General features: G+C 69.0%; 97 protein-coding genes and 1 pseudogene (2 of these 98 running past the window's edge). 21 read left to right on the forward strand and 77 right to left on the reverse strand.

Annotation, left to right across the window (positions count from 1 at the left end; all coding sequences use genetic code 11):
* Positions 1-511, forward strand: the 3' portion of a protein-coding gene (locus FCK90_RS03770; RefSeq protein WP_158032962.1) for a DUF3097 domain-containing protein. 362 nt of this gene lie to the left of the window's left edge; 511 of the gene's 873 nt are visible here — the last part of the coding sequence; its start codon lies off the left edge, out of view; its stop codon occupies positions 509-511.
* 309 nt (positions 512-820) lie between these two features.
* The gene (locus FCK90_RS03775; RefSeq protein WP_158032963.1) at positions 821-1,483 is read left to right on the forward strand and encodes a DUF4870 domain-containing protein; all 663 of its coding nucleotides are present in this window, start codon (positions 821-823) and stop codon (positions 1,481-1,483) included.
* Between the two features lie 53 nt (positions 1,484-1,536).
* Here FCK90_RS03775 and hemW read toward each other — a convergent pair whose 3' ends face one another.
* From hemW to FCK90_RS03820, 9 genes are all read right to left on the reverse strand, one after another.
* Complete coding sequence (gene hemW, locus FCK90_RS03780) at positions 1,537-2,778, reverse strand: radical SAM family heme chaperone HemW (protein ID WP_158032964.1); 1,242 nt, start codon at positions 2,776-2,778, stop codon at positions 1,537-1,539.
* 118 nt (positions 2,779-2,896) lie between these two features.
* Positions 2,897-3,778 carry a protein phosphatase 2C domain-containing protein gene (locus FCK90_RS03785; protein ID WP_158032965.1) on the reverse strand — a complete coding sequence of 294 codons (882 nt, stop codon included), beginning with the start codon at positions 3,776-3,778 and terminating at the stop codon, positions 2,897-2,899.
* A 3-nt stretch (positions 3,779-3,781) separates the two neighbouring features.
* Complete coding sequence (gene lepA / locus FCK90_RS03790) at positions 3,782-5,632, reverse strand: translation elongation factor 4 (RefSeq protein ID WP_158032966.1); 1,851 nt, start codon at positions 5,630-5,632, stop codon at positions 3,782-3,784.
* Positions 5,633-5,802: 170 nt separating this feature from the next.
* A complete protein-coding gene (locus FCK90_RS03795; protein WP_158032967.1) occupies positions 5,803-6,975 on the reverse strand; it encodes a prenyltransferase in 1,173 nt (390 codons plus the stop codon).
* Positions 6,972-7,340, reverse strand: coding sequence for a lycopene cyclase domain-containing protein (locus FCK90_RS03800; RefSeq protein ID WP_158032968.1), 369 nt, complete (start codon positions 7,338-7,340; stop codon positions 6,972-6,974). The genes FCK90_RS03795 and FCK90_RS03800 overlap by 4 nt, the downstream gene beginning before the upstream one ends.
* Positions 7,337-9,031 carry a phytoene desaturase family protein gene (crtI, locus tag FCK90_RS03805; protein WP_158032969.1) on the reverse strand — a complete coding sequence of 565 codons (1,695 nt, stop codon included), beginning with the start codon at positions 9,029-9,031 and terminating at the stop codon, positions 7,337-7,339. Before crtI ends, FCK90_RS03800 begins: the two co-directional genes overlap by 4 nt.
* Complete coding sequence (locus FCK90_RS03810) at positions 9,028-10,047, reverse strand: phytoene/squalene synthase family protein (protein ID WP_246179957.1); 1,020 nt, start codon at positions 10,045-10,047, stop codon at positions 9,028-9,030. Before FCK90_RS03810 ends, crtI begins: the two co-directional genes overlap by 4 nt.
* 26 nt (positions 10,048-10,073) lie before the next feature.
* Entirely contained in the window at positions 10,074-11,276 is a 1,203-nt protein-coding gene (locus FCK90_RS03815) for a polyprenyl synthetase family protein (protein ID WP_246179958.1), read from the reverse strand.
* A 106-nt stretch (positions 11,277-11,382) separates the two neighbouring features.
* Positions 11,383-11,952, reverse strand: coding sequence for a MarR family winged helix-turn-helix transcriptional regulator (locus FCK90_RS03820; protein ID WP_181954182.1), 570 nt, complete (start codon positions 11,950-11,952; stop codon positions 11,383-11,385).
* Positions 11,953-12,023: 71 nt separating this feature from the next.
* Between FCK90_RS03820 and FCK90_RS03825 the strand changes: the two genes are divergently transcribed.
* Both FCK90_RS03825 and rpsT read left to right on the forward strand, forming a co-directional pair.
* A complete protein-coding gene (locus FCK90_RS03825; protein ID WP_246179959.1) occupies positions 12,024-12,608 on the forward strand; it encodes a type II toxin-antitoxin system PemK/MazF family toxin in 585 nt (194 codons plus the stop codon).
* A gap of 167 nt (positions 12,609-12,775) precedes the next feature.
* On the forward strand, positions 12,776-13,039 hold the full coding sequence (rpsT, locus tag FCK90_RS03830) for a 30S ribosomal protein S20 (RefSeq protein ID WP_158032974.1): 264 nt from the start codon (positions 12,776-12,778) through the stop codon (positions 13,037-13,039).
* A gap of 143 nt (positions 13,040-13,182) precedes the next feature.
* Here rpsT and holA read toward each other — a convergent pair whose 3' ends face one another.
* From holA to FCK90_RS15665, 3 genes are all read right to left on the reverse strand, one after another.
* Positions 13,183-14,190, reverse strand: a complete 1,008-nt coding sequence (holA, locus tag FCK90_RS03835; protein WP_158032975.1) for a DNA polymerase III subunit delta — start codon at positions 14,188-14,190, stop codon at positions 13,183-13,185.
* A gap of 90 nt (positions 14,191-14,280) precedes the next feature.
* On the reverse strand, positions 14,281-15,168 hold the full coding sequence (locus FCK90_RS03840; RefSeq protein WP_246179960.1) for an RCC1 domain-containing protein: 888 nt from the start codon (positions 15,166-15,168) through the stop codon (positions 14,281-14,283).
* Between the two features lie 2 nt (positions 15,169-15,170).
* On the reverse strand, positions 15,171-15,512 hold the full coding sequence (locus tag FCK90_RS15665; RefSeq protein ID WP_246179961.1) for a hypothetical protein: 342 nt from the start codon (positions 15,510-15,512) through the stop codon (positions 15,171-15,173).
* A 253-nt stretch (positions 15,513-15,765) separates the two neighbouring features.
* On the opposite strand from FCK90_RS15665, the gene FCK90_RS03845 reads away from it, so the two are divergent.
* Positions 15,766-16,671, forward strand: coding sequence for a DMT family transporter (locus FCK90_RS03845; protein ID WP_158032977.1), 906 nt, complete (start codon positions 15,766-15,768; stop codon positions 16,669-16,671).
* A 95-nt stretch (positions 16,672-16,766) separates the two neighbouring features.
* Here the strand turns inward: FCK90_RS03845 and FCK90_RS03850 are convergent, their stop codons facing one another.
* The 10 genes from FCK90_RS03850 to FCK90_RS03895 all read right to left on the reverse strand — a co-directional run bounded on the left by FCK90_RS03850 (position 16,767) and on the right by FCK90_RS03895 (position 24,404).
* Positions 16,767-16,973 (reverse strand): hypothetical protein, encoded by a 207-nt coding sequence (locus FCK90_RS03850; protein ID WP_158032978.1) that lies wholly within the window; start codon positions 16,971-16,973, stop codon positions 16,767-16,769.
* 157 nt (positions 16,974-17,130) lie between these two features.
* Positions 17,131-17,910, reverse strand: coding sequence for an IS21-like element helper ATPase IstB (istB, locus tag FCK90_RS03855; protein ID WP_158032979.1), 780 nt, complete (start codon positions 17,908-17,910; stop codon positions 17,131-17,133).
* A gap of 10 nt (positions 17,911-17,920) precedes the next feature.
* Positions 17,921-19,561, reverse strand: a complete 1,641-nt coding sequence (gene istA / locus FCK90_RS03860; RefSeq protein WP_158032980.1) for an IS21 family transposase — start codon at positions 19,559-19,561, stop codon at positions 17,921-17,923.
* A gap of 27 nt (positions 19,562-19,588) precedes the next feature.
* Entirely contained in the window at positions 19,589-20,401 is an 813-nt protein-coding gene (locus tag FCK90_RS03865) for an ABC transporter permease (RefSeq protein WP_158032981.1), read from the reverse strand.
* A complete protein-coding gene (locus tag FCK90_RS03870; protein WP_181954183.1) occupies positions 20,398-21,273 on the reverse strand; it encodes an ATP-binding cassette domain-containing protein in 876 nt (291 codons plus the stop codon). Before FCK90_RS03870 ends, FCK90_RS03865 begins: the two co-directional genes overlap by 4 nt.
* A gap of 112 nt (positions 21,274-21,385) precedes the next feature.
* On the reverse strand, positions 21,386-21,805 hold the full coding sequence (locus FCK90_RS03875; RefSeq protein WP_246179962.1) for a DUF3052 domain-containing protein: 420 nt from the start codon (positions 21,803-21,805) through the stop codon (positions 21,386-21,388).
* Between the two features lie 56 nt (positions 21,806-21,861).
* Positions 21,862-22,314 (reverse strand): SRPBCC family protein, encoded by a 453-nt coding sequence (locus tag FCK90_RS03880; RefSeq protein WP_158032983.1) that lies wholly within the window; start codon positions 22,312-22,314, stop codon positions 21,862-21,864.
* The gene (locus tag FCK90_RS03885) at positions 22,301-22,648 is read right to left on the reverse strand and encodes an ArsR/SmtB family transcription factor (RefSeq protein WP_158032984.1); all 348 of its coding nucleotides are present in this window, start codon (positions 22,646-22,648) and stop codon (positions 22,301-22,303) included. Before FCK90_RS03885 ends, FCK90_RS03880 begins: the two co-directional genes overlap by 14 nt.
* An 11-nt stretch (positions 22,649-22,659) precedes the next feature.
* The gene (locus FCK90_RS03890) at positions 22,660-23,013 is read right to left on the reverse strand and encodes a VOC family protein (RefSeq protein WP_158032985.1); all 354 of its coding nucleotides are present in this window, start codon (positions 23,011-23,013) and stop codon (positions 22,660-22,662) included.
* Between the two features lie 203 nt (positions 23,014-23,216).
* Positions 23,217-24,404 (reverse strand): MFS transporter, encoded by a 1,188-nt coding sequence (locus FCK90_RS03895; RefSeq protein WP_246179963.1) that lies wholly within the window; start codon positions 24,402-24,404, stop codon positions 23,217-23,219.
* A gap of 225 nt (positions 24,405-24,629) precedes the next feature.
* Here FCK90_RS03895 and FCK90_RS03900 point away from each other — a divergent pair, with 225 nt between their 5' ends.
* Both FCK90_RS03900 and FCK90_RS03905 read left to right on the forward strand, forming a co-directional pair.
* Positions 24,630-25,691: a hypothetical protein gene (locus FCK90_RS03900; protein ID WP_158032986.1), complete on the forward strand. Its 1,062-nt coding sequence runs from the start codon at positions 24,630-24,632 to the stop codon at positions 25,689-25,691.
* A 69-nt stretch (positions 25,692-25,760) separates the two neighbouring features.
* Entirely contained in the window at positions 25,761-27,356 is a 1,596-nt protein-coding gene (locus FCK90_RS03905) for a recombinase family protein (RefSeq protein WP_158032987.1), read from the forward strand.
* 934 nt (positions 27,357-28,290) lie between these two features.
* On the opposite strand, the gene FCK90_RS03910 is transcribed toward FCK90_RS03905, so the two are convergent.
* The 4 genes from FCK90_RS03910 to FCK90_RS03925 form a co-directional block, all read right to left on the reverse strand.
* Entirely contained in the window at positions 28,291-29,208 is a 918-nt protein-coding gene (locus FCK90_RS03910) for a helix-turn-helix transcriptional regulator (protein ID WP_206693972.1), read from the reverse strand.
* 123 nt (positions 29,209-29,331) lie between these two features.
* On the reverse strand, positions 29,332-30,156 hold the full coding sequence (locus FCK90_RS03915) for an SDR family NAD(P)-dependent oxidoreductase (RefSeq protein WP_136651693.1): 825 nt from the start codon (positions 30,154-30,156) through the stop codon (positions 29,332-29,334).
* Complete coding sequence (locus tag FCK90_RS03920) at positions 30,125-31,102, reverse strand: SDR family NAD(P)-dependent oxidoreductase (RefSeq protein WP_246179965.1); 978 nt, start codon at positions 31,100-31,102, stop codon at positions 30,125-30,127. Before FCK90_RS03920 ends, FCK90_RS03915 begins: the two co-directional genes overlap by 32 nt.
* Before the next feature lie 5 nt (positions 31,103-31,107).
* Positions 31,108-31,737, reverse strand: coding sequence for a TetR/AcrR family transcriptional regulator (locus FCK90_RS03925; protein ID WP_220433265.1), 630 nt, complete (start codon positions 31,735-31,737; stop codon positions 31,108-31,110).
* A 208-nt stretch (positions 31,738-31,945) separates the two neighbouring features.
* Between FCK90_RS03925 and mobF the strand changes: the two genes are divergently transcribed.
* Together mobF and FCK90_RS03935 are read left to right on the forward strand one after the other, a co-directional pair.
* Positions 31,946-35,419 (forward strand): MobF family relaxase, encoded by a 3,474-nt coding sequence (gene mobF / locus FCK90_RS03930; RefSeq protein WP_158032988.1) that lies wholly within the window; start codon positions 31,946-31,948, stop codon positions 35,417-35,419.
* A gap of 27 nt (positions 35,420-35,446) precedes the next feature.
* On the forward strand, positions 35,447-36,319 hold the full coding sequence (locus FCK90_RS03935; protein ID WP_158032989.1) for an RCC1 domain-containing protein: 873 nt from the start codon (positions 35,447-35,449) through the stop codon (positions 36,317-36,319).
* 119 nt (positions 36,320-36,438) lie between these two features.
* Here FCK90_RS03935 and FCK90_RS03940 read toward each other — a convergent pair whose 3' ends face one another.
* Positions 36,439-36,972, reverse strand: a complete 534-nt coding sequence (locus FCK90_RS03940; protein ID WP_158032990.1) for a mycothiol transferase — start codon at positions 36,970-36,972, stop codon at positions 36,439-36,441.
* Between the two features lie 145 nt (positions 36,973-37,117).
* Between FCK90_RS03940 and FCK90_RS03945 the strand changes: the two genes are divergently transcribed.
* Together FCK90_RS03945 and FCK90_RS03950 are read left to right on the forward strand one after the other, a co-directional pair.
* The gene (locus FCK90_RS03945; RefSeq protein ID WP_158032991.1) at positions 37,118-37,513 is read left to right on the forward strand and encodes a YciI family protein; all 396 of its coding nucleotides are present in this window, start codon (positions 37,118-37,120) and stop codon (positions 37,511-37,513) included.
* Positions 37,510-38,820: an RNA polymerase sigma factor gene (locus FCK90_RS03950; protein ID WP_158032992.1), complete on the forward strand. Its 1,311-nt coding sequence runs from the start codon at positions 37,510-37,512 to the stop codon at positions 38,818-38,820. The genes FCK90_RS03945 and FCK90_RS03950 overlap by 4 nt, the downstream gene beginning before the upstream one ends.
* A gap of 418 nt (positions 38,821-39,238) precedes the next feature.
* On the opposite strand, the gene FCK90_RS15985 is transcribed toward FCK90_RS03950, so the two are convergent.
* A complete protein-coding gene (locus FCK90_RS15985; protein ID WP_158032993.1) occupies positions 39,239-39,712 on the reverse strand; it encodes a MarR family winged helix-turn-helix transcriptional regulator in 474 nt (157 codons plus the stop codon).
* Positions 39,713-39,769: 57 nt separating this feature from the next.
* On the opposite strand from FCK90_RS15985, the gene FCK90_RS15990 reads away from it, so the two are divergent.
* Complete coding sequence (locus tag FCK90_RS15990; RefSeq protein ID WP_158032994.1) at positions 39,770-40,615, forward strand: alpha/beta fold hydrolase; 846 nt, start codon at positions 39,770-39,772, stop codon at positions 40,613-40,615.
* A 50-nt stretch (positions 40,616-40,665) separates the two neighbouring features.
* On the opposite strand, the gene FCK90_RS03965 is transcribed toward FCK90_RS15990, so the two are convergent.
* The 3 genes from FCK90_RS03965 to FCK90_RS03975 all read right to left on the reverse strand — a co-directional run bounded on the left by FCK90_RS03965 (position 40,666) and on the right by FCK90_RS03975 (position 45,758).
* Positions 40,666-43,203: a ComEC/Rec2 family competence protein gene (locus FCK90_RS03965; RefSeq protein WP_158032995.1), complete on the reverse strand. Its 2,538-nt coding sequence runs from the start codon at positions 43,201-43,203 to the stop codon at positions 40,666-40,668.
* Positions 43,204-43,314: 111 nt separating this feature from the next.
* Positions 43,315-44,238, reverse strand: coding sequence for a ComEA family DNA-binding protein (locus FCK90_RS03970; RefSeq protein WP_220433266.1), 924 nt, complete (start codon positions 44,236-44,238; stop codon positions 43,315-43,317).
* Positions 44,239-44,399: 161 nt separating this feature from the next.
* Positions 44,400-45,758, reverse strand: a complete 1,359-nt coding sequence (locus tag FCK90_RS03975) for an acetamidase/formamidase family protein (RefSeq protein WP_158032996.1) — start codon at positions 45,756-45,758, stop codon at positions 44,400-44,402.
* A 317-nt stretch (positions 45,759-46,075) separates the two neighbouring features.
* On the opposite strand from FCK90_RS03975, the gene FCK90_RS03980 reads away from it, so the two are divergent.
* On the forward strand, positions 46,076-48,013 hold the full coding sequence (locus tag FCK90_RS03980) for an HNH endonuclease signature motif containing protein (protein WP_158032997.1): 1,938 nt from the start codon (positions 46,076-46,078) through the stop codon (positions 48,011-48,013).
* A gap of 134 nt (positions 48,014-48,147) precedes the next feature.
* On the opposite strand, the gene FCK90_RS03985 is transcribed toward FCK90_RS03980, so the two are convergent.
* On the reverse strand, positions 48,148-49,050 hold the full coding sequence (locus FCK90_RS03985) for a DegV family protein (protein ID WP_181954185.1): 903 nt from the start codon (positions 49,048-49,050) through the stop codon (positions 48,148-48,150).
* A gap of 142 nt (positions 49,051-49,192) precedes the next feature.
* On the reverse strand, positions 49,193-51,769 hold the full coding sequence (gene leuS, locus FCK90_RS03990) for a leucine--tRNA ligase (protein ID WP_158032999.1): 2,577 nt from the start codon (positions 51,767-51,769) through the stop codon (positions 49,193-49,195).
* 229 nt (positions 51,770-51,998) lie between these two features.
* Here leuS and FCK90_RS03995 point away from each other — a divergent pair, with 229 nt between their 5' ends.
* Together FCK90_RS03995 and FCK90_RS04000 are read left to right on the forward strand one after the other, a co-directional pair.
* On the forward strand, positions 51,999-53,018 hold the full coding sequence (locus FCK90_RS03995; RefSeq protein ID WP_158033000.1) for an alpha/beta fold hydrolase: 1,020 nt from the start codon (positions 51,999-52,001) through the stop codon (positions 53,016-53,018).
* A 1-nt stretch (position 53,019) separates the two neighbouring features.
* A complete protein-coding gene (locus FCK90_RS04000) occupies positions 53,020-54,210 on the forward strand; it encodes a glycosyltransferase family 4 protein (RefSeq protein WP_158033001.1) in 1,191 nt (396 codons plus the stop codon).
* 43 nt (positions 54,211-54,253) lie between these two features.
* On the opposite strand, the gene FCK90_RS04005 is transcribed toward FCK90_RS04000, so the two are convergent.
* From FCK90_RS04005 to rpsD, 25 genes and pseudogenes are all read right to left on the reverse strand, one after another.
* Positions 54,254-56,593: a primosomal protein N' family DNA-binding protein gene (locus tag FCK90_RS04005; RefSeq protein WP_158033002.1), complete on the reverse strand. Its 2,340-nt coding sequence runs from the start codon at positions 56,591-56,593 to the stop codon at positions 54,254-54,256.
* An 11-nt stretch (positions 56,594-56,604) separates the two neighbouring features.
* Positions 56,605-57,798 (reverse strand): methionine adenosyltransferase, encoded by a 1,194-nt coding sequence (gene metK, locus FCK90_RS04010; protein ID WP_158033069.1) that lies wholly within the window; start codon positions 57,796-57,798, stop codon positions 56,605-56,607.
* Positions 57,799-57,952: 154 nt separating this feature from the next.
* On the reverse strand, positions 57,953-59,209 hold the full coding sequence (gene coaBC / locus FCK90_RS04015) for a bifunctional phosphopantothenoylcysteine decarboxylase/phosphopantothenate--cysteine ligase CoaBC (RefSeq protein WP_158033003.1): 1,257 nt from the start codon (positions 59,207-59,209) through the stop codon (positions 57,953-57,955).
* Between the two features lie 22 nt (positions 59,210-59,231).
* A complete protein-coding gene (gene rpoZ, locus FCK90_RS04020; RefSeq protein ID WP_158033004.1) occupies positions 59,232-59,735 on the reverse strand; it encodes a DNA-directed RNA polymerase subunit omega in 504 nt (167 codons plus the stop codon).
* A gap of 39 nt (positions 59,736-59,774) precedes the next feature.
* Positions 59,775-60,386 carry a guanylate kinase gene (gmk, locus tag FCK90_RS04025; protein WP_158033005.1) on the reverse strand — a complete coding sequence of 204 codons (612 nt, stop codon included), beginning with the start codon at positions 60,384-60,386 and terminating at the stop codon, positions 59,775-59,777.
* Between the two features lie 134 nt (positions 60,387-60,520).
* Entirely contained in the window at positions 60,521-60,835 is a 315-nt protein-coding gene (gene mihF / locus FCK90_RS04030) for an integration host factor, actinobacterial type (protein ID WP_158033006.1), read from the reverse strand.
* A gap of 189 nt (positions 60,836-61,024) precedes the next feature.
* On the reverse strand, positions 61,025-61,951 hold the full coding sequence (gene pyrF / locus FCK90_RS04035; protein WP_158033007.1) for an orotidine-5'-phosphate decarboxylase: 927 nt from the start codon (positions 61,949-61,951) through the stop codon (positions 61,025-61,027).
* Positions 61,944-65,282, reverse strand: a complete 3,339-nt coding sequence (gene carB, locus FCK90_RS04040) for a carbamoyl-phosphate synthase large subunit (RefSeq protein WP_158033008.1) — start codon at positions 65,280-65,282, stop codon at positions 61,944-61,946. Before carB ends, pyrF begins: the two co-directional genes overlap by 8 nt.
* Positions 65,282-66,481 (reverse strand): glutamine-hydrolyzing carbamoyl-phosphate synthase small subunit, encoded by a 1,200-nt coding sequence (gene carA / locus FCK90_RS04045; protein ID WP_425481684.1) that lies wholly within the window; start codon positions 66,479-66,481, stop codon positions 65,282-65,284. Before carA ends, carB begins: the two co-directional genes overlap by 1 nt.
* Before the next feature lie 5 nt (positions 66,482-66,486).
* On the reverse strand, positions 66,487-67,113 hold the full coding sequence (locus FCK90_RS04050) for a PH-like domain-containing protein (RefSeq protein WP_158033010.1): 627 nt from the start codon (positions 67,111-67,113) through the stop codon (positions 66,487-66,489).
* A gap of 3 nt (positions 67,114-67,116) precedes the next feature.
* Complete coding sequence (locus FCK90_RS04055; RefSeq protein ID WP_158033011.1) at positions 67,117-68,484, reverse strand: dihydroorotase; 1,368 nt, start codon at positions 68,482-68,484, stop codon at positions 67,117-67,119.
* An 82-nt stretch (positions 68,485-68,566) separates the two neighbouring features.
* On the reverse strand, positions 68,567-69,532 hold the full coding sequence (locus FCK90_RS04060) for an aspartate carbamoyltransferase catalytic subunit (RefSeq protein ID WP_158033012.1): 966 nt from the start codon (positions 69,530-69,532) through the stop codon (positions 68,567-68,569).
* Positions 69,529-70,140 (reverse strand): bifunctional pyr operon transcriptional regulator/uracil phosphoribosyltransferase PyrR, encoded by a 612-nt coding sequence (gene pyrR / locus FCK90_RS04065; RefSeq protein ID WP_158033013.1) that lies wholly within the window; start codon positions 70,138-70,140, stop codon positions 69,529-69,531. Before pyrR ends, FCK90_RS04060 begins: the two co-directional genes overlap by 4 nt.
* Before the next feature lie 210 nt (positions 70,141-70,350).
* Positions 70,351-70,758, reverse strand: a pseudogene (gene nusB / locus FCK90_RS04070) (transcription antitermination factor NusB); the annotation flags it as partial.
* Positions 70,755-71,318, reverse strand: coding sequence for an elongation factor P (gene efp, locus FCK90_RS04075; RefSeq protein WP_158033015.1), 564 nt, complete (start codon positions 71,316-71,318; stop codon positions 70,755-70,757). The gene efp and the pseudogene nusB, both read right to left, overlap by 4 nt.
* A gap of 217 nt (positions 71,319-71,535) precedes the next feature.
* Positions 71,536-72,621, reverse strand: a complete 1,086-nt coding sequence (aroB, locus tag FCK90_RS04080) for a 3-dehydroquinate synthase (RefSeq protein WP_158033016.1) — start codon at positions 72,619-72,621, stop codon at positions 71,536-71,538.
* On the reverse strand, positions 72,621-73,292 hold the full coding sequence (locus FCK90_RS04085) for a shikimate kinase (protein WP_158033017.1): 672 nt from the start codon (positions 73,290-73,292) through the stop codon (positions 72,621-72,623). Before FCK90_RS04085 ends, aroB begins: the two co-directional genes overlap by 1 nt.
* Positions 73,289-74,536: a chorismate synthase gene (gene aroC / locus FCK90_RS04090; protein ID WP_158033018.1), complete on the reverse strand. Its 1,248-nt coding sequence runs from the start codon at positions 74,534-74,536 to the stop codon at positions 73,289-73,291. The genes FCK90_RS04085 and aroC overlap by 4 nt, the downstream gene beginning before the upstream one ends.
* An 80-nt stretch (positions 74,537-74,616) precedes the next feature.
* Positions 74,617-75,528, reverse strand: coding sequence for a shikimate dehydrogenase (locus FCK90_RS04095; RefSeq protein WP_246179969.1), 912 nt, complete (start codon positions 75,526-75,528; stop codon positions 74,617-74,619).
* Positions 75,525-76,694, reverse strand: coding sequence for an endolytic transglycosylase MltG (gene mltG / locus FCK90_RS04100; protein ID WP_158033019.1), 1,170 nt, complete (start codon positions 76,692-76,694; stop codon positions 75,525-75,527). The genes FCK90_RS04095 and mltG overlap by 4 nt, the downstream gene beginning before the upstream one ends.
* Positions 76,691-77,272: a Holliday junction resolvase RuvX gene (gene ruvX, locus FCK90_RS04105; RefSeq protein ID WP_246179970.1), complete on the reverse strand. Its 582-nt coding sequence runs from the start codon at positions 77,270-77,272 to the stop codon at positions 76,691-76,693. The genes mltG and ruvX overlap by 4 nt, the downstream gene beginning before the upstream one ends.
* Complete coding sequence (gene alaS, locus FCK90_RS04110; protein ID WP_158033020.1) at positions 77,265-79,961, reverse strand: alanine--tRNA ligase; 2,697 nt, start codon at positions 79,959-79,961, stop codon at positions 77,265-77,267. The genes ruvX and alaS overlap by 8 nt, the downstream gene beginning before the upstream one ends.
* Positions 79,962-80,041: 80 nt before the next feature.
* Complete coding sequence (locus FCK90_RS04115; protein WP_158033021.1) at positions 80,042-80,440, reverse strand: hypothetical protein; 399 nt, start codon at positions 80,438-80,440, stop codon at positions 80,042-80,044.
* Positions 80,437-81,237 carry a DUF948 domain-containing protein gene (locus FCK90_RS15930; RefSeq protein ID WP_158033022.1) on the reverse strand — a complete coding sequence of 267 codons (801 nt, stop codon included), beginning with the start codon at positions 81,235-81,237 and terminating at the stop codon, positions 80,437-80,439. The genes FCK90_RS04115 and FCK90_RS15930 overlap by 4 nt, the downstream gene beginning before the upstream one ends.
* A gap of 266 nt (positions 81,238-81,503) precedes the next feature.
* Positions 81,504-82,139 (reverse strand): 30S ribosomal protein S4, encoded by a 636-nt coding sequence (rpsD, locus tag FCK90_RS04125; protein ID WP_158033023.1) that lies wholly within the window; start codon positions 82,137-82,139, stop codon positions 81,504-81,506.
* 487 nt (positions 82,140-82,626) lie between these two features.
* Here rpsD and FCK90_RS04130 point away from each other — a divergent pair, with 487 nt between their 5' ends.
* Positions 82,627-83,505: a hypothetical protein gene (locus FCK90_RS04130; protein ID WP_158033024.1), complete on the forward strand. Its 879-nt coding sequence runs from the start codon at positions 82,627-82,629 to the stop codon at positions 83,503-83,505.
* 100 nt (positions 83,506-83,605) lie between these two features.
* Here the strand turns inward: FCK90_RS04130 and glpK are convergent, their stop codons facing one another.
* From glpK to FCK90_RS04145, 3 genes are all read right to left on the reverse strand, one after another.
* Complete coding sequence (gene glpK, locus FCK90_RS04135) at positions 83,606-85,105, reverse strand: glycerol kinase GlpK (protein WP_246179983.1); 1,500 nt, start codon at positions 85,103-85,105, stop codon at positions 83,606-83,608.
* Positions 85,106-85,339: 234 nt separating this feature from the next.
* Positions 85,340-86,080, reverse strand: coding sequence for an MIP/aquaporin family protein (locus FCK90_RS04140; RefSeq protein WP_158033072.1), 741 nt, complete (start codon positions 86,078-86,080; stop codon positions 85,340-85,342).
* 120 nt (positions 86,081-86,200) lie between these two features.
* A complete protein-coding gene (locus tag FCK90_RS04145; RefSeq protein WP_425481682.1) occupies positions 86,201-87,940 on the reverse strand; it encodes a glycerol-3-phosphate dehydrogenase/oxidase in 1,740 nt (579 codons plus the stop codon).
* Positions 87,941-88,114: 174 nt separating this feature from the next.
* On the opposite strand from FCK90_RS04145, the gene FCK90_RS04150 reads away from it, so the two are divergent.
* Positions 88,115-89,098: a sugar-binding transcriptional regulator gene (locus tag FCK90_RS04150; RefSeq protein ID WP_158033026.1), complete on the forward strand. Its 984-nt coding sequence runs from the start codon at positions 88,115-88,117 to the stop codon at positions 89,096-89,098.
* Here the strand turns inward: FCK90_RS04150 and FCK90_RS04155 are convergent.
* The 3 genes from FCK90_RS04155 to dtd all read right to left on the reverse strand — a co-directional run bounded on the left by FCK90_RS04155 (position 89,077) and on the right by dtd (position 93,002).
* Positions 89,077-90,849, reverse strand: a complete 1,773-nt coding sequence (locus FCK90_RS04155) for a glycerol-3-phosphate dehydrogenase/oxidase (protein WP_246179971.1) — start codon at positions 90,847-90,849, stop codon at positions 89,077-89,079. The genes FCK90_RS04150 and FCK90_RS04155 overlap by 22 nt on opposite strands.
* An 88-nt stretch (positions 90,850-90,937) precedes the next feature.
* Positions 90,938-92,410 (reverse strand): replication-associated recombination protein A, encoded by a 1,473-nt coding sequence (locus FCK90_RS04160; RefSeq protein ID WP_425481683.1) that lies wholly within the window; start codon positions 92,408-92,410, stop codon positions 90,938-90,940.
* A gap of 97 nt (positions 92,411-92,507) precedes the next feature.
* On the reverse strand, positions 92,508-93,002 hold the full coding sequence (dtd, locus tag FCK90_RS04165; RefSeq protein WP_158033028.1) for a D-aminoacyl-tRNA deacylase: 495 nt from the start codon (positions 93,000-93,002) through the stop codon (positions 92,508-92,510).
* 89 nt (positions 93,003-93,091) lie between these two features.
* Here dtd and FCK90_RS04170 point away from each other — a divergent pair, with 89 nt between their 5' ends.
* The gene (locus tag FCK90_RS04170) at positions 93,092-93,760 is read left to right on the forward strand and encodes a hypothetical protein (RefSeq protein ID WP_158033029.1); all 669 of its coding nucleotides are present in this window, start codon (positions 93,092-93,094) and stop codon (positions 93,758-93,760) included.
* Positions 93,761-93,817: 57 nt separating this feature from the next.
* Here the strand turns inward: FCK90_RS04170 and aspS are convergent, their stop codons facing one another.
* Together aspS and hisS are read right to left on the reverse strand one after the other, a co-directional pair.
* On the reverse strand, positions 93,818-95,629 hold the full coding sequence (gene aspS, locus FCK90_RS04175) for an aspartate--tRNA ligase (RefSeq protein ID WP_158033030.1): 1,812 nt from the start codon (positions 95,627-95,629) through the stop codon (positions 93,818-93,820).
* A gap of 251 nt (positions 95,630-95,880) precedes the next feature.
* Positions 95,881-97,236, reverse strand: a complete 1,356-nt coding sequence (gene hisS / locus FCK90_RS04180; RefSeq protein WP_158033031.1) for a histidine--tRNA ligase — start codon at positions 97,234-97,236, stop codon at positions 95,881-95,883.
* Positions 97,237-97,547: 311 nt separating this feature from the next.
* Here hisS and FCK90_RS04185 point away from each other — a divergent pair, with 311 nt between their 5' ends.
* On the forward strand, positions 97,548-99,056 hold the full coding sequence (locus tag FCK90_RS04185) for a DUF349 domain-containing protein (RefSeq protein WP_181954186.1): 1,509 nt from the start codon (positions 97,548-97,550) through the stop codon (positions 99,054-99,056).
* Between the two features lie 89 nt (positions 99,057-99,145).
* Positions 99,146-99,859 (forward strand): hypothetical protein, encoded by a 714-nt coding sequence (locus FCK90_RS04190; RefSeq protein WP_158033033.1) that lies wholly within the window; start codon positions 99,146-99,148, stop codon positions 99,857-99,859.
* 612 nt (positions 99,860-100,471) lie between these two features.
* Here FCK90_RS04190 and FCK90_RS04195 read toward each other — a convergent pair.
* The 10 genes from FCK90_RS04195 to FCK90_RS04240 all read right to left on the reverse strand — a co-directional run bounded on the left by FCK90_RS04195 (position 100,472) and on the right by FCK90_RS04240 (position 112,550).
* A complete protein-coding gene (locus tag FCK90_RS04195) occupies positions 100,472-102,967 on the reverse strand; it encodes a RelA/SpoT family protein (protein ID WP_425481685.1) in 2,496 nt (831 codons plus the stop codon).
* Between the two features lie 113 nt (positions 102,968-103,080).
* A complete protein-coding gene (gene secF / locus FCK90_RS04200) occupies positions 103,081-104,148 on the reverse strand; it encodes a protein translocase subunit SecF (RefSeq protein ID WP_158033034.1) in 1,068 nt (355 codons plus the stop codon).
* Positions 104,148-106,193, reverse strand: coding sequence for a protein translocase subunit SecD (gene secD / locus FCK90_RS04205; RefSeq protein ID WP_158033035.1), 2,046 nt, complete (start codon positions 106,191-106,193; stop codon positions 104,148-104,150). Before secD ends, secF begins: the two co-directional genes overlap by 1 nt.
* Before the next feature lie 136 nt (positions 106,194-106,329).
* The gene (gene yajC, locus FCK90_RS04210; RefSeq protein WP_158033036.1) at positions 106,330-106,743 is read right to left on the reverse strand and encodes a preprotein translocase subunit YajC; all 414 of its coding nucleotides are present in this window, start codon (positions 106,741-106,743) and stop codon (positions 106,330-106,332) included.
* Between the two features lie 152 nt (positions 106,744-106,895).
* Entirely contained in the window at positions 106,896-107,984 is a 1,089-nt protein-coding gene (ruvB, locus tag FCK90_RS04215; protein WP_158033037.1) for a Holliday junction branch migration DNA helicase RuvB, read from the reverse strand.
* A gap of 2 nt (positions 107,985-107,986) precedes the next feature.
* Positions 107,987-108,673: a Holliday junction branch migration protein RuvA gene (ruvA, locus tag FCK90_RS04220; protein ID WP_158033038.1), complete on the reverse strand. Its 687-nt coding sequence runs from the start codon at positions 108,671-108,673 to the stop codon at positions 107,987-107,989.
* Positions 108,674-108,810: 137 nt separating this feature from the next.
* Positions 108,811-109,446, reverse strand: coding sequence for a crossover junction endodeoxyribonuclease RuvC (gene ruvC, locus FCK90_RS04225; protein ID WP_158033039.1), 636 nt, complete (start codon positions 109,444-109,446; stop codon positions 108,811-108,813).
* An 11-nt stretch (positions 109,447-109,457) separates the two neighbouring features.
* Positions 109,458-110,219 carry a YebC/PmpR family DNA-binding transcriptional regulator gene (locus FCK90_RS04230; protein ID WP_158033040.1) on the reverse strand — a complete coding sequence of 254 codons (762 nt, stop codon included), beginning with the start codon at positions 110,217-110,219 and terminating at the stop codon, positions 109,458-109,460.
* Between the two features lie 210 nt (positions 110,220-110,429).
* On the reverse strand, positions 110,430-111,224 hold the full coding sequence (locus FCK90_RS04235) for a type 1 glutamine amidotransferase (RefSeq protein ID WP_220433267.1): 795 nt from the start codon (positions 111,222-111,224) through the stop codon (positions 110,430-110,432).
* A 9-nt stretch (positions 111,225-111,233) separates the two neighbouring features.
* Complete coding sequence (locus tag FCK90_RS04240; RefSeq protein WP_158033041.1) at positions 111,234-112,550, reverse strand: Mur ligase family protein; 1,317 nt, start codon at positions 112,548-112,550, stop codon at positions 111,234-111,236.
* A 153-nt stretch (positions 112,551-112,703) separates the two neighbouring features.
* Between FCK90_RS04240 and FCK90_RS04245 the strand changes: the two genes are divergently transcribed.
* A complete protein-coding gene (locus FCK90_RS04245; protein ID WP_158033042.1) occupies positions 112,704-114,779 on the forward strand; it encodes a M3 family metallopeptidase in 2,076 nt (691 codons plus the stop codon).
* An 86-nt stretch (positions 114,780-114,865) separates the two neighbouring features.
* Here FCK90_RS04245 and FCK90_RS04250 read toward each other — a convergent pair whose 3' ends face one another.
* Positions 114,866-115,343, reverse strand: partial view of an HIT family protein gene (locus FCK90_RS04250; RefSeq protein ID WP_158033043.1) — the 3' portion only. Its footprint extends 107 nt past the window's final position; the window shows 478 of its 585 coding nt (coding positions 108-585); the start codon falls outside the window, past its right edge; its stop codon occupies positions 114,866-114,868.

A 115,343-nucleotide genomic window follows, 5' to 3' on the forward strand; every position in this document is an offset into this window, starting at 1 on the left:
GGAGGGCAAGCACGACGCCGAGCTGGTGGCCAAGGTCTGGGGTCACGACCTCGCGGTCGAGGGCATCGTGGTGGAGCCGCTGCACGGCGTGGACGACCTCCCGGCAGCCGTCCGGGACTTCGAGCCGGGTCCGTCCAGGCGCCTGGGCATCCTGGTGGACCATCTGGTGGAGGGGTCCAAGGAGTCGCGTATCGCGGCCCAGGTCATGCAGGTCGCCTCCGCACCGGGCAACGTGCTGGTCCTGGGACATCCCTACATCGACATCTGGCAGTCCGTGAAGCCCTCCGCTCTGGGCATCCCCGCCTGGCCTCACGTGCCGCGCGCCACGGACTGGAAGACGGGGATCTGCCGCGGCCTGGGCTGGCCGCACTCCACCCCGGAGGACATCGGGCGCGCCTGGAGCCGCATCCTGTCCACCGTGGACTCCTATGCGCACCTGGAGCCTCAGCTGCTGGGAAGGGTGGAAGAGCTCATCGACTTCGTCACGGTTCCGGACCAGGCCGGCCGCTGAGCGGCATCGCCGCCTCAGACCCCTGAGCTGGGCCACAGGGTCGTTCCGTCGCATCGTGGCGACATCGCGCGGGACCACATCGCAGGGTTACATCGCGACGTCACACGGCTGAACCGCGGGCCGGTTCCCGGCCTGCCGGCCGCCGCCTGCGCCATCGGAGGCCGGTCGGCGGGTAAGCTCGGGCCTGAACATTTCGCTGCTCTCCCCTCGGCATGGCCGCCGCATCGGTCGGCGCGAGCTCCCCGGGACCACTGCCGCAGCGGAGTCCGCATGATCGCCGGCCGGCGATCTTGAGCACGAAGGTATACCGTGGCCGTTTCGACCAGCAGCCGACGACCCGGCGATGAGGACCCCTCCCAGGACGAGCCGAGTCCATCGGGCCACCCCGCCCCGCAGGACGGCGAGGCCGATCTCGAGCACGATACGGGGTACGACCCGGAGTACGACGACGACCGGGACAACCGGCAGACCCCGTTCGAGGGACTCTCCGCCCGCCCCAGGCCGATCAGCGTCTCCGACGACCAGCAGCTGGCCACGCTGAGCCATATGCTGGGCATCGCCGGATGCCTGCCGAGCATGGTGATCCACCGGTGGTCCCGCGGGCGGGCGCGGTTCACGGAGCAGGAATCCCTGGAGGCGGCGAACTTCACGATCGTGCCCACCCTGGTCATCATCGCGTGCCTGCTGCTGGCCTTCATCCCCTACCTGGGCTGGATCTTCGCCCTCCTGGCGGCGGCGGCCTGGCTGTTCCTGGCCGTGTTCTCGTTGCACGGGGCCATCGTCGTGAACAAGGGCCGTCCGTGCGTCTACCGCTACAACACCTACTTCTACGACCTCCTGACCCGCCGGCGCGCCGAGCGCAAGGCCGCACGCGCGTCGAGCGGGCCCATGACGGCCACCGGGGAGATCGTCAATGTTTCCGGCGCCCGGGACACCCGGGACGGGGCCGGCGCGGAGAACGACAAGGGCTGAGCCATGCCGCTGCGCAGAGCGGCACGCTACAGCCGGCTGGTCCAGTAGAGCGCTCAGGTCACGAGGCGGCGGACCACCGCATCGCCCAGGAGCCGCCCCGTGAGGGTGAGCACCACGTGGCCGCCCAGGGCCTCCCGGCCGTCGATCAGTCCTTCGGCCACCAGCGGCGCGATCTGCTGGCGGGCCTGGCTGTCCAGCACGCCGATCGACAGTCCGTCGGCGATACGCGTCTCGAGCATGATGCGCTCGAATCGCCTGGTGTCATCGTCCAGGGTCTCCCGCCCCACGGCCGGTGACTCCCCCGCCCTGACGGCGGTCGTATACGGCATGGGGTGCTTCCGGTTCCACCAGCGCACCCCGCCCACGTGGCTGTGCGCACCCGGGCCGATCCCCCACCAGTCCTGGTTGTGCCAGTAGGCCAGGTTGTGGGCGGAGCGGTTCTCGGTGGCCGTGCGGCCCTGGGCCGCACGCGACCAGTTGGAGATCTCGTACCAGGTGAAACCCGCCCGGGCCAGCAGGTCGTCGGCCAGCTCGTACTTCTCCGCCTGGTCGTCGGGATCGATGGGCGCCACCACGCCGCGACGCATCTGGGAGTGCATCTTGGTGCCCTCCTCCACGATCAGGGAGTACGCGCTGAGATGGTCGGGCGCATAGGAGATCGCCTCGGTCACGGATCGCTCCCAGTCGGCCAGCGACTCCCCCGGCGTGCCGTAGATGAGGTCCACGCTGACGGACAGACCCGCGTCCTTGGCCCACTGCACGGCCCTGGGGACGTTGCGGGGGTCGTGGGTCCGGTCCAGGGTCTTGAGGACTTGCGGGACGGCGGACTGCATGCCGAAGGACACCCTGGTGAACCCACCGTCCGCCAGCACCTGCAGATCCTGCGCCGTCACGGAATCGGGGTTCGCCTCGGTGGTGATCTCGGCGCCGTCGTCGAGCCCGAACTCCTCCCGGGCGACCGCGAGGATCCGGGTGAGGTGGGCGGCCGGCAGCCGGGTGGGGGTTCCGCCGCCGAAGAAGACCGTGTGCAGGGGGCGCCGGGGCAGCCCGGAGGAGGCCAGCACCCGAGCGGCGAACCCAACCTCCCGCTCGGCGTCGAGGTGGTAGGCCTCCTGGGAGACGTCAGGGCCGAGCTCCAGGGCGGTATAGGTGTTGAAGTCGCAGTATCCGCACCGCACCGAGCAGAACGGGACGTGGACGTAGAGGCTCAGGGCACGGTCCTCTGCGCCGGCGAGCACGCTGGGCGGCAGCAGCCCGTCCGCCGGGGCGGGGTCGCCGTCGGGAAGGGAAGGCAAGGGGGCGTCTCCTGGGTCTGTCGTTCTGGCGGATCGTTGCGGATCTCCGGGATCCTGGTTCTGGGGGCTGCCGGTTCTCCGGCACGGGCCCTCTGGTGCCAGGCCCCGCAGGCGGCGTTCACAGCACGGCGGCCACGCCCGTGATGTCGTCATGTGCGGTCAGCCTGGGGACCCGCGTCCTGGCCGGGTCCGCCGCTTCGGCATGACGCAGGCGACGGACTGAGTCCAGCGCCGTCCCCGCGTGCAGGGAGTCGAACAGCTGCTCCCGGGTGACCAGGTGGAACGGGCTCACGCAGCGCTCCAGCCCGTCGGAGAGCACGGCCACCCGCGCGGGCGCCGGTTCCCGGAGGCGCCGGAGCCTCCCGTGCGCTGCGGCCCGCTCGTCGCCGCCGAGGATCCACAGGCCCTCCGGCGTGTTGCGCCGTCGTCGTGACGCGGCCTGGCCGTCGAGCACCTCTCGGTAGGCGGCCCCGGCGGAGAGTCCTCCGGCCCGCAGCTCCCGCCACCTCTGCAGCACCCGTTCCTCACCGCCTTCGTACTGCGGGTCCGTGACGGTCACGATGCCGTCGTCCGTCTCGATCCACAGCGGTGAGTCGCCGATCCTCCACGCCAGGAGGTCCTGGCCGGCACGCACCACCAGCGACAGGGTGGCGGTCGGGCAGGCCGCCCGCCCGAACCGTGCGCCGAAACCGAGCTGCGCCCGCCTCCGGGCCTCCTCGACCACGGCGGAAAGTTCCTCGCCCGTGAGACCGCCGGACGACGGCTCCTGCCGCAGAGCCTTCGTCAGCCCGAACTGCAGGAAACGGCTCAGCGCCCACGCGAAATGCGCGACCTGGGCGTTGGCCGTCACGGGGTCGCGGGCGTCCAGAGGAGTGGCGCCGTCGACCACCCAGACCGCGAGGGTGCCGTCGTCGCCGCGCACGGCTCCCCAGGCGTCCTCCGGAAGGCGTTTACGGGAGGTGACCACGGCGCGCACCGGTGCGGATCCGTGTGCCGGCATAGGCTACTTCTTCTTGTCGGCCGAGTCGTCGGAGGACAGCGCGGCCACGAAGGCCTCCTGGGGCACCTCCACGCGGCCCACCATCTTCATGCGCTTCTTGCCCTCCTTCTGCTTCTCGAGCAGCTTGCGCTTACGGGAGATGTCGCCGCCGTAGCACTTGGAGAGCACATCCTTGCGCATCGCGCGGATGTTCTCGCGGGCGATGATGCGCGAGCCGATGGCCGCCTGGATGGGCACCTCGAACTGCTGGCGCGGGATCAGGTCCTTGAGCTTGCCCGCCATCATCACGCCGTAGGAGTAGGCCTTGTCCTTGTGCGTGATGGCGGAGAAGGCGTCCACGCGCTCTCCCTGGAGGAGCAGGTCCACCTTGACCAGGTCCGCGGCCTGGTCTCCGTCCGCCTTCCAGTCCAGGGAGGCGTAGCCCTTGGTCCTGGACTTGAGCTGGTCGAAGAAGTCCAGCACGATCTCGGCCAGGGGCAGCCGGTAGCGCAGCTCGACCCGGTCCTCGGAGAGGTAGTCCATCCCGCCCATCTGCCCGCGTTTGGACTGGCACAGCTCCATGATCGTGCCCACGAACTCCGAGGGCGCCAGGACCGTGGCGGAGACCATCGGCTCGCGGATCTCCTTGATCCTCCCCTCGGGGAACTCCGACGGATTGGTCACCACGGTCTCCGTGTTGTCCTCCAGGGTGACGTCGTAGGACACCGACGGCGCCGTGGAGATCAGCGCCAGGTCGAACTCGCGCTCCAGCCGCTCGCGGGTGATCTCCAGGTGCAGGAGCCCCAGGAAGCCGCAGCGGAACCCGAAGCCCAGCGCCGAGGAGGTCTCGGGCTCCCAGACCAGGGCGGCGTCGTTGAGCTGCAGCTTCTCCAGGGCGTCGCGCAGGGCCGGGTAGTCGGAGCCGTCGATCGGGAACAGGCCGGAGAAGACCATGGGCTTGGGGTCCTCGTAGCCGCCGAGCTCCTCGGTGGCACCCTTGCTGGCGGCGGTGACCGTGTCGCCCACGCGGGACTGGCGGACGTCCTTCACGCCGGTGATCAGGTAGCCCACCTCGCCCACGCCCAGGCCCTGGGAGGGCTTGGGCTCCGGGGAGATCACGCCGATCTCCAGCAGTTCGTGCTCGGCACCCGTGGACATCATCTGGATGCGCTCGCGCGGCTTCAGGGCACCGTCGACCACCCGGACGTAGGTGACCACGCCGCGGTAGGTGTCGAAGACGGAATCGAAGATCATGGCCCGGCTCGGCCCATCGGCCTGACCCACGGGAGGGGGGACCTCCGCGACGATCCGGTCCAGGAGGGCCTCGACGCCCTCACCGGTCTTGCCGGAGACCCGCAGCACGCGGTCCGGGTCCTCGCCGATGAGGTTGCCCAGTTCCTCGGCGTACTTCTCCGGCTGAGCCGCCGGCAGGTCGATCTTGTTCAGCACCGGGATGATGGCCAGGTCGTTCTCGAGCGCCAGATACAGGTTGGCGAGCGTCTGCGCCTCGATCCCCTGGGCGGCATCGACCAGCAGCAGCGCGCCCTCGCAGGCGGCCAGGGACCGGGAGACCTCGTAGGTGAAGTCCACGTGCCCCGGGGTGTCGATCATGTTCAAGGCGAAATCGGTCCCCTCGACCTGCCACGGCATCCTCACGGCCTGGGACTTGATCGTGATGCCGCGCTCGCGCTCGATGTCCATCCGGTCCAGGTACTGCGCCTTCATCTGCCGCGGGGTCACCACTCCGGTCGCCTGCAGCATACGATCGGCCAGGGTGGACTTGCCGTGGTCGATGTGCGCGATGATGCAGAAGTTGCGCAGCAGCGACGGGTCGGTGCGCGACGGCACCGGCGGAACGACGGCCTGTGGGGACAAGGCGGGCCTCTCACTACAGTTCAGGGGCTTCCCGGGCGTGGACGGACTCCTTCCGGCCGTCGTCGGCGGGCATGCGGCCGCGACGACGCCGGGGCACGTGCATCCCACCCGGGCGGATCAGTGTCACAGTCTCTCATGATCCGCACCGGGGACGAGCAGGTGGCGCGGGATCAGGCCGGCAGCAGGGACCGGATCATGAGCATGGTCACCGCGAAACCCACGAGGTAGTTGATCCACAGGAATCGCTTCCAGCCGGTGTTGGCGCGCTCGCAGTCGTCGTCGCGGATCGTCAGGAACGGCACGAGGTTGGCCAGGTACGGCAGTACGAACAGCGCCGCGACGGGGACGGGCCACTGGGCCGGCAGGAGGCTCAGGCCGGCCACGACGTACAGGATCGCCGAGGCCAGGACGGTACGGCGGGCGCCGAGCACCGTGCCGATCGAGGCCAGGCCGCCGGCGCGATCCGCCCGGATGTCCTGCACCGCGCCGAAGGCCTGCGAGGCCATGCCCCACAGGAAGAAGGCCGCCGTGACGGCAGTCAGGGTCGCCGTCCACTGCGCCCCGGCCACGGCGAAGGCGAAGACCATGGGCGAGACGAAGTGCGTGGCCGAGGTGGCCGAGTCGAGGAACGGGATCTCCTTGAATCTCAGGCCCTTGACGCTGTAGGCCAGGACCGCGAAGAGGCTCACCGCGAGCACGATGCCGGAGGCCGGACTGCCGGCGGCCCAGAGGAACAGCACGAAGGGCAGGGGCAGGAGCACTGCGGCGGCCAGGATCCCGCGGTGCTCGGAGCGGTCCGCGAGCGCCCCCTCCACGCCGCCCTTGCGGGGGTTGCGGAGATCGGATTCGTAGTCGAAGACGTCGTTGATCCCGTACATCATGAGGTTGTACGGGATCAGGAAGAACAGCGAGCCCACGATCAGGATCGCGTCGACCGAGTGCGTGAGCAGCCAGTAGGCCGTGGCGAAGGGGTAGGCGGTGTTCACCCAGGAGATCGGGCGGGAGGTCGCGAGCCAGGTCCGCAGGCAGCGGGAGACATGACCCCTGTGCCCCAGGGCCCACCACAGGACCGGGAGCAGGACGACGGCGGCCAGGACGTAGGCCAGGTCCTCGACCGGCGCCAGCCACAGGGTGATGCCGGTCAGGCTGCCGTCGCCGTAAGAGAAGAAGCCGGCGGCGATCATGAGGGAATCGAAGATCACGGTCAGCACGATCAGGACCGCCAGGGCCAGGCCCATCGCCGCCCAGCGCCGGCGGGGTGCCTCTCGAGGCGTACCGGCCAGCAGGGCCACGGGCACCAGGGCCAGGGCGAGGAAGGCCGGCATGAGTTCGAGGTAGGTCATCGGCGCCCCTCCCCCGCCGGATCGTCTCCGCTCCCGCGCCGGCCGGCCCGGAGGCCGCCGCGCAGCACCCGCTCCAAGAACAGCACCAGGTTCATGGTCAGGTAGCAGAGGAAGATCAGGAACACGGGCTCCTCCACCGGCATGTGCGGCCCCAGCATCCATCCCGTGGCGAACCGGCTGGGGGCGTGGAGGAAGATGCCGGTCAGGATCCCGGCGATGTCCCACAGCAGGAAGAAGGCCACCCCCGCGGCCAGGACCACGGCGGCGCGCACGGCATCCCGGGCGAAGAACAGTCTCTCCCGGACGTCCCAGACGATCATGCCGGCCAGGCTCACGAGTAGCGCGGCCAGGTAGGCGAAGCTCATCCCCGCCGCTCCCCCGACTCGGGCAGCGGACCCGTGGAGGTGTCCCCCCGAACGTCCTTCAGGACGTTCTCCGCGCTGATCAGGCACATGGGCAGACCGATGCCCGGCACGGTGGTCGAACCGCAGTAATGCAGGCCGTCGATCGTGCGGCTGCGCATCCGGCCCCGGAGGAACGCCGACTGCCGCAGGGTGTGCCCCGGTCCCAGCACGTTGCCGCGCCATGCGTTGTAGTCCGCCGCGAAGTCCGCCGGCCCGATCGTCCTGCGCACCACCACCCTCTGCTCCAGGTCGGGGATCCCTGCCCATCGGGAGATCTGCCGGATCGCCTGATCGGCGACGTCCTCGACGCCCGCGGCCCCTCCGCCGTCGTCGCCTCCGTGACCGATGCCGACGTCGGCGGCGACCGGGACCAGGACGAACAGGTTCTCGTGGCCTTCAGGGGCCACGGTGGGATCCGTCATCGAGGGCCGGCAGACGTAGATGGAGGCCGGGTCGGGGATCCTCCCCGGCTGGTCGAAGATCGCGGCGAAGTTCTCATCCCAGTCCTCGGTGAACATCAGGCTGTGGTGCGCCAGCTCCGGGAGCTCGCCGCGCACGCCGAGCAGGACGAGGACCGCGCCCGGGCCGGTCTGGCGGCGGGCCCAGTAGCGTTCCGGATAGGTCTGCTGGCTCCTGGACAGCAGCTGCGTCTCGGTGTGGTGCAGGTCGGCCGCGCTGATCACGCGGTCGGCGGGTTCGTGGTGCTCCCGCCCCGAGGAGGAGTCCCGCCAGGTCACGCCCGTGACACGGGCTCTGCCGCGCGGGCGCCGTCGCCGGGTCCGGGCCCCCGCAGGCCCACCACGGCGCTCTTCCGGGGAAGGGGCGTCCGTGGTGATCCGGGTGACCTCGGCCCCCAGTGTGATCCGGGCGCCGTGTCCGGCCGCCAGGTCCTCGACGGCGTCGATGATCGTGGAGAAACCGCCCTGGGGGTACTGCACGGAGTCGGCCAGGTCCAGGTAGCTCATGAGGTGGTACAGCGCCGGGGCCCGACGGGGCTGGGTGGCCAGGAAGACCGCGGGGTAGCCCAGGATCTGGCGCAGCCGGGTATCCCGGACCGTGCGGTGGTTCAGCCACCGCAGGGAGCCCAGCAGCTGGTACGCCAGCTGCGGCAGGTGTGCCAGGACCTCCCGGTCGAGCAGCTGGAGGAAGGAGGCCGGTGACCCGTAGGACGTGTAGAGGAAGTGCCGGGCTGCCACCCGGTAGGTCCTCTCCGCAGAGGCCAGGTACCTCCGGATGCGCTTGCCCGCGCCTGGCTCCACGGACTCGAAGACCCGTACGGTCTCCTCCAGGTCCGAACGGATCTCCAAGGGCTCGTCGTAGTTCTCGCCGAAGACCCGGTAGGCCGGATCCAGGGCCTCCAACCGCAGCGCCTCCCCGGTCGAGGTGCCCATGAGCCGGAAGAAGTGCTCGAAGACCTCGGGCATGAGGTACCAGGAGGGACCCGTGTCGAACCGGAAGCCGTCCACCTCGTACCGCCCGGCTCGTCCGCCGCAGCGCTCACCGCGTTCCAGGACCGTGACGCGGTGGCCGTCCCGGGACAGCAGGCCTGCCACGGCCAGTCCGGCGATACCGGCGCCGACGACGACGATCCGCTCTCCTCCGGCACCGCACGGCGCTGCGCTCGCGCGGCGTTCGCGGGAATCGCCGGTCATGCGCCGGCCCCCGGGCCGCGGGTGCGCCGGTGGCGCGGGAGCTCCCGGGTATTCCGGGGATCGCGGAGCCGACTGCCGCCGGTCGTGGTCAGAGTCCGCCACGTGCCGGCGGTGGTCGCCCTGAGCACGATGGCGACCTTGCGGCCGTCCGGAACCCGGACCCGGGTGACGAGCAGCTGGGAGGCCTCGGCCGCCCGCAACCGGTGCGAGAGCTCGGCGAACAGGTCGTGGGCCACGAGCACCGCGGTCCGGGCCGATGACGGGAGGTCGTCGATGACGGTGCGCGCGGCGGCGAGGTCGTCGTCGATCTCGTCCAGGAACCCGGCCTTGGCGTGCTCGGTGAGCTGCCCGCGAACCGTCCCGGGCAGGTAGGCCCGCCCCAGGCGGGTGTAGTCCTCGGAGAGGTCGCGGAGGAAGTTGACCTTCTGGAAGGCGGCGCCCAGGCGCCTGGCGCCGCGCTCGAAGTCCTGCTCCTGCTCCGGGGTGACCGGCCGTCCGGCCAGGAAGACGCGGAGGCACATCAGGCCGACCACCTCGGCCGAGCCGTAGACGTAGGTCTTCAGCGAATCCGCGCAATGCTCGCCATCGCCGAGGTCCGCGCGCATGGAGGCGAAGAACGGCCGGATGAGGTCGGGGCCGATGCCGGCCTGGCGGCAGGTCAGGGCGAAGGCATGGACCACGAGGTTCGTGGAGAAACCGCTCGCCACGGCCGTCAGGGTCTCCCGTTCCAGGTCGTCCAGCAGCTGCCGGGCGGCACCGGGATCCACGCCGGCCCCCGCGCTGGCGCCGTCGACGATCTCGTCGGCCACCCTGACCAGTGCGTAGATGCAGCGGACCGGCGTCCTGACCTCGCGTCCTAGCAGGGTGCAGGCCATTCCGAAGGAGGTCGAATACTGCCGGATCACCGTGGCGGCGGAAACCCTCGCAGCACGGTCGTACCGTGCGGCCGAGGCGGAATCGGAGGAGGACGCTCCCGGCAGGGGATCTTCCCTCCGGCGCTCTATCCTGTGCTCCACGCGGTGCCTCCGGGGGATGCGGCGAGTCATCGGATCCGCTCCACCGCGGTTTTCGCAGTGGATTCCAGCTCGGCCACCAGCTCGCCGGGCAGATCCGCTGCGCGGGCGACGGCCACGGCCTGATCCGCCGATTCACGCGCCAGGGCTTCTACCGCCGCCCTGGCTCCCGAGCACTCCAGCAACTTCCTGGCGCGTTGCAGCTGCTCCGGGGACGGATCACCGCCCCTCAGGAGGTCCAGCAGCTCGGGGCCGGCGCCGGAGCGCACGGCCTCCGCGATCAGCAGCGTGTGCTTGCCCTCCCTGAGGTCGCCGTCGGTCGACTTCCCCGTGCTCTCACCGGACCCGAAGACACCCAGGAGGTCGTCGGCCAGCTGGAAGGCCAGGCCCAGACCACGGCCGATGGCACCCAGCTGCCGGACCTGGTCGGACGGCGCGCCCATCAGGATCGCCCCCGCTTTCAGGGGAGCTTCGAAGGAGTACACCGAGGTCTTCAGCTGCGTGGCCGACAGCACGGATCCCACCGGTGGAACGTCGACTCCGAGGGCGTTCTCGATGTCCAGGAGCTCTCCCGCGGCGGAGGCGAAGACGGCCTCGTCGAGCAGTGCCAGCACGGGGTCCAGCACATCCGCCGGCAGCCCCGCCGTGGCCACGAGCCGGTGAGCCCCTGCCAGGGCGAGGTCGCCGGCGATGATCGCGACGCTGCGCCCGTGGTGCTCGGCCCGCTCGGGCGGGCTCCCCGCTCCGAGCGCCTCGGACTGCGCTGCGGCATGCAGGGTGGGCTCATGCCGCCGGACGTCGTCGCGGTCGATGACATCGTCGTGGATGATCAGAGCCGTATGCAGCAGCTCGAAGGCCGCCCCCACGGCGCCGACGGCCTGCCACGGAGAAGGCGGGAAAGCCGGGCTTGCGCGATCGTCATCGTCCGCGCCGCGTTGCCCGGAGTAGGCCCGCGCGGTCATCTGCACCAGAGCGGGCCGCAGTCGTTTGCCGCCGGCGGTGAGTCGGGCGATCTCCTCCCACAGGTGCGCGAACCGCGGTGACAGCGTGATGGCCCGCTTCTGCGCATCCCGGAGGAATCCATCGAGGGCGCGGTCCGCATCGGCCGCATAGCCGGGTATGAGCGGAGCATCGGGCGGACGTCCGCCGCGAGCGGGATGACCCCCTGAGTTCGCCGGATACGACGTCGACGTGTCTGTCGTCGCTGTGGTGGGAGAGGCGGCTGTGGTCACGGAATCCATTGCATCACACTATTTCGGAATTCGAAATATCAACACGGATTGGAACCGCAGCGGCCTCCGGACGGCACCCGGCCTTCGCCGGGCCGGCCGCTGCGGATCAGGTCGCGTCGTCTCCCAGGTCCGGGGCGGGAGGGGTCACCCGCTGGGCTCGCTGGATGGCGGCGGTCAGCTCGGGGATCCTGCGGCGCAGCACGTCGAGTTCGGCGTCGTCCCAGGATTCGAACTCCCGCAGCAGCTCGTCGACCATGGGGGTGAACATGGCGCGTCCCGTGGCAGCCGCACTGGGGGTGGCGCCCAGGAGGACCTCCCGGCGGTCCCCGGTGTCCGATTGCCGCTCCAGATGTCCCCGGTTGGCCAGGCGATCGATCACCGCGGTGGCCGCGGACGCGCTGATCACCAGGCGACGGGCCACGTCCCCGGCCCTCAGGGGAGCACCCCGTCGCTGGCCCTGCATCACCTCGGTCAAGGCGTTGACATCGCTGTGCGCCAGCCCGTAGGCCTTCCTGGCCGTGTCGGCGTACCGGCTCGATTCGATGGTGAAGTTCTGCAGGATCAGCATCAGATCATGACCACGACCGCGCGGCTTGCGCTGCCCTCTCACCCCGGCAGCAGGAGGCTCCTGGTCACGCACCTCGGCCACGGGTCTGGGCTCACGCGAGTCGGTCATCCCCCGATCATAATCGGGCGGAGCGGGGAGCATCCCATGCCCCCGAGCCGGGCGATGATTGAATGAACGGCATGAACGCCAACTTCACCCGGCTGTTCCGCGCGGCCTTCTCGGCCTACCGGCAAGCCAAGAAGCAGCAAGTACGAACCGCCGGCCGGAACCCGCGAGGGAAGGCCCCTGGTGGAGGCCGTCCGACGGCGACCAGCACCACGGCCGAACCCGCCGGCTCACCGTCGAGCACCCCGTCCGCAGGCTCCACGCCGGCCCAGGCCTACCCCGGGGACTACACGGGACCCGTGGACGCCGTCTACGATCCCCACCCCGACGGCAGGGCCGATCCCGGGGAGATCGTGTGGACCTGGGTGCCGTACCAGGAGGACCACTCGCGGGGGAAGGACCGCCCGGTGCTCATCGTCGGACGCAACGGCGCCTATCTCCTGGCCTTGATGCTGACCTCCAAGGACCACGCCAACGCCGACGCGCACGATGACGCCTACGTGGACATCGGCACGGGCGACTGGGACTCGCGTCGTCGCCCGTCCGAGGTGCGAGTGGACCGGGTGGTGCAGGTCCGGGAACGAGACGTACGGCGGGAGGGCGCTGTCCTTGAGCGTGATCGATTTAACGCAGTGCTCGCACGACTCGACCGGCGCTGAGCACCCGCGAGAGCAGGTTTCTGCTAAGCTTTTTCGCTGTGTGTCCGCGCTGATCGCCGGGCACTGCGGATAGGGCGCCAGCGAGCATCCCCACTCTCACGTCTCAGTCGGCGAAACCGTCCGTTTGCCCTCACTGACCGATCAACGCTCACGTCAAAGGAGTATCTGTGGCAAATATCAAGTCCCAGAAGAAGCGCATTCTGACCAACGAGAAGGCTCGTCTGCGCAACAACGCCTACAAGTCCGAGCTGAAGACCTACGTGCGTCGCCTCGACTCCGCGATCGCCGCCGGCGACAAGGATGCGGCTGCCACCGCGCTGCGCGAGGTCTCCCGCAAGTACGACAAGGCCGTGACCAAGGGCGTTCTGCACAAGAACAACGCCGCCAACAAGAAGTCCGGTCTGGCTGCCCGGGTCAACGACATGGCCTGAGTCACCAGCTGACTCGTACGTCAGGGCCGCGCATCCGCAGGGATGCGCGGCCCTGACGTATATCCGGTGCACATTCGGCCGGGGCTGTCCCAGCACTCAGGCCCAGTACTCAGGCCCGGTACTCAGGCGCTGTACTCAGGCGCTTAGATCGCGCGCCTGCCAGAGAGCGCGATCGTGGTGATGGCCCGCTCCACGGCGTAGGCGGCATCCCGAGACTCCCCCTTGACCTGGGCATCGGCATCCGCCAGGGCGCGCAGAGCGGCCACCAGGTCGGCCTGGTCGAAACGGCGGGCCTCCTTCTGCGCGCGTTCGATCTGCCAGGGCGCGCCACCCACCTGCCCCGCGAGCTGATGAGCGGACCCGCGTGCGCCGTGGACGGCGGCCGTCAGACGCACCTTGGCCGCCAGGGCCGCCACCATGGGCACGGGGTCGGTGCCCGTGTCGAGCGCATGGCGCCACAGTTTGAGAGCGGCTTCCGGCCGCCCCGCCAGGGCGGCATCGGCGACCTTGAAGGCGGTGGCTTCCACCCTGCCGCCGTAGTAGGTCTCCACCTCGTCATAGGTGATGTGCTCGGGTCCGTCGGACAGGAGCTGGGCGCAGGCGGAGGCCAGTTCCGCCGTCGAGGTGCCGACGGCCTCCGTCAGGGCTCGGGCGGCGTCGGGATCGATGCCGCGCCCGTGGACGCGGAACTCGTGCCGGACGAAATCCACTTTGTCCCGGTCGTTCTTGAGGGGCGAGCAGTCGACCACCACGGCCGCGGCCTTCAAGGCGTCCAGCAGTTTCTTGCCGCGGGTCCCCCCGCTGTGGGAGAAGACCACGACGACGTCGGGGTCCGGCTGCTGGACGTAGGCCAGCGCGTCCGCGAGCAGGTCTTCGTTCATCTGCGCCAGGTCCTCGACCACGATGACCTTGGCATCGTCGAAGAGCGAAGGGCTGGCCACCACGCCGAGCTGGCCCGCGCCGTAGGTCGCAGCGTCGATCCGGGTGAACTCGACTCCCCCGTTCGCTTCCTTGACCAGGCGCCGGATCCGGTCGACCGCACGGGCGGCCAGGTAGCTCTCCTTGCCGGTGAGCAGGATCAGCGGCGAGGGCTCGACCTCGCGCCAGCTGGTTCCGGGGTCGGCGGGAGCGGGGCGCTTGCGTGGTGGCATGGTCCAAGAATCCCATACGGGACCGACAGCCGGGAGAAGGTCCGCGGGAGGCGGACGAGGCTGTATCCGGAGCGGCCGGTTTCCTGGTGCTCAGTCCGATCCGGGGTGATCTGTGCCGGGTCGGCGGAGTCCCGACCAGGATGCGACGTCTCGTCTGCCGTCGGCGCTGTTCCCGGTGCTCACGACGGTGCCGTCAGCGCGCAACCCGAGGGTGTGGGCGGATCCCGCAGCCACCGCGACGATATCCGTCCACGCTTCGACGTCGCACTGTCCGTGGCTGTTGTCGCCCGCTGCCAGCACCCGGCCTGATGCCTGGACGGCTACGGTGTGGTAGCTGCCGGCGTCCAAAGCCACCACGTCCCGCCACTGATCGACCCCGGTCGCTCTGCTGGACCAGGCGCCGGTGGCGATGACCCGTCCATCGGATCTCAGCCCGACGGTGTGCACAGCACCGGCGGCGATCGCGGTCAGGCCGTGCCAGCTCTCGAGGGCGCTTTGTCCTCGGCGGTTGTTTCCGACCGCCAACGCTGTGCCGTCGCCACGCAAGCCGACGGAGTGCCAGTCGCCGCAGGATATTGCCACGATCTCCCTCCAGTCCTGGACATCGCAGGCACCTTCGGTAATACGCCCGGTTGCAAGCACGGAGCCGTTGGCGAGCAGGCCGAGTGTTCGTCGCCAGCCCGCTGCCACAGCCGTGACGTCGTGCCATGCTCCGACGTCGCACTGGTGATCGCCGTTCCATCCGGTGGCCAGAACCGTGCCGTCCGACCGTAAGCCGACGGTGTGCGATCTGCCGGTGTTCGTCGCGGTGTGGACGTTGCCGGCCGCAACGGCGAGGACATCCGTCCAATGATCGACATCGCATTCACCGGCACGGCCGTCGCCAACCGCCGCCACCGTGCCGTCACGGCGCACGGCGGCCGAGTGGCGCCTTCCAGCGGCCAGCACCGACCGGCGTCCTCGTGCTCCTGCCTCCACGGCTATTCCGCTGATTCCTCGAATGCACCGATATGGGCGAGGACGGCGAGCAGGATGGACAGTGCGCACGCCACCACCGCGAAGTAGTTCCCCAGAGCCAGCAGCATTCCGCGTGTGCCGTGCCATTCGCTGGCGAAAAGCACGATCTGCATGTCGAACAGCAGGACGATGACGGTGATGACCTTTGCGAAATACGTGACCATCGCCCCGATCCGCCTCCACCGGGAGGCTCCGTGCTTTCCGGCACGGGCGCTGTTCTTCGCCCAAGGATCGAGCATGGTGGCGACGAGCAGCACTGCGATGATCTGCGCGGCCGCAAAAGCAGTATCGGGAGTGATCTCCATACTTTTCAAGTATGGAGACAACCGGCAGAGGGGACACCGATTCTCGTTCCCGGAATCGAACATTTCTCCCGCTGGTCTCTCCGGGTTCGCGTCGAAGCCGGGTCTGACCTGCTCGGGCGTCTTACCCGGACGGCGCATTCAGCGCACTAGGGTGTCTCTGTTGCCGATAACGAAAGGACCCTCGCATGATCACGCCTGCCCATGTCGTGTGCGGCTCTAACACTGACGTGACCGCATTGGGAGCATCGGCCCGATGACCGACACCGACGTTCGGCACGGCACGCTTTTCGGCGTGCTCGCGCTGCTGGCGGCGACCCTGTTCTGGGCAGGTAACTATGTCATCGGAGGGGCGGCTGTCGCCGCCATCTCACCGCTGGATCTGACTGCCCTTCGCTGGGCGATCGCGCTCGTGCCGCTGCTGCTGCTCGCGCACTTCCTCGAACGCCCGGACTGGCGATCCGTGCTCCGCGCCTGGCCGCATATGATCCTGCCCGCGCTCTTCGGACCGCTGGCCTACAACTTCCTGCTGTACTCCGCGCTGGAACACACCACGCCGGTCAATGCGTCGCTCATCAACGCCTTCAATCCTGCGCTCATCAGCATTGCCGCCGCGATCTTCCTCCGGCAGCGACTCACTCCTATCGCAATCGGCGGCATCGCCGGCGCCCTGGCCGGGGTGCTCTGGATACTCAGCAACGGACAACCCGCCACGCTCATCGCGCACGGCTTCGGCAGCGGTGACGTACTCATGGTCGCCGCGATCACGACTTGGACGATTTACACGATCATCGGCCGGCGAAAGACTGGCCTCCCGCCGGTTACCGCAACCGCCGTGCAGTGCCTCACCGTCGTCATCAGCACGGCTCCGTTCGTGCTTGTCACCCATGGCCCGCACATCCCCGCTGATCCGGGCCTTGTCTGGTCGCTGATCTTCATCGGACTCTTCCCGTCGGTCGCATCGTTCGTCCTCTGGAATATCGCTCTGACGAAGATCCCGCCCGCGCGCGCCGGTGTCTTCCTCAACCTGATCACCGTGTTCACCGTGCTGATCTCGGTCACCCTCGGCCAATCCCTTACGCTCGCGCAGGGCATCGGGGGAATCATGGTGCTGCTAGGAGTCTTCCACACCAATATCAACGCTTTCCGCAAGACTCCATGATTCATCGCCATAGAGACCGATTGGTCACGGAGGCTGGAACCACGACGACCGCGTGAGGGCATCGTTTGCCGAGCTACCCCCGAGGTAACCGACGCTCAGGCCGTTTCAGAGTGCGGCTCGTTCTGCGCCCGGGCCCGGAACATGCCGAAAGCGACGAGTCCCGCCGCAAGCGCTGTCAGCGCGATTCCGCCCCAGGTGACCGCGAGCCGGAATTCGGCGGTCTGATCGGCCGTCCATACCGCGGACGTGAGATGGCCCGTGAAGATGGCGGCCAGGAAGGTGCCGCTGAGTGCGATACCCACGGCAGTTGCGAACTCCCCCGCAGTATCGGCCAGCGCCGCTCCGACGGTTGGCTATGACGGTTTCGCCTGACACCGTTTGTCGGTCTCGCTCGACACCACCTGGGCACCGAATGGGGTAGGAGTGTCGGCTTCGTTCGACACCACTTCGCGACCCGTGTTACTGCTGGGCGAGTCGCCGGTTGGTGTGGGCGAGTCGGTAGGAGTCTGTCCCGGTTTCGATGATGGTGCCGCCGAAGGTGAGGCGGTCGACGATGGCGGCGCAGAGCCGCGGTTCGGTGAACGTCTTGGTCCACCCGGAGAAGGACTCGTTGGACGCGATCGCGACAGATGCCTTCTCCTCGCGTTCGGTGAGGACCTGGAACAATAGTTCGGCACCTCGTCGGTCGAGCTGCATGTAGCCGAGCTCGTCGACGCATAGCAGGTCGACGCGTCCGTAGCGGGCGATTGTTTTCGACAGGGTCTGCTCGTCGGCGGCCTCGACGAGCTCGTTGGCGAGCTTCGTGGCGAGGGTGTACTTGACCCGATAGCCGGCCATGGCGGCCTCGGTGCCGAGTGCGATGAGCAGGTGGGACTTGCCGGTACCGGAGTCGCCGATGAGGCACAGGGGTTGGCCCTTCTTGACCCAGTCGCACTTGGCGAGGGTGTGGATGGTGGCGGGGTCGATGTTGGGGTTGGCGTCGAACTCAAAGGCCCGCAGGGACTTCTCTCGGGGGAACTTCGCGGCCTTGATCCGTCGCTCGGAGCGGCGGAGAGCCCGGTCGTCGCACTCGGCCAGGAGGTGCTCTGCGAGGAACCCGCGGTAGGACATCTGCTCGGCCGCCGCCCGGTCTGCGCCGTCGGCAAAGCCTTGTCGGATGGTCGGCAGCCGCAGCATGCGGCACGCCTGGTCGATGGAAGCATCGGCGGCTTCTTCAGTCATGCCTCGGCGGCGGGTCATGGGGGCTCCTTCATTCCTGGGCGCGAGATCGGCGTCGTAGCAGCTGGTCGTACTGGTCGACGGTCGGCGGCGGGCGGGTATCGACGGGCAAGGGCTTGCGTAGTCGCCGTTCGGTGAGCGAGGCGATCACGGTGGGGTCGCTTCGAGGGGAGACCGCGGAGTCGGGCGCGCCGCTGTTGTCGCGGGTTTGGTCTTCGGCCTTACGCGCTTCGAGCGCGACGACGTCGGCTGTGTGCCCACCGGCTCGCAGGGCGGCGGTTAGCCCGGCGACGACATGCTCGTGCGCGAGGTGTCGGTGCAGGAGCAGGACCTCGATCAGGGCGCGGGTGCCCTCGGCATCGCCATGGGTCTTGCAGGCCGCGGCCCACCACTCGTCATGTATTGGGGTGAACCGGCCGGTCTTCCGGGCTTGCTCGAGGGCGGTGGCTCCGGGGAGCGCTCCGGGTTTGCGGAGGAGGACCTCGAGGTAGTGGTCCAGGTCGAGCTGGACACCGCCCTTGGTCATCAGCCGCTCGTGGCGCGCCACCTCCTTGTGGCCGTCGTAGACGACCAGCTCGCTGGCATGTAGCAGGACCCTGATTTGGCGACCGACGTAGCGGGCTGGCGCGGAGTACTTGTTCATCCGGACGCTCACCTGAGCGAACCTGTCGACCCGCGGGGTGAACCATCGGCCGGTCTCGAACGGCTCGGTCGGGAGCGCAGCGAGGAGTGGTTGCTCGGCTGCGAAGTGCTCGCCGATGGTGTGCGCGCGTGAGGCGATCCTGCGTTGCTCGTCGCTGCGGTCCCAGGCGTCGAGCATGGCGTTGAGCTGCTCGATGGAGTCGGCTTCTGGGATGGGGACGAGGTGGTTGCGGCGAAACCAGCCGATGTCGCCCTCGACGCCGCCCTTCTCGTGCGCGCCGGTGATCCCTGGCTGGCAGTAGAACGCCTCGATCCCGTAGTGGGAGCGGAACGCGGTCCACCGATCCGCCTCGACCCGCTGACGGGAGAACCCGATCACGGACGCGACGGCGGCCTTCAGGTTGTCGTAACGGATCTTCCCGGTCGGCACCCCGCCCAGGACACGGAAGGCGTGTACGTGGCCTTCGAAGAACGCCTCCTGCCCGGCCGAGGCGCTGATCCTGTGGACGGCCTTCCCAGAGTAGGACAGTCGCAGGCTGAACAGCGTGCAGGTCACCAGCTTTCCGCGCAGCCGTACGACGACCTCGCCGAAGTCAACCTCGCCCTCGCGGCCGGGCAGGTGGGTCTGCGGGATGAACGTGGTGACGGGCTCCCGCCCGGTTTCGATACGGATCTCGCGGCGACGGGTCGCGACGTAGTCACGCACCATCCCGTACGACACCACTCCAATGGCGTCGTGCTCGTCGAGGAGCCGGTCGAAGATGCGCTTTGCGGTATGTCGCTGCTTCCTCGGCGCGTCCAGGTCATCGCGGAGCCAGCCGTCGATCACTGACCGGTAGGGGTCGAGCCGCGACCCCCTCTTCGGTGGCGGCTTGGGCTCCTTGGGCCATGCCGAGGCCAAGGCTGCCGCTACTGTGCGGTACCCGACTCCGTGCTTGCGTTGCAGTGCCCGTTTCGACAGGCCCTCCTTGGCATCACGTCGAATTGCTGCATAGAGGTCGACACGGGACGTTCGTGCTTCACGCGCCATGACGTCGGTGTCCGCAGGGGGTTGCGGTTAGTTGAGCGCCTTGGTCCGCGACGCGAGACGGACCGCCATGATCACCGAAACCAGCAGGATCCCGGCCGACCAAGCGAGGGCGGCCATCAGCGAGGTTTGGTCGACGCCGATCAGGTCGGACTGGGTGAGGCCACGCAGTGCGTCGATCATCGGAGTGAGCGGCTGGAAGTCGGCGACCGCTGCCAGCCAGCCTGGCATCGACGCGGTGGGGACGATCGCGCTGGAGATGAAGGTGAGCGGAATCGCGATGAACGCCAGCCCCTGGGCGGCCTCCGGGCTGGAGGCCGCTGACCCGAGCGCGAGGAACAGCGCGGCGAACGCAACCGAATAGAGCACCAGCATCGCCAACGCCAAGACGAGTTCGCATACGCCTGCGTGGGGTCTGAAGCCGGTGACGAAGGCCGCGAGGAGGGTGGTGAGTGCTGCGGCCACCACGATCGTCGACTGGGCGGCGAGCCGTCCCAGTGTGATCCCGGCGCGAGCCACCGGCATTGACAGGACGCGGTCGGAGAACCCGGCGGAGCGTTCCTTGGCGACGGTGACCGCGGCCTGGGACGATCCGAACAGCAGTGTGGTGGTGATGATGCCGGGCGTCATGTAGTCGACGTATGTCAGCGGAGCGGAATCGATTGCGCCGGCGAAGACGTAGCGGAACACGAGCAGGAAGAGAACGCCCTGCAACAGGGTGGGGAACACGGCCTGCGGGTCGCGAAGGAACACCTTCAGAGTCTTCGACCCGATCGTGGCGCTGGTGGCAGCTAGGCCCGCTGACGGAATCGGGGTCACTGTCGTGTGGATAGTGGCGATCATGGGCTTGCCTCGCTTCCGGTCATGGAGAGGAAGACGTCGTCGAGCGTCGGCGGCGACACGGAGAACTCGGTGATGTCGAGGATCCCCTGCTCGGTCACCGCGCGATGCGCGGCGTCGAGGTCGAATTGGCCGGTCACCGTCAGCTCGTTGTCTCCGAGGTCGCGGATCTCGCCGCGCAGCCGTTCCGCCAGCGCCTTGGCCTGGTCGCTGGACAGCGGTGCGTGGGTGACAAGACTCAGCGTGGTGCTGGCCATCGTGCGACGAAGTTGGTTCGGAGTTCCGGCCTGGATGACGCGGCCCTCGTCGATGATTACCACTTCGTCAGCGAGACGCTGTGCCTCCTCCAAGTACTGGGTGGTCAGCAGCACCGATGTGCCGTTCAGAGGTAGGGATCGGATGGTCTCCCAGAGGCTGTTGCGGCTGTGGGGGTCCAGCCCGGTGGTCGGCTCGTCGAGCAGCAACAGCGATGGCCTGTTCACGAATGTCGCGGCCAGGTCGAGGCGGCGGCGTTGACCGCCGGAGTAGGTGGAAACGCGTCGGTCGACGAACTCGCTCAACGCGAACCCGTCGATCACCCCTGCAGCGGCCTGGCGGGCCTCGCGCGGTGAGAGACCGTAGAGGCGGGCAACCATGCGTAGGTTCTCGACGCCAGTCAGCTCGGCGACAACGGCGGCGTGCTGTCCCGCCAGGCCGACAATCCCCCGAACCGTCTGGGCTTCGTCCTTCACCTCGTGCCCGAGAACGCGGAGCGATCCGGCCCGGTAGGGCTGGAGGGTCGCGATTGCTCGCACCAGGGTGGTTTTCCCAGCGCCGTTGCGTCCCAGGACCGCTGTGACCCGTCCCGCGGGAGCGCTCAGATTCAGGTCCCTCATCACGGTGCGCTCCGGGTACTCGATCTGCAGGCCGAGCGCCTGGACCGCGACGTCGGTGTTCGGAGTCTGAGTTGACTGTCCTGTCGTCATGTCGCCGCTCGCGTACCCGCGGTCAGTTCGCGGGCTTGAGACGGACCGACGACCAGGTGTCGGAGAGCGAGATATTGCCGTTGAGGGTCCAGCCTGATTCCTCGGCGCGCTTCCAGATGCTGTCGCGATTGATGTCGGCCTTGTTGCCCTTCGGGTATCCGATCCAAACGGCCTTCGGCGTCGACAGCAGCGGGAACACATCGTCGAGCAGCGTTTCCAGTTCGTCACGGCTTTGGGCAAACATCACCGCGACCCCGGTGGTGTCGCGGTCGATCCCGTCGACGACGGTGACGTGTTCAGGGAGGGGATCGAGCAGTGCTCGCTGGTCGGGCGAGGAGGGGCCGAGCAGCAGCTCGGTGCCGGGCTTGATCTGAAGTTTCTCCGCGATCGTGCGCGCCATGACATGGCCTTTCGTCGTGTTGTCGCTGGCGGTGCCAGCCACAGTTGGTGGATTCGGTTCTGCCCCCAGAGGACGGGCAGGATGATGGGTCAAGTGGATCAGTGGAGGTGCTGGAGCAGTTCGCTCATTCGGCGCAGGACGTGGCTGCGCCAGCCGCCGTTCATGAACTTCCGGGCGAGTTGCTGTGTGGGGTCGTCGGGGTCGAAGCCGGCGTGTTCGAGGAACAGGCGGGTGCCCTTCCCTTCGGGCTGCAGCGTCCAGGTGACGGTGGTCGCCATCCAGTCGGGCTGTTGGGCGTCTGCCCAGCTGATCCGAAGCATCTTCTGGGGCAGCAGGTCGAGCACCTCACACGTGATCCGTCCGGAGAATCCGGTCTGCGCGACGGGGCGTGCCCAGAAGGTGAACCGGTGACCCACGACGGGTTCGAAATCGTTGGGCATGAGCCACTGCGCCATCAGCTCCGGCGTCGTCAGGGCCCGCCACAGTTTAGAGGGCGTGTGCGGGAAGTACTGGTCGACTTCGATCCGGGTCAGGTCTTCATGCGTGGTCATCGTCGTCCATTTCGTCGAGAACACCGCCGAGCGCGGTCATCCGGTTGCGCCAGAAGCGCTCGTAGGGAGTGAGCCAGTCGATCAGCTCGACCATCGGCTCGCCCGTGACGCGGTAGTAGCGGTGACGACCCTCCTGGCGCTCCTCCACGAGTCCGGACTCGCGCAATGCACGGAGGTGTTCGGAGACGCTCGGACGAGCCATGTCGAACTTCCCGGCGAGTTCCCCGGCGGTGTGGTCACCGCCGAGGAGCGCGTCGAGGATGTCCCGACGAGTGGGGTTGGCGAGCGCGCCGAACACCTCGTCCAGCGGGCCGTTCTTGAGACGTCGAGGCAAACTGGACGACCTCAGCCCTGCAGGATGTAGCCGTTGCCGTCAGGGTCCGAGAAGGTGGCCTGCCGACCCCACGGCATCTCGTTCGGACCGTCGACGACCACACCAGCTTCCTGCAACCGTTCGACATCGGCGTCCAGGTCTGAGCTGGCGAACAGAATGCCCTGCCCGCCGCCAGCGCTCATCCCGGGGAACGGCTTGTGCAGCACCAGGGTGGTGCCGCTCTGGGCACCGACCTCAAGCCAACGGTTCTCGCCGAAGGTCTGGTCGGCCGTCACCTCCAGCCCGAGCGCGTCGACGTAGAAGTCGCGGGCGCGGTCCTGGTCGGAGACGAACACGGTCACGGTCTTCACGGTGTTGATAGCCATGCCCACACTTTACGTAGGAGAAAGCCTACGCGTCAAGCCCGAGCTGCGCCCGTTGGACTTCCTGGTCGACCCCCAGCCACCAGTGGTGTCACCGCTCATCGACATCTATCTTGTCGCCGCCAGGCATGGTGTCGAACGAGACCGACAAACGGTGTCAGGTGAGCTCGACGGAATCAGACGGTGGTCCGGTCGGCGGGAACGCCTCACATGACGTTGGTCCCGGCGACGACACCGACAACGCGCATCCCCGCCGCCACGAGAGCGAGCGAGAAAGCGATCCAGACGTATCCGAATCGTCCCAGCAGTGCGTATACCGCCAGCCCGACGACGACGGCAGAGGCGCTGAGCCAGGCCGCTCGATTGAGTCCGAGCTTGCCGACGAGGACCCCGATGAGGGCTCCGCCGGCGACGAGCACGATGACCTGCGGAAGCATGCCCAGGGCTGCCTGGGCGGGCGTCCAGCCCCAGTCGAGCTGCAGCTGAAGCGCGACGAGGTAGCCGAGGCCGGCAACGGCGAGGTTGGCGGAGGCCTTGAACGCCAGCCCGCTGGAGACGAGCGGGCTCGCGATCAGCCTCAGGTCCAGGAGGGGACACCTGAACGAGTGCTCGCGCCAGGCGAATGCCGCTGCGAAGGCGATCGTCACAGCGACGGAGGCCCAGGGGAACCAGGTCCCCGCGCCTGCTTCGACGAAGAGGGCGGGAGCGATCAATGCGGAGGCGATGGCCGCCGTTCCCAGCACAGCTCCCCAGATGTCGACGGGATCGCGATGGAGTTCATCCAGGCGGTCGGCCGGGATGCCGATGCGGATGGCAGCGAAAGCGACGGCGGCGATCGGCACGTTCACCAGCAGGAGGCTCTGCCACGGTGCGACGGCGAGGACGAAGCCACCTGCGATCGGGCCGACAGCGAGCCCCACGAGACCCACGGTGGAGATCACCGGCATCGCCCGGACCCGGAGGCGATCGTCGGCGAAGAGTCGGAACGCCAGGGCGAGTGAACCGGGAGTGGTCATGGCGGCTGCCACGCCCATCGCCGCCCGAACGGCGATGAGTTGTCCGGCCGTCGTCACGAAAGCGGTAGCGAGACTCGTCAATCCGAGCAGCACGAGTCCGAGCAGCATGACATTGCGTCGTCCGAACCGATCCGCGACGGCGCTGAGCGCGAGCATCAGCCCGCCGAACACCACGGAGTACACGCCAGTCACCCATTGCAGGGCAGTGGCCGAGGCCTGCAGTTCCCGCCCGATGGTGGGCAGGGCGACGTTGAGGATCGAATTGTCGAGCATCTCGAACAGGAACACGGCCGACAACCCAGCCAGGGCGATCCATGCTTCCTTCAGCGATTGAGGCGTTTGCTCAGCCCCGGACTGGTAGCTCGAACGACGAATCAACGGTCACTCCTTCTCAATGAAGAAGTGACGGCCCGTTCGTTCCGCGTGTGCTCGTGCGCCCGTCGAGGATCATCGCCTCCGGCGTGACGCACGTTTTTACTTCCAGTGGTGCCAGGCTACACCGGCGCGAGGGCCCCGGCCGTTATCCCTCAGCGATCAGGTGCCACAAGCCAGCTGCTGCAGCGCGTCAGGTACCCGATCTCGGCCACCTGAGATACTGGAGGCATGGAGCAGGGGGAGGCTGGGCGCATGCTCGACGGACCGCGCGGGCGGAGACTCTGCCTGGAGCTGGCCCGGTCGCTGTCCTCGGAGGCGGGATCATTGATCTCGCGCCTAGGGTTCGAGCTCGACCCGGACGCCGGCACTTCGAGGATCAGCATGACCGCGCAATTCGGCCACGGTGTCGGCGATGCGCACCCGGGCCCGACGCCGTCTATCCCGGTCCTTGTCTCAGCGATCGACTGCCTTCACGCGGAGGCGCTGGCGGAGGGCATCGTGCACGCGGCGTTCTCCGCCGCAGTCGGCGCGGCGCGGTACTGGCAGGATCCCGACGGTGAGGATGTGCTCGCCGCCCATCCCGACGTGCGAGCGGTCCTCTGGCCGCTCGCACTGCACGTCTCGACGATGTCGGAGCTCGGCTGGTGGTACGCCAGTAGCCGCCCCGATCAGTGGCTCATCGACTGGGAGAACCCCGGATATCCGGCACCCGCCGAACGCCCAGACCTCGACACGTGGGCCATGGGGATCCGCGCCGAGGAAGAGCGATCGCAGCGCGATCGGCCGCGCGACCCGAGTGCGGCCTACTCCGGTCCCTGGTGGTCGGCGCCGGTCGTCTCACGGCGCTCCACAGCCGGGCGGATTCCCGAGGCATTCGACCTGGTCGAAGACGACTTCGGCTGGGACGCAGCGACGGTCACGCCGTCGTCCGCGCCCGAGCAGGTCATCGAGATCCGTACTGCCGGGGATTGGGTAGATCTATGCCGGGCGCATCCGATCGAGGTGACTGCCTCGCGCCGTCACGACTGGTATCGCACCACGGGCATCGACAGCCGCTGGGTCATCCCCGACTGGAGCGCCATCGCGGGTCAGGCCGAGGGCGTACATCTCACCGCGGCGGCGTACCTCGAGCTCGCAGGACGCGCCCTACCTGTGGATGACGGCCTCGCCACGGTTATCGCGGGATGGGATCCGGATGCGACGTTCTGGCTGCAAGATGATCCCGTCACGGCAGGACCCGGCATCCGGTGGGTGCGCGATAGGGACAGTGAGAGCTGGACGATTGACTGACCCTCCGAACGGGGTGCCGTGGGGTTGTAAACGTACCTGCGTCTTGTAGAGACGAAAGAGGTACCCGCGATGACTCCCGCGACCCCGACCCGCACGACCACACCAGCCGCCAGCCCGAGCACTGCCGCTCAGCCGACGCGGGCGGTGCTGTACGTCCGTATCAGTGACGACCCCGAGGGCTTGGAGAAAGGGGTGGAGCGACAGGAGGCCGACTGCCGCGCCTACGCCGAATCCCTCGGCTACGAAGTGGTGGAGGTGTTCAGAGAGAACGACACCTCGGCGTTCAAGCAGCGCACCATCACTCTCCCCACCGGGGAGAAAGTCCGCCGCGTCGTCCGCCCCAGGTTCCGTGCCCTGCTGTCGTTCCTGGCTCGTCGCGGTGCGGAGGCGATGATCGCCTACGACCTCGACCGCGCCGTGCGCGACCCCCGCGATCTGGAAGACCTGATCGACGCCAAGGTGCTCTACGGGTTCCGGGTGCTTTCGACCACCGGGAGCCTGCGCTTAGACAACGACTCGGATATCGCGATGGCGCGGGTGCTGGTGGCGATGGCGAACAAGTCCAGCGCGGACACCGCCCGCCGTGTCGCCAGGGCGTCGAAGCAGCAGGCCATCGACGGCAAGTGGCACGGTGGCCGCGCCCCCTACGGCTACCGGATGGGCGACTCCACCCTGTACGTGATCCCCGAGCACGCCGCCCTGATCCGCGAGGCTGCCGACCGCGTGCTTGCGGGTGAGAGCCTGTATGTCATCACGCGGACATGGAACGAGCGCGGAGAGCGCACCGGCAACGGTGTGCAGTGGTCGGAAAAGGCGCTGGCTCAGGTGCTGCGCAACCCGGCGACCAAAGGGGTGCGCATCTATCGCCCCACGTTGCCGGATGGCAGGAGTGCTGAGGTGCCGGAGGTGGTGACTGAGGGCAACTGGTCTGCGATCCTTGATGCGGAGCGGTGGCAGGAGGTCGTGGACGTGCTCGACGCACGCCGGGCGCGGCGGACGACCTGGCCGGGCACCGTGAAGCGGGTGCACCCGTTCTCCGGGCTGATTCGGTGCGCGAACTGCGGTACGGCGATGCGCAAGCAAGGCCCGCAGTACATCTGCGTGAACTACCAGCGCTCGATCTGCTCCCGCTCCATCAACGCCCGCGAGGTCACGGCCCTGATCGAGGAGGCGGTGCTGAGTGTGTTCTCGCGGATCGCGTTGGCTCCGGAACAGATGCCGTCACGTACCGCCGAGACGGACGGGGAACGCGAAGCCTTGGCGGAGGGGCTGGAGTCTGACCGAGAAGCGCTGGAACGCCTCGATGACGACCACTACGACGGGATCATCGACCGGGCCACCTGGATGCGGCAGCGCACCCGGCTCATCGAGCGCATCCGTACTCGGCAGCACGACTACCAGCAGCGCCTGGCCCGCATCCCCGTCGTAGACGTGAGCCTTGACGTGAGCACGGTCGCGTCCGAGTGGGAGGGCAGGAGCGCGACCTGGCAACATGAGGCGACGCGGCTGGTGCTGGACACGGTGCTCATCCACGCCCACCCCACAGGCGTGCCCGCCGTCGTGCCCAAGCGCCGAGGCGACACCAAAGAGTCGTACCGGGCCAGGTTGCGGGCGCACCGCAACGATCTACTGGCCCGCAGAGTCGAGTTCATCTGGCACGCCTGACCCCTCGGACGGTCTCGGCAGCCCGCACAAACCGCGCAGTCGCTGGCGTATTCGAGGGTCGGCGATCACGGGCGGCAGACCCTGCGCCTCCCGGCTACGCCGCGCCAGGAGCGCCCCCAGCGGCTCGGAGGCATCGCCTGGCGTGGGTGGTTCGGTCGTGGTGGTGTGCTGTCGAGTCGTCATGGAGGTCAGGTACGACCGAGTGACCACAACATCTAGTAGTTCGGGCGAAGTTGAGGTACTATATGTGGACTTATCCACAGGGAGAACGGCCAGCACGAGCCACACAGTGACGCTACCCACGGGCGTGCCGATTCGGCACCACCGTGAACCACCGAGGTCAGCGCCTCACGGCACCGTCACCGTGGCGGCACCGCGAGGGAGCACGGATCGGTAAAACCCCAGGTCACACGGTGGGGCCAATTTGCCACCACCGTCAGGAGTGGCGACGGGGCCGGAAATTTTCCACCCCCATTGTCCGGCGCGAGTCCTAGTCCTCGACTCGAACGGGGGTGCACATTTTGCACCCCCGTGGATGCCGGAAGAAGCCGGAGGCGGCACGGGGGTGCCAGCGTCGCACCCCCGTCACCGCAGGCCGACGGAGTGCAACGCCTGGTCGCACGGCGCGGGAAGTTTTCTCCCACCGTCATCGGCAGGCTCAGGCTGAACGGGGCCGCAAGATTTGCGGCCCCGTTGACCACCCGCCACGCACGAAAGTCCAGGTGGCACGGTTCCGGCAAATTGCCGCCACCGTGCTCCACGTGCTGACGGGCGAAGCCTCTGGTGGCGCGGTGCCGTGGAATCGGCGGAACCCTGCGCGACCGGCCCGAGGGTGACGGTGGTGCAAATTTTGCACGACCGTCACCGGCGCGACCAGCCACCAGCAGGGCGCGGCGATGCCGCCGCTTGGCCTGCTGTGGCGCGCTTCGCGTGGTCATGGTCGGTGCCTGTTCTCGGGGCGTGACGGATGGGTCTCACCGGGTAGGTGCGCACCGCTTCCCACAATGGTGTTCGGGAGTCCGTAGAGGCGGTACCGGCCCGGCGTGACACCGACGTGCCGGACGAACATCTCCGATGCCTGGTTGCGTGACCAGCCCACCCGATGCGCGGCGGCATCCACAGTCAGGTTCTCCTCACGCAGCAGCCGCGCCATCGCCTCCACCCGCAGCCGCCCGAGATACGCGCAGGGAGTCTGGCCGTAGGCGATGGAGAACACGCGCACGAGCTGCTTCGGGGACAGATGCACCATCTCCGCCAGATCGCTCAGCAGCCAGCGGCGGGCGATGTCGCGGCGCAGCGCGTCGCGCACTGTCAAGGCCTCGACCCGCACCGGAGCGGCGAGACGGCGGTTGCGCAGCGGCCGGGGCCGAGCCTTGGCGGACTGCGCCAGCACCTGCGACACGGGCGTGGTCGTGAGGAACGGGCGGATCGCGTCAGCGATGAGGAACCAGAGCGCCTGCATTCGGGGGAACGATTCCGCTGGGTTGCCAGCACTGCTGAGTTCGGCCAGTTCGTCCAGCCACGGCACGAGTTCCCCGAGTCGCTGCTCTCCGATGCGAAGCACCTGCACCGGTTCCGCGAACACGGTCGCGGCAACGTCCTGCGCTTCGAGCCGATCAAGGAGCAGTGCGGTGTGTTGCCAGTAGAACAGATCGATTGCGTAGTCGGCGTCGAGATACACCGTCGTCACCGTCACCCGCGTCTCGGGTTGCGCAGCGCACGTCACGCTCGCGCCCAGCAGGGCGATGTCGCCGACATTGATCGGCTGCTGATCGAAGTCGCCTGAGAGGATGGCGGAGCCGTCACGAACGATGATGAATCTCACACAGTTGAAAGTGGTTGCTTCCCTCATCCGCCGCATGCTCTTGGTGATAGCGAGTAGCGGCTGCAGCGGCTGCCGCCGAGCCGGTTGCGCGGAACTGCGCGCTTGCCCCTCCTGTGCGGCAGGAAGCGGGACAGTGCGCATGGTGGGGTGTCACCATTGGATACCGAGCATGTCTGCGCTGCGTTGCCAGTGCTCACGCACCATCTCTGGGTCGTCGGCCTGCTTGTTGGTGCGCCCCACTCGCTTCGGTGTTCCGTAGTATTCACCCGAAACCCAGGCATCTCCCGGCTTGCCGTCGATGAAGTGCCGGAGCCGTACGCCGCCCTGCTGCGGGGAGATGAGAAAACGCTTCAGCACCCCGTGGTAGACCCGCTGAAAGTAACTGTCGGTGTCAGACGCGAAGTTCGTTGCGACGTTGCCAGGATGGAACGCTACCGACGAGAGACCTCGGTCGTGAAAGCGGTCGTGCAGGCCTTTGGTGAACAGGACATTGGCGAGTTTCGCGTCGCCGTAGGCCTTGTTCGGTTTGAAGTCCTGCCAGTTGTTCAGATCATCCAGATTGATGCTCCCAAACAGCCGTGCCCCGATGCTGGAGGTGTTCACCACCGCTGCCCGACTGTCCAGCAGTTTGCCGAGCAGCAGATGCGTCAACAGGTACGGCGCGAGGTGATTGACCTGAAAGGTCTTCTCGAAGCCATCTGGAGTAGTTGTGGGGCCGGAGAACATGCCGCCCGCATTGTTGGCCAGCACGTCGATCCGGTCGCACCTCTCGTTCAGCACCTCTGCGAGGCGACGTACCTCGTCGAGTCTCGTGAAGTCGGCCAAGTGGTACTCCGCGCCCGTGACGGCGGCGACAGCCTGAGTCTTCTCGGGTGAGCGCCCGACAAGTATGAGCCGAGCATCCGTGTCTGCGAGTTGCCGGGCGGCTGCCGCGCCGATGCCGTCACTGGCTCCGGTGATGACGATGGTGCGCATCGGTGTTCCCCTCGTTGTCCGTGGCCGATGAGAGGAAGCCTGCGGTGAGCGCTTCGACGGCTTCCCAGGTGTCTTGCTCGCGCCCAGGGTCGTATGACTCGGGCGAGGAGCGCGCGACCTTGTGGCGGTCGATGTAGGCGCCGTTGGGCGCCGCTACCGCGCCCAGTGCCGCATCAGCGAGAAAGCGCCCAGCCTTGCCCGGCGACGTTGCCAACGGGGTGAGGGTCAGCGCGGGCATGATCCAGCGCATCGCGAATCGCGAGATAGGATCGGCGTCTCGTGCTAGATCGGTGCCGGGTACGAAGCCGGGGTTGTAGCCAACGAACGTTCGGTCTACCGAGAGGCGGCGAGCGTATTCGTGAACGAGATAGATCGCGGCGAGTTTGCTGGTCGAGTACGCAGTGCGCCCCGCTTTCGTGCTCGACGGATCGGGGAATGCGCCGACTTTGGCGAGCATCTCGACCGGCTGCCATCTGGGGCCGGGCACCATGCCGAGGTTGTGCCGGAAGCCTCTGAAGTGCGTATCGCTGACGGTCACCACAACCCGCGCCTGCGGGTGCAGGTGGTCATGGAGCCTGCGCACCAGAACATGGCCCGCGAGCACGTTGACCGCGAACGTCGACTCGAACCCATCGACCGTCTCGGTGAGCGCACTGGTGTGCTGCACCCCGGCATTGCACACCAGCCCACGGATCGGCGGTAGACCATCGGATTGCACGAGGTCGATCACTGCGTCGGTCGCGTCGGCCACGCTCTGCAAGGAGGACAGGTCGGCGTGGACGACCGAGACGCTGCCGCCGTGAGCCTGCAACTCGCTTACGAGGTCGCGCGGATCGTTGCGGCTGAGCAGCACAAGATGAGTCTCCGGCCGCGCAGAAAGCATCTGCCTTGCTGCGATCCGACCGATACCCCGGCTCGCCCCGGTCATCACGACCGTCTGCTCCACGCCCGTCACCGACCCGCCTCGCGATTCTGACGTTCCCGAGGCCCCGCAATGGCTTGGACGAGCAGCGCAACGTCGCTCTCGGGGAGCAGTCCGCCGTCGCCCTCGGCGCTGGCGAAGGCGACACGGGCGAGAACCGAGCCGACCACGATATGCGCGGCAGCGGTGGCATCGGCACCCACCTGCTCACCACGTGCCCGTGCGCGGTCGAGGATCGCGGCCAAGTGTTCACGGGTGGGGTCGAAGATGCTCGTCCGCACGATCCCCGCCAACTCTGCATCGTGCGCCGACTCACCCACCAGCGCCACCAGGGTCGCCCCGATCCTGCCCGAAAGCACGCGCCGCTTGTGCGTGAACAACTCCCGCAAGTCGCCCTCGGTCGAGCCAGTGTCGATGTCCGCCGTCTCGGACTCAGCGATCTGCTCCGCCGCCGCGAGCAATAGATCACGCTTCGAGGGCCACCGCCGGTACAGCGTCGCGGTCGAGACCCCGGCCCGCTTGGCGACCCGAGCGGTGGTCAACCGGGCGTACCCCTCATCCGCGAGCAAGGACAGCACCGCTTCCATGATCGCGGGAGTGAGTTCAACGTTGACCGGCCGACCCCGCGATGCTGCGTGCTTGTCTTCGCTCTGCGCCACGATCACACCATCCAACTTTTCCAATACGAAACGACTTCGTTTCACAACCTACCTCACTGCTCCACTCTCCACAACCGGAACCTCAAGCGCCCGCCCTCGCACGCTGTCCGACCGCCCCGCCATCTCAGGCTCATCGCCGTTCCTCAACTACTGGATGCACGGATGCCACCGTTGGTGGGGCGTGCGCACCTCCCTCATGAGACGACTCATGAGGGAGGCCCAGATGAAAGGCGGCGTGCTCCTGTTCCGCGGCAACGGTGCCGCCGCCCGCCGCTACGTCGAGGCCGACCGCTCGCGGGCTGACGAGTACTACCTCGGCACAGACAACGCGGTAGCCGAGTGCGCCGTGCTCGACCGCGCGGGCGAGGTCACTGCCGCCCGGTCGCTGTCGGCGGACGAGTACGAGGCATGGGTGGACTGGGTCAACCCGGTCACGGGCGAGCAGATGGGCACCCCGCGCAAGCCGGGCGAGGGCAGCAAGGGGTCGCCGTTGTTCGCGGAGATGACGATCAACGCCCCCAAGTCGCTGTCGGTCGCCGCCGCCCTCTACCCCGAAGTCTCGGCGGCGCTGGACGCCGCGCAGCAGGACGCCCTGGCCGAGATTCGCCGTTGGTTGGGTCAGCACTCGGTGACGAGGGCGGGGCCGAGGGATGCGCGGGAGGTCGTGCCCATCGAGCAGATGCAGGTGGTCGGCATCTCGCATAAGACCTCGCGTGCGGGTGATCCGCACCGGCATATCCATATGCAGATCGGCACGCGCATCTGGGCGGCCGGGAAGTGGCGAGCCTTGGACACCGCTGCACTGTTCAAGCAGCAAGGCGCGATACGAGCCCTCGGCACGGCGGTGATCGCCGCACACCCGCAGCTCGCCCAGACGCTCGCGGAGCACGGCCTGACCCTCGACCCCGTATCGGGTGAGGTGACGGAGTTGCAGCCGTTCAACGGCGTCATGTCGAAGCGGTCAGCACAGATCAAGAAGAACCTTGACCGACTCGAAGCCGAATGGGAAGCCGCGCATCCCGGCGAAGAACTCGGCCCGGTGATGACGGCCAGGTTGCAGGGCATCGCGTGGGCGCACCAGAGGCCCGGCAAGAAGCCCGCCGACCTGAAGAACGAGCAGTGGTGGCGGCAGGAACTCACCGATGCCGGCTACGACCCCGAGCACCTTGAACGCAGGGCCGTGCAACCCTCGGCATCGCTGGATGACCTCGCCGTGCAGGAGGTCGCCAGTCGTGCGCTTGACCGTTGCGCCGCCAGTGCATCGGCGTGGACGCGACACACCGTGCAGGAGCACGTCACCCGCATCACCACCGAGGCGGGCGTGCAGGCGGCACCGGCACAGTTGCGAGAGTTCATCGCGGTTGCGACCGATCTTGCGACCGACGATTGCTTCTCGATCCTGCCACCAGGCTCGGCGATGCCGGAGCATGTCGCTCACCTGACGAGCGTGGGCGTGGTCGCCGCCGAGACCGCGCTACGCGACCAACTCACCGCCAGCACCCCAGAGCAAGAGCCGCAACCCGCTGACGTGACCGAAGCCGCGCACGCGGCGGGGTTGGATGCCGGGCAGACGGCAGCGGCGGCTGCCGTCGCCTCGACCGATCCGCTCGTGATCGTCGAGGGAGCAGCAGGCAGCGGGAAGACCACCATGCTCCGCACCGCCATTGAGGTCGCCGCCGAACAGGGCAGGGCCTCGCGGGTGGTTGCGCCGACGAAACGGGCGGCACAGATCGCCCACGACGAACTCGAAGTGCCCGCGACCTCGGTTGCGGCGCTGGTGTACGCGCACGGGTGGCGATGGAACGACGATGGCGTTTGGACTCGCCTGAACCCCGGCGACACTGACCCGATGACCGGCGGCGTCTACACCGGCCCGCCGCGAGAGGCCCGCCTGTCGCGGGGTGAGCGGGTGGTTGTGGACGAGGCTGGGATGCTCGACCAAGACACCGCCCATGCGCTGCTGACCGTCACTGCCGAGGCCGGTGCGACGGTCGCGCTGGTCGGTGACCGGGCGCAGTTGCCCGCAGTCGGCAGGGGCGGCGTGCTCGACATGGCCGCGCAGATCAGGGGCCGCACCTACGACATGAGCGAACTCCACAGGTTCACCGATCCCGAGTACGCGGCCCTCACCTTGGCGATGCGCGACCGGGCGAACCCTGGCGAGGTGTTCGACCGGCTCGCCGCCATGAACCTCGTGACCCTGCATGCCGACAATGAGCAGGCTCACGAGCACATCACCGAGACCGCCCGCCAGGGTGAGGCGATCACGGTGGCGACCAACGACGAGGCCGCCGCCCTGAACGAGCGCATCCGCGCCGGGAGGGTCGAGGCGGGCGAGGTCAACGACACCGTGACGGCTACCGGCAGCGACGGGCTGAGCATCGGAGCCGGTGACCTCATCCAGACGCGCAAGAACGACAGCGAGGTGGGGGTGGCGAACCGGCAGCAGTGGATCGTCCAGCACGTCGAGAACGACGGCACCGTCTATGCCCGTGAGGTCGGCAGCGGGCGCAAGAACCCCCGCACCGTCGAACTCCCGGCGGAGTATGTGGGAGAGCACGCGCACCTGTCCTACGCCGCGACTGCCTACGGCGTCCAAGGCGCAACCGTGGGCAGCTCTCACACGACGCTCAGCGAGGCGACGAGCGCGGCAGGCGTCTACGTCGGCATGACCCGAGGCCGCGAGACGAACCGGCTCCACGTTGTGGCCGAGGACATCGCGGATGCGCGGGCGCAGTTCATCGAAGCGATGGAACGCGACCCGGCAGACCGGGGCCTCGACCACGCCACCGCCCAAGCCGCCGAAGCCGTGCGCGGCCTCATCGCAGACGGCCCCGTGCAACTGGTCACCGAAGAACTCGCCCGCCTCGACCACGAGACCGAGCGTGCAGAACGGGCGGCGGAACGGTGGGAGCAGATCGCCGCGAGGTTCGACGCCCAACGCGCTACCCACCAGGCCGAGGACGACGAGAGCGCCGCTGTGCTCTGCAAGGCCGAGGACGCCGCCGAGCAGGTGCGTGCCGAGGTCACCGGGCCGCTAACCGTGCAGGCGAAGACTGATGGTGCCAACTACCTCGATGCCGTCGCAGACGAGGCCACCGCCAGTGGTCGCCTCGCCACGGTGGGCAGGTTCGGCAAGCGCAAGGCCCGCACCGAGCACCAGGCCGCGACCGAACGCACCCAGACGCTGCGCGGCCACGTCAGCGGCGAGTGGGGCACCACACCGGCGAACCCTGATCGTCTCCCCGAGTGGGCGGGCAAGGTCGCTGCGAACCGCGCCGAGAGTGACCCCCGCGTGACCGACGCCGTGGAGAGCGTCGAAGGGGCCACCGCCGACCGCGAAACGATGCGGAAGCGGCACCGGCATGAGCGCACGGCGTTGCTCCTCAGCGAGTACGGGGCCGAGCACGCCCAGGCAGCCCGGTACGGGATGCGCCGCACCACCAACCCCGACCGTCAAGCACACGACGCCAAGAACCGGGCCGCGCTCCTACGCTCAGAGGCCGATGAACTCCGCGCCCTCCCCATCAACGACGCCGCTCATCTGATCGAGACCAAGAACACCGCGCGAGAGCGCACGCGGCACGAGGCCACGGAGCGAGAACGGCAGTTGCCAGGCGCATTCGAACACGACCCCCACCGCCACGACCCAGGCCGCGAGGGGCCGACGCGCGGGATGTAGACATGCTCGGGCATCTATCCTGATGGTGTGGAGGCAGCAGTTCGAGGGCGCGGATCGGTGTTGGCAGCAGCCCGGCGGCACTCGGTTGCGGTGCGGCAGAACGGCACTGTGGTCACTGTCGGTGATGGCAGAGCCGGTGAATGTGATGTCGACCGCTGGGAGAACGTGATCGCCGTCGCAGCAGGCAATGTTCACACCGCCAGGAACACGGGCAAATCGCACACCGTCGCTCTTCGCGCAGACGGCACCGTGCTGGCGACAGGGTGGAACCAGGATCAGCAGTGCGACATCGGTGGATGGCGAGACATCGTCGCCGTAGCAGCGGGCTGGCGACGAACGCTCGGTGTCCACTCAGACGGGACGGTGCTGGCAACCGGGCGCACTGCCGAGGGCGCATGCGACGTGGAGACCTGGCGGGACATCACAGCGGTCTCGTGCGGAGACTGGCACTCAGTTGGCCTACGCGAGGACGGATCAGCCATAGCGACCGGCAACAACCAGCGAGGACAGTGCGTGGTGGAGGACTGGCGGAACCTCACCGCCGTCGCCGCCAGTTGCGTCCAGACGATCGGTCTGAAGCACGACGGGCGAGTCCTCACCACCGGAACCCCAGCGTCTGGGGCAGGCGACATTGGCCAATGGGAGGAGATCGTAGCGGTCGCCGCCGGCAGCCATCACACCGTGGGTGTGACCGCAGCCGGTCGTGTTCTCGCCGCTGGCGACAACAGTCACGGACAGTGCGATGTCGCAGATTGGAGGCACGTAGTCGCGATCGCAGCAGGCTCCGCCCACACGCTTGGTCTATGCGCCGATGGCACCCTCGTCAGTGCTGGCAATACTGCCGATGGCAGACGAGATGTCACATCGTGGGCAAACATCCGCCGTCCTGACGTAGACTAAAAACCGCAGAAACAAGCCGATCAAGACGCAACTACTTTTGCGCCCCCACAGCGTTCTCAACTCCATATAGCGCTTTGGCGCTTGTACTCCTTCCTTCTGGTGTAGTCAGCGCGTCGGGTTCAGTCTTGACCCTGTGGAAGGCCCCGCTGACGGTTCAGGGTTCCCGATTCCAAGTCCCAGGTTGCCCCGTCGATGAGTTCGCGGGCGATGTCGAGGTGGCCGAGGTGACAGCTGGTTTCTCCGAGGAGGTGGCAGAACACCTCTTCGAGCGTTTCCAGACGCCACGCACCGAAGATATCTGTCGGCCAGTTCGTTGGAGTGGCATCCAGCGGGAGATGCACGACACCCTCGAGCGCGGATGCGGTGACGTGCTCGAACCGCTCCAGCATCTCAGCGCCACTGAGACAGGGATCGACTTCGAAGTCGCCTGGTACTGGGTAGTAGGGAGTGTTGCCAAGCATGATCTCGTCCAAGAAGCCGCGCACTCCCTCTCGGACGTGGACGCTCATGCCGAGCGGAGACCATCCCGACTGCACAACGGGTCGGCGGAGCTCGCTCTCTGAAGTCCTGCGAGGATGTGAACCCGCTCCACCTGCACGGACAGCGCGCGGAGCAGCGGATGGTTGCTGATGGTCATGGGTTCCTCCTGAGATCTGCGGATACGTTCACTCATAGGTCGAGACCGGCGTCGTGCTCTCGACATCTGGCGCGAATGCGTGGGCCGTGTCGAAAATGATCGGCGGGCTCCGATGTCACACTAGAAGAGCCGAGAGGCGGCTCTCGACGAAAGGCAGATCAATGAAGTACGTGATCCTGATCCACTCGAACCCCCAGCCCTGGGGCCACCCGACTGGGGACTACCTAGCGGAGTACCAGGCGCTGCCGCAGGCACAGCGCGAGAAGATGAACGCCGACCTCGAGTCGCTGCTCGGTCAGATGCAGGAGCACGGCGAACTGCTTGGCGGCGAAGCGCTCGGAGACCCAGCCGCTTCCAAGCTCTACCGATGGCGTGCAGGGGAGCCCACATCCAGCGACGGCCCCTACGCAGAGAGCAAGGAGCACCTCGCCGGGTTCTTCATGATCGACGTCGACTCGTCGAGCCGTGCCGAGGAGATCGCCGCGAAGTTCGCGGGGCCGGGCGAGACCGTCGAGCTGCGGCCGGTGATGTGGCCCGGAGGCGACGGCGACGAATGACTCCCACAGTCGGCGAGGACGTGTGGCGACGCGAGACGCCGCACGTCCTCGCTGCGCTCATCAGGAGATACGGCGACTTCGCCGCCTGCGAGGACGCCGTGCAGGAGGCCCTGATCGAAGCATCCCGCCAGTGGCCCGCGAGAGGCCTGCCGGAGAAGCCGCGAGGCTGGCTGCTGCGCGTGGCATCGCGACGCCTCATCGACGCCCGACGCCAAGACACGGCGCGACGAGGCCGCGAACGTCGTGCGGCCACACTGGATCAGGCCAGCCACACGGTCGACGGCGAACCGATGGTCGAGAAACAGGATGCTTCCCTACAAGTCCTGACCCTGTGCTGCCACCCCGCACTGACGCCGGAATCACAGGTGACACTCGCGTTAAGGACGGTGCTCGGACTCACTACCAAGCAGATCGCAGCCGTGTACCTCATTCCGTCCTCCACCGCCGGTCAGCGCATCAGCCGAGCCAAGGCGATCATCGACATGCACCACCGAAGATTCCCGCCTCCCGCTTCGCAGAAAGAGCGCCTTCCGGCCCTGATGCACGCGCTGTACCTGACGTACACCGCTGGACACAGCCGCGCCGGCGGCAAACAACTGCTCGACGCTGCGGTGACAACCGAGGCGATCCGCTTGGCGCGGCTCCTGCACCAGGAATTCCGCGACGAAACGGAGACCGCCGGACTGCTCGCCCTGATGCTGCTCAGCGAAGCGCGTCGCCCTGCCCGCATCACGGCAAGCGGCGACCTCGTGGCACTCAGGGAGCAAGACCGTACCCTTTGGGATCAGGAAGCGATAGCGGAGGGAATCGACCTCATCGAAAAGGCACTGCCCACCGGCCCGGTAGGTGCCTACCAGATGCAGGCGGCGATCTCGGCAGTACACGCTGAGGCCTCCGGCTGGGAGGACACGGACTGGGAGCAGATCGCGGAACTCTACGCCATGCTCGCCCAGGTCGCCCCGTCGCCAGCCGTCACCATGAATTACGCCGTAGCCGTCAGCGAAGCGCAAGGGCCGACGCGCGCATTGGGCATGCTGGAACCGCTCCTTGACGATCCGCGTATGAACCGTAGTCATCGCCTGCACGCAGTACGGGCTCCGCTCCTCGAAGCCTGCGGTCGTCACGGAGAGGCGCTAGACGCATACAAGACCGCGAGCCGGCTATGCACGAACATTCCCGAACAACGCTTCTTCAACAGCCAGATCACACGGCTGCAGGCCGACGCCGTCCACGCCGAGGCAACCGCATTAACCCGCGTTCTACTGTCAGCACGCATCCACCTGCGGCATACAGCTGATGAACCATGATCAAGGGAAGCAGCGAGCGAGCCAGTTCCCGGCCATTCGGTCGCGCGCCACCGCCACAGCACTCGGTCTCCCGCGCTTCGATCACGAGCGAGTCGAAGCCGAAATACAGGCCATCCTGGACTTCCGGTCAGCCTGAACAACAACCATCCACACTCTCGCCGCCCAACGTAGACTCAGAACCGTAGAAACATGCCGATCAAGACCGCACTACTTTTGCTCCCCACAGCGTGCGTTGCTCCGCGTAGTCGCCGGCCGGAGGCGTCGACAGCAATCGGTCGCCATCGGCAGCGGCAACAGAGCGCGGGAGACACCCGTCGCCATCCCGTGACCTGGGGAACGTCCGATCCGCCTCACCGAGCTTCGCCGGTTGCATGGCCGTGGCATGACGTATGAGTGCGGCACGCCCGCTACATCGAGGCTATGGAGCGGAGTGCTGTTCGATCTCGCTGAGGGCTTCCAGCATGTGGGTCAGGACCTGCATTGTGGCATCGAGCTGACCGCCCGTAATGTCGCCCCCTACGCGGCCCATGAGTCGATGCTCCCGGGCGGCGACGGCCTCGATGGCGTCGCGCCCGTCGGACGTGAGGCGTACCAGGGAGGAGCGTCGGTGTGCCGGGTTCGCGATGAGTTCGACGAAACCCGCCTCGCCGGCATCGTTAACCATGCGCTGCACGAACTGGCGGCTGAGGTCCTGTGTTCGTGCCATTTGCGGCACGGTCAACTCGCCCTCGCGGCGGAGCTGGTCGAGCACGGCGCGGACTCCCACGGACATTCTCATGACGGACTGATCTCGTTCCACGATGCGAGCCACCTTGCGGTACACCGGCCCGAGCGCAACGTAAACGTCCGCGAGCCGATGGGCGAGAGTGTCGGGGTCGAGCGGGCGGTCCATGGCCTCAGTATGACACCTGAGTTGTCACAACCTCCAAACTATGACACCTTAGTTGTCATGACGATTCTGAATACTCGTCTGTTTGAACTGGCCGACCACCGCATCGGTTACGTCGAGTCGCCGGGCGAGCCGGCGAGGACCCCGCTCGTGCTCCTGCACGGCGGAGCCGTCGACCACCGGATGTGGCTGCCCCAATTCTCGGCGTTCCCCGGTCGTCGCATCGCGGCTCCCGATGCTAGAGGACATGGTGCCTCCTCGGATGCGACCACTCCCTACCGTCTCGCCGATGACGTGGTCGACCTGCTCGACGCACTCCAGATCGAACGCGCTGTACTCGTCGGAGTCTCCATGGGAGGCGGCACGGCAGTCGATGTCGCGCTAGAGCATCCCTCACGGGTGTCCGCACTCGTGGTCAGCGGAACCGGTACAAGTGAGATCGAGTTCACCGACCCGTGGGCGCTCGACACGCTCGCGGCGTGGAAAGAGGCAGAAGTCCGTGGTGACCCCGAGGCGTGGATCACGGCCTTCATGCGCTTCACCCACGGACCGGAAAGAGAGCCGGTCGATGTCGACACGGCGGTATGGGATCTGGTCGAAACCATGGTGCGAGACACACTCACCCACCACGTGATCGCCGGTGAAGACGGCGTTCCGGTGCCGCCTACGCCCCCGACGCCGGTGACCGAGACCTGGCAGCGTCTGAACCAGATCGAAGTACCGGTGCTCGCCCTCTCAGGTGCGGACGACAGTACCGACCATCGTTCCCCGGGGCGCCGCCTCGCCGATGCCGTGTCTATTGGCCACTACCGAGAAGTACCCGGCAGCGCCCACTTCCCCAACTTGGAGAACGCAGCCGCCTTCAACGCCGCCATTACCGAGTTTCTTCGCAACCACGATTTGTGAGATGCAGAGGACGCAAACCACTTTCGCACCCCTACAGCTCTGCCTCCTGCCTAGTGCAGAGGTTCTGCCGTGAGGCCGCCGTCGTCGTGGAAAAGGCCCACGGACCCCAACTGGTCCGTGCGGGCCAGCGGGATTCCGGCCTCCGCCAGGTGCCCCGTGATGGCCGGATGAGGGTGGCCGTAGGTGTTGTCCGAGCCGACGGAGACCACCGCGAGCAGCGGAGTGGCCGCATCGATGATCTCCACGCCGCCGTTGCGCGCCCCGTGGTGGGAGACCTTGAGGACGTCGGTATCCAGCGGACCTCCGGAGTCGGCGCCGTAGGCACCGATCAGCCGGCGGGCACCGTCCTCCTCCATGTCGCCCGCGGCGAGCCAGGAGACGACGATGGCATCGTCGCCCTCCCGCTCCGTGATCTCCGCCCGGATCACCAGGGATGCGTTGTTCTCGCCACCGGAATCCACCGCGGGAGCCGGCTGTGTGAGCGGGCCCAGGACCCGGAGCTTCAGCCCCGGCCCCTCCAGGACCGTCCCCGGCACCGGGGTCTCGGAAGGCGTATCCCACCCGGAGATCTCCTGCGGTGCCCTGCCCGTCCCCGTGGAGAACCAGATGCGCGAGATCTCCACCTGCTGGTCCAAGCCGGCGGCGCCGCCGACGTGATCCGCATGATCGTGAGTGAGGATCAGGAGATCCAGGGTTTCCACCTCGGCGTCCCGCAGGCACCGGCGGATGGCAGCGGGGTCGGGGCCGGCATCGATCAGGACGGTCGTCGTCCCGGTCTCCGCGGTGCCCCGCAGCAAGAGTGCGTCCCCTTGACCTACGTCGCAGGCGATGGCCTGCCAGTCCGTACGAGCAGCCGGTTGGAACACCCAGAGAGCCAGCAGGCTGGCGACGCACACCACGACGATTCCGGCTGCGGCCAGTCTCCACCGGAGGCGACTGCGCCGGGCGAGCAGCCAATCGTCCTCGGGAACGGGCCCGGGCGCCGGACCGGGGAGTGCATAGCCCGAAGTGACTGGTGCCGCGCTCCGGGCATCGAGGCGGTTGATCACGACGACGACTACCGCGGAGATCACGAGCATGAGCAGTGGCCCCGTGGGAGCTTCCCACCAGGGAACGACCGACCCCGGGATCCCCGCGAAGAAACGGGCGGCCCCCGCGACGAACTGCACCATCCACCCGCCGGGAAACATCAGCGTCTCCGCCACTGCCTGGCCCAGTACCCCGCCGATACCCACGGTCAGTAGAGCGGCCAGCCCGATCATCGTCACCACGGGAACCACCGGGGCCACCACCGCATTGGCGGGCACGGACCACACGGCGACCGTGGGGGTCAGCAAGCTCAGGACGGGTGCGCACCACACCTGGGCGGCCAAGGGGATCGCGACGACGGTGGACAGGGTGGTGGGCAGCCACCTGTCCAGGATCCGGATGAGGGGCCGGCCCGTGATGACGATGCCCGCCGTCGCGCACACCGACAGGGCAAACCCGAAGTCCGTGCCCAGCCCCGGGTCCACGGTCAGCAGGAGGCACATGGCGGCGCTCAAAGCCGCCAGCGAGGCGCCCGCCCGACCGGCTAGAACACCCACGGCGGCCACCGATCCCATCGTCGCGGCCCGCAGCACCGAGGGGTCCGGGCCGACCAGCAGGACGAATACCACCAGGGCACCGAGCCCTGCCAGGATGCAGCCGCGACGGCGCGCACCCAGGCTCAAGGCGATCTGCCCGGCGAGGACCATCACGAGCGCGCAGTTGGAACCTGAAACCGCCGTGAGATGGGTGAGCCCCGTGTCCTTCATGGCTTGCTCCAGTGCCGGGTCGAAACCCGACCTGTCACCGTAGGTCATGCCTGGCAGCAGACTCGAGACATCCGGACCGTGCGCCAGGGTCGCGGCCATGAAGCGGGCCTTGGCCTCCTCGAGCCACTGCATAAGCCCGTCCCGCTCGACCAGGCCGGTGACCGACGGCGGCCCGGCAGCCCGCAGTACGAGATCGCCCGCGCGCGGAGGCTCGGCAGTGACCACGACCTCGGCCGTCTGACCTGCCTTCACTGTCGCCCAGCGCATGTCATCGGCGAACAGCGTCCCTTGGGAGCCGTCCTCCAGCTGCACCGGGACGACGACGCCCGTGGCGGCTTCTCCGCCATCCCCACCCGAGAACCGGTCGGCGGCGACCCACGCCGAGGGACGGTCCTCGATCGCCAGTTCGAGCCGGACGGGAGGGGTCTCTGAGGGTTGGGAGCCCTCGGCGGCGAAGAGACGTTCGTGGGACTGCTCCGTGGCGGCACGATCCTGCCAGCCGACCACCAGCACCGCGGATGCCACGAGGGAGCACAGGATGACGGCCGGGATCGCCCGGCGGGCTCGGGTTCTGCTGAGTGCCACGCAGCCGGCCGCGAGGGACACGAGCAGCACTCCGACGAGATGAGGCGCCGGCGGGCTGCTCATCACCTCGCCGGCGCCCAGAAGCGCGGCGGCCCAGGCCGTGATCCCGGCGGGGACCAGCCGGAGATCCCAGGTCGGGCGGAGAGCGCGCAGTTCGCGGTCGCGCGCGGCCTGCTTACGGGATGCCTGACGTTCGGGCCAGTCCACCAGGAACCTCACAAGAGGACTCGGCCCGCCGCCGGGCCGGCGGAGACGGTCCGCTGCACCCTCCAGGCTCCTCCTCCGTCTGATCCTGCGGTCCGCGTCCGGCACCGCGGCTCACACCGTGACCAGCGGGGTGAGGGCCGACATCATGGCCGGGCCGATGCCGGAGACGTCGTCGAGTTCGGCCACACTCCGGAAGCCGCCGACCTGATCGCGGTGGTCGACGATGCGCTGCGCCAGCACTGGGCCGACCTTGGGCAGGGTCTCCAGTTCGGTGACGGTGGCCGTGTTCAGATTGACCAGACCCTGAGATGCCCCTTGGCCCTCGGCTGTTCCGCCAGTACCCACAGCCCCCGATTGCGCCTGTCCCCCGGACGCTGCTCCCCCTGGCGGCACCGGGACGGGGAGACTCTCTGCTGCAGCTGCATCCGGGATGAAGACCTGCGAGCCATCTGCCGCCGGGGCCGCGAGATTCACCTGGTCCACGACGGCGGATTCGGTGAGCCCGCCCGCGGCGTCGACGGCGTCCTGGACCCGCGCCCCCGCAGGAACCTCGACCACTCCGGGGCGGTGCACCTCCCCCACGACGTGTACCGAGGCAGGGTCCTGCGACGACCCGTCACCGGCCTCCGTCCCGGATCGGCCCTCGGCATCTGGTGCAGTCACGGCCACAGGATCCTGACCACCGTCTTTCGCGGCGGGGGTGCCGAGTTCAGCCGTGACCGCATCCGCTGGCTCTCCGGGACTGTCGCCTGGCCAGAGCACCGTGATCAGGACCGCAGCCACTGCGAGCACGGCGAGCGCCACCGCCGCCCAGGGGATACGCCATCGAACGGGCGTTCGCCACGACGAGGCGGCCTCTTCCGCGGGCAGGGGCGCGGCGGACTCCGAGATCTCCGAGTCCGGGCCGACCGCCCTGATCTCGCCCGTCTCCGGATCCGTGCGCGAACGCTCGTCGTCGGCCAGCAGGCCGCGGAGGCGTTCCACCGGCTCATCAGCGCCGAGTCGGCGTCTTCCTCGGTAGTTGACGGGGCTCATGCCCCCACCCCATCACCGGGACCGGCAGATCAGCCCGTTGCCTCAGCACCGTGGAGGGGACGCCCGGGCACTGGGGCCGGGCTCATGAGTGTGGAGCCAGGATCACCGGGGACACGGAGCCAGCACAGACGGGACCTGACGGGGTTCGGTGACTGATGCGCTCAGGCGAAGTGAGACTTGTAGATCTGACCGTGGACGCCCACGGTCCGGTCCACCACCTGCGAGACCACGAAATCCGCCGCGGCCGAGAGGTAGGCGTAGGCCAGGGCCCGGTCCATGCCGCGGTCCTTCTCCAGGAAGTCCAGCGCGTTGACCACTGCCCGGCGCATGGCGATGTTCAGGTCACTGCCCTGGCCGTCCTGGGCGCCGTCGGGGTCGGATAGGCCGATGGGAATCCACGAGTCAGCCGTCTCGGCGAAGGGGTAGCTGTGAGCCACGGAGGGCGCGTCGCCGGAACCCGGCTTGGCGACCGTCAGTCGGAAGGTCCCCCGCAGCGAGCCCTCCATGGCCGTGAGGGCCACTTCGCCGTCGCCCATCGCCATGTGCGGATCGCCGACGTAGAACAGGGCGCCTTCGGTGAAGACGGGCAGGTAGAACGTCGATCCCTCGCCGAGGAGCCGGATATCGATGTTGCCGCCGCCGAGCGTGGGCGGGATGGAGTTGGCGTTGGGCGAGGTCAGCCCAGCGTCATCGGCGTAGGCCACGCCCATCATGCCCATGAACGGCCGCAGGGGGAAGCTCACCTCGGCCCCGCCCATCCCCATGACGCCCTTGCCGTCCCGGACGGCGGTGAAGGTGGAGACGTTCCCGTAAGCCGTGGGGTCTCCGCTCTGGCGCCCGTCGGTCTCCACGGGCGGCATGACCTCGCCCAGGTCGATGCCGTCCGGGGCGGCGCCGTCGGCGGTGATGCCGAGCGCCCCTTTGCCGTGGCGGCTGGAGACCACTCCGTAGGGCACGCGCGGCGTGGCTTCGAGGGTCTCGATCTTCAGCACGTCCCCCGGCTCCGCCCCCTCCACGAAGACGGGACCGACGACGACGTGCGGGCCGTCGGCATCGAAGTCCCGGGGCGTGCGGTCGTAGTGGGCGGCGATGTCGATGGCATCGGCCAGGACCTGGTCCTCGCCGACGCCCTGCTCGCCGAAGTAGCCGACGGGGTCCCTGCCCTGGTCCTCCATGATGCCCTCGTGGGAGAGCGCATCGATCGTCACCGTCTGGCCCGAGCGCATACGCAGGGCCGCATCGCTGTGCACGGTGGGAACGTATCCCCACAGCACCTGATCGGCTTCGGGGGCCAGGTAGTGGTCACCGCGAATGACGCCCTGCCCTGGCTGCAGGATCTCACCGCCGGGCGAGGGTGTGACGGGACCCGGGGCTCCCGCGGAGGCCGGGCTGCCGAAGGCGCTCATGGCCCCGATCATCGAGGATCCCGCACCCAGCGCGGCAGCGGCGTGGATCAGGTTGCGGCGGCCCACGCCCTTTTCCAATACTTCTGCTGCATCGCGTCCAACGGCATCGACCATCGTGGCTCTCCTCGGGGTGTTGGGGTCATGGGCGCTAGGGCCGACGCGTGGCGTCCGGCCTGCTCAGGCAGCGTCTCGCTCTTTCATTCCCAGGTGATGGAGAGGAGGTATCGGTGGTGTTACGCCGCCGGAACCGGTCATGTCCGGCGACGAGGACCCGTGAATAGGGCTGTGCGCACCCTTTCATGAGAAGTGCGAATCTGTCGTTCGGTTCTGTTTGATATCGATAGGTCATATTTGTTCATATTGTCTGCAGCGATGCTGTTTTCAGGGCTATTCGCTCCTTGTGATGTCTGACCCTCCTGGGACCATGGGGTATGGCACGGAAAGAGAACCAGAACCCACGGCGGGATCAGGAGGAGCCCCGCCGTCTGGGCGATGACCGGGGGCTCGCTGCGGGGCTGGTGGCCGAGGTTCGCGACGGGGCGCGTGCGGAGGCAGCGGGCCGGGCCCGGCAGCTACGCGCGATCGGCGAGCTGTTCAGCCACACTCTGGACGTCGCTCAGGAACAGGCCCGAGCACGGCAGCGACAACGGGGCGCCGGTAGAGAGCATCGCCGCGGAGACAGCCCCGGAAGCGCCTTTAACGGAGCTCACGACCTGGCAATGTCCCTGCGGATCCTGCGGGAGAACGCGGTGCAGGAAACGGTCGCCGAGGTCGAGGTCGCGCTGCTGATCCCCCGGGGCACCGCTCACCTGCTGGTTCATCAGGCCATCATCGTCACCGAGCATCTCCCGGAGGTTCTGCGGGGACTGACCTCGGGATGCCTGAGCTGGGCCCAGGCACAAGTGATCATCCGGCACTGGAGCTCGATCTCGTGCGATCCGGCCGCCCGGACTCCCGTCGTCGCGGAAGACCGGGAGAACTCCGAGAATGCGGATCCGGCGGTGCCAGCGGCCGATGTGCTGGTCCGGGAAATGGTGGACCGCGCTCAGTTCTGCTCCCCAGGCCAGCTCAATGACTACGGCCACCGCCGCCGGAAGGAACTGGGCGTAGCCGCAGCGCTGCGTGCCCACCGCAATGCGCGTCTGGACCGGAATGTATGGGTCACCGCCGAGGAGGACGGCATGGCCCATCTGCACGCGGTCCTGGAAGCCCACAAAGCCATCGCCGTATGCGACCGGATCGACCGGCTCGCCCGGAATCAGCGGCCGGGCAGCGGGCCCGGGCAGCAGCCGAGTCCATCGCCCGACGACGAACAGGCTGCGGGGCCTATGGACCGGCGGTCGATCGCCCAGCGCCGGGCCGACGTGCTCACCGACTTGCTACTGGACGCCGAACCACCTGTCGGCTCGCGCCTCCAGCGCGGGGTCCGCGGACAGGTCACCGTCCTGGTTCCCGCCGCCGTGTTGACCGCCGCAGATCCTGACCTGCGGCCACGGGACGTGGCCCCGGGTGCCCGGAAGCGAACTGCGACCGGGGCCTCGCCGAAGGCTGCTGGCCAGGACCGTCCGGACAGGGCTGAGGGAAACGGCCCACCGGACGGGCCGCCTGACGCAGCACCCGCCCCGACAGAGCCGGATACAGCAGATCTTGTATTAAGAGACCCCGTATCAACGAGCTCGACCTCAACGGGCTCGGCCTCAACGGGCTCCGTACCTGCAGGCTCCATCGCGACCGGCCCGATAGCACCGGAATTGCTGGGGTACGGACCGGTTCCGGCACAGGTCGCCGTGCAGATCGCGGCCAGCGCTGCGTCCTGGCGGAGGATCCTCACCGACCCCGGCACCGGCGTCGTGACGCAGTACGGCCGGGAGACCTACAGCGTGCCCGCCGGCCTGCGCCGGCTCCTGGAGATCCGGGACGAGACGTGCCGATTCCCCGGCTGCCGTCGCTCCGCCACGGCCTGCGACCTGGACCATACGACGGCGTGGGAACACGGCGGGTGCACGGACGCCGGGAATCTGGCGTGCCTCTGCCGAGCCCACCACCGCACCAAACACCATCCTGGAACCTTCGGTACCTGGACCATCACGCAACGTTCCACGGCCGGGGCCGGCGAACCATCCGAAGGCGGAAGCCGCACCGGGTCCCTTCGGGTCGAGAGCCCGCTAGGCACCGTACGGACCACCGCCACCGGCTATCGCGGGTGGAAGGCCATCCTGGAGACCACGGACCTCGCCGAGCCGCTCCGAGTCGGTCCGCTCCGAGTTGATCCACCGCGAGTCGGTCCACTGCGATCCGACGCCGCACCACCTCCCGCGCAGGCCCCGCCCGGGCCGGTCATTCCCGACGAGCAACCGCCGCCCTTCTAGACCGCTGGGCCTAAAAACACTGAGCTCACAAAAGATCGGGGCTTCTAGAGGACCTGGTCTTTAAAGGACCTGGCTCCTAAATGACTGAGCCTCTAGAAGACAGCTTCCCGACAATTCACAATCAGCCCCCATGCTCACGGCGCGGTCCGGACGATGACCGCGCGCACGCCGATTCCCACGTGGGCGGCCAGAACGGCCGGAATCTCGGCGATGGTGATCCGCACGTCCGGCCGGTAGGCCTGAACCAGCTCGTCCGCGAGTTCGCGCGCGCCGTCGGGGTCGGCCAGATGGTGAATCACCACCTCGGGACGGGCGGCCCCCTCCACGTGCGTGCTACCAGCGTTCTCCTCCCCCGGATCGGCGCCGTTCCGCGAGAGCGCGTCGACTGCCAGGCTCACGAGCCGGGACCTGGCTTTCGCTGCCGTCCGGGGCATCTCCACCGGCGCCAGTTTTCCGTCCTTGAGACCCAGCAGCGGCTTGATCTGCAGCGCCGTTCCCAATCTGGCGATCGACGGGGACAGTCTGCCTCCCCGCTTGAGCTGATCCAGACTGGGAACGTACAGCAGCACCGTGTTCCCGCAGTGTCCACGCGCTGCGGCCACGATCTCGTCGCGATCGGCACCGGAGCCGGCGGCCTCCCACGCCGCCATGACGCCGAAGCCCTGATCCATCGCCACTGTGCGGGTGTCGATCACCGTCACGGGAACGTCCACGGACTGGGCGGCGATACGAGCCGAGGAGACGGTCCCGGACAGCTCCGCGGAGAGGTGGACGGACACGATCTCGCGGTACCCGTGGGCCGCCAGCTGCTCGTAGACGCGCAGGAACTGACCCGGTGACGGCCGCGAGGTGGTCACCTTCCTCCCCTCGGCCAGCGCCACGAGGAGAGAGCTCGGGAGCTTCTGCTCCCCCAGGGGCAATGCCTCGTCGTCCACCATCACCGGCATGCCGACGACGGCGAGCCCCTCCCGGTGCTCCTCGAGCCACTCCGCCGGCAGAGCGGCGGCATCATCCGTCACGATCACGATCTCACGCACCTCTGCACCCTCCGCATCGTCGAGCCTCTGCTCCCCCAGCCTGACACAGGACGACAGGGCACAACCAGTGACGCGAGAGCCACGGTGCAATACGGGTGGTCCGAGATCGACCGTGCGACACCGCCCCTCCAGGAGGCGGGGCTCAGATCACGATGTTGACGAGTTTCGGTGCCCGCACGATCACCTTGCGGACCGGCGACTCCCCGATGATCCCGAGGATGACCTGGCTGGACAGGGCGCGCTCTTCGAGGTCTCCGTCGGTGATGTCCACGGGGACCTCAAGGCGGTCCTTGACCTTGCCCTTGATCTGCACGACCGCGGTGACGGTGTCGTCCACCAGCAGGGACTCGTCGACCTCCGGCCAGCCGGCATGGAGCACTGCGCCTTCGTGGCCCAGGACGTGCCACATGTCCTCGGCCGTGTACGGCGCCACGAGGGACAGCAGCACGGCAACGGCTTCCGTGCCCTCGCGTACGGCGGGATCGGCGGCACCGGGTCCCGAGTCGATCGCCTTGCGCAGCGCGTTGACCAGTTCCATGGTCTTGGCGATCACCACGTTGAACTTGTGGTTGTCGAGGGCGCTAGCGGCATCGGCGATGGCGCGATGGGTCGCCTGGCGCACGGCCACGTCCCCGGTCGAGGGATCGAGGCCCGGCACGGAGGCGACGTCCTGGGCCAGGCGCCATGCCCGGGCGAGGAAGCGCTGCGCACCCGCCGGGGACACGTCAGCCCAGTCCACGTCGTCCTCCGGCGGGGAGGCGAAGACCATGGTCAGGCGCACCGCGTCCACGCCGAACTCGTCGAGCTGCTCGCCGAGGTCGACGCCGTTGCCCAGCGACTTGGACATCGCCTTGCCACCGTTGAGGACCTGGCCCTGGTTGAGCAGCCGCTCGAAGGGCTCGGTGTGCTCGATGAGGCCCATGTCATGGACCACCTTGGTGAAGAACCGGGCGTAGAGCAGGTGCAGGATCGCATGCTCCACACCGCCCACGTACTGATCGACCTGGCCCCATCGCCGGACGGCGCCGGGGTCGAAGGCCGCGTCGTCGTCGTTGGGCGAGACGAACCGCAGGAAGTACCAGGAGGAGTCCACGAAGGTGTCCATGGTGTCCGTATCGCGTCGCGCGGCGCCACCGCACGTGGGGCAGGCGACCTCGACCCAGGAGGTGGCTGCGGCCAGCGGGGACTGGCCCTTGGGCGCCAGCTGCTCACCGCGCAGGTCGTCCGGCAACCGCACCGGCAGCTGCTCCTCGGGAACGGGCACCTCACCGCAGGCCTCGCAGTGGATGATCGGGATGGGCGCACCCCAGAAACGCTGCCGGGACAGGAGCCAGTCGCGCAGGCGGTAGTTCACGGTGGCCTCACCGGTGCCCGCGCCCTCGACGATCTCGATCGCCTTGGCGATCGCCTCGGCCTTGCTCAGCCCGTCCAGGGGGCCCGAGTTGATCAGCGAGCCCTCCCCGGCGGTGGCCACGCCGGTCTCCGCGGGGTCCTCCCCCGCGGTGTCCACGACCACCCGGACCGGCAGATCGAACGTCCGGGCGAAGTCCAGGTCGCGCTGATCGTGCGCCGGGACCGCCATGATGGCCCCGGTCCCGTAGTCGGAGAGCACGTAGTCGGCGGCCCACACGGGCAGCTTCTCCCCGTTGAGCGGGTTGACCGCGTAACGCCCCAGGAAGACGCCGGTCTTCTCGCGCTCGGTGGACTGCCTCTCGATGTCCGACAGCGCCTTGACCTGCTCGCGGTAGGCCGCCAGTTCGGCCGCCTTCTCCGGCGCCACGAGCTCCTGGGCAAGATCAGCGTCGGCGGCCACCACGAAGAAGGTCGCCCCGTACAGCGTGTCCGGACGGGTGGTGAACACCGTGACATCGCGCTCCGAGACCGCCCCGGCGCCACCGGCCGAGTCGGTGCCCTCGACCGAGTCCGCGCCCTCGATCGTGAAGGTCACGTGCGCGCCCTGGGAACGGCCGATCCAGTTGCGCTGCATGGCCAGCACGCGCTCCGGCCACTTTCCCTCGAGCTGCTCCATGTCATCGAGCAGTCGGTCCGCGTAGTCGGTGATCCGGAAGTACCACTGGTTCAGGGCCTTCTTGGTCACCGGGGTGTGGCAGCGTTCGCAGGCGCCGTCGACCACCTGCTCGTTGGCCAGCACGGTCTGGTCCTTGGGGCACCAGTTGACCGGGGAGTTCTTCCGGTAGGCCAAGCCCCGGTTGTAGAACTGCAGGAACAGCCACTGCGTCCACCGGTAGTACTCCGGATCCGAGGTGTGCAGCTCGCGGTCCCAGTCCACGGCGATGGCGTAGCGCTTGAACGAGGCCTTCTGGGTCTCGATGTTCTTGTAGGTCCATTCGGCGGGGTGCGCGTTGCGCTTGATCGCGGCGTTCTCGGCCGGCAGGCCGAAGGAGTCCCAGCCGATCGGATGCATGACGTCGAAGCCGCGCTGCTGCCAGTACCGCGCGACCACGTCGCCCATGGCGAAGGCCTCCGCGTGTCCCATGTGAAGGTCACCGGAAGGGTAGGGGAACATGTCGAGCACGTAGCGACGGGGTTTGGAGCCGTCGTCGAGCGGGCGGAAGACCCCCTGCTCCTGCCACCAGTCGCCCCAGCGGGCCTCGAGCTCCTGGGCATCCCACACCTGTGCCGTGGTCCCGGGTCCGGTGTTCTCCTGCTGCGTGCTCACGTGCCTCGCCTTCAAGCTGTGACGGTGGTCTTCGGTCATCTCCCCGGACGGACGCGCCTGGTACGCGGACACGAGCGGGATGACCGCGCCAGTCTAGCCGGATCGGGCGCGCCCGGTCGCCCGGTGTGCGCCGGGCCATGCGGAACCGCGGCCCGCCGGTCGTGCCCGCACCCCGGCCGGCGTTGACGGGGGTCTCGGCCAGGACGAGAGTCGTGGAAAGGGTCGTAGACTTGGCGCGAACTCATCCGACGACGTGCGAGAGGAACCCATGCTGGAAAACCCCCGGGCCGAACGGCGCAGTATGCGCATGGACGGTTACAAGGTCCGGTACTGGTTCTACGACGTCGACACCACCCGCAAGCCGCTGGTGGTCATGGTGCATGGCTTCCGGGGCGACCACCACGGCCTCCAGCTGATCGCCGATGCGCTGCGCGACCGCTACCACGTGGTGATTCCCGACCTTCCCGGCTTCGGCCGCTCCGAGGCGTTCCCCGCCGATCAGGGCGAGCGCAGCCTGCACAACGTGGCCAACTACGTCGCTTTCCTGCGCGAGTTCATCGAGCGGCTCACGGACGGGGCGATCCATCCGGACGCGGACCATGGCATCGCCCTGCTGGGGCATTCGTTCGGGTCCGTCGTCGCCGCGCACTTGGCCGCCGACTACCCGGCCATGGTGCAGCGCCTGATCCTGGTCAATCCCATCAGCGAGCCGGCCCTCGCCGGCGACCGGGTGCTGGCGTCGCAAGTGGCGGACACCTATTACTCGCTGAGCCGGAAACTGCCCTTCGGGCTCGGCGACAGGCTGCTGCGCAGCGACATGGTCGCGGACATCATGAGCCGGGAGATGACCACCACGGAGGATCCCGAGCTGCGCGAGTACATCGTCAACCAGCACCGGGCCTACTTCAACAGCTACGCCGAGAGGCGGGTGATCACGGAGGCCTACCTCTCGTCCACGTCGCGCACCGTCGCCGAGGTGGCTCCCCTGCTCAAGATGCCGGTGCTGCTGATCACCGGTGGCAAGGACCCCATGGGCTCCCCGCGGAGCCAGCGGAGGATGGCGAACTGGATCACGCGGCGCCGGGAGGAGGCTTTCCCCGAGGTCGGGCACCTGATCCACTACGAGAAGGCCTACGAGACCGCCCACCTGGTCGACGAGTTCCTGACCGGGCCCGCCCCGGACCCCGTCGAGATCCACGAAGAGCTGCCCAGCCTGGACACGGCCAAGCCCAACACCTCCCAGCTGACGCAGCTCCTGCCCGTGGTCAAGCGCCGCAGAGACGGCTGAGATGGCCTCCGGTCAGGCACCCACCCGGCTGGTGATCGACGCTCGATACGTACGGGTGGGCCGTCACGACGGCATCTCCCGGTACACCGCGGGCCTGTGCCTGGGACTGTCGCGGGTGCTGGCCTCCCGCCCCGGCGTCAATAGCCCCGTCCATACCGGCCTCCACACCGGTCTCCACACCGCTGTCGGAACCGACGTCGACGTCGAGCTGATGATCTCCGACGAGCGCCAGCTGGAGCACCTCCCGGACTTCCGGTGGTTCCTCGGCCCGGACCCCGTGTCCGCAGGGGAGGTCCTCACGGGCCGGGTGCTGAACAGGCGCGGAGCCGACGTGGTGTTCTCCCCGATGCAGACCATGGGCGCCTTCAACCGGCGATTCGGGCTGATCCTCACGCTGCACGACCTGATCTACTACGACCACCCCGCTCCCCCCGGCGACCTTCCCGCCCCCGTCCGGGCCGGATGGCGGCTATTCCACAAAGCCCTGTGGCCCCAGCGGATGGCGCTGAACCGCGCGGACGCGGTGGTGACGGTCTCCCAGACCTCCGCGGACGGCATCCGGGAGCGCCGCCTGACCGACCGCCCGCTGTTCGTGGTGCCCAACGCGGCCGACCCGGCCGAGGTCTCCGCCCCCGACGACGCTCTTTCCCGCCGGGAGGACCGGACCGGAAAGCTCGTCTATATGGGCTCGTTCATGCCGTACAAGGACGTCGAGACCCTGGTCAGGGCGGCTGCCCTGCTTCCCGGATACGAGTTCCACCTCGTCTCCAGGATCTCGCCGCAGCGCCGCCTCGAGCTGGAGAGCGCGGCCCCCGGCGCACGGCTGGTCTTCCACGACGGTCTCAGCGACGACGACTACCGCACGCTCCTGCACGAGGCCACGGCCCTGGTGCACGCGTCCCGCGCCGAAGGATACGGGCTGCCGCTCATGGAGGCACTGTGCGCCGGAACCCCGGTCGTCTGCACCGACATCCCGATCTTCCACGAAGTCTGCCGACGGGCCGCCCTGTACGTCCCCGCGGGCGATGCGCAGGGCTTCGCCGCCGCCGTCCGTTCCCTCGAGGAACCACGGGTGGCCCGGGCACTCATCACCGACGGGCTCGATCTGGCCCGGCGTTCGTCGTGGGAGCAGTCAGCCCTGGACCTGCTGGCGGTCGTGGCCCAGGTGGCGAGCAAGATACCAAGCGCCTGAGAGGCCCTCGGGTCACGACCCTGTCATCCCTGTCATCGCCGCCTCACAAGAGGTCGGCGATATCGCAGCGCACCTGCACCACCCCGAACCGGCGCAGGGCGGAGGCCTCCGCCCTGGCCGACCGGAGCCTGGCGGTGACCTCGGCGGCCATCGCGTAGCCGAAGAACAGCAGGACGCGGTGCTCCGCCCGGGAGCCTGGACTGCCCGGCGTCATGCCGTCATCCCCCAGCTGCTCCCCCGCCTCCGTCCGTCGCGCACGTCCCCGTGGTCCGGGAAGATCCGAGTCCTCCACGGGGGCCGGGCCGATGACCCGCACATCCGGGGGAAGCTGGGCAAGGTCGAGGAAGTCATGCAGCGCCCCCAGCTCGCCCGTCAACGCCGCCGAGCGGACGGCCGGGGGCAGCTGCAGTACGCGCCGTTCCGCCAGTTCGTTGCGCGCATGGCCGGCCGGATCCCAGCGCACCAGCGTGTTGACGGCGCGCTCGTGCTCAGAGGTCACCACGACCGTTCCGCCGTCGTGCCCCGCCCGGACCAGCGAGACCGCATCGAACCAGCGCCGCAGCGTCTCCTCCTCGGCGCGCAGGCCGGGCCGGGAGAGCATCCGGTCGCCGTCGAGCAGCAGGGCGGCGGCGTAGCGGCCCTCCGCCCACGGCTCCGCGCCGGGGGTGGCCACGACCAGGGCCGGCTCGGCCTTCACGCTGCGCCGGATCGTATCGCCGGAGGAGGCGATCACCGGCACCTGGGGGAAGGCCCTTCCGAGCTCCTCCGCCGTGCGCTGGGAGCCGACCGCCGACATCCTCCAGCGCGGATGGTGGCACACCGGGCAGGACCAGGCCATGGCCTCCCGCCCGCACCACCCGCACGATGGCTGCCGCCCGTGCGCCAGGACGGTCAGCGGTCCCTCGCACGCGGTGCAGCGCGCCGGGGTCCTGCACCGCTCGCACGCGATGGCCGGTGCGTATCCCGCGCGCGCGACCTGGATCAGCACGGGCCCGATCCGCAGGGCGTCCCGCGCCACCCGGAAGGCCGTCTCCGGGAGCCGTGCCCGGCCCGCGAGTGAATCGCGTTGCTGGTGCCAGGAGTCGGAGGTCGCCACGATCCGCGGCATGCTGGCCCGGAGGAGGTCACGGGGCGGCCGGACCGGCCGGGCCCATCCGGTGTCCACGAGCCGCTGGGCCTCCGGGGTGACGGTCTGACCCGCGATCAGTACCGCCAGGTGCTCGTGCTCGGCCCGCAGGAGCGCCACATCTCGGGCGTGGTGATAAGGAGCGCGCTGCTCGATCAGGTTGCCGTCGCCGTCGTCGAGCACCACGATCAGCCCGGGGTCGCGCACGGGTGCCCAGACCGCCGGGCGGGTCCCCAGGACGACGGTGCGGCGGCCCTCGAGGAGCTGGACGAAAGCGCGGTAGCGCGGCGTCGGCTTGTCGTCGCTGTGCAGCCGCGCCACGACGCCGTCCGGAAGCAGCCGCTCGACCCTCTCCTGGAGGCGATCCAGCATCTTGCCGTCGGGCACCACGATAATCGCGCCCCGCCCCGCCGCGTGCGTCACCGCGACGGCGACGGCCACGAGGTCCAGCCGGTCGTGCTCCGCGTGCGAGGGCAGGGCCTGCAGCACGGCGCGGACCGGCTCGCCCGCCGCGAGGGCCCCGATCACCTCGGGGCCGTTGTCGTACCGTTCCCACGCCCGGGTGTCGACCGGAGCGGACGTGGCAGGGCCAGGCTGCCCGGACGGAAGGGGCTCGGCGGGGGCTTTCTCGGGGTCCCCCGTCAGGTCTTGCGCAGCGTCTGCCTCCAGAGCGGGCGCAGCGTCTTCCGACGGGTCCTTCGCCGCGTCTTTCCCGGCGTCCTTGTCCTCAGCCGCCCGCGCCTTGAGCGCCTGCTTCTCGACGGAGGCCACGCGCGGCGGCACCGCGGCTCGCAGCACATCGGCCACCACTCCCGCGCTGCGGGCGGCCACGAGCCGTGCCACCGCCAGGGTGCCCGGCGTCAGCACGGCCAAGCCCGACTGCACCCGGATCAGAGGCTGCAGCCGGTCCCTGGGGACCTCGGTGTCCGCGGTCCGCTCGATCAGCCAGCCCTGGAGCCGCTGGCCGCCGAACCGGACCCGCACGCGAGTTCCCGGCTGTGCCTCCTCCGCCAGGTCCCTGGGCACCCCGTAGTCGAAGAGCCGGTCCAGATGCGGCACGTGCGATTCGAGCAGGACCCGGGCCACGGGGCTCTCCCCCGCCAGGTAGGCCGGCGTGTGGTCGTGCCCGGTACCGTCCCGGGGACCACCGGGCGAATCCTTCGACGAGGTTCTTCTCGAGCGCGGAAGGTGCGGCAGGTCGATCAGCTCGAGCTGCTCGGGGTCCGCCTCGTGCGGGTTGCCGGGTTCCGGGCTCATGTCCCCGCTGATCAGGCGCCCACGGCTGCCCGCAGCGCCTCGACCCGGTCGGTCCGCTCCCACGTGAAGTCGGGATCGTTGCGGCCGAAGTGGCCTCCGGCGGCGGTCTTGGCGTAGATCGGCCGCTTGAGGTCCAGCTCTTCGATGATCGCCAGGGGGCGCAGGTCGAAGACCTCCAGGACCGCCTTCTCGATCGCCACCGGATCCACTGTCGCCGACCCGAAGGTGTCCACGTAGACCCCGACCGGACGGGCCTTGCCGATGGCGTAGGCCACCTGGGCCTCGGCGCGGTCGGCCAGGCCCGCCGCGACGATGTTCTTGGCCACCCAGCGCATCGCGTAGGCGGCGGAGCGGTCCACCTTGGACGGGTCCTTGCCCGAGAAGGCGCCCCCGCCGTGGCGGGCCATGCCCCCGTAGGTGTCCACGATGATCTTCCGGCCCGTCAGTCCCGCATCGCCCACCGGCCCGCCGGTGATGAAGTTCCCGGCCGGGTTGATGATGACCTTGACCCCGGAGATATCCAGCCCGGTCTCCTCGAGAACCGGCTGGATCACCGAGGCCCGTACGTCGTCGCGCAGCTGCTCGAGCTCGTAGGACTCGGCATGCTGGGCGGAGACCACCACGGTGTCGACGGCCACGGGCTTCATCCCGTCGTAGCGCAACGTCACCTGGGTCTTGCCGTCGGGCCGCAGCTCCGGGAGGATCGCGGTCTTCCGGACCCGTGTCAGCTGCTCCGAGAGCCGGTGCGCCCAGTGGATGGGCGCCGGCATCAGGGCCTCGGTCTCGTTGGAGGCGTAGCCGAACATGATGCCCTGATCGCCGGCGCCCTGGGCATCGCGCGGGTCCGCCGCGGTGCCCTCCCGGCTCTCCAGGGAGGTGAAGACGCCGTCGTAGATCTCGGGGGACTGCTCGCCGACGGAGATGGAGACGCCGCAGTACTTGCCGTCGAAGCCCTGCACCGAGGAGTTGTACCCGATGTCGAGGATGGTCTTGCGCACGATCGAGGGGATCTCGACGTAGCCCCTGGACTTCACCTCACCGGCCACGTGCACGAGCCCCGTGGTCGCGAGGGTCTCCACGGCCACGGAGGAATCGGGATCGCTGCGCAGCAGGGAGTCCAGGATGGAATCGGAGATGCGGTCGCAGATCTTGTCCGGATGGCCCTCGGTGACGGACTCGGAGGTGAACAGGCTGGAGCCGCCCACCGGGGTGTTGCCCCGGGCGGCGGCAGCCCGGCCGCCGCGGCGAGGCGCTGAGGATGAGGAAACAGGGGTCGAAGTCACGCCCAACAGAGTACCGTCCGTCCGGCATTTCGGACTGCTTCCCGGGCCGAAGGCTCAACCCCGGCGGAGGAGGGCCTCAGCGCCTGTGATCGATCAGCTGCGCTATCGCCTGGGTCAGGGCGGCGGCGACGTCGTCCTTGGAGCCCTCCACGGTGCGATCGGGCGATCCGTCGGCGGCGAGAACGGTGACCTTGGTCGTGTCCTGGCCGAAGACCAGGTCGCGGCCCACCTGGTTCACGCACAGGAGGTCGCAGCCCTTGCGCTCGAGCTTCGCCCGGCCGAAGTCCAGAGGATCGGTCCGGGCGTCGCCGGTCTCAGCGGCGAAGCCCACGATCACCTGGGTATCGCCGGTCAGGTCTCGTCGCTCGACGAGGCCGCGCAGGATATCGGGATTGCGCACCAGGCGGATCACCGGGGCGTCGTCGGGGTCGGCGGTCTTCTTGATCTTGGACTCGGCGACCTCGGCGGGCCGGAAATCGGCGACGGCCGCCGTCATCACGATGACGTCGGCCTGCTCGGCCCGGCGCGCCATGGCGTCTTCCAGCTCCTGCGCCGAGCCCGCCCGGTGCACGCTGAACCGCGGTGACGAGGCCGTGGCGGCCTGCTCCTGCGGGAGGATCAGATCCACGTGCGCAGCCACCAGATCGACGTCGGCACCGGCCTCATGGAGGGCCTTCGCGACAGCCACGCCCTGTTTGCCCGAGGACCGGTTGCCCAGGTACCGCACCGGGTCCAGCGGCTCCTGGGTCCCGCCGGCGGACACGAGGGCGCGCACTCCCGCCAGAGGGAGAGCTTCGGAGGAGGCCGCGGGAGGCATCAGGCCCAGCGCCGCGTCACGGATGATCTCGGGTTCCGGCAGGCGCCCCGGCCCCGAGTCCTTGCCCGTCAGGCGCCCGTCGGCCGGTTCCAGCACGGTATGACCATGACGGCGCAGCGTGGCCACGTTCTCCTGGACGGCCGCGTTGAGCCACATCTCGGTATGCATCGCAGGGGCGAAGAGCACCGGTGCGCGGGTGGCCAGCAGCGTCGTGGTCAGCAGATCGTCGGCATGTCCGTGGGCCGCCCGGGCCAGCAGGTCGGCCGTGGCGGGGGCGATCACCACGAGATCGGCGGCCTGGCCCTGCCCCACGTGGTTCACCGCGGGGACGCGGTCGAAGACCTCCGTGGTGACCTCCTCGCCGGACAGCGCCTCCCAGGTCGCGGCTCCGACGAATTCGAGCGCGGAGCGCGTGGGGATGGGGACCACGTGGTGCCCGGCTTCGGAGAAAAGGCGAAGGAGCATCGCCGCCTTGTACGCGGCAATGCCCCCTCCGACGCCCAGAACGATGCGCATGGCCTTCGAAGCCGCGTCGTCGTTACAGGTCCTGGCTGTCGACGTCGGCCTGCTCCTCGGCGGCCTCGGTCTCCGGTGCGAGGTTCTCCACCGGAACGTCGGCGCCCTCTTCGGTGGTCGCCGTCGCGTCCACGTCCTCCGCCACCAGAGGGGTGTCGGAGAAGACCATGGAGGAGTCCAGATCCGATTCGCTGCCGAAGAAGTCCCCGCCGTAGAAGTCGGTGGCGCCAGCCTCGGTCTCGGCGACCAGCTGCCCGTTCTCGGAGAATCCTGCGGCCTCCACGGGCGTGGACTCGATGAGGCCCTCGTCGATCTCACGCAGGGAGACGGAGAGGGTCTTCTCGTTCAGCTCGACGTCGACCAGCGGGCCGACGTACTCGAAGAGACCCTCGTGCAGCTGCGAGTAGTAGGCATTGATCTGGCGCGCCCGGCGGGCGGCGAAGATGACCAGTCCGTACTTGGAGTCGGACTTGGTCAAGAGCCGATCGACCGGCGGTTCGATGATGCCCTGGTTCTGGATGGACAAAAGATTGCTCCCAACGATGTGGATGTCTGTGTGCGGCTCTCAAGCGCCGGGGCGGGGGTCCAAGCCCATGAGCTCGACCAGCTTCCGCGCGGCGGCCTCGACCCGGTCGTTGATCACCGTGTCATCGAATTCGGATTCAGCCGCGAGTTCTATCTTAGCGGTTTCCAGCCGCCGCCGCTGTTCCTCCGCCGTCTCGGTGCCCCGTCCCGTGAGCCGGGACACCAATTCCTCCCACGACGGCGGGGCCAGGAACACGAAATGCGCCTCCGGCATGCTCTCCCGCACCTGCCTCGCCCCCTGCAGGTCGATCTCCAGCAGCACCTTGCGCCCTTCGGCGGTGGCGTCGAGGACCTTCTGCCGGGGGGTCCCGTAGCGGTAGGAGTTGTGCACCACGGCCCATTCGAGCATGTCGCCCGCAGCGACCATACGGTCGAACTCGTCGTCGTCGACGAAGAAGTAATGGACGCCCTCCTGCTCCCCCGGGCGGGGCTTGCGGGTGGTGGCGGACACCGAGAGCCACACGTCCGGATAGTGATCCCGCACGAAGGTCGACACCGTCCCCTTTCCGACCGCGGTGGGGCCGGCGAGCACGGTCACCGAGGGCCCGGTCGAGGTGGCGGGAACTGGGGTGGCGGTTGCCTCATGCGGCACTTCGGGAACCTTTCGACGGACCGGTCATCGGATCTGGCTTCGGACCAGGGTACCGGTCCCGCATGGGCAAGGGCCCACCGCCGTCTGGCGATGGACCCTTGTCCCGGCTGCGCGATCGCGCTCGGTCGGAGCGCTCAGGAATCGAGGTACTCGATGAGCGCCTTGCGCTGATGGACGCCCAGACCGCGGACTCGACGGGTCTTGGCGATCCCGATCTCCTCCATGATGCTCGCCGAGCGCACCTTGCCGATGCCGGGGGCCGCCTCCAGCAGATCGGAGACCTTCAGGCGACTCAGGGCCTCCTCGTTCTGGGCACGCTCCAGGAGCTGCGCCACAGTGATCTTGCGGTCCTTCAGTGCGGCCTTCGCCTCGGCGCGCACTGCACGCGCCGCGGTGGCCTTCTCGCGCGCGGCCGCGCGCTCTTCATCGGTCAACAGACGCAATGCCATGCTGTTCTCTCCCTCTCCGTCAAGGCGAATCCTGGGCCCACGGTCCGACCAGAACCGGATACGATCCGCTCTCACCAGCAATTTTATGCGTATTCGCATGGAAATGCTGTGCAGTCGGCACCATACCCGCACTCGGGAGAACAGCCCAGACGCCCGCCGGAGGGGGTGACGGCGGCTGGAGCGCCCGGGTCAGCCCGCTCCCAGGCCCCGGCGGAGATCCTCGGTCGCGGCCTGCGCCGAAGCCCTCAAATCAGCGGGATCGGGGCCCGCGCGGAGGATGCCCCGGGCGGAGTTCACCAGGACGCGCCCCCTGACGTGGGAGAACAACTGACCCAGCTCGCCGGCGGTGGCGCCTTGCGCCCCATAGCCCGGAGCCAGGACGGGACCGCTGAATGTTGACAGATCAACACCGACGGTTTCGGGCGCGGAGCCGACCGTGGCGCCGACGACGAGCCCATTGGGTTTTATAACGATTTGGTCTCGCATCGTGTGTTTCGTGTCTGACAGGCCCATATTTCGTTCTTCGACCTCTTCGACCACTCGGGCGGCCACGGACCGGGTACCGCCGACGTGCTGGACCGAGGCTCCCTCGGGGTTGGAGGTCAGGGCGAGGACGAACGTCCCCCTGCCGGTGGCCTCCGCGAGCTCGAAGGCGGGTTCCAGGGAACCCGCGCCGAGATAAGGACTGAGCGTGACGGCATCGGCGGCCAGGGTGGAGTCGTCGGAGAGCCACGTGTAGGCATAGGCCTCCATCGTCGAGCCGATATCCCCGCGTTTGGCGTCCGCGATCGTGAGCAGTCCATGGTCGCGCGCCGCCGCCAGGGTCTGCTCCAGGACGGCCATACCGCCGGAGCCGTAGGCTTCGTACCAGGCCACCTGGGGCTTGATCGCGGCAGCGTGGCCGGCCACCGCCTCGATCACCGTCATGGACAGCCGCAGCAGCCCGGCGGGGGTGGAGGGCAGTCCCCAGGCGGTCATGATCGCCGGATGGGCGTCGATCCCCACGCACAGCGGCCCGCTGCGCTCGATCGCGCGGCCCAGGCGGACCCCGAAGGCCTCCGGGACCGCGCCCTTCCGGGACTCCCCCTGGTGCTCAGACGAGGTGCCGTCAGACATGGGCGTTCTCCGCCGTCGCCGGATCCTGGCCGATCACCTGGGACTCGAGCCGCTTGGCGTGATCCTGCAGGGAGGTCACATCCCAGGAGAACGAGCGCATGGCGGTCACCGCCTGCAGCGCCGCGCCGATCTCCGACACCGTGGTGACGATCGGCACGCCGACGCTCGTGGCGGCCGCCCGGATTTCGTAGCCGTCGCCCCTGGCGTCACCCGCACCCGAGGGGGTGTTGAAGACCAGGGCGATCTCCCCCGCCTCGATCAGGTCGATGATGGTCTGATCGTCCGAGGCGGCGTCGGAGATCTTGGAGACCACGGTGGACTCGATGCCGTTGCGGCGCAGCACCTCGGCCGTGCCACCCGTGGAGACGATCTCGAAGCCCAGTTCCTTGAACATCCGGACGTAGACGACGGACGATCGTTTGTCCTTGTTGGCCACGGAGACGAAGATGCGTCCCGAGGTGGGCAGCGCCACCCCGACGCCGGCCTGCGCCTTGGCGAAGGCGGTGTCGAAGAACCGGTCGATGCCCATGACCTCACCGGTCGAGCGCATCTCGGGGCCGAGGAGGGAATCGACGACGGCGCCTTCTCGGGTGCGGAAGCGGGCGAAGGGCAGCACGGCCTCCTTCACGGCCACCGAGGCTCCCTCGGGCAGCCTGGCGCCGTCCCCCTCGGCGAGGAGGAAGCCCTCCGAGCGCAGTTCGCGCAGCGTCTTGCCCGTCCCGATCAGGGCGGCCGCCTTGGCCAGCTGCACACCCGTGGCCTTGGAGACGAACGGCACGGTGCGCGAGGCGCGCGGATTCGCCTCGATCACGTAGAGGACGTCGGAGGCCAGGGCGAACTGGATGTTGATCAGCCCGCGAACGCCCACTCCCGCCGCGATGGCCCCGGTGGCCTCCCGGACACGGTCCAGGACGTCGGGGCCCAGGGTGATGGGTGGCAACGTGCAGGCGGAGTCCCCGGAGTGGATGCCGGCTTCCTCGATGTGCTCCATGATGCCGCCCACGTAGAGGTCGCGGCCGTCGTAGAGGGCGTCGACGTCGATCTCGATGGCGTCTTCCAGGAACTTGTCGATCAGGGCCGGGCGCGACGGCGAGACCTCTGTGGCGTTCTCCAGGTAGGAGCGCAGCTGGCCCTCGGTGTAGACGATCTCCATGCCGCGGCCGCCCAGGACGTAGGACGGGCGCACCAGCACGGGGTAGCCGATGTCCTGGGCGATGGCCTGCGCCGCCTCGAAGGTGTAGGCGGTGCCGTTGCGGGGCTGGCGCAAGCCGGCCTCCTGCAGCACCCGGGCGAACTCGCCCCGGTCCTCGGCCAGGTCGATGGCCTCGGGGGTGGTGCCGAGGATCGGAACGCCGGCGGCTTTGAGCTGCGCGGCCAGTTTCAGCGGGGTTTGGCCGCCGAGCTGGACGTACACCCCGAGCAGACCGCCCGTGGCCTGCTCGACGTTAACGATCTCCATGACGTCTTCGAAGGTCAGGGGCTCGAAGTAGAGCCGCGTGGAGACGTCGTAGTCGGTGGAGACGGTCTCCGGGTTGCAGTTGACCATCACGGTCTCGAAGCCCGCTTCGCGCAGCACCATGGAGGCGTGCACGCAGGAGTAGTCGAACTCGATCCCCTGGCCGATCCGGTTGGGGCCGGATCCCAGGATGATGATCGAGGGCTTCCGGTGCTCGGCCACCTCGTTCTCCTCGTCGTAGGACGAGTAGTGGTACGGGGTGAAGGCCTCGAATTCGGCGGCGCAGGTGTCCACGGTCTTGAACACGGGCCGTACGCCCAGCGCGTGCCGGACGCCTCGCACCACGTCCTCGGCCACGTGGGCCAGGGCGCCGATCTGCTCGTCGGAGAAGCCGTGGCGCTTGGCCAGCTCCAGGGTCGGCCTGGTGAGGTCCGGATCCGCGCGGACCGCGCCGGCGACCTCGTTGAGCAGCTGGATCTGGTCCAGGAACCACGGGTCGATCTTGGTGGTGGCGTGCACCTGCTCGACCGTCGCGCCGTTGAGCAGCGCCTGCTGCACGGCGTGGATCCGCTGGGTGGTGGCCTCGTCGGTGGCCTCCACGAGACGCTCGATCCCGTTGGGGCCCAGGGCGACCTCGGGCAGGTCAAAGGAGAACGAGGAGTCGCTCTGCTCGAGCGAGCGCATCGCCTTCTGCAGCGCCTCGGTGAAGTTCCGGCCGATCGCCATGGCCTCGCCCACCGATTTCATGGTGGTGGTCAGAGTGGGGTCCGCCGCCGGGAACTTCTCGAAGGCGAAGCGCGGCACCTTGACGACGACGTAGTCCAGGGTCGGCTCGAAGGAGGCCGGCGTCTTCTGGGTGATGTCGTTGGGGATCTCGTCCAGGGTGTAGCCCAACGAGAGCTTGGTCGCGATCTTGGCGATCGGGAAGCCCGTGGCCTTCGAGGCCAGGGCCGAGGAGCGGGAGACGCGGGGGTTCATCTCGATCACCACGACGCGGCCCGTGGCGGGGTCCACCGCGAACTGGATGTTGCAGCCGCCGGTGTCCACGCCGACCTCGCGGATCACGGCGATCGACACGTCGCGCAGCTTCTGGTACTCCCGGTCCGTCAGGGTCAGCGCCGGGGCCACCGTGATGGAGTCGCCGGTGTGCACGCCGACCGGGTCGAAGTTCTCGATCGAGCACACGACCACGACGTTGTCGTTGGCGTCGCGCATCATCTCGAGCTCGTACTCCTTCCACCCGAGGATGGACTCCTCCAGGAGCACCTCGGTGGTCGGCGAGTACTGCAGGCCGGCGCCGGCGATGCGGCGCAGGTCATCGGGGTTGTAGGCCAGGCCGGAGCCGAGCCCGCCCATCGTGAAGGAGGGGCGGACCACCATGGGGTAGCCCAGTTCCTCGGCCGCCGCGAAGGCCTCGTCCATGGAGTGCACGATGACCGAGCGGGCGGACTCGGCGCCGCAGCGCTCCACCACGCCCTTGAACGCCTCGCGGTCCTCGCCCAGATTGATCGCCTCGATGTTCGCGCCGATCAGCTCGACGTCGTACTTCTCGAGCACGCCGTTGGCGTCCAGGGCGATGGCGGTGTTGAGCGCGGTCTGCCCGCCCAGGGTGGGCAGGACGGCGTCGGGCCGTTCCTTGGCGATGATCTTCTCGACCACCTCCGGGGTGATCGGCTCCACGTAGGTGGCGTCGGCGAACTCGGGGTCCGTCATGATCGTGGCCGGGTTGGAGTTGACCAGGATGACCCGAAGGCCCTCCTCCTTGAGCACGCGCAGCGCCTGGGTACCGGAGTAGTCGAACTCCGCGGCCTGCCCGATCACGATCGGGCCGGAGCCGATCACGAGCACGCTGTTCAAATCGTTCCTGCGCGGCATCAGTTGTCGCCCTCCTGCTCGTTGTCGATCAGCTCGTCGTCCGCCGGCTCCAGGCCCATCAGTTCCACGAAGCGGTCGAACAGATATGCGGCGTCGTGCGGCCCCGCCGCGGCCTCCGGGTGGTACTGGACCGAGAACGCCGGAATGTCCAGGCAGGCCAGTCCCTCGACCACCCGGTCGTTGAGCCCGATGTGGGAGACCTCGACCCGGCCGAACTCCTCGACGGGGGCGGTCACGGGGCCGTCCAAGGGGGCGTCGACGGCGAACCCGTGGTTCTGCGCCGTGATCTCCACCTTGCCCGTACGGCGGTCCAGGACCGGCTGGTTGATCCCGCGGTGGCCGAACGGCAGCTTGTAGGTGCCGAAACCGAGTGCCCGGCCCAGCATCTGGTTGCCGAAGCAGATCCCGAAGAACGGCTTCCGCGCCCGCAGGACCTCGCGCAGCACCTCGATCTGCTGGGCCGCGGTCTGGGGATCGCCCGGCCCGTTGGACATGAACACGCCGTCGGGGTCGATCTCCTGGATCTGCTCCCAGGTGGTGCCGGCGGGGACCACGTGGACGCGCAGGCCCCGTTCGGCCATCCGCTGCGGGGTCATCGCCTTGATGCCCAGGTCGACGGCCACCACCTCGCCGCGCGGGGCGCCTTCCCAGCCGTGCTCGGCTGGTTCCACGACGTAGGCGGCCTCCGCGGTCACCGTCTCGGCCAGCTGGCGGCCCGCCATCGAGGGCTGCCCGGTCACGACCGACACGAGCTCCGCGTCGGTCTTCCCCGCCAGGGCCTCCCCGGAGAAGATGCCCGAGCGCATCGCGCCCTTGTCCCGGAGGTGACGGGTCGCGGCACGGGTGTCGATGTCGCAGATGGAGACGATGCCCTGCTCCTCGAGCAGGTCGTGCAGGGTCTTCTCGTTGCGCCAGTTGGAGGCCACGCGGGAGGCGTCGCGCACCGCGTAGCCCTCGACCCAGATCCGCCGGGACTCGTCGTCGGTGGTGTTGGTGCCCGTGTTGCCGATGTGGGGGGCAGTCTGGATCACGATCTGCCCCGCGTAGGAGGGATCGGTGATGGTCTCCTGGTATCCGGTCATGCCCGTGCTGAACACGGCTTCGCCCAGGGCGGTGCCGGTGGCACCCCATGCCCGTCCGCGGAAGATCCGGCCGTCTTCGAGCACGAGGGCCGCGGGTGCCGCGTGGGCTGTGAGCAGCGATTTCACGGAGTCTCCTTCTGAGTACCGGTTGGCTCTGCGCCAAAGGATGATTGGGTTGGATCAGGGGAAGGCGCGGCGTCGTCGTCCGGTTCCGGCTGCGGTCCGGGGCTTCCGGGTGCTTCCTCGCGTGCCGTCAGCCGGGAGAAGGCCTCGAGCAGCTCGGCCTTGCCCTCACGGGTCTTGGTGCGCACGCCGGTGTCCACCTCGCGCTCGTGCAGCCGCCAGGAGAGCACCACCAGCCCGTTCTTCTCCACGAACTTGCCGACCATGCCCGAGGCGGTCCCGAAACCGTCGATCTCATCGCGGGGCACCCACAGCGGCTGGGTGCCGTCGCGGTCGTAGAGCACCCCGTCGTCGTAGGCGAACACCCTGGCGGTGGTGCGCACGCCCAGGCCGTGCCCCACCAGGCGGGCCAGGTGGTTGCCGCGCACGCAGGTGGCCACGTACATGCCCTCGACGGCGGCGCCCGGCTCGCGCTCCGCCAGGTCGGCGGGCAGTTCCGGCAGGTGCCCCTCGTTCTCCTCCCGTCGGGTCCTGCGCATCCAGGACCGGCCGATCACGGCGAAGAGGACGACGACGAAGACTCCGAGGACGATGGCGGTGAGGACCTTCTCGTCGATGCCCGCCACGGGTTACCGGCCCCCCGCCGCGGGATGGGGCTGCGTCAGGGCGCCGTCGAGCACCACCGGGTGGCCCTGGAAGAAGGTGGCCTTGACCGCGCCCGGCAGCCGCAAACCCCGGTAGGGGCTGTTGCGGCCCTTGGAGGCGTGGGTCGCGGGATCCACCACCGTTTCCGCCGCAGGATCGAAGAGCACCAGGTTGGCCGGCTCCCCGGGCTCGATCGGACGGCCCTGGCCTCGCAGGCGGCCGATCTCGGCGGGGGTGCGGGACATGATCCGCGCGACGTCGCGCCACGTGATCGCCCCGGTGTCCACGAGCGTGTGCTGCACGACCGACAGCGCGGTCTCCAGCCCCGTCATCCCCATGGCGGCGCAGGTCCACTCGCACTCCTTGTCCTCCGTGGGATGCGGCGCGTGGTCGGTGCCGACGACGTCGATCGTGCCGTCCGCCACCGCCGCCCTGACGGCCTGGACGTCCTCGTCCGTGCGCAGCGGCGGATTGACCTTGTAGACCGGGTCGAAGGTGCGCACCAGCTCGTCCGTGAGCAGCAGGTGGTGCGGGGTGACCTCCGCGGTGACGTCGACGCCGCGTTCCTTGGCCCAGCGGATCAGCTCCACGGAGCCCTTGGTGGAGAGATGGCAGATGTGCACCCGCGAACCGACGTGCTGTGCCAGCAGGACGTCGCGGGCGATGATCGCCTCCTCGGCCACGGCCGGCCAGCCGGTCAGGCCGAGGTCGGCCGAGACGGTGCCCTCGTTCATCTGGGCGTCCTCGGTCAGGCGCGGTTCCTGCGCGTGCTGGGCCACCACCCCGTCGAAGGTCTTGACGTACTCGAGCGCCCGGCGCATGAGCAGGGGGTCGTAGACGCACTTCCCGTCGTCGGAGAACACCCTGACCTGCGCCCGAGACTCGGCCATGGCCCCGATCTCGGCCAGCTGCTTGCCGCCCAGGCCCACGGTGACCGCCCCGATGGGCTGGACCTGGGTCCAGCCGGCGTCGCGGCCCAGGCCCCAGACCTGCTCGACCACGCCGGCGGTGTCGGCCACCGGGTTGGAGTTGGCCATGGCGAACACGGCGGTGTATCCGCCCTTGGCCGCGGCGCGGGTGCCCGTCTCCACGGTCTCGGCGTCCTCACGGCCCGGTTCCCGCAGGTGGGTGTGGATGTCGACCAGGCCCGGCAGCAGGATCTGCCCGCCGCACTCGATCACGGTCGTCCGCTCATCGAGGTCGTCATCGGAGAGACCGGCGCCCACCTGGGCGATCAGGCCGTCGACGACGAGGACGTCGGTGGCCTCCTCGCCGAGCGGGCTGACGCCCTTCAGCAGCCAGCGGCCGGTGCCGCCGGTGGTCTCCCGGGTTTCGGTGGTCTGCGTGTTCATCGCTTCGCGGAACCTTTCATCGTGCGCGCACAGCAGCACTGCGGGCGATTCTGAGTGAAGTCGACGGCGTCAGGCGAGCAGGTCACTGCGCGTCGTCACCGGTCAGGAGGAGGTACAGGCAGGCCATGCGCACGGCCACGCCGTTGGAGACCTGGCGCAGTACCGTCGATCGCGGCGAGTCCGCGGCCTCGGAGGAGATCTCCAGGCCCCGGTTCATGGGGCCGGGATGCATGATCGCGGTCGTCGCCCCCGCTCTGTCCAGGGCGTCCAGGCGTTCGGGGGTCAGGCCCCACCAGCGGGCGTACTCGGCCTCGGAGGGGAAGAACGCGGCGTGCATCCGCTCGCGCTGCACGCGCAGGAGCATGACGGCGTCGGGGTTCTCCGCGAGGGCCTCGTCCAGGTCGAACACGATCCGGGCGGGCCAGTGCTGGGTCCCCACGGGAAGCAGGGTCGGCGGTGCCACGAACGTGACCCTGGCGCCCAGGGTGGTCAGCAGCCACATGTTCGACCGGGCCACCCGCGAGTGCAGGATGTCGCCCACGATCACCACGTGCATCCCCTCCAGGTCGGTGCCCTGGGTCTCCCCGCCGGTCAGGTTGGCGCGGTGCTGGCGCAGGGTCATGACGTCCAGGAGCGCCTGGGTGGGGTGCTCGTGCTTGCCGTCCCCGGCGTTGAGCACCGCGGCGTCGATCCACCCCGTGGTGGCCAGGCGCTGCGGCGCCCCGGAGGTGCCGTGCCGGATCACGACCGCGTCCGCGTTCATCGCCATGAGGGTCTGGGCGGTGTCCTTGAGCGACTCCCCCTTCGACACCGAGGAGCCCTTGGCCGAGAAGTTGATCACGTCGGCCGAGAGGCGCTTGGCGGCGGTCTCGAAGGAGATCCGGGTGCGCGTGGAGTCCTCGAAGAACAGGTTGACCACGGTGCGGCCGCGCAGGGCGGGCAGCTTCTTGACCGACTGCTGGCCGACCTCGGCCATCCGGTCTGCGGTGTCCAGGATCGCGATGGCCTCATCACGGGTCAGTTCCTGGGTGCTCAGCAAGTGCTTCATCCCTCGATCACCACCTCGTCGAATGCGTCGGCCTGGGGCTGGGCCCGATCCTGCGGGGCGTCGATCTCCGAGAGCCGGACTCGGACCTTCTCGCGGGAGGAGGTCGGGAGGTTCTTGCCCACGAAGTCGGCGCGGATGGGCAGTTCCCGGTGCCCCCGGTCCACGAGCACGGCCAGCCGCACGACGGCCGGGCGACCGAGCTCGGTCAGGGCGTCGAGGGCCGACCGGATGGTGCGTCCCGAATACAGGACGTCGTCCACCAGGACCACGGTCGCGTCGTCGATCCCCCGGGGCGGCATCACGGTGGGCCAGGGAACCCGGGAGGGGCTGCGACGCAGATCGTCGCGGTACATGGTGACGTCCAGCTGTCCCAGTGACGACTCGGGATCGAAGGCGTCGAAGGCCGCCAGCTTGGCGGCAAGCCGCTGCGCGAGGGGGAAGCCCCTCCGGGGAATGCCGAGGAGCACGAGGTTCTCGGCGCCGCGGTTGGACTCGAGGATCTCATGGGCGATCCGGGTCAGGGCCCGGTCGATATCGGCAGCGGAGAGAATCCGCCTGGTCTCCCCGGTCTCCGCGGGAGTCCCCGGGGTCTGAGCATTCTGGCTCACAGGTGCTGCCTTCCTTCCCCGCCTCACCGGACGGACTTAAAGGGACGAGCTGCTGCAAGGAACCCTAGCACCGGTTCAGGAGGCGTCGGCGTCCCGTGCCGGGGAGTCCGCCGCGCCGGGGGCGTCCTCCGGGGTCCGCGGTACGGCCGCGTTCTCCCGCGCCGCGATCACGTCCTCGGCGTCGTCATCTTCCTCGTCCTCCGGCGCCTCGATGAGGGTCGGCTTGACCGTCTGGAGCCGGCCCAGCACGCCGTTGACGAACGACGGCGAGTCGTCCGTGGACAGCGACTTGGCCAGTCCTACGGCCTCGTCGACGGCGACGGTGTCCGGCACCTCGTCGTTGAACAGCAGCTCCCACGCCCCCAGGCGCAGGATGGTGCGGTCCACGGCGGGCATCCGTTCCATGGTCCAGCCGCGCGACCAGGTCTGGATGGCCTCGTCGATCTCGCCCTTGCGCAGCGCCACGCCGCGCACGAGCTCCTCGGTGTAGGCGCCGAAGAGCTGCTCCGAGTTCTTGCGGCGCCGTGCCAGCACGCTGATGGCGTCTTCGCCGCGCTGCTCGGCCTCGAAGAGGATCTCCACCGCGCGCGTGCGGGCCTTGGTACGGGAGCCTTTCATTCGCTGACGCGACCCAGGTAGTCGCCCGTGCGGGTGTCGACCTTGACCCGGGTGTTGTTCTCGACGAACAGGGGCACCTGGATCTGGTAGCCGGTCTCCAGGGTCGCGGGCTTGGTGCCGCCCGTGGAGCGGTCGCCCTGCAGGCCGGGCTCGGTGTAGGTGATCTCCAGCACGACCGAGGGCGGCAGCTCGATGTACAGCGGGGCGCCTTCGTGCATGGCGATCACGGCGTTGGTGTTCTCGAGCATGAAGTTCTCGGCCTCGCCGACGACGGCTGCGGGGACGAGCAGCTGGTCGTAGGTCGAGTTGTCCATGAAGACGAAGTCGTCGCCGTCCTTGTACAGGTACTGGTACTCGGAGCGGTCGACGGTGGCCGTGGTCACCTTGGCACCCGCGTTGAAGGTCTTGTCGACGACCTTGCCGGAGGTCACGTTGCGCAGCTTCGTGCGCACGAACGCTCCGCCCTTGCCGGGCTTGACGTGCTGGAACTCAATGACGCTCCACAGGTTCCCGTCGAGGTTGAGGACGGTGCCGTTCTTGATGTCGTTGGTGGTTGCCACTGTGCTCTCTTCGTGTTCGCTGGTTTCGCATCCGCCGCTCAAGATCGCCGATCCTGGTGCGGAGGGACGCGGATCCTGCCGGACCGGGTTTTCGCCGCCGACCATCCTAGCAAGGCGCTCGCGCCCCGTCGTCAGGACCGCATGTGATCTTGCCGGTGGGCGCGCCGGGGACGGCGACGGGCGCCGCCCCTCCGGCCCCTCAGGCCGCTCAGGCCGCTCAGGCCGAGACCTCCTGGTAGACGGCGTAGAGCACCGAGGGGTCGGGGACCTCCATCACCCGGGGTCGGGCGACGTCGTCCAGGACGATGAAGCGCAGCAGTCCGCCGCGGGTCTTCTTGTCCCGCTTCATCACCTCGAGCAGTTTGGGCCACTGGTCGAATCGGTACTCCGTGGGCAGCCCCAGCAGTTCCAGGATCCGGTAGTGGCGCTCCACCACCTCGTCCGGCAGGGTGCCCGCGGTCCGGCTCAGCTCCGCGGCGAAAACCATGCCGATCGCCACGGCGGCTCCGTGGCGCCACTGGTACCGCTCGTTGTTCTCGATCGCGTGCCCCAGGGTGTGCCCGTAGTTCAGGTGTTCGCGGCGCCCGGACTCCCGGAGGTCCTCGGAGACCACGTCCGCCTTGACCCGCACGGAGCGCTCCACCAGCTCGCGCACGACCGGCGACGCCGGGTCCTTGGCCTCCTCCGGGTTCTCCTCGATGAGGTCGAGGATGGCGGGATCGGCGATGAACCCGCACTTGACCGTCTCGGCCATGCCGGTGAGCAGCTCGTTGGTGGGCAGCGTGGACAGCGCGTCGAGGTCGCACAGCACCGCGGCCGGCGGATGGAAGGAGCCCACCAGGTTCTTGCCCTCGGCGGTGTTGATCCCGGTCTTGCCGCCCACGGCGGCGTCGACCATGCCCAGGAACGTGGTGGGCACGTGCACCACCTTGATCCCGCGCAGCCAGGTGGCCGCCACGAAACCGGCCAGATCGGTGACCGCTCCCCCGCCCACCGAGACGATCGCGTCGGAGCGGGTGAAGTCGGCCTGGCCGAGGGCCTGCCAGCAGAAGCCGGCGACCTCGAGGCGCTTGCCCTCCTCGGCGTCGGGGATCACGGCCTGGAACACCTGGTAGCCGTCGGCCTGCAGCTGCCCGACCACCACCTGGCCGTTGGCCTCGAGCGCCTGCGGGTGGATCACGAGGACCTTCTGCACCCGGGGGCCGAGGACCTCGGCCAGGTGCGCCATGAGGCCGTTGCCCACCAGGACGTCGTAGTTGTCCTCAGGGCGGCTGCCCGTGACCGGGATGCGGGTGGTGGTCATCACGATTCCTTCGAGGTGCGTAGACGCTGGATGTCGTTGTGGAGGTCCTGGGCGAGGTCCGCCACCTGGCGCTGGCCGGTGCCGTCGATGCGGATGTCGGCCAGCTCCTCGTACCGGGCCCGCCTGGACTCCAGGAGTTCCTGCCACCGGGTCTCGGGGTCGGGCTGGAGCATGGGCCGCGTGCGGTTGCCCCGGATCCGGGGCAGGACCGTCGCGGCATCCACCTCCAGATAGGCCACCAGCTCGTTCTCCAGCAGGGCGCGGACCCGCTCCGTCATGGGCGCTCCGCCTCCCACGGAGAAGATCGCGCTGGCGTGGTCCGGGTCCCGCAGGATCTCCTCGATCACGTCGGCTTCCAGGTCCCGGAAGTACTTCTCGCCGTGGGCGCTGAAGAGCTCCGCGATGACCCCGTGCCGCTGGACGATCACCTGGTCGGCGTCCACGAAGTCGTAGCCGTAGAACTTGGACATGTGCAGCGCCAGGAAGGACTTCCCGGCGGCCATGGGGCCGATCAGGACCACGGGGCGGGTCAGCGGCGCCGGCTCGGCCGTCTCGGTCGTATCGGCCGTCCACCCGCCGGCGGAGCTTCCGACGGGGGCCACGGGCGAGGTTGCCAGGGTCTCGGCGAAGTCACGGGGGGAGAAATCACGGGGGGAGGACTGGCCCGTCATGCGTTGCGTTCCTCGGCGAGGGCTCCCTCGCCGTCGAAGCTGCCCAGCTCGCCCGACGAGCTCAGCTCCGCGGGAATGGCCGCCAGGTAGGCGTCCCTGTTCCGCACGGTCTCCGCGATGCTGTCGCCGCCGAACTTCTCCATCACCGCGTCGGCCAGCACCAGGGCCACCATGGCCTCGGCCACCACGCCCGCCGCCGGCACCGCGCAGACGTCCGACCGCTGATGGTGGGCTCTCGCCGCCTCGCGGCCGGTGATGTCCACCGTGCGCAGCGCCTTGGGGACGGTGGCGATCGGCTTCATCGCCGCGCGGACGCGCAGGACGTCCCCGATGGACATGCCGCCCTCGATGCCGCCGGCGCGGTTGGACACACGGTGCACGCGCCCGCCCTCGCCGATCATGATCTCGTCGTGCGCGGCCGAACCGGGGCGCGCGGCGGTCAGGAAGCCGTCGCCGACCTCCACGCCCTTGATCGCCTGGATCCCCATGAGGGCCCCGGCCAGCCGGGAATCCAGTCGGCGGTCCCAGTGCACGTAGGAGCCCAGGCCCGGGGGCAGGTGGTAGGCCAGGACCTCGACCACGCCGCCGAGGGTCTCGCCGTCCTTGTGCGCCTCGTCCACCGCCTCGACCATGGCGCGGGAGGTGGCCTCGTCGAAGCACCGCAGCGGGTCGGCGTCCAGCGCCTCGACGTCGTCGGCCGTGGGGCGGCTGGCGTCCAGGGGAGCCGAGACCGCGCCGATCGCCGTCGTATGGGCGACGATCCCGATGCCCAATGCCTCCAGGATCTTGGCGGCGACCACGCCCAGGGCCACCCGGGTGGCCGTCTCGCGGGCGGAGGCGCGCTCCAGGACGGGACGGGCCTCGGAATGGCCGTACTTCTGCATCCCGGTGAAGTCCGCGTGACCCGGGCGGGGCCGAGTCAGGGCGGCGTTGCGCGCCTTGCCCTCGAGTTCCGCGGGGTCCACGGGATCCGCATTCATGACGCGCTCCCACTTGGGCCATTCGGTGTTGGCGATCTCGATCGCCACGGGGCCGCCCTGGGTCATGCCGTGTCGCACGCCGCCCAGGATGCGCACCTTGTCCTGTTCGAACTTCATGCGGGCGCCGCGGCCGTAGCCGAGGCGACGGCGGGCGAGGGCCCCCTGGATGTCCGAGGACGTCAGCCCGACACCCGCGGGGACGCCTTCGATGATGCCGACGAGGGCTTCTCCGTGGGATTCTCCAGCAGTGAGCCAGCGGAGCATGATGGTCTTCTCCTCGCGTGGTGAGTCAGGTTCTTCGGCGGCGGGCCGCCTGGGGCGGGACGATCCGGCCCGCCCGGAGTTTATCCTCCCGCGGACAGGTCAGGACGTCCCACGGCCGCGCACATGGCCGCGATGACCTCCCGCCTCCGCGGCAGCTCCGTCTCCAGGCCCAGACCGGTGAACAACCGGATCTGGTCGATCGCCTGGAAGACGAGCATATCTATTCCGGGGGCCACCGCGCCGCCCGCACGGGTCCAGGCGCGGGCGATCGCCGACGGCCACGGATCGTAGGCGGCGTCCAGCAGCACGCCCGTCGTCCTCCGGCCGCGTCCCGCCGCGAACGCCGCCGCGAGCTCGTCGCATCCGTGCGGTGGAAGGGTCGCCACGACGACGTCGTAACCCGCCAGGTGCTCGGCCGCCTCCTCCCACGGACGCAGGCGAACGGGGATGCCGAGGTGCTCGGCCGCCGTCGTCGTGCGGTGCGCTCGCGTTTCGGACCTGACCCACGCATCGATCTCCGCGGCCCCGAGTCCCTGCAGCGCGGCCACGGCGGCGGTGGCCGTCCCGCCGCCGCCCAGGATGGCTGCTCGCGGGCTCTCCGGGATCTCGCCCGCGGCGCGCACCGCCCCGATGATCCCGGAGACGTCGGTGTTGTGCCCCAGGATCTCGCCGTCCCCGCGGTGCACCAGGGTGTTGACCACCCCCACCGCGGTGGCGAGGTCCGAGAGCTCGTCGGCGATCTCGGCGGCCTCCGATTTCAGGGGCATCGTGACCGACAGTCCCCGCCAGGCAGGGTCCTCGCGCAGCCTCAGGACATGGGGCACCAGCTCGGTCTCCTCGAGATCCGTCGCCGTGTAGTCCAGGTCCAGTCCGAGCACCCGGTAGGCGGCGTGGTGCAGGTCCGGGGAGCGGGAATGCCCGATGGGATGACCCACCACGCCGGCGTACCCCGCGGCGGCCATGCGGTCGGGTGCGGATGCGGCCATCGTCATTCGCAACGACCCTCGTTGTCGGAGCACCACTGCTGGTACTCCTCGACGTTCTTCTCGTGATCGGCGTAGTTCGTGGCGAACTTGGTCTCGCCGGTGTCCAGGTTGACCGTCACCCAGTAGTAGTAGTCGTTCTCGGCGGGGTTGGCCGTCGCGTCGATCGAGGCGTCACCGGGCGAGCCGATGGGCCCGGCGGGCAGCCCCGGATGGGCGAAGGTGTTGTACTCGTTGGAGGCGTCGTTGCGTTCCTCGTCCGAGAAGTCGTAGGAGCGCCGCCCCAGCCCGTAGGTCACGGAGGCGTCCGACTGGATGAAGCCGTTGGTCTCGTTGTCGGGCTCGTCGATGCGGTTGAAGATCGCCCCGGCCACGTCCGCGTAGTCGTCGGGCACGCCCTCGAACTCCACGATCGAAGCCACGGTCAGCACCCGGAAGGCGTCCTCCTCCGGAACGTCGTTGCGCTCGAGGGTCTCCTTGGTGCGGTCCACCATCTCCTGCAGGATCTCGTCCGCCGAGGCGCCCACCGGGAACCGGTACTCGCCCGGATGCAGGTAGCCCTCGATCGTGGGGAACTCGTCCGGGACCCCGAAACGTCCCGGGTCCTCCGCCGCGCTCTCGAACTCCTCCACGGGGATCCCCGTGGACTCGGAGAGGATCTCGAAGGTGTCGTCCATGCGCAGGGTGTTGGCCACGGCGGCGTAGTGGGCGGGATCGCCCTCGTCCATGAGCACGCGGACAGCGGCCTCGGAGCTCATCTGACGGCGCAGCTCGTAGTCGCCCGGCTGCACGAAGTCGCCCTCGTGCTGCTCGTTGAAGGTCTCGACGAACCGGGTCGAGTTGGCGACGATGTCCTCGTTGACCAGGGCCGTGCCGATCTGGTCGATGGTCGCGCCGTCCTCGATGGTGAAGTTCACGGCCTCGTTTCCCTCACCGCGGTAGTCCTGGCGCTCGAACCAGCCCAGGTTCCCGCCCACCACGGACAGGGTGAAGACCGCCGCGACGGTGAACAGGGCGATAGCGCCGACCAGGGAGAGGTTGTGCCGCTTCTTGAGCCGTTCGAGGTCGGCTTCGGAACGCTCTTCGACCTTGAAGGCCCCCGAGAGCCCCCGCGTGCCGCGCCGGCGCGTCGACGACGGGCCGCTCTCGTCGGGGCCGTTCTGTTGATCGCTCACGTGAGGTCTCCCTCCGGATTGGTCGACGAGGCGGAGTCGTCGATGGTCAGGTCAGTATGCGTGCGGTCCGTCGGCCGGCCGTCGCCGTTCGCTCCCCCGGCGCGGCGAGCACCGTCCAGCGCGGACTCGAGGATGGTCACGGCCGCCTGCTGGTCCACCTTGTCCTTGTGCTCGCGGCGGGAGACGCCGGCCTCCAGCAGCAGGCGGTGGGACTGGACGCTGGTCCAGCGCTCATCCACCATGCGGATGGGGACCTCACGGCCCTTGGCCTCGAGGCGCCTGGCCAGTCGACGTGCCCAGTCCAGGGCTGCACGCGTGGAATCGGTGTACTCGCCCGACATCGCCAGCGGCAGGCCCACGGCCACCTCCACCACCTCGTGCTCTGAGACCAGGTTGGCGGCGATCTTCACGTCGAAGTGCTTCTTCAGGTCGCGCTGCAGCGTGGTCAGCGGCGTGGCCAGGATCGCGTCGGGGTCGGTGAGGGCCACGCCGACCCGAACCTGCCCGACGTCGATCCCCATGCGCCGTCCCCGCACGCCCAGGTCCAGTGGCTGCGGTGACGACATCGGCTCAGGCATCGGCGCTCCCGGTCAGCGCGGACAGCTGGCCCACGATGGCGGTGAGGGCCTCCCCCGTCTTGGACGCGTCCTGCCCTCCGCCCTGTGCCAGGTCGTCCTTGCCGCCGCCGCCGCCGCCGAGCGCCCCGGCCGCGGTGCGCACCAGCGCACCGGCCTTGGCGCCCGCTGCCCGGGCGGACTCCGTGGTGGCCGCCAGTACCAGGGGTCGGCCGTGCGCGGTCGCGACGACGGCGACCACGGCGGAGCGGTCCTGCATGCGTCCCCGCAGGTCCAGGGCCAGGGCCCGGAGGTCGTCCGCACCCGAGACCTCCCCCATGTCGTGGGTCAGGACCTCGAGCCCTCCGAGGTCCTGGACCTCATCGAGCAGGGAGCCGGCCTGGGCGACGAGCTTCTCCCGGCGCAGCGTGGCCAGTTCCTTCTCGGCGGAGCGCAGCTTCTCCAGGGTCTCGTTGAGCCGGGCCGGGAGGTCGGTGGAGCGCTGGACCTTCATGATCTCGGTCAGCTGGTTGACCAGCGTCCGTTCGGTGGCCAGGTGCTCGAAGGAGTTCAGCCCGACCAGCGCCTCGACACGCCGGTTGCCCGAGCCCACCGAGCCCTCCGAGACCAGCGAGAGGGAGCCGATCTGGGCGGTGTCGTTCACGTGGGTGCCGCCGCACAGCTCGCGCGACCAGGGGCCGTTGAGCTCGACCACGCGCACGACGTCGCCGTACTTCTCGCCGAAGAGGCTCATGGCACCCATGGCCTTGGCCTCGGCCAGGGGCATCTCGCGGGTGAAGACCTCGTGGTCGTCGTGGATGACGGAGTTCGCCAGGCCCTCGACCTCCTGCCTCTGCGAGTCGGTCAGGCCCTCGCCCCACGCGAAGTCGAAGCGCAGGTAGCCCTCCTTGTTGAAGGAGCCGCGCTGGACCGCCTCGGGGCCCAGGACGTCGTGCAGGGCGGCGTGGACGATATGCGTTCCGGTGTGCGCCATCTCGGCGTCGCGGCGACGGCGCACGTCGATCGACGCCACGGCCTCTGCGCCCGCGGCGACCTCGCCGGAGGCGACCGTGGCCTTGTGCACCGACAGCCCCTTGACCGGCTGCTGGACGTCGGAGACCTTCAGCACGAATCCGTGCCCGGTGATGGTCCCCGTGTCGGCCGCCTGGCCGCCCGCCTCGGCGTAGAACGGCGTGGAGTCCAGGACCACCTCGACGGCCTCGCCCTCGGAGACGGCCGGCACGGTCACGCCGTCGACCAGCAGGGCGCGGATCGTCGTGGCCGTCGCCGTCTCGTCGTAGCCGGTGAACACGGAATCGCGCTGCTCCTGCAGCGCGCGCAGCACCGACAGGTCGGCGTAGGCGCCCTTCTTGGCCCTGGCGTCCGCCCGGGCCCGGTCGCGCTGCTCGTTCATCAAGGCGCGGAACGCGGGCTCGTCGACCTGCACGCCGGCTTCGGCGGCCATCTCCAGGGTGAGGTCGATGGGGAAGCCGTAGGTGTCGTGCAGTGCGAAGGCGTCCGCGCCGGTCACCGCGCTGCCCTGCGCCCTGGCCTCGGAGACGGCCTCGTCCAGCCGGGAGGTGCCCGACTCGATGGTCTTGAGGAAGGCGCGCTCCTCGGCGTAGGCGATCCGCGAGATGCGCTCGAAGTCGTCCACGACCACGGGGAAGTCCGCGCCCATGGCGTCGCGGGAGGCCGGCAGGAGCACGTTCAGGCACGGCTCGACCACCCCCAGCAGGCGCATCGCCCGGATGGCCCGGCGCAGCAGCCGCCGGAGGATGTAGCCGCGGCCCTCGTTGCCCGGCGTCACGCCGTCGGCGATGAGCATCATCGACGAGCGGACGTGATCGGCGATCACGCGCATGCGCACGTCGTCGTCGTAGCCCTCGTCCTCGGGATGCTCGGAGCCGCGGTAGGCCCGGCCCGAGAGCTCGGCGGCAGCGTCGAGCACGGGACGCACCTGGTCGGTCTCGTAGAAGTTCTCTACGCCCTGCAGCAGCATGGCCATGCGCTCCACGCCCATGCCCGTATCGATGTTCTTGCGCGGCAGCTCGCCCAGGATCTCGTAGTTCTTCCCGGAGCCCTCACCCCGCTGATACTGCATGAAGACCAGGTTCCAGATCTCGATGTAGCGGTCGTCGTCGACCGCGGGACCGCCTTCGCTCCCGTACCGGGGGCCGCGGTCGTAGAAGATCTCCGAGTCGGGGCCGGCAGGGCCCGGCTGCCCGGCGTCCCAGTAGTTCTCGTCCTTCGACATGCGCTGGATGCGCCCCTCGGGCACCCCGACGGTGTCGCGCCACAGGGCGTAGGCCTCCTCGTCCTCCTCGTAGACGGTCACCCACAGCCGCTCCGGATCCAGCCCGTAGCCGCCGTCCTCCTGCGCGGTGGTCAGCAGCTCCCAGGCCATCGGGATGGCCCTCTCCTTGAAGTAGTCGCCGAAGGAGAAGTTGCCCGCCATCTGGAAGAACGTGCCGTGCCGGGCGGTCTTGCCGACCTCCTCGATGTCCTTGGTGCGGATGCACTTCTGCACGGAGGTCGCCCGCGGCCACGGCGCCTGCTCCTGGCCCAGGAAGTAGGGGATGAAGGGGACCATCCCGGCGATCGTGAACATCGACCCGGGCTGGGTGGACACCAGCGAGGCGGACGGGACGACCGAATGACCCTGCTTCTGGAAATAGTTCAGCCAGCGCTCGGTGATCTCGTGGGTCAGCATGTGTTGGTCTGGATCCTTTGTTGTCGTGTTCTGATCAGAAGTCTGGTGCTCGTCCGGGCGCTCCCGGGCGATTTTCCGGTTCAGCCGGGATCGACGACGTCGTCGTGTCCCCTGCCGGGACCGCCCCGGCCGGCGGCGTTTCCGTCGTCACCGAGGCCCGCGATGCCGGGGCTGCGCGGTCGCAGCTGCTGAGGAGGCGCCAGCCCCAGCTGGTCGCGCAGTTCGCCCTCGCGCTGGTCCATCGCCGTCTTGACGTCCTGGGCGATGCGCAGCACCCGTGTGGCCAGGCGGTTCTCCCCCGGGACATCGCGCCCCGGCGCGCGTCCTTCGACCTCGGTCCGGCCACCCTGGGCGGTGGCGCCCCGCTGCGTCAATTCACCGACGACGCGTTGTCCTTGCTCCGACCCGGCCCACCGTGCGGCCAGGGCGCCCGCGGCGGCACCGGCCGCCAGGAGCGCAAGACGCCCCCACGTGCTCATCGGCTCTCCTCTCCCCCGGCCTGCCGGTTCGTCTCGGGGTGCCCCGCTGCCGCAGGGCCGTGATCGTCCGCGCCGTCCTCGTGGGCGGCGAACTCGGCGTCGATCACATCGTCATTCCCGTGACCGCGGGAATCACCCGGTTCATTATGTCCTTCGAACCTTGCGGCGGGAGAGGCTGCGGGCTCGGAATCCTCTGAATCCGTCCCGGATCCCGTGGTGCGCGGGCCTGCGTCGGGGTTGGTATCAACGGAACCGGCCTCGTCATCCCATTCGGTGCCCACCCACCATTTCGTGGGAGCGGCCTCCTCGGGATGCTCCCGGGTGTGGGGCTGCGAGGTGTGCTGCTGCGGGGCGGGCTCCTGCCTCGTGCCGCCGGCCGTGGCCTCCGCCTGCGCCGCCTGACGGGCCGCCGCCGCTCTCATGCGGCGGGTCTCCTCCCGGCGGACTCTGGCGGCCTCTGGGCTGAAGGCCCGGCGCACCCCGGAGGAGAATGCGGCCACCTTGATGATCGGCTGGCCGACCGTCGAGGCGACCAGGGAGGTCATGGCCGAGACGTTGGCCGAGGCGTCCGAGACGTTGTCCGTGATGCCGTCGACCTTCTCCAGCTGGGAGTTCGTCGTGGCCACGGTGCGCACGACCTCGTCGATGAGCGGCTCGGTCTCATCGTTGAGGTCGCGGATCCATACGCGCAGTTCGTCGAACACCCGGCCGAGCTTGATGATGGGCACGGCCAACAGGGCTACCAGGACGGCGAACACTCCCGCTGCGATGAGTCCAGCGATATCTCCTCCGGTCATGAGATGCGTGGGCTCCTGTGGTGGGTCGGGTACCCGCCGGTGTGCGGATCCGGCGGTGCGGTGGGGCCCGCTCCGTCATGACCTGGGCGGAATCCGCCTCCCCATGACGCTCACGGGCACGATGCTGCGAACCTACTGTAACCAATGGGTCACGATGCCCCTGACAGCGACGAGGGCGCGTGCCTCTCAAACACAGAACCCCCGCACCGATATGGGGCGGGGGTCCTGCGGTGCAGCGAACGGAGACCGCCGCCGCGAACCTGGAATCAGGCCATCCGAGCGTAGTACTCGACCACGAGCTGCTCCTCGCAGGTCACGGGGACCTCGGAGCGCTCGGGCAGGCGCGTGTAGGTGGCCTGCAGCTTGTCGATCTCGACGTTCAGGTAGGCCGGGGTCTTCGGCAGGACGTCCTGGTGCGCGCCGGTGGCGGCGACCTGGAACGGAACCATCTTCTCGGACTTCTCGTGAACGTGGATCATCTGGCCGGGCTTGACCAGGAAGGACGGACGGTCCACCCGCTTGCCGTTGACCAGGATGTGACGGTGCACGACCAGCTGACGAGCCTGGGCCATGGTGCGGGCGAATCCAGCACGCAGGACCAGGGCGTCCAGACGCGACTCGAGCAGCTGGACCAGGTTCTCACCGGTCTGGCCCTCGCGGCGCTTGGCCTCGACGTAGGCGCGGTGCATCTGCTTCTCGCGGATGTTGTACTGCGCGCGCAGACGCTGCTTCTCGAGCAGGCGCACCTTGTAGTCGGAGTCGGCCTTGCGGCGGGCACGGCCGTGCTCACCGGGGCCGTACGGACGGCGCTCGAAGTACTTCTCGGCCTTCGGAGTCAGGGCGATTCCGAGAGCACGGGACTTGCGCACCTGACGGCGCGAACGCAATGCGTTGTTGGACACGAGGTCCCCTTTCATGCGGTGACGCCCTGTGCTCAGCACACGGAGGTGCTCGGCATGGGCGTCGTGATCTGCTCGGTCCGGCCTCCGTCGTGGATCTGTCCACGCGGAGAGGTGGGGATCAGCCGCAATCCCGCAGAGCTACAGGGCCTCTCAGGCGTCCCGGCGCGTGTGGTTGAAGCACGCGATCCCGGGGAGACATGGAGGGCCTTGCCGGCCGACCGATCAACTGTACCAGGCGGCGCCCTCCCACCCCAGCCTTTCGCCGAGTGTCCGATTGCGTGCCGAAAATCACCAAGAAACGGTATGCAATCGGACACTCGGCCAAAGGGGGCGGGGGCTGCCTGTGGATAGCGGCCCGCCGTAGAACTGGGCGGCTTAGCCTCCGGGCATGGAACTGCCGTTTCTCCCGCCACGCTCACCGAGACCTCTCGTCGCAACGACGGCGCAGTGGGCGCGAAGCACGCGTTCCCTGGAGCGCGACCCTCGCATGCACAACCTGGTCCGAGGGATCTGGGCGCAGTGGCCGGAGGATATGGAGCACCCCGCCCTCACCCCGTGGGAGATCGCAGCTGTGCTCCAGCCTCTGTGGGGGCCGACCGCGGCAGTCTCCGGGACCTGTGCGGCGTCGATCCTGCAGATCCCCCTGATGACCGGGCTGCACTGGGTGGACGAGCTACTCGGCGAGCCGGCCATCTACGGGGCGCCTCCCGCCTGCCCGCAGCTGCGAACCCGCGAGGTACCCCGGAGCCGGGAGCGGGACCGGACCCAGGTGCATGTGCATCGCGGCTTCGGGCTGGCGCCCCAACGTGGCCCATGGGGCTGTGCCGTGACGGGACCGCTTGAAACCGTCCTCCAACTGCAGCCCTGGATTCACGGGTGGCGGACGACGGCGGCGGTCGATCACATCCTGTCCAAGAACCTGGGACCCGACGGTACCTCCATGCCTTTGCCGTCGGAAGCCTTCCTGCAAGCCGTCAAGGCCTTGCCGCGGGGAACTCGCGGCAAGGCCCGCCTGGCCATGGCCGCATCACGGTGTGCGGCGAACACCTGGTCCCCCATGGAGACGGTGCTGCGCCTGGCCGTCGAGTCTTTCGGCGTCCACGCCCCCGAGCCCAATCACTGCGTGCACCTGCCTTCGGGCCGGACCGTGTACCTGGACTTGGCCTGGCCTCATCTGCGCAAGGCCCTGGAGTACAACGGCGCGGTGCACTTCCAGGATCGGACGACGTACGGCGACGAGATGCACCGGTTCAACGCGCTGCGTTCAGCCGGATGGGAGATCTATTTCGTGGTGGCCGAGGACCTGAAGGACCGTCAGCGCCGTCGTGCCCTGCGGCGCTGGCTCGCCACGCACGTAGGCCCCTGAGCAGAACTCCGCCGAGTGTCCGATTGCGTACCGCAGAACGCGGATTCTCGGTATGCAATCGGACACTCGGCGGAGTGGGTGGGGAGGAGGGAGGGTGGGGTCAGTCGACGTCCTCGTCCACCCAGTCGAAGGTCTTGGTCACGGCCTTCTTCCAGTTGCGGAAGTACTTCGCCGTGGTCTCCGGATCCTCCTGGGGCTCCCAGCGGGTGTCCTCGGCCCAGTTGGCGGATACATCCGCGGTACCGGACCAGAAGCCCACCGCGATGCCGGCCGCGTAGGCGGCGCCCAGCGCCGTGGTCTCCGTGACCTTGGGCCGGATCACCGGGATGTCGAGCTGGTCGGCCTGGAACTGCATCAGCAGCTCGTTGGCCGTCATGCCGCCGTCGACCTTGAGTTCCTGCATGTCCACGCCGGCGTCCTTGTTCATGGCCTCGACGACCTCCCGGGACTGGTAGGCGGTGGCCTCCAGTGCCGCCCGGGCGATGTGGGACTTGTTGACGTAGCGGGTCAGACCGACGAGCGCGCCGCGGGCGTCGTCGCGCCAGTACGGTGCGAACAGACCGGAGAACGCGGGCACGAAATACGCTCCGCCGTTGTCCTCGACCTCACGGGCCAGGGCCTCCACGTCGGAGGCGCTCGAGACCAGCCCCAGGTTGTCGCGCAGCCACTGGATCAGGGAGCCCGTGACGGCGATCGAGCCCTCGAGCGCGTACACGGGGGCCGCGTCGCCGAGCTTGTAGCAGACCGTGGACAGCAGGCCGTGCTTGGAGTGCACCACCTTGTCGCCCACGTTCATCAGCACGAACGAGCCGGTGCCGTAGGTGTTCTTGCCCATCCCCGGCTCGAAGCAGGCCTGACCGAACATGGCCGCCTGCTGGTCGCCGAGGATGCCCGCGATGGGAACGTCGCGCAGGAATCCGGCCTGACGGCCCACCCCGTAGACCTCCGAGGAGGACCTGATCTCCGGGAGCATGGACAGCGGCACGCCCATGTCCTCGGCGATCTCCGCGTTCCAGTCAAGCGTCTCCAGGTTCATGAGCAGGGTGCGCGAGGCGTTGGTGACGTCCGTGACGTGCACCCCGCCGTTCGTGCCTCCGGTCATGTTCCAGATCAGCCAGGAGTCGGTGTTGCCGAAGAGCAGGTCGCCGTTCTCCGCCTTCTCCCGGGCGCCCTCGACGTTTTCGAGGATCCAGGTGATCTTGGGTCCGGAGAAGTAGCTGGCCAGCGGCAGTCCCACGCGATCCTTGTACTTGTCCGCGCCCTCATCGCCGCCGAGCCGCTCGGCGAGCTTGGCGGTGCGGGTGTCCTGCCACACGATGGCGTTGTACACGGGCTTGCCCGTGGTCTTATCCCAGACCACGGCCGTCTCGCGCTGGTTGGTGATGCCGACGGCGGCCAGATCGCCGGCCGTCAGCTCGGCCACTGCCAGGGCGTCGGCGACGACCTTGCGGACGTTGCGCCAGATCTCCTGGGGATCGTGCTCGACCCACCCCGCCTTGGGGAAGATCTGCTCGTGCTCGAGCTGTCCCGTGCTCACGATCTCGCCGGCGTGGTTGAAGATGATCGCCCGCGAGCTGGTGGTGCCCTGGTCGATGGCCATGACGTACTGCTGGGTCCCCGGGTCGTCGGCCTTGTGCTCCAGGTTGGTGTCTGTGGTCGCTTCGGTATTCATGGATGACTCCTCACATCGTTGTGGCGGGTCTGCGCTGTAGCGAAGGTGCCGTATCGGCTGTATCGGTAATGGATCGGTTGTGTGGATCAGTGGTGGTTCGAGGCGGCCGGATTCCGGCCGCAGTGGTTCGCCGCACCGGATGCAACCGGCGTGGCCTCCCGGTCAGAAGGTTCCCGCTCCGAAGGCCTGGAACAGACCGCCCGCGATCAGGCCGCCGATGAGGGGACCGGCCACGGGGATCCAGGCGTAGCCCCAGTCGCTGCCGCCCTTGCCGCGGATCGGCAGGATGGCGTGGGCGATACGGGGCCCGAGGTCACGGGCCGGGTTGATCGCGTAGCCCGTGGGTCCGCCGAGGCTGGCACCGATGCCCACGACCAGCAGGGCCACGGCCAGCGGGCCCAAACCCGAGGGTGTGCCGCCGAACATGAGGATCACGAACACCAGCACGAAGGTCGCGATCACCTCGGTGATCAGGTTCCAGGGGACGGAGCGGATCTCCGGGCCGGTCGAGAACGTGCCGAGCTTCGCGGCGGGATCCAGCTGCTCGTCGTAGTGCTGCTTGTAGGCCAGCCAGCAGACGACGGCGCCCAGGAAGGCACCCAGCAGCTCCGCGCCGAAGTACACCAGCGTCGAGACGCCGGTGACCGCCACGCCCGGCGCGTACTCCGCGGCACCGGAGGACCAGATCCCGACGGTCACGGCGGGGTTCAGGTGCGCTCCCGACTGCCACGCCACGTAGACGCCGGCGAAGACCGCAAGCCCCCAGCCGAAGTTGATCATCAGCCACCCGCCACCGTTGCCCTTGGTCTTGGACAGCAGCTGGTTGGCCACCACGCCCACACCGAGCAGGGTCAGCAGCCCCGTTCCCAGGACCTCGGACCAGAACACGGTGCCCAGTGGCACCACATCGGCTGCTGTCTGCATCGGCAGCAGCGCTGACAACGTAGTCATCGGAAGACTCCCTTTCCTAGATGCGTTTCTTTGATGCGTTTCTTACGTGCCCTTACGGAGATCCCGTGCGGGTCAGTCGTGGTGCGAACGGTTGCCCAGCGACGGCGCCGCGGCCCGCGCAGCCGCTGCGGCGGCGTCGTCCGCGGTTCCGGCTGCCGCATCCTCTGCAGCGCAGCGGGCACGGTAGGCCTGGACCTCGGAGGCCCTGCGGTTCGCGTCCCAGCCGAGCTCGGCGGCCGCCAGGTCGGCGACCTCCTCGACCGCGGCCAGCCCGTGGTCCGGGTGGTCGTAGGTCATCCGGGTCCGGGTGTCGAAGATGTCCTCGAGGTGCAGGGCACCCTCGTTGCGGCACGCCTGGACGATTTCGGCCCGCAGGTACTCGGGCGCGCCCTCCAGAGCGGAGGCCAGGTCCGGCTGCTCCGCCACCAGCGCCTCGATCTCGTCGATGGCCGATCCGTACCGGTTGAGCAGGTGCTCCACCATGGCCTCGGTCCACCCGTGGGCCCGGGCGATCCGGCCCTTCTGCCGGGTCAGCGCGAGGTAGCCGTCGGCCCCGTGCAGCGGGGTGCGGTCGGTGACCGAGGGCACCTGTTCGGCGCGGTCCTTGCCCAGTGCGAAGTCCACGGCGTCCTCGGCCATGATCCGGTAGGTGGTCAGCTTGCCGCCGGCGATGGAGATCAGCCCAGGGGTCACCTCCGCGACCGTGTGCTCGCGCGAGACCTTGGTCGAGGCCGTCTCCGTCCCGTCCTTGACGCCGGGCTGCAGCAGCGGACGCAGGCCGGCGAAGACGCCGATGACATCGGAACGGGTCAGGGGGTCGTCGAGGACCACGTTGGCGTGTTCGATGACGTAGTCGATATCGGCGCCGGTGGCGACCGGGGCCGATATGTCCTGCTCGTACGGGGTATCCGTGGTGCCGATGATCCAGTAGTGGTCCCAGGGGATCACGAACAGCACGGACTTCTCGGTCTGCAGGATCAGCCCCACCTCGCCCTGGATGCGCTCGCGCGGCACGACGATGTGGATCCCCTTCGAGGCCAGGACTCTCAGGCCTCCGTCCGTGGTGGCCAGATCCTGGGTCCGTTCGGTCCAGACGCCGGTGGCCCCGATGACGCGGCGGGCCCTGATCGTATGCTCCTGACCCGACTCCAGATCCAGTACCCGAGCCCCGGCCACGGCGCCGTCGTCGTCCTTGATCAGGTCCGTGACCTGGGTGCGGGAGGCGGCCAGGGCGCCGAAGCCGACGGCGGTCCGGACGACGGTGAGCACCAGGCGGGCGTCGTCCACCTTGCCGTCCCAGTACTTGACCGCACCCACCATGCTTCCCGGCTTGATCGCCGGGAAGGCCTTCCGCACACCCGAGGTGCTCAGGTGCCGGTGGAAGGGCATGGACGCCACCTTGGAGCCGAGGTGGGCCAGGGTGTCGTACAGACCGATTCCGGCGGTCACGTAGGGCCGCTGCCAGACCCGGTGGAGGATCGGGTACAGGAACGGAACGGGCTTCACGAGGTGCGGGGCCAGCGTGTAGAGGAGGCGCTCGCGCTCCCCCAGCGCCTCGGTCACCAGCTTGAAGTCGAGGGCCTGCAGGTAGCGCAGTCCGCCGTGGACCAGCTTCGAGGACCACCGCGACGTGCCGCCGGCCCAGTCCTGCGCCTCCACGATCCCGGTCCGCAGCCCCCGGGTCGCGGCATCCAGGGCGATTCCCGCACCGGTGATGCCGCCGCCGATCACCAGGACGTCGAGCTCGGGCCCTTCGGCCATCTCCTGCAGTGCCGCTTGCCGCGACTCGGTGTTCAATACGGTGCTACTCACGGACCGACCTCACTCACACGGATACGTGCGTCTCATGGCGCTTCGGATACGAACGGGGCGATGATGCACTAGATGTGTTCCAGGTCGCATCATCGCGGTATGCGGTTAACCTTGCCGTCCGATGCACGTATGCTCAAGCTATCTGCACGAACGTGCAGAACGAGGAGGTGAGTCGTGCACGACGATTCAGCGCTCTATCAGGCGGCCGAACTGTATTTCGTCCAGGGAATGACCATGGGCGCCGTGGCCGAACGTTTCGACGTCTCGCGCTCCACGGTCTCGCGAATGCTCGCCGAGGCCAAGGAGCGGGGCATCGTGACGATGACCTTGCGGATGCCGGACAATCGCTCCGACCGCCTCTCCCGGCGGATCCACGACCTCTTCGGCGTCACCGCCCACATCGCGGGCACCCGGCGCGGGGCGCGCTCCGCCCAGCGCCTGGAGGCGGTCTCCCGCTACGCCGCCAACCTGCTGACGGAATGGGTGACCGACGGGTGCATCGTCGGCGTCGCCTGGGGCACCACCACCTCCACGGTGGCCTCCCACCTGCGCCACAAGGACGTCCAGGACGTGACCGTGGTGCAGCTCAACGGGGCCGCCGGCCCGCACTCCACCGGCGTGGGCACCTCCACCCCGGTGCTCTCCACCATGGCCCGGGCCTTCAACGCGGAGCTCTACCCGTTCCCCACGCCTGCGTTCTTCGACCTCGAGCAGACCCGCTCCCTGCTGTGGCAGGAGTCCTCCGTGCGGCGGATCCTGGCGATGCGCGTCGCGGCGCAGATGGCAGTCTTCAGCGTGGGCGCCTTCCGCGGCCCCGTGCTCTCCCAGGTCTACCTGGAGGGCCACCTCAGCGACGCCGCGCTACGCAACCTGAACGAGAACCGGGTGGTGGGCGACATGTGCACCGTGTTCATCCGGGAGGACGGCAGTTACGCCGACATCGACCTCAACCGCAAGGCCTCCGGCCCCACTCCCTCGGAGCTGGCGCGCATCCCCCGCCGGATGTGCGTGGTCGCCGGATACCACAAGGTGCGCGGCATCCTGGGGGCGCTGCGGTCAGGAGCCGTCACCGACCTGGTGATCGACGACCTGACGGCCGGTGAGGTCATCGATCACCTGGAGAACGGGGGCCGCCCTCACTCCGGAGCGCGCGCCTGATCCGGTCCGTGCAGTTCGGGGACCACCCCGGCAGCGGACTCACGGGCGGTCTCCGCGGATTCGTCGTCCTCGGCTCGTGCCGCCCGGTCCTCGGCCTCGCTGCGGGCCTGGTAGGCGGCCAGTTCGAAGGTCATCCGCTCGCGGTCCCAGCCGAGTTCCGCGGCGGCGATCTCCGCGATGCCCTCGGCGGCCGCCAGACCGTGCTGCGGGGCGCTGTAGGTCAGCCGGGTCCGGGTGTCCATGAGGTCCTCCAGATGCATCGGCGCCTCGTACCGGCAGGCGTGGACGATCTCCGCCCGGACGTGCTGCGGGGCCCCTGGCAGCGGTTCGGCGGTGGCGGGGTCCTCCTCCATGATGGCGAGCACCTCGTCGTAGGCGCTGCCGTAGCGTCCCAGGAGGTCCCGGGTGCGCTGCTCGTCCCATTGGTCTCCGGCGACGGCGGCGATCTGCCGGGTGATCGCGCCGACACGGGCCTGCACGCCCGGCCAGCCGTCCGCCCCGTGCAGGAGGATCCGGTCGGTGACGGAGGGGCGGTCCGGGGCGGCGTCGCCGAGGGCGAGGTCCACGGCGTCCTCGGCCATGATCCGGTAGGTGGTGAGCTTGCCGCCGGCGATGGTGATCAGCCCGGGCACCGGCTCCATGACCGTGTGCTCGCGGGAGACCTTGGTGGAGACGGCCTCGCCGCCGTCCTTGGCCACGGGCTGCAGCAGGGGCCGCAGGCCCGCGTAGACGCCCACGATGTCCTCGCGCGTGAGGGGATCCCGCAGCACGGTATTGGCGTGCTCCAGGACGTAGTCGATATCGGCTCCCGAGGCCGCCGGGGTCGCCGGGTTCCCCGAATACGGGGTGTCGGTGGTTCCGATGATCCAGTGGTGCTCCCACGGGATCACGAACAGCACGGATTTCTCGGTCTGCAGGATCAGCCCGACGTCGCCGTCGATCCGGTCGCGGTCCACCACGATGTGGATGCCCTTGGAGGCCATGACCTGAAGCCCCGCCTCGGCGCCGGCCAGCTCCTGGAGGTGCTCGGTCCAGACCCCGGTCGCGGAGATGACGTGCCTGGCCTTGACGGGGAAGCGGCGGCCGGTCTCCTTGTCCTCGATCAAGGCGCCCACGACCACGTTGCCGTCCTGGAACTCGTCCTCCTCGGTCAGTAGTTCCACGACCTCCGCCCGGTTGGCGGCCAGGGCGCCTTGGCCCACGGCGGTGCGCAGCAGGGTGAGCACCAGGCGGGCATCGTCGACCCGCGCGTCCCAGTACTTGAACGCCCCGATCGAGGCATCCTCGCGGAGGGCGGGGAAGACCTCGCCGACCTCCTCGGCGGTCAGGTGCTCGCGGCGCGGCAGCGACGAGGCCTTGGACCCCCATTGCGCCAGGGTGTCGTAGAGGCCGATGCCGGTCCCGACGTAGGGCCGCTCCCACTTGTGCGTCAGGGGGTAGAGGAACGGCACTGCGCTCACCAGGTGCGGGGCCAGGTGGAACAGGAGCCGCTCCCGCTCCCCCAGCGCCTCGGCCACGAGCTTCACATCGAGCTGCTGGAGGTAGCGCAGGCCGCCGTGCACCAGTTTCGACGACCAGCGCGAGGTCGCACCCGCCCAGTCCTGGGCATCGACGACGCCGGTGCGCAGCCCGCGGGTCGCGGCGTCCAGAGCGATGCCCGCCCCCGTCACTCCCCCGCCGACGACCAGGACGTCGAGCGGTTCGCCGTGCTCCATCTCCTCGAGAGCGGCGTCACGGGTTGCGGCGTTCATGGCGGTACGGGGCAGACGCGGGGACATGATGGCCCTTTCAGATCGGGGGAGGTCATCCGACGCTACTCCCTCAGCAGGCTTCCGGTAACTAGTGTTCGCCCCTGATGATCCTGCGCAACCGGTCCACCCGGGCCGCCAGGTCGCGGTCGTTGCCGTAGCCCGTGGGCCGGTAGTAGTCGCGGCCCACCAGCTCGTCGGGCGGATACTGCTGACGGGCGACGGCGTTGGGGGCGTCGTGCGCGTAGACATAGCCCTTGCCGTGCCCCAGCTGGTCGGCGCCCTTGTAGTGGGAGTCGCGCAGGTGCATGGGGACGGGGCCTGCTTTGCCCGCGCGTACGTCGGCGATGGCTTCGTCGAGGGCCAGGTAGGAGGCGTTGGACTTGGGGGCGGTGGCCAGCAGCGCAGTGGCCTGGGCCAGCGGGATACGCCCCTCGGGCATGCCGATGAGCTGCACCGCCTGGGCTGCGGCCACCGCGGTCTGCAGCGCCGAGGGGTCGGCCGTTCCGATGTCCTCGGAGGCCGAGATGATCAGGCGCCGGGCGATGAACCGGGGGTCCTCGCCGGCTTCGATCATCCGGGCCAGGTAGTGCAGGGCGGCGTCGACATCCGAGCCGCGGATGGACTTGATGAACGCCGAGATGACGTCGTAGTGCTGATCGCCGTCGCGGTCGTATCGCAGCACCGCCCGGTCCATGGCCTCCGTGGTGTGCTCGACCGTGACCACGGGGGCCTGCTCGGGCGCAGCGGCATCGTCCGGCTCGGTCGCAGCGGATGACGGATCGCCGGAGGCCCCCTCGGCTGCCTCCGACAGTGCCACGGCCGCGGCCGCCTCCAGGCCGGTCAGCGCCTTGCGGGCGTCTCCCCCGCACAGCTCCAGCAGATGCGCCCGGGCAGCGGGGTCCAGCCGTACCTCGCCGTTGAGCCCGCGGGGATCGACGACGGCGCGGTCGATCAGCGCCCCGATGTCCTCCGTCTCCAGGGGCTTCAGGGTCAGCAGCAGCGAGCGGGAGAGCAACGGGGCGATCACGGAGAACGATGGGTTCTCGGTGGTGGCCGCCACCAGGACCACCCAGCGGTTCTCCACCCCGGGCAGGAGGGCGTCCTGCTGGGCCTTGGTGAACCGGTGGATCTCGTCCAGGAACAGGACCGTGGTACGGCCGTGGAGATCCCTGTCGGTGAGCGCCTGGTCCATGACCCGCCGCACGTCCTTGACGCCCGCGGTGATGGCGGACAGTTCCACGAACTTCCGGTGCGGCCCCCGCGCGATGACGTGCGCGATCGTGGTCTTCCCCGTACCCGGAGGCCCCCACAGCATGATCGAGCTGGGGCCCGCCGGCCCGCGGTCGGCGCCGGCGAGCACGTGCAGCGGCGAGCCCGGCTTGAGCAGATGGCGCTGGCCGACCACCTCGTCCAGGGTCCTGGGCCGCATCCGGACCGCCAGGGGCGCCGTGGCCCGTGCCGATGTCGTGACACGGGCCGCCGATGGCACCGGCGCATCCCCCACCGAGGATCGCTCGTCCGGGCGATCGTCCGGGTCCAGGTCGAAAAGTGAACTGCTCACCGTCCCAGGCTATCGGCCCGCGCAGACAGCGGGATCCCGCTCCGCTCCCGGGGACGGCCGCCGCGCACCTGGCCGGTCCGTGGCCACGGGAAAAACGCTACCCCTTGCGGGGCCGGCTCAGCTCGTCGGAGTCCAGGACGATCGTGACCGGACCGTCGTTGACCAGGCTCACCCGCATATCCGCCCCGAACCGCCCCGTGGGCACCTCGATGCCCAGCTCCCGTAGTCGCCGGACGTACGCCTCGACCAGCGGCTCCGAGACCTCTCCCGGTGCCGCCCGGGACCACGAGGGCCGCCGGCCGCGTCTGCAGTCCGCGTACAGGGTGAACTGGCTGACGGCCAGAACGGGCGCACCGGCGTCGAGGCACGAGAGCTCGCCACGGACCGTGCCGTCGGCCTCGGTGATCTCCAGCAGACGCAGACCCGCCGTCTTGTCCGCGAGCAGCCGGGCGGTGGCCTCGTCGTCACCGTGGGTCACCCCCACGAACGCGACCAGGCCGGGCCCCGTGAACTCTCCGGTCACTTCCCGCCGGCCGTCGGCGTCGGGCGCCGTGACCGACGCCCCTTGCACTCTCTGCAGAACGATTCGCACCCCCGAAGTCCATCACGATTCCTCCCGGGAGGGCTTCATGCCATGCCGCCGATTCCCCGCGACCAGGGAGGACGCCATACCATCCCCCTATGACGCCCCCCGCAACGCGCCCCAGAACCAGCAGTGCCCCCGCCACGGACCCGGCCGCGCCCACGGGTGCATCCTCCAGCCCGATGTCGAGGGCGATCGCGGCCGTCATGTCACCGGCGGTCCTGGCCGGGGCGGTCCTGATGATCGCCGGCTGGGTCGACAGCCGCGGATGGGGACTGCTGTGGGCGGCCGTGACCGCGGCAGTCCTGCTGGGCCTGCCCATGGCCGTGCTGATCTACCTGTCCCACCGCGGCGTGGTCGACTCGCGCTACGTCCGCAGACGCGAGCACCGGTTCCCCGTCTACGGCTCGGTGAGCGTTCTCATCGTGGCCATGCTGGCCCTGCACTACTTCCTGGGCCCGACGCTCGGCATACCCCTCTCCGTGACGCTCACCGCGATGTTCCTGCTCCTGGGCGTCGTAATCCTCATGGCGATCACCCTGGTGTGGAAGGTCTCCGCGCACACGGCTATGGCCGCCACCTTCGCGGTCGCCGTGCCCATGCTGCTGGGCGGCTGGCTCATCGCGGTCACCTGGATCGTGCCCGTGGCGGTGGCGTGGTCGCGGGTACGCACCCGCGACCACACCTACTGGCAGGCCGTGGTCGGCATCTGGATCGGCCTGCTCATCGGGGGCTTCTACGGCCTGATGTGGCACCTGTGGGTATAAGAACCGCCCGTTGACAGCGAGGCTGTCGACGGGCGGTTCGGCCGTGATCGGCGCGGGTCAGGCCTGCGCGCCGCCGTCCTCGGCCCTCTCCTTCTCGGCCTTCTCCTTCGCGGGCTCCGGTTTGGTGTCGACGCCGGCCTCCTTGCGCTGCTGCGCGGTGATCGGCGCCGGGGCCGAGGTCAAGGGATCGAACCCGCCACCGGTCTTGGGGAAGGCGATGACCTCGCGGATCGAATCGGTACCGGCCAGCATGGACACCAGGCGGTCCCAGCCCAGGGCGATCCCCCCGTGGGGCGGGGCACCGTAGGCGAAGGCCTCGAGCAGGAAGCCGAACTTCTCCTGGGCCTCCTCCTCGGACAGGCCCATGACCTTGAAGACCCGGTCCTGGATGTCCCGCTGGTGGATGCGGATCGACCCGCCGCCGAGCTCCACGCCGTTGCAGACGATGTCGTAGGCGTAGGCCAGCGCCGAGCCGGGGTCGGTGTCGAAGGTCTCCAGGTACTCCGGCTTGGGCGAGGTGAAGGCGTGGTGCACCGCGGTCCAGGCGCCAGAGCCCACGGCGACGTCGCCCGAGGCGGTCGCGTCCGCGGCCGGTTCGAACAAGGGGGCGTCGACGACCCATACGAAGGCCCAGTCCCCCTCCTCGATCAGGCCGGTGCGGTGACCGATCTCCACGCGGGCCGCGCCGAGAAGGGCACGTGAGGACTTCACCTCGCCGGCGGCGAAGAAGATGCAGTCACCGGGCTCGGCTCCGGTGGCCTCTGCCAGTCCGGCCTTCTCCTCGTCGCTGATGTTCTTGGCCACGGGGCCGGTGAACTCGCCGTCCTCCTTGAGCAGGAGGTAGGCCAGGCCCTTGGCGCCGCGCTGCTTGGCCCATTCCTGCCAGGCGTCCAGGGTGCGGCGGGGCTGGGAAGCGCCGCCGGGCATGACCACGGCACCGACGTACGGCGCCTGGAACACGCGGAACGGGGTGTCCTTGAAGTACTCGGTCAGCTCGGTGAGCTCCAGGCCGAAGCGGAGATCCGGCTTGTCCGAGCCGTAGAGGCGCATCGCCTCGGCGTAGGTCATCCGGCGGATGGGGGTCGGGATCTCGACGTCGATCAGCTGCCACAGCTCGCGGACCAGGGCCTCGCCGAGCTCGATCACGTCGTCCTGCTCGACGAAGGAGGCCTCGATGTCCAGCTGGGTGAACTCGGGCTGACGGTCGGCGCGGAAGTCCTCGTCGCGGTAGCACCGGGCGATCTGGAAGTACTTCTCGAGCCCGCCCACCTGCAGCAGCTGCTTGAACAGCTGCGGCGACTGCGGCAGCGCGTACCAGGATCCCGGCGCCAGGCGGGCCGGCACCAGGAAGTCGCGGGCGCCTTCGGGAGTCGACCGGGTCAGTGTGGGGGTCTCGACCTCGAGATAGCCGCGGTCGTGCAGCAGGTTGCGCGCGACCCTGTTGACCTCGGAGCGCAGCCGCATGATCCGGGCCGGCTCGGGCCGGCGCAGGTCCAGGTAGCGGTACTTCAGGCGGGCCTCCTCCCCGACCTCGACGTGCTCGTCGATCTGGAACGGGAGGGGTGCCGCGGTGTTGAGGACCTTGACCTCATCGGCCATGATCTCGACCGCACCAGAGGCCAGGTTGGGGTTCTCGTTGCCCTCCGGTCGCCGGTCGACCGTGCCGGTGACCTGCAGCACGAACTCGTTGCGCAGGTGATCGAAGTCGTCCTCGTTCCGCACGACCACCTGGGCCACGCCCGAGGCGTCACGCAGGTCCAGGAATGCGACGCCCCCGTGGTCGCGGCGGCGTCCCACCCAGCCTGCCAGGGTGACGGTCTGACCAATGTGCTCGGCGTTCAGATCGCCGAGGCTGTGTGTGCGCAGCACCTATGAGTTCCTTCATGTCGAGTTGATCGTCTTGAACTGATCGTCTTGCACCGATCGTCGGGGGTTGAGCGCCGGGAGCGCCGGGCCGACGCCGGTCGGATGCGCTCCGCAGCCGGATGCTCGTCGTCGATCCCCGGCCGCCGCCTGTTTCGACGCTGTTTCAACGGGCCCGAGTCTACAGATCCGTGCGGCCGGGTCCGGTCCCGCCGTGGCCTCCGCCACGAGGACGGCACCACGGCGTGGAGCGGAGGTCAGTTCCCCGGGGTACCGACCGAGACGGTCAGGTCCTCCTGCGGCGGTGTCCACGTGGCGGGGTCGGCGGGCGCCTGCTCGCCGGAGCGGATGTCCTTGACCTCGTGGACGACGGTCCCGTCCTCGGCGACCGAGGAGAACCAGACGTACGGGATCCCGCGCCTGTCCGCGTACCTGATCTGCTTGCCGAACTTCGCCGCGCTGGCCGAGACCTCGCAGGCGATGCCGCGGGAGCGCAGCTGCGCGGCGACGTCCTGGGCCGCCGACCAGGAGTCCTCGTCCACCAGGGAGATCAGCACGGCGGTGGGCACGGCACGCGAGGGCACGGCCAGCCCCTGGCTCAGGATCCGGGAGACCAGGCGCGTGACGCCGATCGACAGGCCCACCCCCGGGTAGGTCCTCTTCCCGCTGGAGGCCAGCGACTCGTAGCGGCCGCCGGAGCAGATCGAGCCGAGCTTCTCGTGGCCGACCAGGACCGTCTCGTACACGGTGCCGGTGTAGTAGTCCAGGCCGCGGGCGATCGACAGGTCGGCCACCACCGCACCCGGAGCCCGGTGCACGCATTCGGCCATCACCGCGGTCAGCTCCGCCAGTCCCTCGTCCAGCAGCTCGTCCGAGACGCCCAGCGCCCGGACCTGCTCCGCGAAGGAGGTGTCCTCGCTGCGGATGGCCGCCAGCTCGAGAGCCGATCGCGCCTGCTCCGCGGTGGCCCCCACGTTCTCCTGGAGGTTCGCGGCCACGGCGTCCGGGCCGATCTTCTCGAGCTTGTCGATCTCGCGCAGCACGGCGGGCGCGTCGGTCAGCCCGATGCCGCGGTAGAAGCCCTCGGCCAGCTTGCGGTTGTTGACCCTCAGCTTGAAGTCGGGGATCGGCAGCCCGGACAGGGCGTCGATCATCACCAGGGCCAGTTCGACGTCGTAGCGGAACGGCAGCGTCCCGTCGCCCACGACGTCGATGTCCGCCTGGGTGAACTCGCGGGCCCGGCCCTCCTGGGGCCGCTCGCCGCGCCACACCTTCTGGATCTGGTAGCGGCGGAAGGGGAAGGTGAGGTGCCCGGCGTTCTCGACGACGTAGCGGGCGAAGGGCACCGTGAGGTCGAAGTGCAGGGCCAGCCTGCCCTCCTTGGCCGAGGCCGCGGCCTCCTCGTCCTCCTGGAGGCGGGTGACGGCGTAGACCTCCTTGTCGATCTCGCCCTTGCGCAGCAGCTGGTCGACGGTCTCCACGGCCCGGGTCTCGATCGAGGAGAAGCCGTGCAACTCGAAGGTCTTCCGCAACGTGTCCAGCACGTGCAACTCCACGAGCCGCTCCTGCGGAAGCCACTCGGGGAAGCCGGACAGCGAGGTCTTGGAAGCCATGGGGCGGTGTCTCCTCATCGAAGGAAGTCAGCGGGGTCGGCGGGCGGCGCGATCACGGTGCGGACGCGGACGCGCACGGGCCCGGACGAGTACGCAGACCATCCTAGGCCTCGTACTGCCGCTGTCACGGCAGTACCGCGTCCCGACCACCCCGACCGGCCCGGCCTCGACCTGAACCGACCTCCGCGCCGGGCCCCCGCTACCATGGTCCCCGTACAGTGTCGCGGATCGAGCCGCGGCCCCAGGACCAGCTGCCGAACGTGCGCCGGGTGACCGGAGGACGGGTCGGCACGAGTGAAAGAGTTTCAGCGGTGACCGAACGTTTCGAATCCGACGACCAGTCCCAGGCTCAGGTGCCCACCCCTGCGGCGGTCAAGCCGACGGGAGTCAAGCCCTCCCCCTTGCAGGCGCCTGCCAAGCCCAAGCCCGCGCCGGGTGCGGCGGCTCCGGCTCCGGCAGCCCCCGGCTCCACCCCTGCGGCCACGCCCGCCGAGGGTTCGCCGGCCGACGCCCCGGCCGAGTCCTCACCCGGCCCGTCCGCCGCGACCGAGGGGGTCACCGCGGAGCAGCTCGAAGCGGCCCGTCCCTTCGGCGAGGTCACCGAGGACGGTCACGTCTACGTACTCGTGGGCGGCGAGAAGGTGCTGTGCGGGCAGGTCCCCGATGTGCCCGCCGACGAGTCGCTGGCCTACTTCGTGAAGAAGTTCGAGGAGGCCCGCACGCTCGTGGACGTGCTCGAACAGCGCGTGGAAGCCGGGACGGCGTCCTCCGACATGAACCGCAGCGCCGACCACGTGATGGCCGAGCTGGCCAAGCGCAAGCTCGTCGGGGACATCGAGGGCCTCGAAGCGCGCCTGGAGGCGCTGCGCCCGCGGATCGCCGAACTCGAGGCCGAGCACAAGCGGGCCACCGAAGCCGCCAAGGCCGAGCACTTCGCCCAGCGCGACGCCATCGTCCAGGAGGCCCAGAAGATCTCCGAGCAGGATCCCCAGAAGATCCACTGGAAGCAGTCCTCGGCCCGCATGGCCGAGTTGTTCGAGCAGTGGAAGGCCCACCAGAAGTCCGGGATCCGACTGTCCCGCAAGGACGAGGAGGCGTTGTGGAAGAGGTTCCGCAACGCCCGGACCACCTTCGACCGCCATCGCCGCGCGTTCTTCTCGCACCTGGACGAGACCAACGCGGAGGCGAAACGGGTCAAGGAGCGGCTGATCGCCGAGGCGGAGGCCCTGCAGAGCTCGACCGACTGGAACGTGACCGCTGGCAAGTACCGCGACCTCATGGACCGGTGGAAGGCCTCTCCCCGCGCCTCCCGGCGCGACGACGACGCCCTGTGGGCGCGTTTCCGCGCGGCCCAGGACGTCTTCTTCGATGCCCGCAAGGCGGCCAACGACCAGGTGGAACAGGAGTTCGAGGAGAACCTCAAGCTCAAGCAGGCCCTGATCGAGGAGGCGCGGCAGCTCCTGCCGGTGACCGACGCCCGGGCCGCCAGGAAGAAGCTCTCGGGTATCCAGGACCGGTGGGACGCCATCGGCAAGGTGCCGCGCGCGCATTTCAAGCGCGTCGAGAACGACCTGCAGGCCGTGGAGGAAGCCGTCCGGGAGGCCGACTCCGGTACCCGCGCCAAGAAGGTGGCCTCCGAGCCCGAGGTCCGTTCCAACGCCCTCCTGACTCAGGCGGAGGACAAGGTCACCGAGCTCCAGGCCCAGGTGGCCGATGCCGAGTCCTCCGGCGACTCCGCCCAGGCCAAGAAGCTCCGCGGCGAGCTGCAGAGCGCCGAGACCATGCGGGACATGATCAAGCGTTCCGCGGCCAGCCTGTAGCCGCCCGGCGGGCCGCGAGCCCGGGGGCGCTCATCCACAGATGAGCCGCGGCCCTGTCCCTCCGGCAACGAGCGGGGTTCGATGGTCCTATGACCGTCGGACCCCGCTTCGTTCGTCCCGGGGCCTCCTCCGTCCCGCGGCAGGTGAGCGTTCGCGCCACGGCGATGGCTGCCGGACCGGACGGCAGCCCCGCGGCGCAACCGACGGAGCGCGACCTCTGGATCATCCACCAGCGCGGTGGCCCCAGTGCGGCGGAGCTGGCCGCCATGACCTACGCCGGAGAGATCCGGCCCCTCCTGGGCCCGGTCCACATCAGCGCCGGGGTCGCCGTGACCCGGCAGCTGCGCGCGCGGGCGGTCCAGCTCGCCGTCCCGCCCGCTCTGTGGTCGGCGGGGGTGCTGCACCGGCAGACCGCCGCCTGGTTCCTCTCCTGCGCGCCGGAGCCGGCCCGGCTGCAGTTCATGGTCCACCGTGGCCGCAGGACCACCATGCGGCCCTCCCCGGCCAGTGCGCCGGTTCCCTGGGAGGTACGCCAGCTGGTCTACCCCGAGCAGGACGTCGACCGATTCTTCGGCGTCGCCGTCACCACCCCGCTGCGCACCGCGGCGGATCTGGCCTGCTGGGATCAACCTCACGGATTCGCGGCGCTGACCGTGCTGCTCGGCGCGCCCCACCTCACGATCGATCCCGCCGCCGTCGTGCGGCTGCTAAGAGCGGGGCGCCGCATGGCCCAGCGCGAGCGGGGCGTCATGCGGGTGCGCAAGGCCTGTCGGCACCTCGGCCTGCCCATCCCGACGGTCTGAGCCGGCGGTTCCGGGCCGATCGGCCTTCGCAACACGGAAAAGTGCATATTGCGTGGCGTTCCAGGCACTTTTCCGTGGTGCAATCACTTGTCCTGCGAGAAGCCCTCAGCTTGGCGGTGCAGGAGCGTGGTCCACCCAGTTGCTCCGCCACGTCCGAAATGGTCGGGACGAACTCACGTTGGATGTGGTCTTACGGGGCAAAAATCAGCAGTACCACGAACAGCAGGGCCACGACGGCAATGCACAGGACCATCGGAACGAATCGCCGGGACATCCCAGCAGTGATTGCCCCTACTACCGCCAAGGGCACCGAAAGCATCCACCACGGGCTCTGGACCACTAGACCGACGCTCAGAACTGCCAGCGCGGCGAGAGTGAAGAGCCATACGATCGCAAGGGACGTTGAACCTTTCGTAGTATCGGGGCGATTTCGATAGTGAACTTCACCGGACATTGAAATCGATCTCCTGAGCCGGAGCTGGTGCGGCTGGCAACCGACGAGTCCCGGTTCGAGAACGTGACCACGATCGGCGTTGATGGGCATGTCGTGAACGGCCCCCGGTTAAATGCCACATCCTTTCCTGTCGAGAACACGGGCTGCACCATCGGACCCTAGAGGCGCGTCCTCGGGGTCTCGGGAAGGCGCTGCTGCGATGAGGTGCGGTAGACGTCGTAGACGCCGTCGATATTGCGCACCTGGTTCAGCACGTGATCCAGGTAGCGGGCGTCGCCCATCTCGAAGGAGAACCGGGAGATCGCCAGCCTATCGGAGGAGGTGTGCACGTTGGCCGAGAGGATGTTGACGTGGTTCTCCGACAGCACGCGAGTCACGTCGGAGAGCAGCTTCTGCCGGTCCAGGGCCTCGACCTGGATCTCGACCAGGAACACCGAGGACTGGGTCGGCGCCCAGTGCACGGCCACCTTGCGTTCGGAGTCGGCCTGATTGCGCATGTTCGGACAGTCCGTGCGGTGCACCGAAATGCCCTGGCCGCGCGTCACGAAACCCACGATGTCGTCGGGCGGCACGGGGGTGCAGCACCGGGCGAGCTTGATGTAGACATCGCTGGCCCCGTCCACCGCCACCCCGGAGTCCGCGATGCCCTGGCGCACGGGCCGGATGGCCGAGGTGTTGTCGACGAGGTCCTCGACGGAGCCGTCCGCTCCCCCCGCCGACTCGACCAGCAGGTCGACCACCTCCCGCGAGGAGACCGTGCCGTTGCCGATCGCCTCGTAGAGCGCGGTGATATCCGACTTGTTGAGCTGCTGGGCCACGGAGACCAGGCCCTCCTGAGTCACCGTGCGCTGCAGGGGCAGGTGGTGCTTGCGCAGCGCGCGGGTGAGCGCCTCCTGGCCGCGGGTGATCGCCTCCTCACGCCGCTCCTTGGAGAAGAACTGCTTGATCTTCTGCCGGGCCCGCGGGGAGGAGACGAACTTCAGCCAGTCCTGGGACGGCGCGGCGTCCTCCGACTTGGAGGTCAGCACCTCCACCCAGTCGCCGTGCTGCAGCGTCGAGGAGAGGGCCACGAGCTTGCCGTTGACCCTGGCGCCGATGGTCTTGTGCCCGACCTCGGTGTGCACCGCGTAGGCGAAGTCCACGGGGGTGGAGCCGGCGGGAAGGGCCATGACATCACCGCGCGGGGTGAAGACGTAGACCTCCTTGGTGTCGATCTCGTACCGCAGGGAGTCGAGGAACTCGGTGGAGTCCTTGGTCTCGTCCTGCCAGGACACCAGCGACTTCAGCCAGCCCATGTCCTCCGAGCTGGCCCGGGGAGTCTCCCCCCGGTTGCCCTTGCGGGCATGGTCCTTGTACTTCCAGTGCGCGGCCACGCCGTACTCGGCCCGGCGATGCATCTCGTGGGTGCGGATCTGGATCTCCACGGGGCGCCCGCCCGGGCCCAGCACCGTCGTGTGCAGCGACTGGTACATGTTGAACTTGGGCATCGCGATGTAGTCCTTGAACCGCCCCGGCAGCGGGCGCCACCGGGCGTGCAAGGAGCCCAGCGCGGCGTAGCACTCGCGGACCGATGAGACCAGCACCCGCACGGCCAGGAGGTCGTGGATCTCGTCGAAGTCCTTCCCGCGCACGATCATCTTCTGGTACACGGAGTAGTAGTGCTTGGGGCGGCCGGTGATCACCGCGTCGATGCCCGATTCCGCCAGGTCCTCCGCCACCAGGGCCCGGATCTCGGCCAGGTTGCGTTCCCGCTGGGGCTGACGCTCCCCGACCATCCGCACGATCTCGTCGTAGATCTTGGGGTAGAGGGCCGCGAAGGACAGGTCTTCGAGCTCCCACTTGATCGTGTTCAGGCCCAGCCGATGAGCCAGCGGGGCGAAGATCTCAAGGGTCTCGCGAGCCTTCTTGGACGACGACTCCTGGGAGACGAACCGCCAGGTCCGCGCGTTGTGCAGCCGGTCGGCGAGCTTGATCAGCAGCACCCGGATGTCCTGGGCCATGGCCACGATCATCTTGCGGACGGTCTCGGCCTGGGCGTGCTCGCCGTACTGGACCTTCTCCAGCTTGGTCACGCCGTCGACCAGGTGGGCGACCTCCTCCCCGAAATCGGCGGTGAGCTCCTCGAGGGTGTAGTCGGTGTCCTCCACGGTGTCGTGCAGCAGGGCGGCCACCAGCACGGAACCGGTCATCCCGAGTTCGGCCAGGATGGTGGTCACGGCCACCGGATGGGTGATGTAGGGGTCGCCGCTCTTGCGCTTCTGGCCCTCGTGCTGGCGGTCGGCCACCGCGAAGGCGCGCTGCAGCACCGAGAGGTCCTCCTCCGGCGCGTTCTCGCGCACCGTGCGCAGCAGCGGCTCGATCAGCGGCGAGCGGGAGATCGACGCCCCCGACAGATACGACAGCGCCGAGCGGGTCCGTTCGGAACGCCCCGGGAAGACGGGCCGTCCGAAGACCGGGCGGGCTGCGGGCACCACGCCGTGGGTTCCGGAGCTCCCGCCCCGTGGCCGGATGTCCCGGGGTATCGGTGTGCCGGGGATGCTCTCCTCCCCGGTCCGGGCGGGGCTGCTCTCCTGCGCTCCGCCGGCGGCTGTATCGGTCTCCGCCGCAGCGACGGATGGCTTGGGGACGTGGTCGAACCGTTCGTCCTCGTTCATCCCCGTTCCGGGCTGGAGGGTCTTCTTGTCCACATCCGCCTCCTTCGCTGCCGTGCCGTTCACCGCGGCCCGGGGTCGTGTGACGGATCCCTCACCGCGGATAGGCACCAAGTCTAGGCGCGTCCGGCGGGCTCGGATGACGCCGCCGCTCCGCCCTCAGCGAGACCGGCCGAGTCCGGGCCCGCGGAGGACGTCGTATCGCCGGCGGCGCGTTGCTCCTGCTTCTTGACGGCAGGCTCGATCGAACGCAGGGCGGCGTAGACCGGGGTGGCGACGAACAGGGTGGCCAGGGTGCCCCAGACGATGCCCACGAACTGCGCCAGTGCCAAGTCCTTGAGGGTCCCTGCGCCCAGCAGGGCCGCTCCGATGAAGAGGATCGAGCCCACCGGCAGGAGTCCCACCACGGAGGTGTTCAGGGAGCGGACCAGGGTCTGGTTCGCGGCCAGGTTGATCTGGTCCAGGAAACCGCGGTTGAGCCGGGCGGGAGGCGCGCTCCCGTCCAGCAGGCCCCTGGTGTTCTCGCGCACCTTGTCGAAGACCACCACCGTGTCGTACAGCGAGTACGACAGCACCGTCAGGAACCCGATGAGCGCCGACGGCGTGACCTCCCAGCCGATCAGCGAGTACGTGCCGACCGTGAGCGCCACGGTCACGAAGACGCCCGCCATGGAGGCCACCGACATCTTCCAGGTGCGGAAGTACAGCGCCATCACGATGGCCGTCAAGGCCAGGAAGATGACCAGGCCCCGGACCATCTGCTGGGAGATGCCGGCACCCCAGGTCGGGCCCACGAAGTTGGAGGCCACCTGGTCTTCGGAGACGTCGTAGGCCTCCACCAGGGCGTCGCGGACCGCGAGCGTCTGGTCGTCGTCGAGCTGCTCGGTCTGCACCCGGACGGTGCCGGGAGCGATGTTGGTGACGGTCGACTCCCCTTCGTGGCCGGTTCCGGCCACGGCCTCCTGGCCGGGTTCGACGCTGGTGTCGGCCACGTCGGAGACCACGAACTCGGAGCCGCCCGTGAAGTCGATGCCCAGGTTGAATCCGCCGCGGACCACCGGGATGAGCGCGGAGATCACCACCAGGACCGCTGCGATCGACAGCCACAGCTTGCGTTTGGGCACGAACGGGAAGGACTTCCGCCCGCTGTACAGGTCGTTGCCGAAATCGGTGAACCGTGGCATCAGGCGTCCTCCCCATCGGTCTTTCGGGTGCCGGTCGTACCCCCGGCGTCGCCGCCGGAATCGCCCGCCGGTTCGCTCCGCATCTGCGACTCGGCTGCGGCACGTCGTGCCTGACGACGGCGTTCGGCCAGCGTGAGCCCGTCGCCGACGCCCGTCGCCACCTTCACCGGAGGCGCGGGTGGGGCGGCATCCTGCTGGTCCGAGCGCTCCGTCGGGCCTCCGTCGTCGTTCTTCCGCTCGGGAGGCCGCACGGGTTCGTCCGCGGCGCCCTGCTCGGCGCCTCCCATCGAGCCGCCCGCGGGTGCGGCGTCGTCGGCTTGCGTGGCCCCCGATGCCGCGTCCAGGTCGTCCGGCGTGCGGAACCGCCCCGCGCCGCGGTAGAACGGTACGGCGTCCAGGGCCTTGGGATCCAGGCCGGAGCCGGGGCTGCCCCCGCCGAAGTACCGGGTGCGGGAGAGGAAGACCATGACCGGGTGGGTGAAGAAGAAGACGACCAGCAGGTCGATGACCGCCGTCAGGCCCAGGGTGAAGGCGAAACCGCGCACGTTGCCCACGGCCACGAAGTAGAGCACGACGGAGGCGATCAGGTTGACGGCCTTGGAGGCCAGGATCGTCTGCTGGGCTCGTTTCCAGCCGTGGTCGATCGCCGCGGGGATCGTGCGCCCGATGCGGACCTCGTCGCGGATGCGCTCGAAGTAGACGATGAACGAGTCGGCGGCCATGCCGATCGCGACCACCAGGCCCGCCACGCCTGCCAGGGACAGGCGGTAGTTGAGCGCCCAGCCGAGCAGGACGATGGCCAGCCAGGACAGCACGCCCAGCACCAGCAGCGAGACGATGTTCACCCAGCCCAGCCACCGGTACTGGATGATCGACCACACGGCCACCAGCAGCAGGCCGATCAGCCCGGCGATGACGCCCATGCGCAGCTGGTCGGCGCCGAGGGTCGCGGAGACCTGCTGCTCGGAGGCGATCGTGAAGCTCACGGGAAGCGAGCCGTAGCGCAGCTGCTCCGAGAGGAAGGCGGCGGACTCCTCGGTGAACTGGCCGGTGATCTCCGCTTGGCCGTCGGGGATCACGGCGTTCATCTGAGGAGCCTGAATCACCTCGCCGTCGAGCAGGATCCCGAACTGGTTGCGGGCATCGCCCGGGCTGGTCTGGCCGATGTTGTACAGCCGCTCGGAGAGCTCCTTGAAGGTCGCGGTGCCCTCGGCGTTGAACTGCAGGTTGACGGCCCACTGCCCCGTCGTCGTCCCGCCCTGGCCCTGGGCCATGCCGTAGTCGGAGTCGGCGATCTCGGTGCCCTGGATCTCGAGCGGGCCCAGGATGTACTTGGCTCCCGCGGCGGGTTCGCAGGCCACGATGGCCTGGTCGGCGGGCTGGTCGGCCCGTTCGTCGGGGCTCTGCGGCTGGGTGCAGTCGGTGGCCTCGTACTCCTCCATGAGCTCGGCGGTGATCCAGTTCGTGTCCGAGGAGTCCGTGGGCTCCTCAGTGGGATCGGGCAGCTCGTCCTCGGGAGTGCGCTGGTCCTCGGGGACCGCAGCGGCGGATCCCGTCATGAGGACCGGGCGGAAGGCCATCTCCGCGGAGGTCTGGATCAGGTCCCGGGTCTCCTGATCGGGTGTACCGGGCATCGAGACGACGATGTTGGACCCGCCCTGGGTGCTCACCTCGGCCTCGGCGACGCCGGATCCGTCGACCCGCTGCCGGATGATCTCGACGGCCTGGTCGAGCTGCTCGGCCGTGATCTCCTGGCCGGCGTCCTCGCCCTGGAGTTCGGGGGTGAGCACCATCTGGGTGCCGCCCTCGAGGTCGAGGGCCAGACGGGGCGTCCAGTCGGTGCTGCCGCGGCCGGCGCCCCAGGCCAGCAGCCCGATGAGTGCCAGGACGACCACCGCCAAGGCGATCAGCGAGGTACGTGCGCTGCTCAGCGCCCGCGTCACCTCGGTACGGGTCCTCGAGGGGTCCTTCGATGAGTTCTTCGAGGAATCCTTCGGCGAAGTCCGCGATGACGCTTTCGGCGAACTCTCCGGCGATGATGCCATGGGCGGGGTCCTTGTGAATGGTCTTCGGTGGGGGGCTGACCCGGGCCGTCAGCGCTTGAGCGCCCCGGTCAGCTGTGAAAGGTCACTATGAAGCGTCCACCAGGGAGAACCCCTGGTGGACGCTCGAGATCTCGGCTCAGTTCTCGTTCGTGCTCGTGGTCCCGGTCTCGCCGGTGGTACCACCCGGGTTGGAGCCGGGCGCGGAGCCGTCGACGACGGTGGTCAGCGTCTGCAGGTGCACGGTGACCTGGGTGCCGGGGGCGATCTCCAGCACGGCCTTGGTGGCGCCCTGGTCGATGCTCACCACACGACCGTAGAGGCCGTAGCTGGTCATCACCTCGGTGCCCGGGGTCATCTGCGCCTGCTGGTCCTTGACCTTCTGCTGCTGCCTGCGCCGGTTGCGGCTGGTGAACCAGAACATCAGCACCAGCAGGGCGATCATGACGCCGAAGAACAGGAACTGTCCCGAGCCTCCGCCGGTCTGCCCGGCTGCCTCCAGGCTCGCATCAGACTGGGCGGACAGGACGGGGGTCAGTGCGGAAGAAAGCACGCGGTCTCCTGATTCTGCAGCTTCATAGACTGCTCGGGGTTCTTCCGGCGCACGTTGTTCTGCACCGGCGGCTGCGCCCGAGGCGGGCTCAGCGGCGACTTCGCGAAAAGAAGTTCACAGGACATGGTAGGCGACGACCGCGGTCCGGCGCTTCAGGGTGTCTCATCCTCCGGGAACTGCAGCGCCTGCTGATAGCCGGGATCACCGAACGCGGCATGCTCGGGCACGGCCAGCCCCAGGTGCTCCCAGGCGGCCGGCATGGCGATGCGCCCGCGCGGCGTGCGAGCCAGCAGACCCTCCCTGACCAGATAGGGCTCGGCCACCTCCTCGACCGTCTCCGTCTCCTCCCCCACGGCGATGGCCAGCGTGGACAGGCCCACGGGGCCGCCCCCGAAGTGCTTGACCAGCGCCTCCAGGACGCTGCGGTCGAGCCGGTCGAGTCCTCGTGAGTCCACCTCGTACATGTCCAGCGCGGAGGAGGACACCCGGGCGTCGATGCGTGAGACCCCGTGCACGAGGGCCCAGTCCCGCACGCGGCGCAGCAGGCGGTTGGCGATACGAGGGGTTCCCCGCGAGCGGGAGGCGACCTCCTGGAAGCCCTCCGTGCTGAGGTCGAGGTCCAGCAGACCCGCGGAGCGCCGCAGCACGGAGACCAGCTCGTCCGCCGAGTAGAACTCGAGATGCCCGGTGAAGCCGAAGCGGTCGCGCAGCGGGCCGGGGAGCAGCCCGGCCCGGGTGGTCGCCCCGACCAGCGTGAACGGCGGGAGGTCCAGGGGAATGGAGGTGGCGCCGGCGCCCTTGCCGACCACGATGTCCACGCGGAAATCCTCCATGGCCATGTAGAGCATCTCCTCGGCCGGACGGGACATCCGGTGGATCTCGTCCAGGAACAGCACCTCCCCCTCGGTCAGGGAGGACAGGATCGCGGCCAGATCGCCCGTGTGCTGGATCGCGGGCCCCGAGGAGATCCTCAAGGGAGCGCCCATCTCCTCCGCGATGATCATGGCCAGCGTGGTCTTGCCCAGCCCGGGCGGCCCGGACAGCAGCACGTGGTCGGCCGTCCGGCCGCGCAGCTTGGAGGCCTCCAGGACCAGGGCGAGCTGTCTGCGCACCCGGGGCTGACCCACGAAATCGGCCAGGGTACCGGGACGCAATGCGGCCTCCACCGTCTTCTCATCGGGTTCGGTGTCCGCCCCGACCAGCCGGTCCCGGCCGTTCACGGCCCCGCGATCACCGACCATGCTCAAGCACCCTTCCCGGTGTTCGTGGCCCCGCCCTGGCTGCCGCCCGCCGAGTGGTGGGTCGAGACGGTCGAGGCCCGGGCACCCAGCCAGGCCAGGACCGTCCGCAGGATCGCGGAGACCTCACCCGATTCGACCAGTTCCTCCCGCCCCTCCAGGGCGTCGTCGATGGCGTGGAGGGCGTCCTTCTCGTTCCAGCCCAGTCCCACAAGGGCCTCGCTGACCTGCATCCGCCACAGCGGGGCCTCAGTGGCGGGTGAAGCCGCGGCGGCCTTGCTGGGCTCGGCGGGAACCAGCTTGTCCGCCAGTTCCAGGACGATCCGTTTGGCGCCCTTGGGCCCGATGCCCGGGACCGCCGTGAACGCCTTCGGATCGCCGGCGGCGATGGCCTGGCGGACGTCGTCGGGACCCAGGGTGGCCAGGACGGCCAGGGCGGTCCGCGGACCGATGCCGGAGACGCCCAGCATAGTCTCGAAGACCTCCTTCTCCTGGGTGTCCGCGAAGCCGAACAGCAGCGGAGAGTCGTCCTTGCGCGCGACGTACGTGGTGGCCAGCCGGGCCTGTCGACCCTCGTGCAGTCCCCCCACGGTCGCCGGGGTCACCTGGACCTCCAGACCGAGGCCCTGCACGTCGACCACGACCGAGCTGAGCCCCTTGTGGAGCACTTCGCCGCGTACCGCTGCGATCATGTGTGAGGTCCTTCCCGTGCCGCCGCGGTCCAGCCGGGCATGGACTACCCCGCCGACGACCATCGAACATGTGTACTATTCGCTGGCCACAGTAGCAGCGGGCGCGGACATCGCCGCGGCCTCCACGCCGGAGGCGGTCAGTTTCCCCGCCGGGCGCGCTGCTCGGCGGCTTTCCAGGCCTTCTGGGCGGCTGTCAGCCCGCCGCCTTTGGCCGCCGAGAGCTGGGCCAGCCGGGTCCTGGCGCCCTGATGCGTGGCCGTGGCCGCTTGGGCGTCATAGCCTGCGCCCACCCCGCTGCGCCAGCCGTGGCATATCGCGATCGCGATGGCATCCGCCGCGTCGGCGGGTCTGGGCGGTTCGGCCAGGCCGAGGATCCTGACCACCATGCGGGTCACGGCGTCCTTCCCGGCGTCGCCGTCCCCGGTCACCGCGGCCTTCACCTCCGACGGCGTATGCCAGGCCACCGGGATACCGCGCCGGGCCGCCTCCGCGATCACCGCCCCCGAGGCCTGGGCGGTCCCCACCACCGTGGGGGCGTTGTTCTGGGCGAACAGCCTCTCGACGGCCAGGGCGTCCGGGGCGAACCGGTCCATCATCGACTCGGCCGCCCTGGCGATGCTCAGGATGCGCTGTTCGAGGGGCTGGTCCGGCGTGGTGCCCTGCACCTCGTGATGGATCCACTCCACCTTCCGGTTGGAGCGCATCCTGACCACCCCGAAACCGCAGCGCGTCAGACCCGGGTCCACGCCCAGGATGACCTGCTCGGCGGTCATGGGCGAGTCACTCAGTCCTGCGCGTCGAGCTCGGCAAGGACCTCCGGGGAGATGTCGGCGTTGGAGTAGACGTTCTGCACGTCGTCCAGGGCCTCGATCGCATCCGCGAGGCGGAGGAACTTGCCGGCGCCCTCGGCGTCCAGGTCCACCTTCATATTGGCACGGAAGACGGGGTCGTCGTTGTTGTACTCCAGGCCGGCCTCTTCCAGCGCGGAGCGGATGGCGGGAAGGTCGGTGGCCTCGGAGACGACCTCGAAGAACTCGTCCTCCTCGACCACCTCCTCCGCGCCGGCGTCCAGGACGGCCATCAGGACGTCGTCCTCGGTGAGGCCGTCGCTCTTGGTCACCTCCGCCACGCCCTTGCGCTCGAACATGAAGGTCACCGAGCCGGGATCGGCCATGGTCCCGCCGTTGCGGGTCACGGCCACGCGGACGTCGGAGGCGGCGCGGTTCTTGTTATCGGTCAGGCACTCGATGTACAGCGCGGACCCCTGAGGCCCGCGGGCCTCATAGAAGATCTCGGAGTACTCGATGACCTCGCCGGTCAGGCCCGCGCCGCGCTTGATCGCGCGATCGATGTTGTCGTTGGGCACGGAGTTCTTCTTGGCCTTGGACACGGCCAGGTCCAGGGCCGGGTTGCCCGCGGTGTCGGCGCCGCCCTGGCGGGCGGCGACCTCGATGCCCTTGATGTACTTGGCGAAGGCCTTGGCCCGCTTGGCGTCGATCGCGGCCTTCTTGTGCTTGGTCGTGGCCCACTTGGAGTGACCGGACATAGGTGCCTCCTGCACTGCGTCTGAGTTCTGGCCGCGCCGCAGGGTTCAGGCCTCCGCGGCACGGCGGGTCGAGGAACGTGGATGGTGAAGCTGGATGATCGGGAGAATTCTGCCCACCAGTCTAGTGGCGGGCGCGGAGCGCGCAGGATTCCGCGCCGGCTGCCGCCGTCCGCTGACAGCGCACCCTGCAGCCTCGTACCCGGCAGCCGCTCAGCGGGGGCGCGCGGCCGCGACCTCCCGTGCCCTGGCGGCCAAGGCGTCGTTGAGCGGCTCCAGGTGGTCGTGCGAATAACGACGCCGCACCGCGGTCGCGATCAGATGGTCGGCCAGCACGGGGTTCTTGGGCAGCAGCGATCCGTGCAGGTAGGTCCCGATGACCTCCCGGGTCACGGCGCCCTCGGTGCCGTCCTCGCCGTCGTTGCCTGCACCGGACACGACCCGCCCGAGCGGCTCCTGCCCATCGCCCAGGCGCGTGAGCCCCGAGTGGTTCTCGTAGCCGATGATGGTCCCGAACGTCTCGGACTCGGTCACGATATTGCCGATCAGCCGGGTCTCGCCGCCCACCGTGGTCAGGTCGAAGATCCCGATCCCGGGCAGCACCTGGCCGGCGATCGTGCGGAACTCGTGGCCGAAGAGCTGGTAGAGCCCGCAGATCGCGAGCATGGGCACGCCGTCCCGGACCAGCTCGTGCAGGACCGGCTTGATCTTCTGCAGATCCTCCATAACGCGGAACTGCCCCGAATCCTGGCCGCCGCCGCCTACGAAGAGATCGCCGTCGGCGGGGAAGGAGTCCCCGGGGTTGTAGTCGGTGAGCTTGACCGAGTAGCCGCGTTTCTCGAGGCGGCGCTTGAGCGTCAGCGTGTTGCCCCAGTCCCCGTAGATGTTCATGTCCCTGGGGTAGAGCTGGACCAGGTGGATCTCGCCCTGGCCGCCGGATTCGGCGAAGTGCGCCTCCGGCGCCCCGGAATCCGGCGCCGTGGGGAACATCGGTGTGGTGGTGGTCATGGTGATGCCTCAGATCTCGGGGACTTCGGCCACGGCCCGCAGTGCGCGGCGCAGGGAGAGCATGGCGGTATAGGTGCAGAACACCCGCATGGGGCGACCCTCGGCAGCGGCGATGAAACGGTGCAGCGACTCGGTCAGATCGGGTTCGACGGCGTGGACGGGCACCTGGTCGTAGTCCAGGCGCAGTGCCATATCCCATGCGCGGGTGCCGGTGACCAGATCGACTCCCCCGGTCCGCAGCGACTCGAACTCGACGTCCCAGAGCCAGGAGACATCGCGGCCGTCGGCGTATTCGTCGTTGATCGCGATCATGGTGGCGTAGGCCTCCGGCTTGGCCGAGGCCAACGAGAGGCGGAAGCCGGCGGGGTTCTTGACCAGCAGCAGCTGCAGGGGGGCGCCGTCGATCATGATGGTCTCGCCGCGGCCGAACGCCGGGGTCACCCGCGCGAGCTCGTCGAGCAGGGAGGCCAGCCCGGCGTCGCTCTTGGGCACGTTCCGGCCGTCGTCCGTCACGGTCAGCGCCAGCGCGAGCGCCCCGGCGGCGTTGTAGACGTTGTAGACCCCGTACAGGTGCACGTTGGCGTGGGCCGGCTGGCCGTGGACCAGGAACTCGACGTCCGTGGCCTCGAAGTCCGTGAGCTCCACCAGGGCCTGCGGTGCGGGCTGTCCCCCTGCGGCCGCGGTGACGGGGCCGTCGACGGCGCGCATGTCGTCGTCGGAGGGGAACATGGGCCGCAGGTGCTCGGAGAGCCCGTACCAGTAGACGTCCGTGCCCGGCTGCACGTCGTCGGCCAGAGAGGCGATCCGGGGATCCTCCCGGTTGAGCACCACGGCCTCCGTGGTGGCCGCGGCCACCTGGGCGAGCATGCGGCGGGTCGTGTCGATCTCGCCGAAGCGGTCGAGCTGATCGCGCATCACGTTGAGCAGCAGGGCGAAGCGGGGCTTGACCTCGCGGACGAAGTGCACGGCGTGGGCCTCGTCGAGCTCCAGCACGGCGATGTCGGCGTCGAACCGGCCCGTCAGGGAGATCTCGCGCAGCAGGGCCGCGGCCACCCCGCGCACGAAATTGGAACCCGTACGGTTGGTGAAGACCTTCAGTCCCTGGGATTCGAGGAGCTGGACCGCCATCTTCGTCGTCGTCTTGCCGTTGGTCCCGGAGACCACGACGACGCCGTGCGGCAGGCGCGCCAGCTGCTCGGCCACGAAGCCTGGGTGCAGTTTTTCCATCAGCAGGCCGGGGAACGCGGAACCGCCGCCGCGCAGTGCGGTGGCGGCGCGCACGCCCTGGCCGAGGAGCCTCACGAGGGGTCTGGACATGCTGAACATCCTACGGCGGCCATGGCACACGGGCGTTAACCACCGGAGGGCAAGCCCTCGATTCGCCCGGCCCCGCCGGTCATCCGGAAGGGCCGGGCGACCTAGGATGAGATATCCAGCACTCTTTTTACAGTGACGTCTCGCGAGTAAAGGCCTGACTCTGTGACCAATCCCCTGCTGTCCCCCAGCGGACTCCCCTGCGAGCTCCCCGATCTCCGGGCCATCCGGGCGGAGCACTTCCCGCCGGCCTTCGAGGCCGCCATGCGGGCGGACCTGGTGGCGGTCGAGACCGTCCTGGCCTGCCGGGACGCACCCTCTCTGGCCAACACCATCGCGGTCCTGGAACGCGAGGGACTGTTCCTGGACCGCGTGGAATCCACGTTCTTCACGCTGATCTCGGCGAACCTCACCCGGGACCTCCAGGGGATCTACGAGGAGCTGGCCACCAAGCTCTCCCAGCACCGGGCGGACATCACGCTCAATCGCGCTCTGTACGACCGGATCGCCGCCGTGCCGGAGGACGGGCTGAGCCCCGCCGAGCTGCGGGTCCTGGGAGAGTACCGGCGCTGGTTCGAACGCTCCGGCGTCCTGCTGGACGCCGGAGCGCAGACCCGGCTGCGGCAGATCAACGACCGTATCTCGACCCTGGGGATCCGCTACGGCACGCAACTCGTGCGGGAGAACGAGCGCGCGGCCGTGCTGGTCACCGACGTCGCCCGGCTCGACGGTCTGGACGCCTCCGACATCGAGGCGGCCGCTGCCGCTGCCACCGAGGCCGGGCACGACGGCGGATACCTGATCAACCTGCTGGCCTTCACCAGCCAGCCCATCCTGGCCAACCTGCACGATCGTTCGCTGCGCCAGGCGATCCACCAGGCAGCCATGGACCGCGGCCGTGGCCCGTCGAGCCCGACCGGTCCGCTGCCGACGCGGTCCGGCGAGGACCTCCGGCCGATCGCGGCCGAGCTGGCCGCTCTGCGCGCCGAGCAGGCCGGCATCCTCGGCTTCTCCAGCCACGTCGATTTCGTGATCTCCGGGGCCTCGGCGGGCTCGCCGCAACGGGTCCGGGAGATGATGGCCAAGGTCACCGGCCCCGGGGTGGCCAACGCGGTGGCCGAGCGCTCTGCGCTGGAGCAGGCCGCCGGATATGCCATCGAGCCCTGGGACTGGCCCTACTGGACGGCCCAGGCCTCCTCCGAGGCGGAGACCGGCCAGGCACCGCTGCGCGAGTACTTCGAGCTCGAATCCGTGATCCATGAGGGGCTGTTCCGTACCGCCCGGGAGCTCTACGGCCTGGAGTTCAGGGCCAGGCCGGACCTGGCGGGTCACCTGCCCGGCGTCGTGGTCTACGAGGCCACCCACATTGAGACCGGGGAGACCGTCGGGCTACTGCTCGGCGACTGGTGGACGCGGTCCGCGAAGTCCGGCGGCGCCTGGATGGGCAGCCTGGTGCACCAGAACCGGCTGACCGGGCAGAAGCCGGTCGTGACGCTGAATACGAATTTCACGGCCGTGCCGCCGGGGCAGCCCAAGCTGCTGAATCCCGCCGAAGTGGTCACCCTGTTCCACGAGTTCGGTCACGTGCTGCACGGGCTGCTCTCCGATGTGCACTTCCCCTCGTTCTCGGGGACCAAGGTGGCCCGGGACTTCGTCGAGTTCCCGTCCCAGGTGCACGAGATGTGGGTGCTGCACCCGGATGTGCTGCCCCACTACGCCAAGCACTTCCGCACCGGGGAGGAGCTACCGACCAGGCTCGCGGACAAACTGCGGTCGGGCGACTCCAGGGGACCGGGTTTCGCCATCGTGGAGTATCTGACCGCCACGGCCATCGACCTGGCCTGGCACGAACGCACTGAGCGGGACCCCGAACCCGATCTGGAGGCGTTCGACGCCGACGCCCTGCGCGCGGCGGGCCTCGAGGTGCGCGGGATCGATCCGCGCTACACCTCCGCGACCTTCAAGCACATCTTCGCGGGCGGGTATTCGGCGGGCTATTACTCCTATCTGTGGTCGGAGATCATCGACGCCGATGCGGTGGAATGGTTCAACCGCGCCGGCGGGCTGACCCGTCAGGCCGGCCGGCGCTTCGCGGACTCGATCCTGACGCGGGGCAACGAGACCGCCCCCATGGACTGCGTCCGTGAGCTGCTGGGGCGGGAACCGGACATGGGTCCCCTGCTGACGCGGCGGGGCCTGACGGGTGAGCCGGCCGGGGTAGTGCAACCCGCCGCTGAGTAGCGACTTGGGCCGCCCATCACGGCTGATGGGCGGCCCAAGTCGCTACTCAGCGGTTTCAGTGCCTGAGCGGTCAGGACGGCTAGCGCTCAGGGCGCGGGCGTGGCGGGCCAGTGGGCGCGGGTCAGCTCCCACGTGGAGCCCAGGGTGTCCATCATGGGCTTGACCCCAGCTGTGACCGGCATGAAGTTCGCGTCCCCGCCCCACCGCGGCACCACGTGCATGTGCAGATGGGCCGCCAGGGAGCCCCCGGCCGCCGAGCCCAGGTTGAGCCCCGTGTTGAAGGCGTCCGGGGACGACGCCGCTCGCACGGCGGCCACCCCGTCGCGGGTCAGCTCCATCAGCTCCACGAGCTCTTCGTGAGTCAGCTCCGACAGATCGGCGACGTGCCGGTAGGGGCAGACCAGCAGGTGGCCCGGGTTGTAGGGGAAGAGGTTGAGGATCACGAAGCAGTGCCGGCCGCGGTGGACGATCAGCGATTCCTCGTCGTCGTACTCCGGACCCGTGCAGAAGGGGCATCCGGGGCGCGTCTTGATGGAGGTGTCCTCGCCGCGGACGTACGCCAGC

This window comes from Kocuria coralli (assembly GCF_008831305.1).
Lineage (GTDB): Bacteria > Actinomycetota > Actinomycetes > Actinomycetales > Micrococcaceae > Kocuria > Kocuria coralli.

What these genes read in the sequence shown, in the direction of transcription:
- FCK90_RS03785 (WP_158032965.1), bottom strand. Translation starts at nt 3,778, where the DNA reads ATGCCGGCACACGGATCCGCACCGGTGCGCGCCGTGGTCACCTCCCGT.
- FCK90_RS03795 (WP_158032967.1), bottom strand. Translation starts at nt 6,975, where the DNA reads ATGACCTACCTCGAACTCATGCCGGCCTTCCTCGCCCTGGCCCTGGTG.
- FCK90_RS03800 (WP_158032968.1), bottom strand. Translation starts at nt 7,340, where the DNA reads ATGAGCTTCGCCTACCTGGCCGCGCTACTCGTGAGCCTGGCCGGCATG.
- crtI (WP_158032969.1), bottom strand. Translation starts at nt 9,031, where the DNA reads ATGACCGGCGATTCCCGCGAACGCCGCGCGAGCGCAGCGCCGTGCGGT.
- FCK90_RS03820 (WP_181954182.1), bottom strand. Translation starts at nt 11,952, where the DNA reads ATGACCGACTCGCGTGAGCCCAGACCCGTGGCCGAGGTGCGTGACCAG.
- FCK90_RS03825 (WP_246179959.1), top strand. Translation starts at nt 12,024, where the DNA reads ATGAACGCCAACTTCACCCGGCTGTTCCGCGCGGCCTTCTCGGCCTAC.
- holA (WP_158032975.1), bottom strand. Translation starts at nt 14,190, where the DNA reads ATGCCACCACGCAAGCGCCCCGCTCCCGCCGACCCCGGAACCAGCTGG.
- FCK90_RS15665 (WP_246179961.1), bottom strand. Translation starts at nt 15,512, where the DNA reads ATGGAGATCACTCCCGATACTGCTTTTGCGGCCGCGCAGATCATCGCA.
- FCK90_RS03845 (WP_158032977.1), top strand. Translation starts at nt 15,766, where the DNA reads ATGACCGACACCGACGTTCGGCACGGCACGCTTTTCGGCGTGCTCGCG.
- istB (WP_158032979.1), bottom strand. Translation starts at nt 17,910, where the DNA reads ATGACCCGCCGCCGAGGCATGACTGAAGAAGCCGCCGATGCTTCCATC.
- istA (WP_158032980.1), bottom strand. Translation starts at nt 19,561, where the DNA reads ATGGCGCGTGAAGCACGAACGTCCCGTGTCGACCTCTATGCAGCAATT.
- FCK90_RS03865 (WP_158032981.1), bottom strand. Translation starts at nt 20,401, where the DNA reads ATGATCGCCACTATCCACACGACAGTGACCCCGATTCCGTCAGCGGGC.
- FCK90_RS03870 (WP_181954183.1), bottom strand. Translation starts at nt 21,273, where the DNA reads ATGAGGGACCTGAATCTGAGCGCTCCCGCGGGACGGGTCACAGCGGTC.
- FCK90_RS03880 (WP_158032983.1), bottom strand. Translation starts at nt 22,314, where the DNA reads ATGACCACGCATGAAGACCTGACCCGGATCGAAGTCGACCAGTACTTC.
- FCK90_RS03890 (WP_158032985.1), bottom strand. Translation starts at nt 23,013, where the DNA reads ATGGCTATCAACACCGTGAAGACCGTGACCGTGTTCGTCTCCGACCAG.
- FCK90_RS03900 (WP_158032986.1), top strand. Translation starts at nt 24,630, where the DNA reads ATGGAGCAGGGGGAGGCTGGGCGCATGCTCGACGGACCGCGCGGGCGG.
- FCK90_RS03905 (WP_158032987.1), top strand. Translation starts at nt 25,761, where the DNA reads ATGACTCCCGCGACCCCGACCCGCACGACCACACCAGCCGCCAGCCCG.
- FCK90_RS03910 (WP_206693972.1), bottom strand. Translation starts at nt 29,208, where the DNA reads ATGAGGGAAGCAACCACTTTCAACTGTGTGAGATTCATCATCGTTCGT.
- FCK90_RS03915 (WP_136651693.1), bottom strand. Translation starts at nt 30,156, where the DNA reads ATGCGCACCATCGTCATCACCGGAGCCAGTGACGGCATCGGCGCGGCA.
- mobF (WP_158032988.1), top strand. Translation starts at nt 31,946, where the DNA reads ATGAGGGAGGCCCAGATGAAAGGCGGCGTGCTCCTGTTCCGCGGCAAC.
- FCK90_RS03945 (WP_158032991.1), top strand. Translation starts at nt 37,118, where the DNA reads ATGAAGTACGTGATCCTGATCCACTCGAACCCCCAGCCCTGGGGCCAC.
- FCK90_RS03950 (WP_158032992.1), top strand. Translation starts at nt 37,510, where the DNA reads ATGACTCCCACAGTCGGCGAGGACGTGTGGCGACGCGAGACGCCGCAC.
- FCK90_RS15985 (WP_158032993.1), bottom strand. Translation starts at nt 39,712, where the DNA reads ATGGACCGCCCGCTCGACCCCGACACTCTCGCCCATCGGCTCGCGGAC.
- FCK90_RS15990 (WP_158032994.1), top strand. Translation starts at nt 39,770, where the DNA reads ATGACGATTCTGAATACTCGTCTGTTTGAACTGGCCGACCACCGCATC.
- FCK90_RS03970 (WP_220433266.1), bottom strand. Translation starts at nt 44,238, where the DNA reads ATGAGCCCCGTCAACTACCGAGGAAGACGCCGACTCGGCGCTGATGAG.
- FCK90_RS03975 (WP_158032996.1), bottom strand. Translation starts at nt 45,758, where the DNA reads ATGGTCGATGCCGTTGGACGCGATGCAGCAGAAGTATTGGAAAAGGGC.
- FCK90_RS03980 (WP_158032997.1), top strand. Translation starts at nt 46,076, where the DNA reads ATGGCACGGAAAGAGAACCAGAACCCACGGCGGGATCAGGAGGAGCCC.
- leuS (WP_158032999.1), bottom strand. Translation starts at nt 51,769, where the DNA reads ATGACCGAAGACCACCGTCACAGCTTGAAGGCGAGGCACGTGAGCACG.
- FCK90_RS03995 (WP_158033000.1), top strand. Translation starts at nt 51,999, where the DNA reads ATGCTGGAAAACCCCCGGGCCGAACGGCGCAGTATGCGCATGGACGGT.
- FCK90_RS04000 (WP_158033001.1), top strand. Translation starts at nt 53,020, where the DNA reads ATGGCCTCCGGTCAGGCACCCACCCGGCTGGTGATCGACGCTCGATAC.
- FCK90_RS04005 (WP_158033002.1), bottom strand. Translation starts at nt 56,593, where the DNA reads ATGAGCCCGGAACCCGGCAACCCGCACGAGGCGGACCCCGAGCAGCTC.
- coaBC (WP_158033003.1), bottom strand. Translation starts at nt 59,209, where the DNA reads ATGCGCATCGTTCTGGGCGTCGGAGGGGGCATTGCCGCGTACAAGGCG.
- mihF (WP_158033006.1), bottom strand. Translation starts at nt 60,835, where the DNA reads ATGGCATTGCGTCTGTTGACCGATGAAGAGCGCGCGGCCGCGCGCGAG.
- pyrF (WP_158033007.1), bottom strand. Translation starts at nt 61,951, where the DNA reads ATGTCTGACGGCACCTCGTCTGAGCACCAGGGGGAGTCCCGGAAGGGC.
- carB (WP_158033008.1), bottom strand. Translation starts at nt 65,282, where the DNA reads ATGCCGCGCAGGAACGATTTGAACAGCGTGCTCGTGATCGGCTCCGGC.
- FCK90_RS04055 (WP_158033011.1), bottom strand. Translation starts at nt 68,484, where the DNA reads ATGAACACGCAGACCACCGAAACCCGGGAGACCACCGGCGGCACCGGC.
- FCK90_RS04060 (WP_158033012.1), bottom strand. Translation starts at nt 69,532, where the DNA reads ATGAAGCACTTGCTGAGCACCCAGGAACTGACCCGTGATGAGGCCATC.
- aroB (WP_158033016.1), bottom strand. Translation starts at nt 72,621, where the DNA reads ATGACCACCACCCGCATCCCGGTCACGGGCAGCCGCCCTGAGGACAAC.
- FCK90_RS04085 (WP_158033017.1), bottom strand. Translation starts at nt 73,292, where the DNA reads ATGACGGGCCAGTCCTCCCCCCGTGATTTCTCCCCCCGTGACTTCGCC.
- aroC (WP_158033018.1), bottom strand. Translation starts at nt 74,536, where the DNA reads ATGCTCCGCTGGCTCACTGCTGGAGAATCCCACGGAGAAGCCCTCGTC.
- FCK90_RS04095 (WP_246179969.1), bottom strand. Translation starts at nt 75,528, where the DNA reads ATGACGATGGCCGCATCCGCACCCGACCGCATGGCCGCCGCGGGGTAC.
- ruvX (WP_246179970.1), bottom strand. Translation starts at nt 77,272, where the DNA reads ATGCCTGAGCCGATGTCGTCACCGCAGCCACTGGACCTGGGCGTGCGG.
- alaS (WP_158033020.1), bottom strand. Translation starts at nt 79,961, where the DNA reads ATGCTGACCCACGAGATCACCGAGCGCTGGCTGAACTATTTCCAGAAG.
- FCK90_RS04115 (WP_158033021.1), bottom strand. Translation starts at nt 80,440, where the DNA reads ATGAGCACGTGGGGGCGTCTTGCGCTCCTGGCGGCCGGTGCCGCCGCG.
- FCK90_RS15930 (WP_158033022.1), bottom strand. Translation starts at nt 81,237, where the DNA reads ATGACCGGAGGAGATATCGCTGGACTCATCGCAGCGGGAGTGTTCGCC.
- FCK90_RS04130 (WP_158033024.1), top strand. Translation starts at nt 82,627, where the DNA reads ATGCACAACCTGGTCCGAGGGATCTGGGCGCAGTGGCCGGAGGATATG.
- glpK (WP_246179983.1), bottom strand. Translation starts at nt 85,105, where the DNA reads ATGGCCATCGACCAGGGCACCACCAGCTCGCGGGCGATCATCTTCAAC.
- FCK90_RS04155 (WP_246179971.1), bottom strand. Translation starts at nt 90,849, where the DNA reads ATGAACGCCGCAACCCGTGACGCCGCTCTCGAGGAGATGGAGCACGGC.
- FCK90_RS04170 (WP_158033029.1), top strand. Translation starts at nt 93,092, where the DNA reads ATGACGCCCCCCGCAACGCGCCCCAGAACCAGCAGTGCCCCCGCCACG.
- hisS (WP_158033031.1), bottom strand. Translation starts at nt 97,236, where the DNA reads ATGGCTTCCAAGACCTCGCTGTCCGGCTTCCCCGAGTGGCTTCCGCAG.
- FCK90_RS04190 (WP_158033033.1), top strand. Translation starts at nt 99,146, where the DNA reads ATGACCGTCGGACCCCGCTTCGTTCGTCCCGGGGCCTCCTCCGTCCCG.
- FCK90_RS04195 (WP_425481685.1), bottom strand. Translation starts at nt 102,967, where the DNA reads ATGAACGAGGACGAACGGTTCGACCACGTCCCCAAGCCATCCGTCGCT.
- secF (WP_158033034.1), bottom strand. Translation starts at nt 104,148, where the DNA reads ATGCCACGGTTCACCGATTTCGGCAACGACCTGTACAGCGGGCGGAAG.
- secD (WP_158033035.1), bottom strand. Translation starts at nt 106,193, where the DNA reads ATGGCATCATCGCCGGAGAGTTCGCCGAAAGCGTCATCGCGGACTTCG.
- ruvB (WP_158033037.1), bottom strand. Translation starts at nt 107,984, where the DNA reads ATGGTCGGTGATCGCGGGGCCGTGAACGGCCGGGACCGGCTGGTCGGG.
- ruvA (WP_158033038.1), bottom strand. Translation starts at nt 108,673, where the DNA reads ATGATCGCAGCGGTACGCGGCGAAGTGCTCCACAAGGGGCTCAGCTCG.
- ruvC (WP_158033039.1), bottom strand. Translation starts at nt 109,446, where the DNA reads ATGACCGCCGAGCAGGTCATCCTGGGCGTGGACCCGGGTCTGACGCGC.
- FCK90_RS04230 (WP_158033040.1), bottom strand. Translation starts at nt 110,219, where the DNA reads ATGTCCGGTCACTCCAAGTGGGCCACGACCAAGCACAAGAAGGCCGCG.
- FCK90_RS04235 (WP_220433267.1), bottom strand. Translation starts at nt 111,224, where the DNA reads ATGACCACCACCACACCGATGTTCCCCACGGCGCCGGATTCCGGGGCG.
- FCK90_RS04240 (WP_158033041.1), bottom strand. Translation starts at nt 112,550, where the DNA reads ATGTTCAGCATGTCCAGACCCCTCGTGAGGCTCCTCGGCCAGGGCGTG.